106 protein-coding genes (1 of these 106 only partly in view) are annotated in these 112855 nt (G+C 65.8%); 61 read left to right on the forward strand and 45 right to left on the reverse strand.

The genetic code is table 11. The annotated features are described in order from the left end of the window. Positions 1 to 226 precede the first annotated feature (226 nt). The 4 genes from KTR40_RS00550 (at position 227) to KTR40_RS18985 (ending at position 3077) form a co-directional block, all read left to right on the forward strand. Positions 227 to 1273 (forward strand): LacI family DNA-binding transcriptional regulator, encoded by a 1047-nt coding sequence (locus KTR40_RS00550; RefSeq protein ID WP_228404930.1) that lies wholly within the window; start codon positions 227 to 229, stop codon positions 1271 to 1273. Between the two features lie 21 nt (positions 1274 to 1294). Then, positions 1295 to 2482: a mandelate racemase/muconate lactonizing enzyme family protein gene (locus KTR40_RS00555; RefSeq protein WP_228404932.1), complete on the forward strand. Its 1188-nt coding sequence runs from the start codon at positions 1295 to 1297 to the stop codon at positions 2480 to 2482. Positions 2483 to 2592: 110 nt separating this feature from the next. Further along, positions 2593 to 2895: a polysaccharide deacetylase family protein gene (locus tag KTR40_RS00560; protein ID WP_228404933.1), complete on the forward strand. Its 303-nt coding sequence runs from the start codon at positions 2593 to 2595 to the stop codon at positions 2893 to 2895. A 59-nt stretch (positions 2896 to 2954) separates the two neighbouring features. Further along, on the forward strand, positions 2955 to 3077 hold the full coding sequence (locus KTR40_RS18985; protein WP_255708379.1) for a hypothetical protein: 123 nt from the start codon (positions 2955 to 2957) through the stop codon (positions 3075 to 3077). Positions 3078 to 3103: 26 nt separating this feature from the next. On the opposite strand, the gene KTR40_RS00565 is transcribed toward KTR40_RS18985, so the two are convergent. The 3 genes from KTR40_RS00565 to KTR40_RS00575 all read right to left on the reverse strand — a co-directional run bounded on the left by KTR40_RS00565 (position 3104) and on the right by KTR40_RS00575 (position 5169). Beyond that, positions 3104 to 3349, reverse strand: coding sequence for a hypothetical protein (locus KTR40_RS00565; RefSeq protein ID WP_228404934.1), 246 nt, complete (start codon positions 3347 to 3349; stop codon positions 3104 to 3106). Positions 3350 to 3627: 278 nt separating this feature from the next. Further along, complete coding sequence (locus KTR40_RS00570) at positions 3628 to 4734, reverse strand: GTP pyrophosphokinase family protein (RefSeq protein WP_228404936.1); 1107 nt, start codon at positions 4732 to 4734, stop codon at positions 3628 to 3630. A gap of 108 nt (positions 4735 to 4842) precedes the next feature. Beyond that, complete coding sequence (locus tag KTR40_RS00575; RefSeq protein ID WP_139027351.1) at positions 4843 to 5169, reverse strand: GYD domain-containing protein; 327 nt, start codon at positions 5167 to 5169, stop codon at positions 4843 to 4845. A gap of 105 nt (positions 5170 to 5274) precedes the next feature. On the opposite strand from KTR40_RS00575, the gene KTR40_RS00580 reads away from it, so the two are divergent. Both KTR40_RS00580 and KTR40_RS00585 read left to right on the forward strand, forming a co-directional pair. Continuing rightward, positions 5275 to 6075 carry a S9 family peptidase gene (locus tag KTR40_RS00580; protein ID WP_228404938.1) on the forward strand — a complete coding sequence of 267 codons (801 nt, stop codon included), beginning with the start codon at positions 5275 to 5277 and terminating at the stop codon, positions 6073 to 6075. 80 nt (positions 6076 to 6155) lie between these two features. Next, positions 6156 to 7097, forward strand: coding sequence for a carbohydrate kinase (locus KTR40_RS00585; RefSeq protein WP_139027352.1), 942 nt, complete (start codon positions 6156 to 6158; stop codon positions 7095 to 7097). A gap of 17 nt (positions 7098 to 7114) precedes the next feature. Here KTR40_RS00585 and KTR40_RS00590 read toward each other — a convergent pair whose 3' ends face one another. After that, the gene (locus KTR40_RS00590; protein WP_228404940.1) at positions 7115 to 7984 is read right to left on the reverse strand and encodes a ThuA domain-containing protein; all 870 of its coding nucleotides are present in this window, start codon (positions 7982 to 7984) and stop codon (positions 7115 to 7117) included. 117 nt (positions 7985 to 8101) lie between these two features. Between KTR40_RS00590 and KTR40_RS00595 the strand changes: the two genes are divergently transcribed. Continuing rightward, positions 8102 to 9394 (forward strand): DUF6379 domain-containing protein, encoded by a 1293-nt coding sequence (locus KTR40_RS00595; protein WP_228404942.1) that lies wholly within the window; start codon positions 8102 to 8104, stop codon positions 9392 to 9394. A 32-nt stretch (positions 9395 to 9426) separates the two neighbouring features. Beyond that, positions 9427 to 10905, forward strand: a complete 1479-nt coding sequence (locus KTR40_RS00600; RefSeq protein WP_228404943.1) for a sugar phosphate isomerase/epimerase — start codon at positions 9427 to 9429, stop codon at positions 10903 to 10905. A gap of 62 nt (positions 10906 to 10967) precedes the next feature. Here the strand turns inward: KTR40_RS00600 and KTR40_RS00605 are convergent, their stop codons facing one another. Then, positions 10968 to 11912, reverse strand: coding sequence for a LysR family transcriptional regulator (locus KTR40_RS00605; RefSeq protein WP_139027356.1), 945 nt, complete (start codon positions 11910 to 11912; stop codon positions 10968 to 10970). 231 nt (positions 11913 to 12143) lie between these two features. Between KTR40_RS00605 and KTR40_RS00610 the strand changes: the two genes are divergently transcribed. From KTR40_RS00610 to KTR40_RS00665, 12 genes are all read left to right on the forward strand, one after another. Then, a complete protein-coding gene (locus KTR40_RS00610; protein ID WP_228404945.1) occupies positions 12144 to 13430 on the forward strand; it encodes an ABC transporter substrate-binding protein in 1287 nt (428 codons plus the stop codon). 56 nt (positions 13431 to 13486) lie between these two features. Continuing rightward, on the forward strand, positions 13487 to 14446 hold the full coding sequence (locus KTR40_RS00615; RefSeq protein ID WP_139027358.1) for a carbohydrate ABC transporter permease: 960 nt from the start codon (positions 13487 to 13489) through the stop codon (positions 14444 to 14446). A gap of 2 nt (positions 14447 to 14448) precedes the next feature. Continuing rightward, on the forward strand, positions 14449 to 15285 hold the full coding sequence (locus KTR40_RS00620) for a carbohydrate ABC transporter permease (RefSeq protein WP_139027359.1): 837 nt from the start codon (positions 14449 to 14451) through the stop codon (positions 15283 to 15285). A 143-nt stretch (positions 15286 to 15428) separates the two neighbouring features. After that, positions 15429 to 16205 carry a TIM barrel protein gene (locus tag KTR40_RS00625; protein WP_228404946.1) on the forward strand — a complete coding sequence of 259 codons (777 nt, stop codon included), beginning with the start codon at positions 15429 to 15431 and terminating at the stop codon, positions 16203 to 16205. Beyond that, positions 16202 to 17761 (forward strand): GMC oxidoreductase, encoded by a 1560-nt coding sequence (locus tag KTR40_RS00630; protein ID WP_228404948.1) that lies wholly within the window; start codon positions 16202 to 16204, stop codon positions 17759 to 17761. Before KTR40_RS00625 ends, KTR40_RS00630 begins: the two co-directional genes overlap by 4 nt. A 40-nt stretch (positions 17762 to 17801) precedes the next feature. Next, positions 17802 to 18197, forward strand: a complete 396-nt coding sequence (locus tag KTR40_RS00635) for a DUF6379 domain-containing protein (protein WP_139027362.1) — start codon at positions 17802 to 17804, stop codon at positions 18195 to 18197. Next, positions 18194 to 19297, forward strand: a complete 1104-nt coding sequence (locus KTR40_RS00640; RefSeq protein ID WP_139027363.1) for a sugar phosphate isomerase/epimerase — start codon at positions 18194 to 18196, stop codon at positions 19295 to 19297. The genes KTR40_RS00635 and KTR40_RS00640 overlap by 4 nt, the downstream gene beginning before the upstream one ends. A gap of 16 nt (positions 19298 to 19313) precedes the next feature. Then, positions 19314 to 20339, forward strand: a complete 1026-nt coding sequence (locus KTR40_RS00645; RefSeq protein WP_139027364.1) for a sugar phosphate isomerase/epimerase — start codon at positions 19314 to 19316, stop codon at positions 20337 to 20339. 9 nt (positions 20340 to 20348) lie between these two features. After that, positions 20349 to 21119 (forward strand): nuclear transport factor 2 family protein, encoded by a 771-nt coding sequence (locus KTR40_RS00650; RefSeq protein ID WP_228404949.1) that lies wholly within the window; start codon positions 20349 to 20351, stop codon positions 21117 to 21119. Between the two features lie 9 nt (positions 21120 to 21128). After that, positions 21129 to 21527 carry a DUF6379 domain-containing protein gene (locus KTR40_RS00655; RefSeq protein ID WP_120692592.1) on the forward strand — a complete coding sequence of 133 codons (399 nt, stop codon included), beginning with the start codon at positions 21129 to 21131 and terminating at the stop codon, positions 21525 to 21527. Further along, the gene (locus KTR40_RS00660; RefSeq protein WP_228404951.1) at positions 21524 to 22711 is read left to right on the forward strand and encodes a Gfo/Idh/MocA family protein; all 1188 of its coding nucleotides are present in this window, start codon (positions 21524 to 21526) and stop codon (positions 22709 to 22711) included. Before KTR40_RS00655 ends, KTR40_RS00660 begins: the two co-directional genes overlap by 4 nt. 13 nt (positions 22712 to 22724) lie before the next feature. Further along, positions 22725 to 23729 (forward strand): sugar phosphate isomerase/epimerase, encoded by a 1005-nt coding sequence (locus KTR40_RS00665; RefSeq protein WP_228404953.1) that lies wholly within the window; start codon positions 22725 to 22727, stop codon positions 23727 to 23729. Between the two features lie 207 nt (positions 23730 to 23936). Here KTR40_RS00665 and KTR40_RS00670 read toward each other — a convergent pair whose 3' ends face one another. After that, the gene (locus KTR40_RS00670; protein WP_228404954.1) at positions 23937 to 24515 is read right to left on the reverse strand and encodes a recombinase family protein; all 579 of its coding nucleotides are present in this window, start codon (positions 24513 to 24515) and stop codon (positions 23937 to 23939) included. A 338-nt stretch (positions 24516 to 24853) separates the two neighbouring features. Between KTR40_RS00670 and KTR40_RS00675 the strand changes: the two genes are divergently transcribed. Both KTR40_RS00675 and KTR40_RS00680 read left to right on the forward strand, forming a co-directional pair. Further along, positions 24854 to 25291, forward strand: coding sequence for a hypothetical protein (locus tag KTR40_RS00675; RefSeq protein ID WP_139027369.1), 438 nt, complete (start codon positions 24854 to 24856; stop codon positions 25289 to 25291). Further along, positions 25278 to 25940 carry a hypothetical protein gene (locus KTR40_RS00680; protein WP_228404955.1) on the forward strand — a complete coding sequence of 221 codons (663 nt, stop codon included), beginning with the start codon at positions 25278 to 25280 and terminating at the stop codon, positions 25938 to 25940. The genes KTR40_RS00675 and KTR40_RS00680 overlap by 14 nt, the downstream gene beginning before the upstream one ends. Positions 25941 to 25978: 38 nt before the next feature. On the opposite strand, the gene KTR40_RS00685 is transcribed toward KTR40_RS00680, so the two are convergent. From KTR40_RS00685 to KTR40_RS00700, 4 genes are all read right to left on the reverse strand, one after another. Continuing rightward, entirely contained in the window at positions 25979 to 26542 is a 564-nt protein-coding gene (locus tag KTR40_RS00685; RefSeq protein WP_228404956.1) for a hypothetical protein, read from the reverse strand. 365 nt (positions 26543 to 26907) lie between these two features. Beyond that, entirely contained in the window at positions 26908 to 27588 is a 681-nt protein-coding gene (locus KTR40_RS00690) for a response regulator transcription factor (RefSeq protein ID WP_139027372.1), read from the reverse strand. Beyond that, a complete protein-coding gene (locus KTR40_RS00695) occupies positions 27581 to 28933 on the reverse strand; it encodes a sensor histidine kinase (RefSeq protein WP_228404957.1) in 1353 nt (450 codons plus the stop codon). The genes KTR40_RS00690 and KTR40_RS00695 overlap by 8 nt, the downstream gene beginning before the upstream one ends. 151 nt (positions 28934 to 29084) lie before the next feature. Next, positions 29085 to 30101, reverse strand: coding sequence for a restriction endonuclease subunit R (locus tag KTR40_RS00700; protein ID WP_139027374.1), 1017 nt, complete (start codon positions 30099 to 30101; stop codon positions 29085 to 29087). Positions 30102 to 30169: 68 nt separating this feature from the next. Here KTR40_RS00700 and KTR40_RS00705 point away from each other — a divergent pair, with 68 nt between their 5' ends. Next, the gene (locus tag KTR40_RS00705; protein ID WP_228404958.1) at positions 30170 to 30586 is read left to right on the forward strand and encodes a DUF6379 domain-containing protein; all 417 of its coding nucleotides are present in this window, start codon (positions 30170 to 30172) and stop codon (positions 30584 to 30586) included. A 24-nt stretch (positions 30587 to 30610) separates the two neighbouring features. Here the strand turns inward: KTR40_RS00705 and KTR40_RS00710 are convergent, their stop codons facing one another. Beyond that, entirely contained in the window at positions 30611 to 31873 is a 1263-nt protein-coding gene (locus KTR40_RS00710; RefSeq protein WP_228404959.1) for an ROK family protein, read from the reverse strand. A gap of 106 nt (positions 31874 to 31979) precedes the next feature. On the opposite strand from KTR40_RS00710, the gene KTR40_RS00715 reads away from it, so the two are divergent. From KTR40_RS00715 to KTR40_RS00740, 6 genes are all read left to right on the forward strand, one after another. Continuing rightward, positions 31980 to 33020: a Gfo/Idh/MocA family protein gene (locus KTR40_RS00715; protein ID WP_228404960.1), complete on the forward strand. Its 1041-nt coding sequence runs from the start codon at positions 31980 to 31982 to the stop codon at positions 33018 to 33020. A gap of 134 nt (positions 33021 to 33154) precedes the next feature. Next, on the forward strand, positions 33155 to 33811 hold the full coding sequence (locus tag KTR40_RS00720) for a hypothetical protein (RefSeq protein WP_228404961.1): 657 nt from the start codon (positions 33155 to 33157) through the stop codon (positions 33809 to 33811). A gap of 172 nt (positions 33812 to 33983) precedes the next feature. Beyond that, on the forward strand, positions 33984 to 35480 hold the full coding sequence (locus KTR40_RS00725) for an MFS transporter (protein WP_228404962.1): 1497 nt from the start codon (positions 33984 to 33986) through the stop codon (positions 35478 to 35480). Positions 35481 to 35496: 16 nt separating this feature from the next. Beyond that, positions 35497 to 37074 carry a GMC oxidoreductase gene (locus KTR40_RS00730; protein WP_228404963.1) on the forward strand — a complete coding sequence of 526 codons (1578 nt, stop codon included), beginning with the start codon at positions 35497 to 35499 and terminating at the stop codon, positions 37072 to 37074. Positions 37075 to 37128: 54 nt separating this feature from the next. Continuing rightward, positions 37129 to 38079, forward strand: coding sequence for a LysR family transcriptional regulator (locus KTR40_RS00735; protein WP_139027381.1), 951 nt, complete (start codon positions 37129 to 37131; stop codon positions 38077 to 38079). 98 nt (positions 38080 to 38177) lie between these two features. After that, complete coding sequence (locus KTR40_RS00740; RefSeq protein WP_228404964.1) at positions 38178 to 38960, forward strand: SDR family NAD(P)-dependent oxidoreductase; 783 nt, start codon at positions 38178 to 38180, stop codon at positions 38958 to 38960. 91 nt (positions 38961 to 39051) lie between these two features. Here KTR40_RS00740 and KTR40_RS00745 read toward each other — a convergent pair whose 3' ends face one another. From KTR40_RS00745 to KTR40_RS00780, 8 genes are all read right to left on the reverse strand, one after another. Next, positions 39052 to 39828 (reverse strand): SDR family NAD(P)-dependent oxidoreductase, encoded by a 777-nt coding sequence (locus KTR40_RS00745; protein WP_228404965.1) that lies wholly within the window; start codon positions 39826 to 39828, stop codon positions 39052 to 39054. A 1-nt stretch (position 39829) separates the two neighbouring features. Next, positions 39830 to 40828, reverse strand: coding sequence for a fumarylacetoacetate hydrolase family protein (locus KTR40_RS00750; RefSeq protein WP_228404966.1), 999 nt, complete (start codon positions 40826 to 40828; stop codon positions 39830 to 39832). Positions 40829 to 40838: 10 nt separating this feature from the next. Further along, a complete protein-coding gene (locus KTR40_RS00755) occupies positions 40839 to 41912 on the reverse strand; it encodes an amidohydrolase family protein (protein ID WP_228404967.1) in 1074 nt (357 codons plus the stop codon). Continuing rightward, positions 41909 to 43033, reverse strand: a complete 1125-nt coding sequence (locus KTR40_RS00760; protein ID WP_228404968.1) for an FAD-dependent oxidoreductase — start codon at positions 43031 to 43033, stop codon at positions 41909 to 41911. Before KTR40_RS00760 ends, KTR40_RS00755 begins: the two co-directional genes overlap by 4 nt. A 67-nt stretch (positions 43034 to 43100) precedes the next feature. Then, positions 43101 to 44141: a cyclase family protein gene (locus KTR40_RS00765; RefSeq protein WP_228404969.1), complete on the reverse strand. Its 1041-nt coding sequence runs from the start codon at positions 44139 to 44141 to the stop codon at positions 43101 to 43103. Next, positions 44138 to 45100 (reverse strand): fumarylacetoacetate hydrolase family protein, encoded by a 963-nt coding sequence (locus KTR40_RS00770; RefSeq protein WP_228404970.1) that lies wholly within the window; start codon positions 45098 to 45100, stop codon positions 44138 to 44140. Before KTR40_RS00770 ends, KTR40_RS00765 begins: the two co-directional genes overlap by 4 nt. Before the next feature lie 6 nt (positions 45101 to 45106). Next, complete coding sequence (locus KTR40_RS00775; RefSeq protein WP_228404971.1) at positions 45107 to 46126, reverse strand: VOC family protein; 1020 nt, start codon at positions 46124 to 46126, stop codon at positions 45107 to 45109. Between the two features lie 248 nt (positions 46127 to 46374). Continuing rightward, on the reverse strand, positions 46375 to 47553 hold the full coding sequence (locus KTR40_RS00780; RefSeq protein WP_139027390.1) for an ABC transporter substrate-binding protein: 1179 nt from the start codon (positions 47551 to 47553) through the stop codon (positions 46375 to 46377). 428 nt (positions 47554 to 47981) lie between these two features. Between KTR40_RS00780 and KTR40_RS00785 the strand changes: the two genes are divergently transcribed. Beyond that, a complete protein-coding gene (locus tag KTR40_RS00785; RefSeq protein WP_228404972.1) occupies positions 47982 to 48692 on the forward strand; it encodes a PKD domain-containing protein in 711 nt (236 codons plus the stop codon). Between the two features lie 78 nt (positions 48693 to 48770). Here KTR40_RS00785 and KTR40_RS00790 read toward each other — a convergent pair whose 3' ends face one another. Next, a complete protein-coding gene (locus KTR40_RS00790; RefSeq protein WP_139027392.1) occupies positions 48771 to 48965 on the reverse strand; it encodes a three-helix bundle dimerization domain-containing protein in 195 nt (64 codons plus the stop codon). A 244-nt stretch (positions 48966 to 49209) separates the two neighbouring features. Between KTR40_RS00790 and KTR40_RS00795 the strand changes: the two genes are divergently transcribed. Next, complete coding sequence (locus tag KTR40_RS00795; protein WP_228404973.1) at positions 49210 to 49392, forward strand: PhoX family protein; 183 nt, start codon at positions 49210 to 49212, stop codon at positions 49390 to 49392. 163 nt (positions 49393 to 49555) lie between these two features. Here KTR40_RS00795 and KTR40_RS00800 read toward each other — a convergent pair whose 3' ends face one another. Together KTR40_RS00800 and KTR40_RS00805 are read right to left on the reverse strand one after the other, a co-directional pair. Further along, positions 49556 to 50509 (reverse strand): polysaccharide deacetylase, encoded by a 954-nt coding sequence (locus KTR40_RS00800; protein WP_228404974.1) that lies wholly within the window; start codon positions 50507 to 50509, stop codon positions 49556 to 49558. Positions 50510 to 50527: 18 nt separating this feature from the next. After that, complete coding sequence (locus KTR40_RS00805) at positions 50528 to 52060, reverse strand: cytosine permease (RefSeq protein WP_228404975.1); 1533 nt, start codon at positions 52058 to 52060, stop codon at positions 50528 to 50530. Positions 52061 to 52168: 108 nt separating this feature from the next. On the opposite strand from KTR40_RS00805, the gene KTR40_RS00810 reads away from it, so the two are divergent. Together KTR40_RS00810 and KTR40_RS00815 are read left to right on the forward strand one after the other, a co-directional pair. Continuing rightward, entirely contained in the window at positions 52169 to 53719 is a 1551-nt protein-coding gene (locus KTR40_RS00810; RefSeq protein WP_228404976.1) for a PucR family transcriptional regulator, read from the forward strand. Positions 53720 to 53867: 148 nt separating this feature from the next. Beyond that, positions 53868 to 54824 carry a DUF559 domain-containing protein gene (locus KTR40_RS00815; RefSeq protein ID WP_228404977.1) on the forward strand — a complete coding sequence of 319 codons (957 nt, stop codon included), beginning with the start codon at positions 53868 to 53870 and terminating at the stop codon, positions 54822 to 54824. Positions 54825 to 54866: 42 nt separating this feature from the next. On the opposite strand, the gene KTR40_RS00820 is transcribed toward KTR40_RS00815, so the two are convergent. The 8 genes from KTR40_RS00820 to glyA form a co-directional block, all read right to left on the reverse strand. Further along, on the reverse strand, positions 54867 to 55907 hold the full coding sequence (locus tag KTR40_RS00820; protein WP_228406205.1) for an AAA family ATPase: 1041 nt from the start codon (positions 55905 to 55907) through the stop codon (positions 54867 to 54869). A 183-nt stretch (positions 55908 to 56090) separates the two neighbouring features. After that, a complete protein-coding gene (purU, locus tag KTR40_RS00825) occupies positions 56091 to 56987 on the reverse strand; it encodes a formyltetrahydrofolate deformylase (protein ID WP_139027397.1) in 897 nt (298 codons plus the stop codon). Between the two features lie 3 nt (positions 56988 to 56990). Then, on the reverse strand, positions 56991 to 58364 hold the full coding sequence (locus KTR40_RS00830) for an L-serine ammonia-lyase (RefSeq protein ID WP_228404978.1): 1374 nt from the start codon (positions 58362 to 58364) through the stop codon (positions 56991 to 56993). A 1-nt stretch (position 58365) separates the two neighbouring features. Next, positions 58366 to 59004, reverse strand: coding sequence for a sarcosine oxidase subunit gamma (locus KTR40_RS00835; protein ID WP_228404979.1), 639 nt, complete (start codon positions 59002 to 59004; stop codon positions 58366 to 58368). Then, positions 58997 to 61957, reverse strand: a complete 2961-nt coding sequence (locus tag KTR40_RS00840) for a sarcosine oxidase subunit alpha family protein (protein WP_228404980.1) — start codon at positions 61955 to 61957, stop codon at positions 58997 to 58999. Before KTR40_RS00840 ends, KTR40_RS00835 begins: the two co-directional genes overlap by 8 nt. Next, positions 61954 to 62358, reverse strand: a complete 405-nt coding sequence (locus tag KTR40_RS00845) for a sarcosine oxidase subunit delta (RefSeq protein ID WP_228404981.1) — start codon at positions 62356 to 62358, stop codon at positions 61954 to 61956. Before KTR40_RS00845 ends, KTR40_RS00840 begins: the two co-directional genes overlap by 4 nt. 31 nt (positions 62359 to 62389) lie before the next feature. Then, positions 62390 to 63610, reverse strand: coding sequence for a sarcosine oxidase subunit beta family protein (locus KTR40_RS00850; RefSeq protein ID WP_139027402.1), 1221 nt, complete (start codon positions 63608 to 63610; stop codon positions 62390 to 62392). Then, complete coding sequence (gene glyA / locus KTR40_RS00855) at positions 63607 to 64962, reverse strand: serine hydroxymethyltransferase (protein WP_139027403.1); 1356 nt, start codon at positions 64960 to 64962, stop codon at positions 63607 to 63609. The genes KTR40_RS00850 and glyA overlap by 4 nt, the downstream gene beginning before the upstream one ends. A gap of 154 nt (positions 64963 to 65116) precedes the next feature. On the opposite strand from glyA, the gene KTR40_RS00860 reads away from it, so the two are divergent. Further along, on the forward strand, positions 65117 to 65794 hold the full coding sequence (locus KTR40_RS00860) for a GntR family transcriptional regulator (RefSeq protein WP_228404982.1): 678 nt from the start codon (positions 65117 to 65119) through the stop codon (positions 65792 to 65794). A 109-nt stretch (positions 65795 to 65903) separates the two neighbouring features. After that, entirely contained in the window at positions 65904 to 67109 is a 1206-nt protein-coding gene (locus tag KTR40_RS00865) for an MFS transporter (RefSeq protein ID WP_228404983.1), read from the forward strand. 27 nt (positions 67110 to 67136) lie between these two features. Here KTR40_RS00865 and KTR40_RS00870 read toward each other — a convergent pair whose 3' ends face one another. The 5 genes from KTR40_RS00870 to KTR40_RS00890 all read right to left on the reverse strand — a co-directional run bounded on the left by KTR40_RS00870 (position 67137) and on the right by KTR40_RS00890 (position 72947). Next, positions 67137 to 68216 carry a LacI family DNA-binding transcriptional regulator gene (locus tag KTR40_RS00870; RefSeq protein WP_228404984.1) on the reverse strand — a complete coding sequence of 360 codons (1080 nt, stop codon included), beginning with the start codon at positions 68214 to 68216 and terminating at the stop codon, positions 67137 to 67139. 47 nt (positions 68217 to 68263) lie between these two features. Beyond that, a complete protein-coding gene (locus tag KTR40_RS00875) occupies positions 68264 to 69169 on the reverse strand; it encodes a carbohydrate ABC transporter permease (protein WP_228404985.1) in 906 nt (301 codons plus the stop codon). After that, on the reverse strand, positions 69166 to 70047 hold the full coding sequence (locus tag KTR40_RS00880; RefSeq protein ID WP_228406207.1) for a carbohydrate ABC transporter permease: 882 nt from the start codon (positions 70045 to 70047) through the stop codon (positions 69166 to 69168). The genes KTR40_RS00875 and KTR40_RS00880 overlap by 4 nt, the downstream gene beginning before the upstream one ends. Positions 70048 to 70128: 81 nt before the next feature. After that, positions 70129 to 71463, reverse strand: a complete 1335-nt coding sequence (locus KTR40_RS00885) for an ABC transporter substrate-binding protein (protein ID WP_228404986.1) — start codon at positions 71461 to 71463, stop codon at positions 70129 to 70131. Between the two features lie 47 nt (positions 71464 to 71510). Continuing rightward, positions 71511 to 72947: a GH32 C-terminal domain-containing protein gene (locus KTR40_RS00890; RefSeq protein ID WP_228404987.1), complete on the reverse strand. Its 1437-nt coding sequence runs from the start codon at positions 72945 to 72947 to the stop codon at positions 71511 to 71513. 255 nt (positions 72948 to 73202) lie between these two features. Here KTR40_RS00890 and KTR40_RS00895 point away from each other — a divergent pair, with 255 nt between their 5' ends. Both KTR40_RS00895 and KTR40_RS00900 read left to right on the forward strand, forming a co-directional pair. Next, a complete protein-coding gene (locus KTR40_RS00895; protein WP_228404988.1) occupies positions 73203 to 74753 on the forward strand; it encodes a glycoside hydrolase family 32 protein in 1551 nt (516 codons plus the stop codon). A gap of 225 nt (positions 74754 to 74978) precedes the next feature. Beyond that, positions 74979 to 75668 carry a hypothetical protein gene (locus KTR40_RS00900; RefSeq protein ID WP_228404989.1) on the forward strand — a complete coding sequence of 230 codons (690 nt, stop codon included), beginning with the start codon at positions 74979 to 74981 and terminating at the stop codon, positions 75666 to 75668. A gap of 16 nt (positions 75669 to 75684) precedes the next feature. Here KTR40_RS00900 and hxlA read toward each other — a convergent pair whose 3' ends face one another. Continuing rightward, positions 75685 to 76308: a 3-hexulose-6-phosphate synthase gene (hxlA, locus tag KTR40_RS00905; protein ID WP_228404990.1), complete on the reverse strand. Its 624-nt coding sequence runs from the start codon at positions 76306 to 76308 to the stop codon at positions 75685 to 75687. Positions 76309 to 76354: 46 nt separating this feature from the next. After that, entirely contained in the window at positions 76355 to 76972 is a 618-nt protein-coding gene (hxlB, locus tag KTR40_RS00910) for a 6-phospho-3-hexuloisomerase (RefSeq protein ID WP_228404991.1), read from the reverse strand. A 191-nt stretch (positions 76973 to 77163) separates the two neighbouring features. On the opposite strand from hxlB, the gene KTR40_RS00915 reads away from it, so the two are divergent. Both KTR40_RS00915 and KTR40_RS00920 read left to right on the forward strand, forming a co-directional pair. After that, the gene (locus KTR40_RS00915; protein WP_228406209.1) at positions 77164 to 78396 is read left to right on the forward strand and encodes a response regulator transcription factor family protein; all 1233 of its coding nucleotides are present in this window, start codon (positions 77164 to 77166) and stop codon (positions 78394 to 78396) included. A gap of 36 nt (positions 78397 to 78432) precedes the next feature. Beyond that, complete coding sequence (locus KTR40_RS00920) at positions 78433 to 79245, forward strand: IclR family transcriptional regulator (RefSeq protein WP_228404992.1); 813 nt, start codon at positions 78433 to 78435, stop codon at positions 79243 to 79245. 25 nt (positions 79246 to 79270) lie between these two features. Here KTR40_RS00920 and KTR40_RS00925 read toward each other — a convergent pair whose 3' ends face one another. Then, positions 79271 to 79957, reverse strand: coding sequence for a GntR family transcriptional regulator (locus KTR40_RS00925; protein ID WP_228404993.1), 687 nt, complete (start codon positions 79955 to 79957; stop codon positions 79271 to 79273). A 107-nt stretch (positions 79958 to 80064) separates the two neighbouring features. Between KTR40_RS00925 and KTR40_RS00930 the strand changes: the two genes are divergently transcribed. The 10 genes from KTR40_RS00930 (at position 80065) to KTR40_RS00975 (ending at position 93859) form a co-directional block, all read left to right on the forward strand. Next, entirely contained in the window at positions 80065 to 80823 is a 759-nt protein-coding gene (locus tag KTR40_RS00930; RefSeq protein ID WP_228404994.1) for a LamB/YcsF family protein, read from the forward strand. Between the two features lie 58 nt (positions 80824 to 80881). Then, positions 80882 to 82234, forward strand: a complete 1353-nt coding sequence (locus KTR40_RS00935; RefSeq protein ID WP_139027416.1) for an MFS transporter — start codon at positions 80882 to 80884, stop codon at positions 82232 to 82234. A 15-nt stretch (positions 82235 to 82249) separates the two neighbouring features. Beyond that, on the forward strand, positions 82250 to 83965 hold the full coding sequence (locus tag KTR40_RS00940; RefSeq protein WP_228404995.1) for a 5-oxoprolinase/urea amidolyase family protein: 1716 nt from the start codon (positions 82250 to 82252) through the stop codon (positions 83963 to 83965). Positions 83966 to 83972: 7 nt separating this feature from the next. Further along, entirely contained in the window at positions 83973 to 85751 is a 1779-nt protein-coding gene (locus tag KTR40_RS00945; protein ID WP_228404996.1) for a biotin carboxylase N-terminal domain-containing protein, read from the forward strand. A gap of 393 nt (positions 85752 to 86144) precedes the next feature. Next, positions 86145 to 86312, forward strand: coding sequence for a hypothetical protein (locus tag KTR40_RS00950; RefSeq protein WP_171058874.1), 168 nt, complete (start codon positions 86145 to 86147; stop codon positions 86310 to 86312). Positions 86313 to 86323: 11 nt separating this feature from the next. Further along, the gene (locus KTR40_RS00955) at positions 86324 to 88249 is read left to right on the forward strand and encodes a BCCT family transporter (RefSeq protein WP_228404997.1); all 1926 of its coding nucleotides are present in this window, start codon (positions 86324 to 86326) and stop codon (positions 88247 to 88249) included. Between the two features lie 37 nt (positions 88250 to 88286). Next, a complete protein-coding gene (purU, locus tag KTR40_RS00960) occupies positions 88287 to 89243 on the forward strand; it encodes a formyltetrahydrofolate deformylase (RefSeq protein ID WP_139027420.1) in 957 nt (318 codons plus the stop codon). Between the two features lie 39 nt (positions 89244 to 89282). Continuing rightward, a complete protein-coding gene (locus KTR40_RS00965; protein ID WP_228404998.1) occupies positions 89283 to 91790 on the forward strand; it encodes an FAD-dependent oxidoreductase in 2508 nt (835 codons plus the stop codon). A gap of 120 nt (positions 91791 to 91910) precedes the next feature. After that, complete coding sequence (locus tag KTR40_RS00970) at positions 91911 to 93482, forward strand: HNH endonuclease signature motif containing protein (RefSeq protein WP_228404999.1); 1572 nt, start codon at positions 91911 to 91913, stop codon at positions 93480 to 93482. A gap of 143 nt (positions 93483 to 93625) precedes the next feature. Next, the gene (locus KTR40_RS00975; RefSeq protein WP_228405000.1) at positions 93626 to 93859 is read left to right on the forward strand and encodes a hypothetical protein; all 234 of its coding nucleotides are present in this window, start codon (positions 93626 to 93628) and stop codon (positions 93857 to 93859) included. A 101-nt stretch (positions 93860 to 93960) separates the two neighbouring features. On the opposite strand, the gene KTR40_RS00980 is transcribed toward KTR40_RS00975, so the two are convergent. From KTR40_RS00980 to KTR40_RS00990, 3 genes are all read right to left on the reverse strand, one after another. Then, positions 93961 to 96315, reverse strand: a complete 2355-nt coding sequence (locus KTR40_RS00980) for an FdhF/YdeP family oxidoreductase (RefSeq protein WP_228405001.1) — start codon at positions 96313 to 96315, stop codon at positions 93961 to 93963. Positions 96316 to 96460: 145 nt separating this feature from the next. Then, the gene (locus KTR40_RS00985) at positions 96461 to 97081 is read right to left on the reverse strand and encodes an MBL fold metallo-hydrolase (protein ID WP_139027425.1); all 621 of its coding nucleotides are present in this window, start codon (positions 97079 to 97081) and stop codon (positions 96461 to 96463) included. Continuing rightward, the gene (locus KTR40_RS00990) at positions 97081 to 98181 is read right to left on the reverse strand and encodes an S-(hydroxymethyl)mycothiol dehydrogenase (protein ID WP_139027426.1); all 1101 of its coding nucleotides are present in this window, start codon (positions 98179 to 98181) and stop codon (positions 97081 to 97083) included. Before KTR40_RS00990 ends, KTR40_RS00985 begins: the two co-directional genes overlap by 1 nt. A 450-nt stretch (positions 98182 to 98631) precedes the next feature. Between KTR40_RS00990 and KTR40_RS00995 the strand changes: the two genes are divergently transcribed. The 7 genes from KTR40_RS00995 to KTR40_RS01025 all read left to right on the forward strand — a co-directional run bounded on the left by KTR40_RS00995 (position 98632) and on the right by KTR40_RS01025 (position 104884). Then, positions 98632 to 99885: an aminopeptidase P family protein gene (locus KTR40_RS00995; protein ID WP_228405002.1), complete on the forward strand. Its 1254-nt coding sequence runs from the start codon at positions 98632 to 98634 to the stop codon at positions 99883 to 99885. Positions 99886 to 99968: 83 nt separating this feature from the next. Then, entirely contained in the window at positions 99969 to 100814 is an 846-nt protein-coding gene (locus KTR40_RS01000; RefSeq protein ID WP_228405003.1) for an IclR family transcriptional regulator, read from the forward strand. 59 nt (positions 100815 to 100873) lie between these two features. Further along, entirely contained in the window at positions 100874 to 101545 is a 672-nt protein-coding gene (ribA, locus tag KTR40_RS01005) for a GTP cyclohydrolase II (protein WP_228405004.1), read from the forward strand. 16 nt (positions 101546 to 101561) lie between these two features. After that, positions 101562 to 102803 (forward strand): acyl-CoA dehydrogenase family protein, encoded by a 1242-nt coding sequence (locus KTR40_RS01010; RefSeq protein WP_228405005.1) that lies wholly within the window; start codon positions 101562 to 101564, stop codon positions 102801 to 102803. Positions 102804 to 102854: 51 nt separating this feature from the next. After that, positions 102855 to 103673, forward strand: a complete 819-nt coding sequence (locus tag KTR40_RS01015; protein ID WP_228405006.1) for an HAD family hydrolase — start codon at positions 102855 to 102857, stop codon at positions 103671 to 103673. Positions 103674 to 103797: 124 nt separating this feature from the next. Further along, entirely contained in the window at positions 103798 to 104046 is a 249-nt protein-coding gene (locus KTR40_RS01020; RefSeq protein ID WP_228405007.1) for a hypothetical protein, read from the forward strand. 34 nt (positions 104047 to 104080) lie between these two features. Continuing rightward, positions 104081 to 104884, forward strand: coding sequence for a glycerophosphodiester phosphodiesterase (locus KTR40_RS01025; protein WP_228405008.1), 804 nt, complete (start codon positions 104081 to 104083; stop codon positions 104882 to 104884). 6 nt (positions 104885 to 104890) lie between these two features. Here the strand turns inward: KTR40_RS01025 and KTR40_RS01030 are convergent, their stop codons facing one another. Next, the gene (locus tag KTR40_RS01030; RefSeq protein ID WP_228405009.1) at positions 104891 to 105358 is read right to left on the reverse strand and encodes a hypothetical protein; all 468 of its coding nucleotides are present in this window, start codon (positions 105356 to 105358) and stop codon (positions 104891 to 104893) included. A gap of 140 nt (positions 105359 to 105498) precedes the next feature. Between KTR40_RS01030 and KTR40_RS01035 the strand changes: the two genes are divergently transcribed. After that, on the forward strand, positions 105499 to 105732 hold the full coding sequence (locus KTR40_RS01035) for a DUF6480 family protein (protein ID WP_228405010.1): 234 nt from the start codon (positions 105499 to 105501) through the stop codon (positions 105730 to 105732). Between the two features lie 68 nt (positions 105733 to 105800). Here the strand turns inward: KTR40_RS01035 and KTR40_RS01040 are convergent, their stop codons facing one another. The 3 genes from KTR40_RS01040 to KTR40_RS01050 form a co-directional block, all read right to left on the reverse strand. Continuing rightward, entirely contained in the window at positions 105801 to 106862 is a 1062-nt protein-coding gene (locus KTR40_RS01040) for an EAL domain-containing protein (protein WP_228405011.1), read from the reverse strand. A 166-nt stretch (positions 106863 to 107028) separates the two neighbouring features. Continuing rightward, positions 107029 to 108570: a bifunctional diguanylate cyclase/phosphodiesterase gene (locus tag KTR40_RS01045; RefSeq protein WP_139027436.1), complete on the reverse strand. Its 1542-nt coding sequence runs from the start codon at positions 108568 to 108570 to the stop codon at positions 107029 to 107031. Positions 108571 to 108588: 18 nt separating this feature from the next. Then, the gene (locus KTR40_RS01050) at positions 108589 to 110232 is read right to left on the reverse strand and encodes an ATP-binding protein (RefSeq protein WP_228405012.1); all 1644 of its coding nucleotides are present in this window, start codon (positions 110230 to 110232) and stop codon (positions 108589 to 108591) included. A 246-nt stretch (positions 110233 to 110478) separates the two neighbouring features. On the opposite strand from KTR40_RS01050, the gene KTR40_RS01055 reads away from it, so the two are divergent. The 4 genes from KTR40_RS01055 to KTR40_RS01070 form a co-directional block, all read left to right on the forward strand. Continuing rightward, entirely contained in the window at positions 110479 to 111249 is a 771-nt protein-coding gene (locus tag KTR40_RS01055; RefSeq protein WP_228406210.1) for a class I SAM-dependent methyltransferase, read from the forward strand. A 162-nt stretch (positions 111250 to 111411) separates the two neighbouring features. Continuing rightward, complete coding sequence (locus KTR40_RS01060) at positions 111412 to 111861, forward strand: hypothetical protein (RefSeq protein ID WP_205677026.1); 450 nt, start codon at positions 111412 to 111414, stop codon at positions 111859 to 111861. 90 nt (positions 111862 to 111951) lie between these two features. Then, entirely contained in the window at positions 111952 to 112371 is a 420-nt protein-coding gene (locus KTR40_RS01065) for a hypothetical protein (protein WP_139027438.1), read from the forward strand. 20 nt (positions 112372 to 112391) lie between these two features. Continuing rightward, positions 112392 to 112855: the 5' portion of an SDR family oxidoreductase gene (locus tag KTR40_RS01070; protein ID WP_139027439.1), read on the forward strand. It continues 346 nt past the right edge of the window; only the first 464 of its 810 coding nucleotides appear in the window; the start codon lies at positions 112392 to 112394; its stop codon lies off the right edge, out of view.

Below are 112855 nucleotides of genomic sequence, written 5' to 3' on the forward strand. Positions count from 1 at the left end.
TTGCTTCTTTGCAAGTATTGGAGCTTCGGCTCCAAGGCCACTTTTCGAAATATTTCGAAGCTGTGGTTTAGGTCACTCTCTAAACTAAAGCCGCTACCTCCGCTTTGGTCAAGAGGAAGTTCGCATAATTTTCGGCCGATCCTACGTTCACCCAGACCCCTCTTGACTCCTATCGCGTCCGCCGAAAGAATTGGATTTCCGAAACATTCGAAAGATTGCGATCGCCATGACAACGAAAACGCCGCCGCGGACGAAGCCGACGCTGGCCTCTGTGGCGCGGCAGGCCGGCGTCTCGGCGCCCACAGTGTCCAAAGTGGTGAACGGCCGGGAAGACGTTGCTCCGGAAACGCGCGCCCGTATCCTGGCAGCGCTGGAGCAGTCCGGCTACCAGTCGCCCCAGCTGCGACGGGCCACGGCGGACTCCGCGACTGTCGTCGAGGTGGTCATCGACGTGCTGGACTCGGCCTACATGATCGAGGTCCTCAACGGGATTCTGCAGTTCGCAGCAAGTGCCGACGTGGAGATCCTGGTCAGTGTCACGGGCCGTGGAAACTCCAGCCTGCCAAGCCCTGAGCGGCGCGCCCAGCGCATGCTGGACGAGGGAAGGGCAGGGATGATTGTGGTGACCTCAGCCTTCAGCGAGGCACAGCTGCAGGCGTTCCGGCGCCGTAAAATTCCCGTCGTCGTCATCGATCCGCTCAATCCGCCGTCGGCTGATGTGGTCAGCGTGGGCGCCACGAACTGGGCCGGCGGCAAGGCCGCCACAGAACACCTCCTCGATCTGGGGCACCGCCGCATCGCCTACATCGGCGGGATCGAAAACGCGGAGTGCAACCAGGCGCGGCTGCACGGCTACATGGCGGCCCTGATGGCCCGCGGCATCGCGGTGGATTCCCAGTACGTCGTTTCGGGCGGCAAATTCCGGCGGGAAGGCGGTGTTGAGGGGTTCCAGAAGCTGCTCAAACTCGACCAGCTCCCCACAGCGATCTTTGCGGGCAGCGACACCATCGCCCTGGGTGTCCTCAGCGAAGCAGGACGAAATGGTATCCGGATCCCCGAAGACATGAGCCTCATCGGTTTCGACGGAACCAAGCAGGGAGCCGAATCCGTCCCCTCTCTCAGTTCCGTAGCCCAGCCGCTGGAAGAGATGGGCCGCGCAGCGCTGCGATCAGTGCTGCGGCAGGCCCACGGCGAATTCCCCGACTCGCACCGCGTGGAACTTGCCACCCACCTGATCGTCCGCGATTCCACAGTTCCTCCTGCAGTCGCGTAAAAGGAACAGGGGACTGCACCCATGAAAATCACCGACCTCGACACAGTTGTTGTCGACTTCTACCGGACAAACCTCATCTTCGTCCGCCTGCACACGGATCCCGGCCTCACCGGCATCGCCGAAGCAACGCTTGAAGGCCAGGAGCATGCGGTGCGAGGCGCCGTCGCGGTCCTCGCCGACGCTGTCCGCGGCAAGGACCCCACACGGATCGCCCAGAACATCTACGAACTCAACCGCGACGCCTACTGGCGCGGGGGACCTGTGACCATGACCGCTCTCAGCGCCCTCGAAATGGCCATGTGGGACGTTTCGGCACGCGCGCTGGGTGTGCCTGTCCACCGCATGCTGGGGGGCCAGGTCCGCGACAGGGTCCGCGCCTACGCCAATGGCTGGTTCTCCGGAGCCAGATCACCAGAGGATTTCGCAGACGCCGCCGTCCAGACAGTTGCCCAGGGCTTCCGCGGACTCAAGTGGGATCCCTTCGAAGCCGCTGACCTCACCCTCGAGCCGCGGGACCTTCGACGCATGCTCGAGCCCGTCGCCGCCGTCCGGGAGGCCGTAGGCGACGACATCGAGCTGTTCATTGAAGGACACGGCCGTTTCGATGTCCCCACCGCAATCCGGGTTGCCCGTGAAATAGAGCAGTTCCAGCCGGTGTTCTTCGAAGAACCATGTCCGCCGGACGGGATCGATTCCCTCGTGGAGATCCGCTCCAAGTCACCAGTGCCAATCGCCGCCGGTGAGCGCTGGTTCGGGCGCAACACTTTCGTCCCCGCCCTGGCACGGCATGCCGTGGACTACGTACAGCCGGACGTTACACATGCAGGGGGCCTGCTGGAGCTGTCCTTCATCTCTACGCTGGCCGCAGCCCATTACATCCCGTTTGCACCCCACAACCCGAGCGGACCACTCAGCACCGCAGCCACCTTGCAGCTCGGGGCAATGCTGCCCAACTTCCGATACCTCGAAATCATGGCCTCCGACGTGCCGTGGCGGAGCGAGATCTCCAATGAGCGCCTCCGGTTGACAGCGGAGGGTGACATCCTTATCCCCGAGGGGGTGGGGCTGGGAATAGAACTCGACTTCGAGGCGATTGCCGAGCACCCCTACACGCCCCATCCCATGCGCATCTTCAATGACGCAGTGGCAGACATCAGGCCACCGGACGCCCGGTCCTACTTCAACCTCGACGGCGTGCCGGTTATCTGAGCCAGGGGCCTGTGCCATCGGCCCCCTGATCAGGATCTCCCACGGCGGCTTCACCCTGGCATCCTTGCGGAGGCACGACAAAGAGCAGGAAAGACGGCGTCCCGGAACTTTTGGGATTCCGGGACGCTTCAACAGGATATGCTGCCGGCGGTGCTGCCTCTCGCTGCGAGGGTAAGTACCTCAGCCTGACTTTCGACGACGGGCTCCACCCCATCAACACGCCAAAGTTGCTGGCGGTGCTGGAGAAGCACCACTTCAAAGCCACCTTCTGCCTCTGGGGAGACCATGTGAAGCAGTACCCGGAGATTGTCCACAATATCGCCGGCGCAGGCCACTTACTGTGCAACCACACCATGCACCACGACAACATGGCCGCACGGAGTCCAGAAGCGATCAGGGCCGATCTCGAGTAGACCAGCGCCGTTATCCGCGAGGCCGTTCCTGACGCGAAAATCGTTTACTTCCGGGCGCCATGCGGAAGCTGGGGGCAGACGCCGGCGGAGACCGGAGCCAGACTGTCGAAGCCGTCGATCAGGTCATTCCTGAAGTGAAGTCCGAGGGGTGGCGCTTCGACAGGCCTGCCCGCCGCGGCTGACATAACCCGGCGGGCAGTCCGGTTGGCTAGCCGCGGCGGGTGTAGCTGACTTCCGTCTCGCCTAAGTGTGCCGAGTGCAGTGTCACGTAGCTACCCTGGGCCCTGTTCCCGCTACGGGTACCGCTCCCGGGCAGCGAGACGTAGCCGGCCTCGGTGCGGTGTGGGTTGGCCAAGTGGCCGGGCAGGGTCACGTAGCTGCCTCCGCGGGGTGTCCTGGCGGTGGCGGACGGGGTTGTTTCGAGGGTTACGGGGCGTTCGAGTATCTGAGTCATGCTGTTCTCCTGGTGCGTGAGGTTTGGGTGGCTGCCATGCCTGGCCCCTGCCGTTCCCAATTGCTGCTGTCCTGCGGGTGGCCACAGGGGCAATGGGGGTGGGGTTTCGATGCAGCGCGGGGAGCCGGCGCGTTGGCGCTCGGGGTCTGTTCACCCGCATCCAGCCCTGACAGGGCTTCAGTGGCCTACCTCAACGTTACGGCTTATTTTGAGTGAATCAAAATAAGGTGGCGGAACTCACGGGGGTCATAGCGCGGCGCCCACCGCCGCGCTGTGCCCTACTTCTTTGTCAGCCTGTAGCGCTCGATCTGCCTCAGCCGCCGCAGGAGGCTGTCCCGCCGGGGGTGCGGGACGGCGTCGGCCGCTTCTGCGGTGAGGTCAATGTGCCTGGTGCCGTACTGCCACAGCAACAGGTCGTCCAGCAGGCGGTCGGGCCCGGGGGAGTAGCGGTGGTCCAGGGCCCTGCGGACCTCGGTGATGCGGTTGGCACTGAGCAGCCCGGCCAGCTGCATGGTCTGGTTCAGGCCGTGGGCTGCGAGGAGTTCGGCCGCCCAGCCCCAGTCATCGTCCACCTTGCGGTCAACGTGGGGGAGCAGCGTGCGCCAGACGTCGCGGATCCGGTTCGGCGTCAGCGGGGCAGCCCCTTCGCCGTCGGCGTCCCAGAAACTCCGGACTTCCTCGTAGCGCTCGTGCAGGTCCGCGAACGCGGTCTCCACAGTTTCCAGCATGGCCGCGGTGGCGGTGAACTGCCGGTCGAAGTGGGGTGTCCAGGCCCGCGGGTCCTCGGCCTTGAACCGGATGTCATGCTCGATCTCGCTCCACGCGTGGGCAAAAATGGTGCGGATCTGGCATTCGAAGAAGTAGCTGCCGTTGGGCACGGCATCAGGATTGAAGACCGACTGGTATTCCTTGACGGCCTCGTTCTGGATGGTGCGCAGGATCAGGTGCCGGCTCGAGTAGCCGTAGGTACCCGACTCGATGGAGCCAATGTCCTTTTCCCGGTCCCCGCGGCAGTCGAAGAGCTGCCGCTGGTGTTTGATGATGTTGGCCACCAGGGCGTTCTCCGCGGGCAGCTTGGTGATAACGCGGATTCCCACCATGTCATTGAGGGTCCGGAAAGGGTCCGGGAACTTCAGGACCGGGGGTCCGCCCGGCTCCAGGGGTTCCTCGATCCGGGAAATCTTCTCCTTGAACGATTCCACGGTCTTGGTGCGGCCCGTGACGAACAGCGGCGTCACCTCGGAGTCCTTCAGCATGTCCCGAAGGGTCAGCAGGACGTCCCGCGTGACCAGCTTCAGGGCAGGGCGGACACGCTCATAGATCTCCACGTTCTGCTCCACGGATTCGCGGAGGCTCGCGTCCAGGCTGTCCCAATGACTCGGCATGGTTCCAGCTTAGGCGGAGCTCCGGCTGTGGGCCGCCCACCGCCGCCGCGCCTTCACCGCGTTGCCGGGTGCCGGCTTTCTGATTGGGGAGCATGCCGGGTGAGGCGCTCAGGCACCCGGAGGCTGGTATTTGATCTCGGCCGCCTTCTGCAGGGCTTCCATCGTTTCTTCAACGCTCATCAGGACGGTTGTCTCAAACGAACTCAAGGCGCCGCCGCCGCTGATGGCCAGCGCAACGGCAGCCATGGAAACGTTGTCCGGGGCTTCCCAGAGGTTGTAGCCGTCGTGGCTGCCGAAGGCGTACCAGAACCCGTGGAGTTTTCCGCCGACGGATTCAATATAGGCCTGCGCGGCTTTTCGCCGGTCTTCGGGATTGTTGATCAGCCGCCCCCAGGTCTCTGGCGTGTAGCTGAACCGTGACAGGTAGAGAGGCATTTTCCTGTCCTTTCGTCTCCTGCGGGGATGTGGATGGACCCAGAATGGCAGTGTGCCGCCCGGAGGGCAACGGCTTTGTGCGTCATTGCCCGGTACGCTCGGCACATGGTGCAGCGGCATAGGTACAACTACGGCGACGACCCCAGCCAGTGGGGCGAGCTGTTCCTCCCCGGACTGCCCAGCGGTGCGGCGCACCGCGGCGTGGTGGTGGTGGTCCACGGCGGCTACTGGCGGTCGAAGTACGGCGCGGAGCTGGGCGAGCCGCTGGCCGCGGACCTTGCCGCGCACGGGTTCGCCGCCTGGAACCTCGAGTACCGGCGGGTGGGGAACGGCGGCGGCTGGCCCTTTACCTTCCAGGACATCCTTGCGGGCATCGACAAACTGCAGGAGCTCGCCGGGCATCACGCGTTGGAGCTGGCCAAAGTGGTGGCGCTGGGCCACTCCGCCGGCGGGCACCTGGCAGTATGGGCGGCCGGCTTGGACCGGCTGGGGCAGCCGGGGTTGGCAGCGGAGCACCGCGCCGTCGGCGCCAACCCCGACGGCGTACGCCTCACCGGCGTGGTCAGCCAGTCCGGCCTGCTCAACCTCGGTGACGCGGAGGAACTGAACCTCAGCGATGGTGCCGTGGCCAACCTGCTGGGCGGGCCGTCGTCGGACTTTCCCGGCCGGTACAGGTACGCGGACCCAATGGCTGCGTTGCCCCTTAGCGTGCCCGTCTTCGCTGTCCATGCAACGGACGACGCCGACGTGCCGCTGGGCATGTCAGTCTCCTATGTGGAGGCGGCCAGGTCCGGGCCGGTTCCCGCGCAGCTGGTCATGGTGCCCGGCGACCACTTCGCGCTGATCGATCCTGCCGCGGAGGCGTACGTGAAGTGCCGGGAGCTGGTGGCGGAGCTGCTGGCCTAAGCCGCGTCGGAGCTGGCGGTCATCGGCGTCATGGTGCTTAGCAACGTGCTGGTCAGCCGGTCCTCTGGCAGAGTATGAGCATGCTCACAGTTATAGGCGAAGGCCTCGTCGATGTTGTCCAGCGCGCCTCCGGGATCGAAGCCCACGTGGGCGGCAGCCCTCTGAACGTCGCCGTGGGCCTGGCCCGCCTCGACCACCCGGTCCAGTTCATCGGCCGCTACGGCCGGGACGCCTACGGCGATTCCGTGGCGGCGCACCTGCGCGCGAGTTCGGTGATGCTTCCCATGGGGCCGGATGATCTGCCGACCAGTGTTGCCACCGCGCTGATTGACGACGACGGCGCCGCCACCTATACGTTCGACCTCACCTGGCAGCTCCCCGGCATCGCCGACCGGCTGGCATTCATGCTGCAGGGAACCACCCTGCTGCACACCGGATCGATCGCCACGATGCTGGCGCCCGGCGCCACGGAGGTGCTCGCCGCCGTCGAATTCGCCCACCCGCACGCTACCATCAGCTTCGACCCCAACTGCCGGCCCAGCATCATCACCGATGTTGCTTACGCGCGCCGCCACGCGGAGAAGTTCGTGACCCTTTCGGACGTGGTGAAGGCCTCCGACGAAGACCTTGCCTGGCTCTACCCGGACCTGGACGTGCTGGACGCCGCCCGGCGCTGGCTGTCGCTGGGCGGGACGGAAGGTCCGGCGATGGTGGTGGTCACGCGCGGGGCGGACGGGCCGTGGGGAGTGTGTCGGGCGGGCGAAGCGCAGGTGGAGGCGCCGAAGGTTGAGGTGGCTGACACCGTGGGCGCTGGGGATTCCTTCATGGCGGCGCTGCTGTCCGGTCTGGTGGACCGCGGCCTGGACGGCGCCCAGAACCGCAAGGACCTGCGCGAACTTCCGGCAGAGGGGCTGGAGGAGCTGCTGGCCCACGCGGCGAAGGCTGCCGCCGTCACGGTGTCCCGGCCGGGCGCCAACCCGCCGACGCGCGCTGAACTGAATGGTGTGCCTGTGGAGGATTAGGCGGTATTCCCCTTCGCTTACCCCTCGTGGTTGTAGTAGGGCCACGGCAGGAAACGTCGCTCGCCGCGCCGGTCGGGTCCTTCGAGGGTGACCTTGCCCTGCGCAGCCCACTCCACGCCGCGGGGGAACATCCGAAGGAATTCGATCCGCCGGAAGGTGTCTATGTCGTGGCCGATCGTGATCGTGAAGCTGCGTCCCTCGCCGTAGTTGTTGATCCATGCGAGGGGCTGGAGCGTGTTGATGCCGGGCAGGCCCTCAACGCCCTCCGCCGGAATGGCCACCGGATAGTGGGACATGGGCCACATCGGTGCGTTCCGGTACGACTCCACGTCGTCAAATACTGAGAGGAGCACCTCCGCACCTTCATACAGCTGCACGCCGGTCAGGATGTCGTCCCCCGTCACGGTCCAGGTGCCGCTGATGCCTTCCGTGATGGGGTGGAGCGGCTCGGCGGTCTGCAGCAGGGCCTCACCCCAGGGCCGCGGGCGCAGCCCGGTGGGAACGCTGAGCTTCGCGCCCCGCATGACGTTGTACTCCTCGGGATAGCCCCAGTCGTCCTCCTGGACAGCAGAGCCGTGGAACCAGACGATGCCTTTCCCGTCGTCGTGGACAAACTTCAGCAGGGCCGCGTCGGTTTCAGCGCCGAAACCCACGGCTTTTTCGTGGTACCCGTCGCGGCCCTCGAACACGATGATGACGACGTCGTATTTGTCGATTACGTCCGCCCCCAGGCCCCGCGGGTCCTCCACGACGCGGACACGGAACTGGCCCGTGTCCTCCAGCACGCTGGTGAGCCACTGGTTGTGGGCCCGGAAGCTGCGGAACTCGTTGTCGTGCTCGCGGGTCATATGCCCGGAGAGGATGAGTGCGTTCAGTACTTCAGCCATGGCATCAATGCCTCTTTCTGTCGCCATCGGAGAGTTAGGGGGAAAGTCTACATACTTTAGTCTAAAACAGACATAATGATGTTACGATCGGTGTGCACCTAGAGAGAGTGAGCAACGATGCTTCTCGAAAGAGACCTCATCCAGTCCGTCGGCTTCCGCAACGTCACCGAAGGCGGACGCACAACCGGCTTCCAGTTCAGGGTCCGAATGCCGTCCTACCGTGGCATGGCGGCCTCCCTCATCGACGGCATCGCCGTCCGGGTAGGCAACCTCGTGGACGTCGCCCCTGACATTCCGCTCTGGACCTTCGGCGGGCGGACCTTCACGCTGCAGCAGCTTTGGGAAAGCGACGGCGTCCGCTGGCCCCTCGAGGAGGCCGCGGTGGTCACGGTTCCGTACGACGGCGGCCTTCCGCAGGGAGTCCATGAGCTCACCATCGAGTTGCGGCTGCGCATGTCCTACATCCCCGTGGAGCACCAGCCCACCACCCACCGCGTCAGCAGGTCAGTGACCCTGGCTCCGGAGGGCGGGGAGGGCGCGTTCCGCTATGGGGTCTCCCTCTACAGCTACATGGGCGACTACGGCACGGTGATGGACCTGGAAACTGCATTGGCGTCCGTCGCCGATACAGGTGCCACCGGCGTCGAAATCCTTGGCGAGGGTCACATCCCCGGCTATCCGGAACCATCGGCCGCGTGGACCGACACCTGGTTCGGCCTGCTCGAGAAGTACTCCCTGGAGCCCACCAACTACGGCTCCTGGATCGATACCCGCCTACACCCGGGACGGAGCATGACCGTTGCCGAGGGCGCCGCGGCCCTCCAGCGGGACCTCCGGCTTGCCCACCGGCTTGGCTTCGGCTTCGTCCGGCCAAAGATCGGCGTGGTGTCCAGCGACCTGGTTCCGGACCCGATCTGGACCGAATCCGTGGAGCGCTCCCTGGATCTTGCCCACGAGCTCGGGATCATCATCTGCCCCGAGATCCACTCGCCCACGCCCATCAAACACCCTGTGGTTGACGACTACATCAGCCTGATTGAACGGACCGGAACCAAGAACTTCGGCCTGCTCATCGATACCGGCATCTTCCAGGACCGGCCCATCCCGCTGCGGGAAGGCGAGAGCCGCGAAACGCGGCCGGCCTTCCTGGACGGGATCGGCGTCAATCCCGCAGACTTCGCGGACATCGCCCAGTACGTGGTGTTCATCCAGGCAAAGTTCCACGACATCAATGACCAGCTGGAGGACCAGCAGATCCCGTGGCGCCCCATACTCAAGGCGCTCAAGGACTCCGGCTACACCGGCTACCTTTCCAGCGAATACGAAGGCGAGCGGACGCCCTGGCGGGCCATCGAGCAGGTGCGTCGCCAGCACGCCCTGATCCGCCGCATTGCTTCCGAACTCCCCTGACCATTTCCTTCTGCCAGCAAAGAGATACAGCCATGCCAAACGGACTTCTTGACGAATCGAGCCTCCGCACCCACCCCGAGGGCCTCGCGCTGGCCCTCACGCTTCCCTGGTACCGGAGCCTGTGGCTCTCCTCTGTTTCCAGCCTCCGGCTTTTTGTGGACGGCGTCGAGGTACCCGCGGAGGACCTGTCGCTGGAACTGGGCGGCGTCCGCTATGCGGTTCCGGACCTCCCGGCCCAAAGCGAAACTCTCTGGTACCTCCAGGAGCACCCCCTGCTCATCACCAGGAGGGACACCCCGGTGTCCCTTGGAGGGCAGCACACGGTCCAGCTCATCGGAGAACTGCGCCTGCCCTACATGCAGATCGCCCCGGGCCGGGACGGCGGCCCTGGAATGTATGTCCCCAACTTCGTCAACCAGACGCTGGAGCTGATAGTCACCGACAAACCGGCACCGGCCCCTGCACGGACGACGGCGGTCACTCCGCCTCCGCCTAAGGCCGACGACGATCCGTTCTCGCTCGGGCTCACGCTGTACTCCGCCAGCGCCGAATTCCGGGCCGGCTGGTACGACTTTGACGGCCTGCTCAACCGTGTGGCGGAACTCGGCATTGGTCCGGGTATTGAGATCGTTGCCTCCCAGGTCCTTCCCACATACCCAAACGTGACGGATGACTTTGCCCGGTCCTGGCACCAGGCCTTTGACAAACACGGCTTCACCGCCAGCTCGTTTGGTGCCAACCTGGACATGGGCCGGCGCCGTGACCGGGACATGACACCGGACGAGGAGTACGAGTTCACTGAAAGGCTCTTCCACGGCGCCAGGAAACTCGGCTTCCCGCTGGTCCGCATCCAGAGCGCCAAACCCGAACTGCTCCGCCGGCTTTTGCCGTTGGCCGAGGACCTGGAGCTCAAGCTGGCCTACGAGATCCATGCACCCCTCGGACCCAACTCGCCGGAAATCATGAAGGTGCGCGACGTCTACGCGGACCTTGACTCGCCGCTGCTGGGCTTTGTGGCCGACTTCTCCTCCACCATGCACAGCATGTCTCCGACGCTCCTGCGGGCTGTCCGCCGAGCCGGGCTCGATGACGAGGCCGTCCACACACTGCAGTCCATTTGGGCTACTGACGCCCCAATGCGGGCAAGGCAGGAGGAGTTCATCGGCTACCTGCGGGGCCGGGACTTTGACCCGGCGCGCCTTGGTTCGTTCGCGCATTTGGCCTTCAACATGCATGGGCATGTCAGCCCCAAGGATTGGGCGGACATCATGCCGCAGATCATGCACGTCCACGCAAAGTTCTACGACGTCGACGAGCAGGGCAACGAGCCGGCCATCGACTATCCGGAACTCGTCCGGGTGTTCGTCGAGGGCGGCTACCGCGGCTACTGGTCGAGTGAGTGGGAGGGCCACGCCTTCGCCGAGCTCGGCGAGGTGGATCCGCTGCTCCTGGTCCGCAAGCAGCACGACCTCATCCGCAAGAGCATGCGGTCGGCGTTGGCATCCGCCTGACTGCTGCCCTCGAACCAAACGCCTCGGTGCCCGTCCGTTCAGCCGGCCGGGCACCGAGGCGTTTAAGGGGTTTCCTGTGCCGCCGCGGCGGCAACGATGTCCCCAGCCTCCTTGAACAGGGCCCGCATCCACTCGTGTTCGGAATCGCGGTTGTGCACCGGGTGCCACCACAGTGCGTTGACCAGCGGCGTGGCATCGAAGGGCAGCGGCAGGATCCGCACCCCGCCGATCCGAAGCGCGAACGGCACCAGTGCCGCCTGGATAAGGGCGATCCGGTTGGTGCCCACCACAAAGTGGGGCAAGGACTGGAAGCTCTCCACCACCACGTCCACGCGGGGCTCAACACCGAGCTGCATGATCTGGCGTTCGGCAGAGGTTGACGCCGACCTGGTCTGGTAGGTCATCACCCAGGGCAGCTCTGCGATGTTCTCCATGGTGATTTTCTCACCGACCGCCTCGTTGGAGGAGGAGACGACGGCGACCCAGCCGTCGCGCCACAGGTCCAGGTAGGGGAGTCCGGACAGGAAGCCATGGGGGATCAGGATGCCGTCGACGGAGCGCAGGCGGTTGGCCGCGTCCTCGACAACCATCGGATTGTGGAGCATAAAGCGGAAGCGGACTCCGGGTGCCCGCTCGGCCGCGAGCTCGGAAGCCACCCGGCCGATGGTGGTGAAGCCGTAGTCGGAGCCGTAAATGGAAAATTCGCGCTCGGACTCGGTGGGTTCCCACGTTGCCTGGCTCTCGAAGACCCGCCGTGCGGCCTCAAGTGCCGTCGTGGTGTGCTCGGCAAGGCGCAGGGCGAACGGCGTGAGCTCATAGGCATTGCCGCGCCGGGCCAGGATGGGATCGCCGAAGTGGGACCGGAGCCGCGCGAGGGACGCGCTCAGCGCGGGCTGGCTGAGGTGGAGCCGCTCGGCTGCCCTCGTGACGCTCCGCTCGGTGATAAGGGCATCCAACGAAATGAGCAGGTTGAGGTCGAGCCGGGAGAGCAGGGCATGGTTTGTCACGGCGCACGGTCTTTCAGCGGTGAAACTTCGTCCCGGTATTCTATCAGCGCCATCAATACTTTTGGCTCGCTGCATCACAGCTCTTGATGCAATCCTTCCGCAAACCTCGGTGAAACTTATGTCTGTCATCGGCAAGACTTATGTGCTTTTTCTGCACATCTCCTTCATACTGATGAGTGACCGGGGTCACGGCTCCGGATATTTTCGACAACGAAGTCAGAAAGGCTGGACATGACACAGCACCGCCGCTATTCGGGCCTCAAGGCCGGCGCCCTCGCAGTCCCCACAATCGCCGCCCTCGTCCTCACGGGCTGCTCGGCCCCCGCCACCAGCAGTTCCTCCACGGGGGGCTCACAGGAATTCTCCCTGTCCTTCGCCACATCGAACACCATTGAGAGCCCCTTCCAGGTACTCGGTGAGAAGTACATGGAGGCGAACCCCAACGTCAAGATCACGTTCAACCCCCAGCCCAACGACTCCTACGACCAGACCCTGCGGACCCAGCTCCAGGCCGGAAACGCCTCCGACGTCGTCGTCACCTCGCCGGGCTCCGGCCAGGGACGCAGCATTCTTCCGCTGGCGGCGGCAGGTTTCCTCGAGCCCCTGGATGATTCTGCCAAGGCGCTCCTGCCTGAAGGAAGCGACAGCACCTTCGGCACGGACGGCAAGGTTTTCGGCCAGGCAACGGCCATGACGGTGTCTGCCCTGGTCACTAACGAGGCTGCTGTGAAGGCGACCGGCGAGTTCCCCGCGGACTTCACGGCTCTGGAGGAGCAGTGCAAGACCCTCGTATCCTCCGGGAAATCCCTCTTCGCCCTCGCAGGTGCGGCGCCTCCCAACACAGGCCTCACGGCGATGTCCCTGGCAGCCTCCCGTGTTTACGCGGAAGACCCCGAGTGGAACGAAAAGCGTGCAGCCAAGGAAGTCACCTTCGCAGGCTCGGACGGCTGGAAGTCGGCACTCGAAGCAGTCAACACGCTGAAGGACGCGGGCTGCTTCCAGAAGGGCGCCGCCGGTGCAGGTTTTGACGCCATTACCAAGGGCCTTGCCAGCGGTACGTCACTGGCAGGATTCATTCCGGCCACGAGCTGGAAGCAGCTGCAGTCCGCCGCTGCCGGTTCCGAATTTGCCGTGCGCGCACTGCCGGCTGAAAAGGGCTCGGGTAACGAATACGTCTACGCCAGCGCCAACTACTCCTTCTCCATCAACGCTGCCTCCAAGAACAAGGACGCCGCCAAGGCGTTCCTCGCCTGGGCTGCCGAACCAGAGCAGACCAAGGCGTTTGCAGAAATCGACGGCGCACTGCCGGTCAGTGGACTGGACAACTACGACTTCGACGGCGGAGCGTACAAGAACGTCGGCGACCTGATCAAGGATGGAAAATACGGGCCGCTTCCGAACATCCAGTGGCCGAACTCCGCCGTCTACGACGCCCTCGCAACAGGGGTCCAGGGCATCATCACCGGCCAGAAGACTCCGGACCAGGTCCTCCAGGCGATGGATGCAGCCTGGGGATAGGCAACCCCGATCCATCGACCGTTTTTACCGGCCCAAAGGGACAAGCAAGGAATATCATGACTGCCACGATGCAACCGAAAACGGAAGCAGCCAAAGCACCCCGACGGGGCCGGCGTGCTCCGGGGGCGGGTAAAACCACCCGCCCCCGGGGCCAGGGCCTGCAGTTCGGGCATTGGTGGTGGGCACTGCCCGGGATCGTCCTCGTCCTTGCCATCCACTACGTGGCTACGGGCATCGGCGGTTACTTCGCCTTCACCAACTGGACGGGCATCGGCTCGTTCAAGGTTGTGGGCTGGCAGAACTTCGAAGCAATCTTCAAAGACCCCGCCAAGCTCGGGGCCCTGTCCAACACCCTCTTTCTTGCCTTCGGCTCGGTCTTCCTCGGCAACGTGGCAGGCCTTGTCATCGCCCTCGGCCTGAACCGGGTCCTGAAGACGCGCTACATCCTCCGGACCCTCTTCTTCATGCCCGTGGTGCTCAGCCCCCTGGCCACGGCCTACATCTGGAAATACATCTTCGACTTTGACGGGCCCATCAACGTCTTCCTGACATCGATCGGCGCCGGCGACCTCGCCAAGCCGTGGCTCGCGGACCCGCAATGGGCCATCTGGACAGTCCTCGTGGTCCTGGTCTGGGGCTCCACCGGCTTTGCCATGGTCATCTTCATGGCCGGACTTGCCGGTGTTCCCGTCGAGGTGGAAGAAGCAGCAGCCATTGACGGTGCCAACCTGTGGCAGCGTTTCCGGAACGTCACGCTGCCAGCCATCCGCCCCGCCGTCGCCATCGCCACCACCCTGGGAATCGTGCAGGGCCTGCGCGTCTTCGACCCCATCATGGCCCTCACGGGCGGTGGACCTGCCGGAGCAACCGAAACACTGGCCACCCAGGTCTACAAGCAGGCGTTTGCGCTCGGCAACTTCGGCGGCGGCGCTGCCCTTGCCTTGGTGCTCGCCGTCATCATCCTGTTCTTCGCCGTAATCCAGCAGCGGCTGACGCGATCGAACCCCGAGGACTAGACATGTTCCGCTACACCAAATTCACCCTGCTCCGCGAAGTTGGCCTCTGGGCCCTTGCCCTGCTCTTCCTCGCCCCGTTCTACTTCCTGGTGACCACCGCACTGAAGCCGGACAGCGAGATGTACACCACCTCGCCGCTGGCGCTGCCAAAGAGTCCGGACTTCAGCAACTTCATCGACGTCCTCACCGCCACAGGCAACTCCAACGTCGTGATGGGGCTTGTGAACAGCACCATCATCACTGCAGGCAGCATCGTGGGACTCATCGCGCTCGGCTCGATCACCGGCTACGTCATCTCCCGCAGCACCGCACGCTGGAGCAAAGGCACGTACTACCTGTTCCTGATCGCGATCATCCTCCCCGGCCAGCTTGGCGCCGTACCCCTTTACATGGGGGCCCGGGCCCTGGGCCTGACGGGATCCGCCTGGGGCATGATCATCCTCTACACCGGCATGCTCCTGCCGCTTTCGATCTTCCTGTATTCCAACTTCTTCCGCGGGCTCGGAACCGACTATGAGGAAGCCGCCACCATCGACGGTGCCAGCAAGACCCAGATCTTCTCCAAAGTGGTGCTGCCCATGATGGCGCCGGCCACGGGAACTGTGACCATCTTCGCCGGGCTCATCGTCTGGAACGACTTCTTCACCTCCCTGATCTTCCTGGGCGGTTCCGCCAACCAGACCCTGCCGGTTGCCATGTACTACTACATCGGCTCACTGGTGTCCGAATGGAACTCGATCTTCGCCATCGTGATCGTGTCCATGGTCCCCATCCTTGCCCTGTTCCTGTTCGCGCAGAAGCGCTTCATCCAGGGCTTCTCCGGCGGCCTGAAGGGCTGAACCCCGCCGTCCTCCGCACACCGTGGAGGGCACCCAACCGCACCATCGACCGGCCGCGATAGCTTGCGCCCAAAACCCGTTTGCGCTGCGCGCCGCCGTCGCACATTTCTTACCTAAAATTCCCAACCACCCAGGAGACCCGCATGTACCAGCTTGCGCCCAATATCGACCTTTTGTTCTCGGAAGCAGGGGCCAGCGCCGCTGACCGCGTCCGCGCAGCAGCCGACGCCGGCTTCGACGCCGTTGAAATGTGGGGGCCCACCGGCAAGGACATTCCCGCCCTCAAGGACGCCCTCGAGGAAACCGGCGTCCAGCTCACTGCGCAGCTGGCCGAGCCCCGGATGCAGTTCATGATCCCGCCGAAGAACCACGAGCCGTTCTACGCCGGCCTTGATGCAGGCGTAGCCGTGGCACAGCAGCTCGGCTGCCCCCGGATCGTGGTGGGCAGCGGCACAGGGTTCGGCGGCCGGAAGCGCCAGGACCAGCTGGACGAACTGATCGAAATCTTCACCAAAGGCACGGCGCACATTGAAGGCTCGGGCATTACCCTGGTCCTCGAACCGGTGAACATCCGCGTGGACCACCCCGGGGCGCTCCTGGACCGGACCTCGGAGGCCGTCTACGTCGCCAAGGGCGTCAACTCGCCCAACTTCGGCGTGCTCTACGACCTCTACCACTCCACTGTGGAGGGCGAGGACGTGGCTGCCGAGCTCGCCAATGCCGGGGACCTGGTCAAGTACGTCCAGATCGCCGACGCTCCCGGCCGCGGTGAACCGGGTTCCGGCTCCATCGACTGGCACGCACGGCTCGCCGACCTGCAGAACAGCGGCTACACCGGCCCAATCGGGCTCGAGTACTACCCAACGATCGAGTCGGCAAAGTCGGTGCGCCGCATCCAGGAACTGGTGGCCGGACGGTGAGCGGCCACCGGTACCCCGCCGCCGTCGACGTCGCCATCGTCGGCAGTGGTCCCACGGCATCGGCCTATGCCCGGATCCTGAGCGAGGAAGCCCCCGGTGCCACCATCGCCATGTTCGAGGTAGGCCCCACCGTGAGCAACCCGCCCGGGGCGCACGTCAAGAACATCGAGGATCCTGAGCGCCGCAGCAGTGCGCAGCGGGCCTCGGAGGGACCCGGAGCAGGTGCCGAAACTGTCAGCTCTCCAGGTGCTGTCAAGAGTGGAGAACGCCGTGCCAGGCCCGGAACCTACCTCCTGCAGGACGGCTATGCCTTCCCCGGCGAGGATGGCATGCCTGTGGCGGCCATGTCCAGCAACGTGGGCGGCATGGCTGCCCACTGGACGGCTGCCTGCCCCCGGCCGGGAGGCAAGGAGCGGATCCCGTTCCTCCCTGACCTGGAGGACCTCCTGGACGACGCCGACCGCCTGCTCGGCGTCACCACCCACGCTTTCGACGGCGCTCCCTTCTCGGACCTGGTCCGCGAACGCCTCGCGGCAGTGGTGGACAACGGCAGGGGACCGGCCTTCCGGGTACAGCCCATGCCGCTTGCCGTACACCGGCGGGAGGACGGCGGCCTCGTCTGGTCAGGCTCCGACGTGGTGATGGGGGACGTGACCCGGGAAAACCCGCAGTTCCACCTCTTTGATGAGTCCCTGGTGACGCGGGTGCTGGTGGAGGACGGGGTGGCTGCCGGCGTTGAAGTCCAGGACCGCCGCACCGGCGGGACACACCAGGTGTCCGCCCGGTACGTGGTGGTGGGTGCGGATGCCCTCCGCACCCCGCAGCTGCTGTGGGCTTCAGGAATCCGGCCGGATGCCCTGGGCCGCTACCTCAACGACCAGGCGCAGGTGGTGTTCGCCAGCAGGCTGCGCGGCGTCACGGCCCCGCAAGGACCCGCGGCTGCGGACGGTGCGCTCAGTGAACAGAGCGGCGTAGCCTGGGTTCCCTACACGGATGAAGCTCCCTTCCACGGCCAGATCATGCAGCTGGATGCGTCCCCCGTCCCGCTGGCGGAGGACGACCCGGTTGTTCCGGGATCGATCGTGGGGCTTGGCCTGTTCTGTGCCAAGGACCTGCAGCGCGAGGACAGGGTGGCGTTCGACGACGGCGCCCGCGACTCGTACGGGATGCCCGCGATGCGGATCCACTACCGCCTCACCGAGCGCGACCACGAGGTGCTGGAGCGGGCCAGGCAGGAGATCGTCCGCCTGGGCAAGGCTGTGGGCGAGCCGCTCGACGAGCGGCCTTTCGCCCTCCCTCCCGGCGCGTCCCTGCACTACCAGGGCACCACGCGCATGGGGCGGACGGACGACGGCGAAAGCGTCTGTTCGCCCGACAGTGAGGTATGGCAGGTCCCAGGCCTCTTCGTGGCCGGCAATGGCGTCATCCCCACAGCGACGGCGTGCAACCCCACGCTGACGGCGGTCGCGCTCGCCGTGCGTGGAGCACGAAAAGTTGCAGAAAAGCTCAACAGCTCTTTACTTATGTCCAATTCAGACAATAGAATGAGTAAATAATGAAGAAGTGGCAGGGCATGCCGCAGACAAGGAGGTCTCGATGATTGCCGACCGCATAATCGAGCAAGGAACACTCACAACCCGCGACGGCCGGGCCGCCGTCGAAGTCCGCATCCCGTGGTACCGCGCGCTCCCCGGCTCCTGCATCGCCGGGGCGGCGCTGACGGTTGACGGCGTGGCCGCACCGGAAGACTCGCTGCGCTGGACCATGAACAACCGCACGTTCAGCTTCGAGGAACTCGTTGACGAGACCGGCGAATGGTGGTTCCCGCTGGATTCTGCCGTCCTGTCCGGCGACCTTCCCGTGCGCGACGACCAGACGGAGCACGAGGTCCGGGTGGACCTGAAGCTCTACATCCCCTACATCATCACCGACCACGGCGTGCTGCACATCGAAGAGCACGACACCAAGACCATGAAGGCGGCACAGCGATGACAAGCCTTGGCACGCCGATCCAGGGCGTCACCCTCTACAGCTTCACCCGGGCCTTCCACGGCCGGCAGTACGACCTCGCAGGCCTCATCCGCAAGGTGGCGGCCGAAGGCTTCGGCCCGGGGCTGGAAGTCATTGGCTTCTCCAGCCTCCGCGGCTTCCCGGACCACATCGACGACAACTTCGTGGGGCAGTTCCGCGACCTGGTGGCAGAAGTGGACCTCATCCCCACATCGCTGGCCGTCAACGTGGACACCGGCATCCGCCGGGACCGGCTTATGAACCACGACGAGCTGGTCGAGTACATGCGCAAGCAGATCGAGGTGGCCGCCCGGCTCGGCTTCCCGATCGCCCGCGTGCAGATCTCGCTGACGCCCGACGCCATGGAAAGCCTGCTGCCCGTGGCCGAGAAGTACGGCGTCACCCTTGCCCTGGAAGTCCATGCGGACCAGCACGGCGCGCACGAGCGGGTCCTCGCACTGCGTGACCGCTACGAAAAGCTTGACTCCCCGCTGCTCGGCTTCACCGCGGACTGGGGTGCCACCGTCACCGGCTTTGCCCCCTCCCTCCTGGAGGCCTACCGCCGTCGCGGCGCCTCAGAGGACCTGCTCCGGCAGGTGGTTGAGCTGTGGAACGGCTTCTATGCAGAAGGACCTCCCAACACCCAGAAGGTCCACGGAGAGCGTTTCGGTGCCTTCATCGGCCTGGCTGCCCGGAACGGCAGGCCGGACCTCGGCATCGATTTCGGCATCAACGGAACGGGCCTTTTCGGTCCTGCGCCGCTGGACACCTGGCTGGAGATCATGCCGTGGGTGCGCCACGTGCACGGCAAGTTCTTCGGGATCGACGAGAACGGCGAAGAGCCCTCCGTGCCGGTGCGTGGCCTGGTCCGGCAGCTCGTGGAGAACGGGTACTCCGGTGCCATCTCCAGCGAATACGAGGGCTGGCACTGGAACAACTGGCAGGACCCGTTCGAGATCATCCGCAGCGAACAGGCCATCCAGCGCTCGGCAGCAGCCGACGCCGGTTCCGCCATGATCACCGATGCCGCCGAAGCCCGCCGCATCCTCAGCAGCCACCTCGCCCAGCCCGTCCGCGGCTGAAACAAAGGAATACGACATGTCAGAAGGCATCGCAGGCTCGGGCATCGAGCTTGGCATCACCCTCTATTCACTCACCTCCGAATTCGCCGCCGGGCTCTACACGCCCGAGACGCTGATACAAGCGGTCGCCGACGAAGGCCTCGGCCCCGGCGTCGAATTCAACATCGCGCAGATGCTGCGCACCTACCCCGACGTCGACAACGACTTCGCGAAACTATGGCGCGACAGCATGGACCGCTACGGCCTGACCCCCAGTGCCGTGGGCACCAACCTGGACATGGGGCGGCGCAAGGACCGGGACATGACGCCGGATGAGGAGTACGACTTCTTTGCACGGCAGCTGAAGACGGCGAACACCCTCGGCTTCCACAAGATCGTGATCCGCTCCGCCGGCAAGGAGTTGCTCCGCCGGCTGCTGCCCTTGGCCGAAAAGTACGACCAGAAGCTCGGCTACGAAATCCACGCCCCGCAGGGCCCGAACGATCCCAAAATCCTCCAGATCCGCGAAATGTACGAGGAACTGGGAAGCGACCGGCTGGGCTTCACGGCCGACTTCAGCTCCACCATGCACAGCCTCTCGCCCACGCTGTTCCGCACCCTGACGCAGATGGGCCTGCCGGAGGAGCACTTCGCGGTGATGCAGGAGATCTGGCGCAAACCCCTGCCCATGCAGGAGCGCAACCAGGAGTTCGAGGACTACCTGAGGGAGAACAACTTCGATCCCGCCCGGCTGGGCCCGTTCACCCGGCTCGCCTTCAACATGCACGGGCTGGTCCCGCCGGAGGAGTGGCTGGACATCATGCCCCAGATGTTCCACGTGCACGCCAAGTTCTACGACATCGACGAGAACGGCAACGAGCCCGCCATGGACATCCCGCGCATTGTGCGCCAGTTCGTCAAGGGCGGCTACCAGGGCTTCCTGTCCAGCGAGTGGGAGGGACATGCCTTCGCCGATCTGGGCGAATCAGACCCCATCGACCTGGTCAAGAAGCAGCATGCCCTGATGCGCCGCGCCATCGAAGACTCAGTCGTTCCCGCCTAAGGAGGCCCAATGTCTGCCATCGATACCGATCTTGTGGCCGAGGTGGAACGCCTCCGGGGCGAGCTCGCCGAAGCCCTGAAACTGGCCCGCCGGGCCAATGACCGCGGTGACATCGAGAACCTGTTCAACCGCTACATGTACCTGCACAACGCCTTCGAGGATGAACAGATCATCCCGCTGTGGGTGAAACCTGGGACCCCAGGAATCCGGGCCAGGTACACCAACGCCGGCCAGTACACGGAGTACGACAGCGTCATCCGCTACCACCAGGGCCGCCCCCGGCCCGAGGGAAAGCTGATTCTGCACTACACCACCACCCCGGTCATCGAAGTGGCTGCCGACGGCGAAACCGCCAAGGGTGTCTGGATCATGACCGGCAACGAGTCCGGCCTGACTGACCCTGAGGTGGCCAAGGACAGCCCGGACTACATGTATTCGCCGGGCGAGGTCCAGGGCAAGAAGGTCTGGGCCCACTGGGTGTGGTGCAAGTACGCCGTGGACTTCCTGCGCCAGGACGGCGAATGGAAGATCTGGAAGTTCCGCTGCTACGAGCTGCTGCGGGCCCCGTTCGAGGAGAACTGGATCAGCTTCGCCGAGAAGAACCAGCACGCCTTCGCACTGGACCTGATGTACTTCGGCGACGACGGCAAGCCGGTGTTCATGCCACCCGCCGATGAACCTGTGCCCCAGGAATACCACCCGTACAGCCCAACCGCGCGGCAGAGGCTGGATCCACTGCCCCCGGTACCCCACGACACCTTCGTCGATACGTTCAAGTAAGGAAAGCCCATGGCAACTCACAACTCCCTGTTCCAGGACGCCGATGTCCGCAGGCACCCCGAGGGCATTTCGGTCTCTGTGCAACTGCCCTGGTACCGCAGCCTCTGGCTCTCCGCGGTTGACGACGTCGCGGCAACAGTCAACGGGGTGGAGATCCCCAAGGAGTCCCTCCGCTTCGAACTCCAGGGCAAGTCCTACAGCATCGCGGAACTCCCCGAGCAGTGGGAAACCCTGTGGTTCGTGGCCGACAAACCGGACATCATCATCCCGCTGGACCGAGTCCCCGACGCCGGCGAGGAGATCGACGTCGAGGTCATTCTCACCCTCCGCCTGCTCTACATGCAGATAGCACCCATGCGCTACGTCGGAAACCGGGTGGCGGTCGAGCGCAAGGTGGTGCTGGCATGACCACCCTCCGTGTGGCCATGATCGGTTACGGCTTCATGGGCGCCGCCCACTCACAGGGCTGGCGCACCGCACCGCGGGTGTTCGACCTCCCGGCCGAGCCGGACATGGCGGTGATTGTGGGCCGGAACGCTGAAGCGGTGGCTGCTGCCGCACACAAGTGGGGCTGGGCTGAGGCGGCCACAGACTGGCGTGAGGTCATCACGCGGGACGATATCGACGTCGTCGACATCGTCACCCCCGGCGACTCCCATGCGGAGATAGCCATCGCGGCACTTGAGGCCGGAAAGCACGTCCTGTGCGAGAAGCCGCTGGCAAATACGGTGGCCGAGGCGGAGGCCATGGCGGAGGCGGCTGAACGGGCTGCTGCCCGCGGTGTCCGTGCGATGGTGGGTTTCACCTACCGCCGCGTTCCCGCCGTCACGTTCCTGCGGGACCTTATCGCCGAGGGTGCCGTGGGGACCATCAACCAGGTGCGTGCCTCGTACCGGCAGGACTGGCTGGTGGACCCGGAAATGCCGCTGGCCTGGCGCCTGCAGAAGGAACACGCCGGATCCGGGGCGCTGGGCGACATCGGCGCCCACGCCATCGACCTGGCCCAGTTCGTCACCGGGCTGAACCTGGAGAAGGTGTCCGGAACCATCGACACCATCGTCAAGGAGCGGCCGTTGCTGGACTCAGGCTCCGGCCTGTCCGGCAGGGCCGGTTCCGGCTACGGCCAGGTGACGGTGGACGATATCGCTATCTTCACCGGCCGCTTCGAATCAGGGGCGCTGGCCTCCTTCGAGGCCTCCCGCTTTGCCACCGGCCGGAAGAACGCGCTGCAGATCGAGGTCTCGGGGGACAAGGGCGCGTTGGCCTTCGACCTCGAGGACCTCAACAGTGTCCAGTTCTACGATCGCACGGTGCCCGGGGATCGCCAGGGTTTCCGGAAGATCCTGGTCACTGAAGCGGTGCATCCCTACGTTTCGGCGTGGTGGCCTGCCGGCCACATGCTCGGCTACGAGCACGGGTTCTCGCACCAGGTCAAGGACCTCGTGGAGGGCATCGTGGGCGCCACCGACCCGCATCCCACGTTCGCTGACGGGCTGAAGGTGCAGCGCGTGCTCGAGGCCGTCGAGCGCAGTTCCGAAAATGATTCCGCCTGGACGCGCGTTGCAGCCGACGTCCCGGCGCAGGTTTCGTAGGAGGGGAAAACAGATGGCACGACCAATCACCTTGTTCACCGGCCAGTGGGCCGACCTGCCGTTCGAGGAGGTGGCCCGGCTCGCCGGCGAGTGGGGCTACGACGGGCTGGAAATTGCCTGCTGGGGCGACCACCTGGACCCGTGGCGCTGGGACGACGACGCGTACGTGCAAGGAAAACTCGACATCCTGGAACGCCATGGCCTCAAGGTGTGGACCATCTCCAACCACCTCAAGGGCCAGGCCGTGTGCGATGACCCCATCGACGAACGGCACCGCGGCATCCTGCCGGATGTGGTGTGGGGCGACGGCGATCCTGAAGGAGTGCGCCGCCGCGCCGCCGAGGAGATTAAAAATACTGCCCGGCTCGCCGCCAGGCTCGGGGTGAAGACGGTGACAGGCTTCACGGGCTCGTCCATCTGGAAGTACGTGACCATGTTCCCGCCCGCCTCCGAAAAGATGGTCGACGCCGGCTACCAGGACTTCGCCGACCGTTGGAACCCCATCCTCGACGTGTTCGACGAGGTGGGGGTCCGGTTCGCCCACGAGGTGCATCCGTCCGAGATCGCGTACGACTACTGGACCACCCAGCGTGCCCTCGAGGCGATCGGGCACCGGGAGGCTTTCGGGCTGAACTGGGACCCGAGCCACATGGTGTGGCAGGACATCGATCCGGTGGGCTTCCTGTGGGACTTCAAGGACCGCATCTACCACGTGCACTGTAAGGACACGAAGAAGCGGCTCAGCAACGGGCGCAACGGCCGGTTGTCATCCCACCTGGCGTGGGCTGATCCGCGCCGCGGCTGGGATTTCATCTCCACCGGCCACGGCGACGTTCCGTGGGAGGATGCGTTCCGGATGCTTAACTCCATCGGCTACCGCGGCCCCCTGTCTGTGGAGTGGGAGGACGCCGGAATGGACCGGCTGGACGGTGCGCCCGAGGCGCTCGCGTTCGTGCGCCGGCTCTCCAGCTACGAGCCCTCCGCCGCGGCCTTCGACGCCGCCTTCAGCACCAAGTAGCAGCCCGCCACGAATGAGTTGACGGCAGAAACGGCCGGTCCCGGAAACCCCGGGGCCGGCCGTTTCTGCCGTTTGCCCGTTCTTGCCAACCCTCTCTCACTTTCTGCAAGAAATCAGGGATCGCTCTCTCAGCTGATGCGGCATTTTGGCGAACCCTCTACCTGTGACTTTCGGTGATAGATGGCGGTCTTTTTGCGGCGCTATTTGTCACCTGGGCGGCGCTGGTGTTGCTCGCTGGATGGCGCGGTAGACCGTGGAGCGAGCGATGCCGAATAGCTCGGCAATCTCCGTGGTGGTGTGCACCCCGCCTTGATGGAGGCTAACGAGGTGCGCCTCTTGGGCTTTCGAGAGCTTTGGTTGTTTCCCTCGCAGCCGGCCCTTGGCTTTTGCCACTGCCATTCCTTCCCTTGTCCTGGCGCGGATGAGGTCGGCTTCAAACTCGGCAACCATGCCTAAGACGTTGAATAGCAGCTTCCCTCCTGGATCGTGCGGGTCGTAGACGCTGCCGCCTAGGTTGAGGGCGACCCCTTTGCGGGTGAGCTCGTCCGCGACGTCCCTGGCGTCGGGTAGCGACCCGGCGAGGCGATCAAGCTTGGTCACCACAAGGGTGTCACCGCTGCGGCATGCGGCCAAGGCCTTGCCAAGGCCGGGCCGTTCGCGTTGGCTGCCGGTGAATCCGTGATCGACGTAGATAGCGTCGGGATCCACGCCGGCGGCCGCAAGAGCGTCGCGCTGGGCGGTCAGATCTTGAGTGTTGGTGGAGACGCGGGCGTAGCCGATAAACACGGCGCCGAGTGTGGCGTTTAGGGCCCCATGATCGGGCAGTTTTGCGGGCGGGTCTTACGGGAATCTGGTAACCGCGGAACGCCGGGAATCTTGACGCAGGCTAATGGGACGCAACGGCGGCCGGTGGAGGACCGGCTAGCGGGCGCCTGCGGTCGAACGGTATTCGAGACGGTATGGATTACTAGTGGAACTTCACCTCCAGGCTCTGTTGTGGGCCGCAACCTGAATCCAGGAACGCTGCCCGGAAGTAAGCTGTGCCAGATAGCAGCGAAGCTGAGGACTACCCCTGTAAACAGCCCGCGTGCAATCGGGGCGACCCTTACAGACAAGGAACGAGTATGTTCGACATCTATAAGCGCGAGTACAAAGATCCACTCTTGGGGCTCAAGTACGTTGCTGACCCAGATCGTCTGGTTACGTTGCAAAGGGTAGCCGGGTTGGCACATCGCCCCGGAGCCGCCTTCAAAATGACTGTCGGGGAGGCAGTTATTCCCTTTGAAGTTACCGGCGACATGTTGACTGATCCTGAAACTGGGCAAGAGTTCATTCTCCGACGGTTTCAGTCTTTCGGGGCCAGTCCTACCGCAAAACTCCTGGGACAGATTGAGCCCTACGAGTTCACTAATGAGGAGACAAGAGCAAGATTCCTCTTGCTTGCGGCAGAGGCGCTGATTGTCTTTGGTTGGAGCTACGACGGCTTCTCTCAAGATGAGGGATTTATCCGCGTAGATGTAGGCGGACGAACACTGACTCTCCGGGACATTGCCCATCCCTGAAGCGCCTACAGTTCGAGTTGAAGTGCCCTCGGCTCAGGGGATTGGTATTGATGCGATCAAAGGTTGGATGATGGGGAACGAAGACGGACGCTCGGATCACGACAACCACCCAGAGGATGCCAGTGAATCTGACTCAGTTGCTCAAATAAGGGTTGGCGCGGGCTGGCATGCTCGCCGCCATTTATACCGCGGATGGACTCGGGAACAAGCCATCGAACGAATGCAATCAGTCGCACCAGGGTTCCCACTCGAAGCTTATGAACGGGAACTCAGCCGGGCGATGGAAATGGCAGAGAAAAGCAGGCAAGACGATCTCCGGCGCCGGCAACTGGAAATTGAGGAAGCCAAGAAACTAGATGTGCTGAACGCAGTATTCGTCCTATACCTCCTTAATACGAGATACGGCAGCCACTACGTCGAGGATGGCTTGGGCTATATCGACATACAGCATGAACTGGGCAGCACTTTCTCATCACAGGAGATCGAAACGGCCAAGCACAAAACGCAGGATGTCATCGAATACGCCTCGAACCTAGTGTGGCGCTCCTGGGATGGCCCCCACTTGGAAGATCTGCGGGCCAAGTTTCCCGAGTGCAACGACAACAACCTTTCAGCAACTATCGGGCACGCGTACTGGCTCAACCGATAGCCAGTCCCATAAAGAATCACTGCTGAATCGCGTGCAGCTTATCGGTGTTCCCAGAGCAATCTGCTGATGATCAGATTAAGTTCGGCACGATCGACTTCTGGATGGGTGTCTGCCCAGGCCTTCAGCGCGTCATAGTATTCGCCGAGGAGAGGTCCGCCCGGGTCGGGCACGCTTTGCGCTTCTTTGTTGAGGGCGCCGCTGGCTGCTATGAATTTCTGGCCTCGCTCTGTGCCGAATTCCTCCAGGAATCGCTCATCCCCGGTTGGCACCTGTTCCCCGGCTTTGGGCGCCGGGTCCTCTCTGTACTGACGCCATGCTTCACGGTGGGCTTTCAGTGCTGCACTAAGTTCTTTGTCGACGCCCCCTCGCAGTCGTTCTACTCGGTGCTCGGGGGTCTCTTCCTTGTAAGGGTCCATGTTGGGCAAGGGGTCGCTGTTCAGTGCGTGTTCACCGACGTTGTGTCGATTTCGGCGGCCGATCAAGTGACCGATCCCGTTGCCGAAAACTACTCCGACTGCGATCCAGGGCAGCTGCCGCATCAGCAAGGTGAGTAACGAGCCGACCAGCAGGCCGAGAACCATGCCCTGATCAACTGGATCCAAGGAGCGCCAGGCGCCTTCCTTGAACACCCGTCGTCGACGAACCACCGGATCAGCCGCTTTCGCGGGCGCGGTCAGTTAGCACGTAGATATCCTCCCGCTGAGCAAATGACGGACCGGGCTTTCGAGATCGTCGATAACAGTATGCCCGGTATCTCTCACTTCCTAGGATTGCGCGTTGAGGGATCCTTCACCGTGCTACACGAAGGATCTAACTAGCCGGTCCAAAGCGATAAAAGCTAAGCGGCCGACGCCTACAAGCACCAGGGCGCTTGCGACCAAAATCAGGTGACAGCAAAAGAGTGCAAAGCCTATTCCGAGGGTGGTGAGAAACACCAGGTTCATGGCAACTGTCGTGGTGATGTCCATCAGCTGCCTAGGAGCCGGCGCTCGTGGGCGAAGGCGACCAATTGCAGGCGGGTGCGTAACGTCAGCTTGTCCAGTACGCTGCGCAAGTGGCTCTTAATAGTGGCCTCGGAAACAAAGAGAGCTTCGGCCATCACCGCGTTACTGAGCCCTTTGGCGGCGAGCAGGAAAACGTCTCGTTCTCGCGGTGAGAGGACGCTGAGGACTGACAGGTCCGGGTCGGCAGGTTGGCTTTGGCCGGCGTGCGCGAACAGGGAATGCACAGAGCCGGGCGCTATCACTGAATAGCCTGAGTGGACGGTCCTTATAGCTGCTAGCAAGAACTCGGGTTCGGCGCTTTTGAGCAGATACCCGCTGGCACCTGCCTGAACGGCGTCTACGACGGACTTATCCCTGTTGAAGGTAGTAAGGGCGATGATCCTTGGCCGGTCGGTGTTGTTCGCGTCCGCCCACTCAATGATGTGCCGGATGGCGGTAACACCGTCCATGACAGGCATGCGCAGGTCCATCAGCATCACGTCCGGGCGCCTCTCGGTAGCCAGTGCGACAGCTTCCTTGCCATCGCTGGCTTCCCCGCAGAACTCCATGTCGCTCTGGCTTTCGATCAACATCTGGATCCCGGCCCTGAACAGCGGCTGGTCATCGACCAGTGAAACTTTGATGCCGGCTGCCGCGTCAGACACGATCCTTATCTCCTACCGCTGCAGGATGATCCTTGCCACTGAGTATTGATTCACCGGTGCTGGTGCCTTCGCCGGCAGGCCGCTCATCACCGGTCCGGTAGGGAATGAACACCGCTACCCGGAATTCCTCCCCGTCTTGCCCTGCTGACAGCCAGCCCCCTGCCAAGTGGGCGCGTTCCCTCATCCCAGGGAGACCCCTTCCCAACCGTTCCGATTCCAAGGAGCCTTGATCTCCCTGCAGAGTGCTTTTCGTCCCTGATGCCACATGCAGTGTCAGGCCCGGTCCGCTCCAGTCGAAATGCGCTCTTACCGCGGTCCCCTGCCCTCCGTGCTTAAGGGCATTAGTCAGGCACTCCTGAACAATCCGGAAGACAGCAACCTGCTGCCCGTCCGACAGGGCCGCCGGGCTCGCAGCTTCGGTGACGGTGATCTTCAGGCTGTCCTGCATCCCCTCAATCAGGGGCTTGATGTCACTGAGTCGCGGCTGCGGAGTCGCCTGGCCGTCCTCCCGGACTCCCTCGATGACGCGCTGGGCGTCGATGAGAGCGGTACGGGCAGATCCGGCGATATTCTCCAATGCATTGAGCACGGGCTTTGGCTGGTCAGCGCTCAAATATCGCGTTCCGTCGGCCTGAGCCGCGATAACCGCCAGAGAATGAGCGAGAACATCATGAAGGTCCCTGGCTATCCGGGTCCTCTCCTGTTCAACGATCAGGTCCACCTCAGTTTCCTTAAGAATGTTCTGGGCCAGCTCTCTGGAGCGGAACAGATGGCCGCGTTCCTGGTAAAGGGCAAGAACGAGACCAATGACGTAAAAGGCTGCAGCAACCAAAGCAAGCACCGAGAAGACCTGCCACCCGTACCTGCGCAGAAGGAAGCTGTCCCCGCCCTCCATGGGGTAGAGCCAGCCAACACCCCCGCCGTACCTCCACGAAATCAGCAGGAACGTCATAACCCCGGCGAACACCAAATTTCCCAGTCCTGCGATGATGCGCATTCGGCGACCTGCGGTCCAGACGATAAACCCCAGCGCAATGAAGGATCCGAAGTAGATGGGCCAGTGATTCGCGTACATCGCCGGGATATCATGTGTCAGCTGCCCTGCGAGAAGCGCCGCCACCAGCGCTAGAGAGACCAAAGGCTGCCACACGGCCACACCAATGGCCAGGGTAGTCAGCACAAGCGGCCAAGTCCCGGACCAGGTGAACAAGCCGGCGTTGCCCACTGCTCCGTTCGGTCCAACGCCACTCATACGGCCGGCTTCAGCAACACACCACAAGGAGAAGAACACGACAGCCGCCACAGGAGCGCCCCAACGCCGTCCAAAGTTCAAAACTGGTTCCATGCCTGTCACACTATCCACCGCAACGAACCCGCCCTGTCGGGACCTCGAAATATCCACCTAGAAGCCAACAACATTCATCCCCAGGGCTAACCATGCGATGCTCGGACCCGTCGAAGGCCACGTGTTGCGACGTCCGTGATAGAGCGTTGCCTTAGCCACCGAGAGTCTGGGCCGCCGGCACTGCGTCCGCGAGTGCTGCCCCTGCCAGTGCGAGGTGGCTGCGCGTCATCTCCGTGGGGTCATCCTGCAGCCACTCGTGGCCTCCCCACTCACTGGTGAGCGTGCCGCTGAAGCCGTTCCGGCACAGGAGGCCGCCCAGGTCCCGCAGCGGCCGTGAAACCCGCCCGCCGTCGTCGTCCAGGTCCCAGAACTTGAGGTGGAAGGCGCCCACCAGGGGCAGGATGTCCTGCAGCTCCGAGGCATCGCTGCGGCCAAAGCGGATGAGCAGGTTCATGTAGAGGGTGTGGATCCGCGGTGGCACGTTGCCTGAACGGAGCAGGGCTGTGACGGCTTCATGAGTGGCGGGATCGAGCCACTCATTCTCAAGGCGGGCCATGAGTTCCGTGGCTATGCCGCCCTGCCACAGTTCTTCGAGGTAGGTGACCGGAAGTGCAGGCATCAGCATGCTGATATCCACGAGGACCCGTACACGGTCATCTGCAAGCCCGGCAATGACTTCCAGGGCAGGTTCGACGGCGGGACTTCCGGGAGCCTGCTGCCCCTGGATTTCCTCGTACAGCACCAGGTCCAGTTCGTGCAGCAGCGGCCGCACCCGCGCGAGGAGGTCCACGCCCGCCTGCCCGATCGGCAGCCTGACACCGCTCGCGCCAACCCGATGGGCGGCCCGCAGCTGCGGGACCAGGAAGTCCAGGCGCTCCTGCAGGGACCGGGGACGGGCTGGTGGGGTGAAGTCGTCCAGGCTGGCGCCAACAATGCTGATGCGGCCGCCTTTGGCCGCCAGGGACTCCCGCAGGCCGTCTACTTCACCGCCTTCCGGTGAGGGAAATGACCGCCACACCAGGCCGGGTTCCAGCTCAACTGTCTTCGCAGCGGTGTCGGCAATGTCCGCAACTATGTCCTGGGCTGTCCTGCGGGCAGCAATGATTTCCGGAGCCCAGTTGAAGGTGCTGGCGCAAAAGGTCCAGCTGCCGGGAAGTTCAGAAGCCATAGGGCGTCTTCCCCTTTATGCTAGTTAGCGACAAACTTATGTCTGTTTCAGAATAAAGGATGGAAGCCATGTTGGAAACCGCCTTGCGCGAAGATGCGCTGACCGCTGTTCCGGGGGGATTTGAGCTGCGGCTCGGCCTGCCATGGATCCGCTCCATGCCCCTGTCCAGCATTGCCGGGCTGTCCGTGGCGGTGGACGGCGTCGGTGTCGAGCCGGGGGAGTTGTCGGTGATGTTGGGGCCGCGGCGCGTCCATCCCGCGGCCCTGCAGGCGGAGCCCGGCTGGTGGTTCGTGCAGGACAGGCTCGTCCTGGAGGGCCAGCGCAAACTCTCGAGGGGGCCGCATGACGTCGCCGTCGACCTCCTGCTGATGGTGCCGTACCTGCAGGCCCACCCCGGCTCTCCACTGGTCCTGCCGTTCCATTTGGAGGCCCGGCTTGGGCTTGACCGGGTACCGGTTCCAAGCGTGTCGCGCGATGTCGCCTGAAATTACCGCTGCGTAGCTGCGGACCTAGGCGGGGACGGACATGCGTTCCGGCGATGGCCGTCCGTCGGCGAACCAGCGCGGGAAGGTGACATCAAACAGCTGCTCGCGGGCCAGTTCGGCTCCGCCGCGCAGCGGCTCCCGCTCATCATTCACCGAGAGGGTGATGGTGAGGTCCCGCGTGGCAAGGGGCAGCGACAGTTCGTAGACGCGCTGCCGCACTTCGGCGAGGAAAACTTCACCGGCCGAGCCCATGGCCCCGCCGATGACAATCACGCTGGGGTTGAACATGTTCACCAGCGCAGATATCGTCTCGCCGGCTACCCGGGCCGATTTCTGGACGAGGGAGATCGCCAGTGCGTCCCCGGCCTGGGCTGCGAGGGTGATCTCCTCCAGTGACAGCCCGCCCTTCCTGGCCGCCGCAGCAAGTGTGGTGTTGGCGCCGTCCTTGATGGCCTCTTCTGCGTCCCGCACCAGGGCCCAGCCGCCGGCCACCGCCTCCAGGCAGCCGATCTTGCCGCAGCGGCATTGGGCATCCGAATCCGAAACCCGGACATGGCCGATATCACCTGCCGCGCCATTGGCGCCACGATGGATCCTGCCCTTCGACAGCAGGCCGGCTCCGATGCCCGAGCCGATTTTGCAGTAGATGAGGTCCACCAGGGAGTCGCGCCGGCGGGCGCGTTCGCCAAGGGCCAGCAGGTTGGAATCGTTGTCCACCCACACGGGGGCATTAAAGCGCTCCTCAAACGGAGTCCGGACATCGAAACCGTTCCAGCCGGGCATGATCGGCGGTGCCACCGGGTGGCCTGTGGCGAAGTCGACCGGGCCGGGCAGTCCCACCACCACGCTCCAGACGGGCACGTCGGGATGCTTCTTGAGCACCTCGTCGACGAGGGCCATCACGGCGTCGATGGTCTTCTCAGGTCCCTGGGCAATGTCCCAGTGACGGTGCACGTGGTCCACGACGTCGCCATCAAGCGCCGCTATACCCACCCGGATATGGGCCGCCCCAAGCGCGCAGATGATGATCCGCCCCTGCTCGGCCCGGAAGCGCAGCGTGCGCGGTGCGCGGCCACCGGATGAGGCGCCGAATTCACCCTCGCCGAGGAAGCCGATCGAAATGGCCTGGTCAACGCGCTGACTCACAACGCCCCTGCCCAGGCCGGTGACCTTTCCGATTTCGGGGCGGGTGGTGGCTTCACCCGTCCGCACCAGGTTGACGATTCGAAGCAGGCTGGTCACTTCGTCCGTCTGTGCCCCAAAGCGGAGGGTGGAGTCTGTCGTCATGGCAACAATTCTCACACATTGCGGCGCACTAAGGTGCAGGTTTGCCAGGACTATCGCTAAAACCTTCCCGACTTATGAATAATAAAGACATAAGAAAGGGGTGACCATGCCTTGGAACGTTGGGATTCTTGGGGCAGGGCCGGGTGTCGCCGCCCTTCACCTGCCGGTGTTGGGGCGGCTTGCAGGCGTGTTCAGCGTGGTGCACATTGCGGATGCCGGCAGCGGCAGGGCCCGGGGGCTGGCCGAACGGGTCGGCGCCCGCTGGTCAGAAGGAGAAGCGGAGGTGCTGGCGGATCGCAGTGTGGATGCGGTGCTGATCTGCAGCCCGCAAGCTGACCACGCACGCCAGATCCTTGCCGCGCTGGCAGCGGGTAAGCGCGCCATTTTCTGTGAAAAGCCGCTGGCCACCAGCCGAGTGGAAGCGGAGGACGTCATCCTGGCCTGCCGGACTGCCGGTGCTGTCCTCCTGGTAGGAACGAACCACCTGTTTGATGCCGCGTGGGGGCGGGCGAAGCACCACCTTGTGGCCCTGGAGGGCAGGGTGCAGGCCATCTCCGTGACTCTGGCGCTTCCGCCGAACGACAGATACCACCGGCTGGTCGCCGAAGGCGGTCCCTTCCAGGCGGGCAGGCGGGGGCGACCCGACCTTGGTGACCCTGCCGTGGCGGCCGGGGTCCTGAGGCAGTTGTTGACTGGTCTTGCGGTCCATGATCTTCCGGCGGTGCGGGACATCGCGCCGGGCATTGACGAAGTGGTCTATGCGAGGCTGGCTCCGCCCATCGGCTACCTCGTGGGGTATCGGGCCGGCGGCGTCCTGGTCCAGTTGGCGCTCACCATGCTTCCGGCGGGTCCCGATGCCCTGTGGAGGATGAGCATCTGCACGTCCCACGACCGGCTCGAGGTGAATTTCCCACCTGCCTTTGTCCATGCCGGAAGCGCCGCCATCCGGGTGCGAAGCGTGGATGGGCAATGGACGGAGTACCGGCGCGATGAGGAAGACGGCTATGTGACCGAATGGCGCCTGTTTGCCTCGCTCCTTGAAGGGGATGCCCCGGTGGAGTACGACGAACTGCTGGCTGACGCGCACTATGCGATCGACCTTGCCGACGCTGCAGCCGCCAAAATGCTTGAAGGAGTGCGGCAGTGAACCGGGCCCGCGTCTTCACGAAGCTGCCTGAATATGCCGCTGCAGCGGCGGAACTTCCCGTCAGTGCCGCACTTGCCGGTGACGGGAGGGGCGCCGTGGTTGTTGTCCCGGGATCGGGAGATTGGTGGAACGCCATGCTTGCTGCCGCGGCCGGGGGAGCTGCGGCTGTGGTGGTTGCCCAACCTGCGGTGCTTCGGCAGGGGGATGTTGGGGCTTTCCCCTGGCCCGGCGATATTCCGGTGGCTGTGGAGCGTCCCCGCCTGCGTCCCGATGTTGTTGCTGATGCCCTCCGGGCGCGTCGTGGCACCCCGCCCGGCCTGGTAACTGTCGACTGTGCGGCCCCCTCCGCGGCCCTGGACAGCGTCATCCTCGATGGCCTCGGCTGGGCACGGTTCCTTGCTGGAGGATCCTTGACCTTCCGGGCCGGTCTTGCCGCGGCCCAGGGCAGGATGGCGCTCCTGGATTCGGTGGAACCAGCCGGCTCCGGCGGCGGATCGGTTCCCGCCACGCTGGCAGCCACACCCATTGGCGGGCGCCATTCGGGAGGCCTGCTCCAGGTGTTGGCCCTCGGCGAGGTGCGGTCCGAAATTACGGTGGACCAGCCCGCGGGGCTGACCCGGGTAGAGACCTGCACTGAGGAAGGCGCGCTGAGGGCTCCCGAACGGTACGAATCGTCAGCCCGGCTGGCTCTCCGCCGGGCCATCGAGGCCTGCTGGTCGGGTGCGCCGGTGCCGGACCTGGATGAGCTGGCCGAAGACCAGGCCCTTGCCCGGACGCTGCTTGAGGCGTAGCCGATGGGCCTCGACCGAACGTCCATTCCTGACATGCTTATGTTGTTTTCTGACTAAAGTGGGCTATGATGGTAGCGGCGCCGGGGTTCCCCGCGGACCCGTTCTCCGTCGTGATGGTGCGCCGGAGGCACACCACGTCGCGTCGACGGCCCGATCGTTCGGGCAGATCACTATGCCACTTTCGCCTGTAAGACTCCGCCTCCTCGTTGCCTCCCTGTTGACTGTCTCCTTCCTGGGGGCGCTGGACCATACAGTGGTGTCCACGTCCCTGGCCACCATCGCCGGTGAGCTCGGCGCCCTCAAACTCATGAGCTGGGTTGTGGTGGGCTACACGCTGGCCAGCACCGTACTGCTGCCCGTGCTGGGGAAACTCGGAGACGTCCTGGGCGCCCGCCGGATCTTCCTCGCATCGCTGGTGATGTTCCTGGCGTCTTCCCTGGCCTGCGGCTTTGCCACCGATATGGCCTGGCTCATCGCCGCCCGCATCCTGCAGGGCATGAGCTCCGCCGGCCTGCAGCTGATGTCCCAAACCATCATTGCCCGCGTGACCACCCAACGTGAACGGCCGCGCTACATGGCGATCATCGGCGCAGCGTTTCCCATCGCCATCCTGGTTGGCCCCGTCCTGGGTGGTGCCATCACCGATTACTGGGGCTGGCAGTGGGTCTTCTGGATTAATATCCCCGTAGGGGCCGCAGCCCTGGCGCTCGCGCTGTTTGCCGTTCCGCACCTGGAGCCGGGACCCGCGCCCCGCCGCTTCGATGTTGCCGGGTCGGTTGTTTTCACCGCAGCCCTGGTGGCCCTGGTACTGGCCGCCACGTGGGCGGCCGAACGAAGCTCCGGGCCGGCCACCGCCGTGGCGCTGGCAGCCAGCATCCTTGGCTTCATCGCGTTCTTCCTGATCGAGCGCGGAGCTGCCGAGCCCATCGTGCCGCTGCATTTCTTCGCCAACCGGACGATAGCTGCCGGCACGGCGCTCTCGGCGATCATCGGCGTCGGGCTCTTCTCCATCACTGCCTACCTTCCCACGTACTTCCAGATGGCGTACCAGACCACCGCCACCGTGTCAGGCCTCGTGCCCATCGCCACGGTCTTCGGCATGCTGATCAGCAACCTGCTCACCGGCTGGTTGGCCAGCCGCACGGGACGGTACCGCATCTTTCCGATCCTGGGGACCATGCTGGGAGCCGCTGGGTTGTTTGTGATGGCGGGGCTGCCCGCGGGCCTTCCGCTGTGGGCTCCCATGATTGTCATGGGCGTTGTTGGCATGGGCACGGGCGCGTTCATGAGCCTGATCGTTGCCGTGGTCCAGGGCGCTGCCCCGGCACACCAGACCGGCACCATCACCGCCACCATCAACCTCGTGCGGCAAGTGGGGTCAACGGTGGCGACGGCGGTCATCGGCGGGGTAATCGGCTCCGGGGTGGCGGCACTCCTGCCAGCCGGGCTGGACGCCTCCACGCTGACCCCGCAGCTGGTCCATGCTGCGGCACCGGATGTGCAGGCCAGCGTTGCCCAGATCTACGGAACCGTCTTTACCCCTATCTTCATTGCCCTGGCGGCCGCTTATGCCCTGGGAATCGTTGCGGCGGTCCTGCTTCCCCACGGCCGTCTTTCCGACGAGCCAATTCCCGTTTCCCCTACCCCTTCCGAAAAACTCTCGGCCTGATTTCAAAGGAGACATCATGTCCAATCCCACTATCGCCATTGTTGGCAGCGGACCGATCGGTTCCACCTATGCCCGCGTGCTCCTGGAACAGGTCCCCAGCGCACGGGTGGTCATGTTCGAGGCCGGACCGCAGCTGACGGACGTTCCCGGCGAGAGCGTGCGCAACATCGCCGATCCCGCCGCGAAAGCACGTGCCAGGGAAATGTCACAGGGGCCGCAGGCGGGGGAGTTCCGGGAATCCCTCGGCATTCCTGCTGCCACAGTCACCGAGGGCATGTTCACGGCACGGCAGGGCACCCACCTGCTGGATTTCGGCGGAACGGGCTCCGCCCACGCTTCCTCCTTCCCGGCAGCGGCTGCGGCCACCAACGTGGGGGGCCAGGGTGCGCACTGGACCTGCGCGACGCCGTCGCCCGCCTTCAGCGAGAAGATCCCCTTCATCGCGGATGACGAATGGGACGGACTGATTGAGGAGGCCAAGCAGCTCCTGCACGTCCACAGCGCCGCGTTCGCCGACTCGAAAGTCGGCGAGGCCATCCGGTCCCTCCTGGACGAGGAATTCGGTGCGGAACTGCCGGCAGGCTACGGCGTGGGCACCCTTCCGGTGGCCGGGGACCCGCAGCCTGACGGGTCCGTGCGCTGGGCGGGGGCCGACGTCGTCCTCGGCCCGCTGATCGACAAGGACAGCCCGTTGGCCAAGCGGTTCGAACTCCGCGACCTGACTCTGGTCCGCCGCGTGGAACTGGACGGAAAGCGGGTGACCGGCGTGACGGTCCAGGACCTCCGGACGGGGGAGCAGTCCTTCGTGGCAGCAGACCTCGTGGTGGTGGCCGCGGATGCCTTCCGTTCGCCGCAGCTGCTGTGGGCCTCCGGGGTCCGGCCGGCGGCGCTTGGCCACTACCTGACCGAACACCCTGTGGTGATCTCCACGGTGGCGCTCGACGCCGAAAAGATGCAGCGCTACGCCACGGAGGAGGACCTGAAAGCCGAACTGGCCCGGCGGGCGCAGAATCCCGCAGACCCGGTAGCGGCTGTGAACCGCATCCCGTTCTCGGAGCCTGAGCACCCGTTCTCGGTGCAGGTGATGTACACCGAGAACACGCCGTTCCCCATGGAACCGGGTACGCCGTACTCGGAGAACCGCTGGGGCTACGTGAACATGGGCTACGGCATGCGCAAGCACCCCCGCTTCGAGGACGCCGTCACATTCGATGACACCGAGTCCGACTACCGCGGCTTCCCGAACATGACCATCGACTACGCGCTCACCGAACGCGAAGAAGCCGAGATCGCCGAGGCCACCGAGAGGCTGCGGCGTGCTGGCAAGGCGCTGGGCGTTTTTGTTGCCGAACCAAGGCTGATGCCCAACGGCTCGAGCCTGCACTACCAGGGCACCATGCGCATGGGGGAGACCGACGACGGTACCTCCGTGGCCGATCCGTGGTCCCAGGTGTGGGGCTACGAGAACCTGGTGGTGGGCGGCAACGCGCTCATCCCGACAGCAACGGCCATGAACCCGACGCTGATGAGTGTGGCCATCGCTGTCCGCGGTGCCCGGAAGGTTGCCGGGGAGCTGGGTCCAAGGAGCGAATAAGGCTACCTTTTGCGGGCGGGGCGCGGCGGGACGGGGCATGGATAACCTGTGGGTATGAAGAACCTGGACCTGAACCTGCTGCCCCACCTGCAGGTCATCCTGGAGTTGCGGAACATCACCAGGGCGGCGGAGCGCCTCCAACTGAGCCAGCCGGCCACCAGCGCGGCGATGTCCAGGCTCCGGCGCCATTTCGACGACGAACTCCTGGTCCGCAACGGCCGCATCTATGAGCTCACGCCCTTTGCGCAGTCGCTGGTCCCGCTGGTTGATGAAGCGATGCTCCACATCCAGCGGGCCACGCGCGTCAGGTCAGGGTTTGATCCCGCAACCAGTGAGCGGGAGTTCGTCATCGCGGCGTCGGACTATGCGGCTGCGCTGATCGTGGGGCCGCTGCGCGGGATCCTCCGGGAAGAGGCCCCGGGGGTGTCGGTGGATTTCGTCCCCACCGCAAAGACCGGGATCCAGGGCCAGATGGCCGATTACTCCAAGATCGACCTGCTGGTGGGGCCCACCGGCTACCAGATGCAGGGAGCCAGCAAACAAGTGTTCCGCGATAGCTTCGTTGCCATCGCCGATGCCGGGAACCCCCTGCTGCAGCAGCCCCGCCTGACCCTGGCGGACCTGACAGCCGTGCCCCACGCCGTCGGCTACTTCGGCGAGGGCATCAGCACCCCGGCGGACAAGCTGTTTGAGTCCAGGGGCTTCCAGCGCCGCGTGGCTGCGGTGGTGGCCGGGTTCCTGTCGCTGCCGCTCCTGGTCGAAGGGACGGACCTGGTGGCGCTCGTCCCGCGGATGTTGGCGGCCCGGGCCCAGCGAGGCGCGGACATCGTTGTGCTGGAGTTCTCCGAAGGCGCGGAAGCGTCCCTGGTGGAGGCGATGTACTGGCACCCGTCCCAAGCGGAGGATCCGGCCAGCGTCTGGCTCCGGTCCGTGGTCCAGCGGTCCTGCGCCCGGCTGCATGAACTCTTCCCCGCCGCCGCCCACGGGGTGACTATCCAGCCCTGATTATCCGGACGGCGAATACCACGTAGAGCCAAGACGCCGTTCCCCTTCCTGCCCATCCCTGCGAAAGTCGAGGAAACCCGCTTTCGAAAGGATGTCCCATGCCCGCTTCCAGCCAGCGCCTGGCCGGCAAGACCGCCGTCATCACCGGAACGGCCAGCGGCCAGGGCAGGGCAGCGGCGCTCGCCTTCGCGGCGGCAGGGGCTTTTGTGGTGGGCTGCGACATGGACGACGACGGCGCCGCGGCCACCGTCGCGGCAGTCACCGAAGCCGGTGGCCGGATGAGCAGCAGCCGGGTGGATCTCACGGACGAGGCAGCCGTGGCGGCCTGGGCCGCGGACGTCGTCGCAACGCAGGGCCAGGTCCACATCCTCTACGCCAACGCGGCAGTCACCCGCTTCGCCCCGGTGGAGCAGCTCACCTTCTCCGACTGGAAGTGGAACGTTGAACACGAAATGGACGTTGTGTTCCTGCCGGTCAAGTATTTCTGGCCCCAGCTGATCCAGGCCCGGAATGCCGCCATAGTGCTGGTGGGCTCCACTGCAGGAGTCACCGGGTCAATGACCAACGGCCGGCTGGCGCACACCGCCACGAAGGGTGCCGTGGTGGCGATGACAAAGCAGCTTGCGGCCGAGGGAGCGCCTCACGGTTTGCGGGTTAACGCGGTCAGCCCTGGCATGATCCGCACCGCGGCCACGGAAGGAAACCTGCTCGCTCCCGACCACCCGATGCGGAGCATCGCCGGGAGCATTCCCCTGGGCCGGATAGGCTCGCCGGAAGAAGTCGCCCAATGCGTGCTGTTCCTGGCCTCCGACGAAGCCTCGTACGTCACCGGCGCCAACCTGATGGTCGACGGCGGCTGGTCGGCGGTGCTGCCGGGCTGACCTTCGCCGTCCTCCCCCAACTAGGTAGCGCTAAGTGTCGTTTTGAGGGTTCAAAACGACACTTAGTGCTACTCAGTTGGGGTGGAGGGGGTCAGCGGAGGGCGTCGGCGATGGACTTGGCGCCGCCGTGGGAGGACTGGCCGCCGTCCACCGGGATCTCCGCGCCCGTCACGAAGGAGGACAGCGCGCTGAGCAGGAAGAGCACGACGCCGGCCACCTCCTCCACGTTTCCGGTGCGTCCCAGCGGGGTCTCGGCGAGGGTGGCGTGGCGGAACTCAGGTTTGGCGCTCGCGGTCATGGGTGTCTCGATGAAACCCGGGTGGACCGTGTTCACCCTAATCCCGCGAGGCCCGAGCTCCATGGCCGCCACCTGGGAGAGCCCGCGCAGCGCCCACTTGCTGGCCGTGTAGGCCACTGGATAGTGGGCGGTCAGGCCTGCGACGGAACCGACATTCACGATCGAAGCCCCGCCGGGCATCAGCGGCGCCAACGCCTGGATCCCCAGCAGGCTGCCGGCCACGTTCACTTCGTAAACCTCCTGCAGATCAGCCACGGAGGCGTCCAGGAGACGGCTGCGCTGCGTGATTCCGGCATTGTTGACCAGCCCGTCCACCTGCCGGCCCTCGGACCGGATCCATGAAGTCAATCGAGCCCAAGCGGCCGCATCGCTCACGTCCAGCTGCCGGTACAACAAGGATCCTCCGGGACTTGTGGACACATCTGCCAGCCCGGCAGGCATGTTCGCCGCAAGGTCTGTGGCGATGACCCGCGCCCCGGCCTCCGCCAGGAGCCGTGCTTCCGCGGCACCCTGGCCTCCGCCGGCGCCGGTAACCACCACGGTCCTGCCCTCAAGCTGAAGGGAAACCACGCTAAGTTCCGGCGTCAACCGCGGCGGCCACCCGGTTCCGTAGACGCGGCCGGGCAGGAACCCGGGTGATGGCTTCGCGCCGGGAACCGACGGTGTTCTCGATGGTACCGATGCCTTCCACGGTCATGCGGACAACGTCGCCGGTCTTCAGCGGCGGGGGAGTCTGGGAGCCGTTCCGTCCCCAGAGCTCGGCCAGGCAGCCGCTGCCGCAGGTGCCGGAGCCCAGCACATCGCCGGGCAGCACCACGGAATCCTGCGAGGCGTAGGCCACCAGTTCGGCGAAAGGCCACCCCATGTTGGAGAGCAGGTCTTGGCCAATAGTCTCGCCGTTGACTTCCACGGCCATGGAAATGGGCAGGAACCCTCCGCCGTCGTGCCGGTCCTCGAACTCGTCCGCGGTGACAATCCAGGGCCCCAAGGTGTTGGAGAAGTCCTTGCCCTTGCATGGCCCCAGGCTGACCTTCATCTCCCGCCGCTGCAGGTCCCGGGCGGACCAGTCGTTGAGGATGGTGTAGCCGAAGATGTGCCGGTGCGCCTGTTCGGCGGTGAGGTTCCGGCCGTCACTGCCGGGGAAGCGGCCGACGACGGCGGCCACCTCGGTCTCGAAGTCCAGGTCCGTGCAGCCCGCCGGAATACCAATCACCTCGCCAGTGCCCGTCACTGTATGCGGGTTGGTGAAGTAGAACGTCGGGGCCTCGTACCATTCAGGCACCACGCCGGCCACGCCGTCGATGCTCTTGCGCACGCCCTCGACGTGTTCCTCGAATGCCACGAAGTCCCGGATGGTGGCCGGGACAAGCGGGGCCAGCAGTTGCACCTCCGCCAGCGGAACGGGCACGGCGGAATCGATCGTCGCCCGGGCAACATCAAGCGTCTCCGCAAGTCCGGCGTCGAGCAGCGTCTGGACGGACTGGCCTGCGGGCAGGGCGTGGCAGGCGCCGTCATCAACAAAGCCGGACTGGGTCCGGCCGTCGTGATTCCAACGGGCAATCTTGACCATAAAAGCCTCCTTAGGCGGTGTGGCGGGCGGCGAAGGCGGATGCGGGCGTGATGCCTAAGGCGGCGGCGTTGCCGCCGAGTACTGCCGCCTCATCCGTTGCCGGCAGCTGGGCGTCGATGACTTCCGTGACGGGACTGTCCGAGCCCATGTCGAACGGATAGTCGGACCCGAGCAGTACCCGCTCCGGCCCCGCCGCCGCCACGAGCGCCCGCAACTCAGCGGGGCTGTGGACCAGCGAGTCGAAGTACAGCTTCTGCAGGTAGGACGACGGCGGTTCTGCGCACCCGTGTGCCTCCGGCCGTACCCGCCAGGCGTGGTCCGACCGGCCCAGGGTGGTGGGCAGGTAGCCGCCGCCGTGCGCCGCCAGGACTTTGAGGCCAGGGTGGCGGTCCAGGACGCCGGAGAAAATCAGGTGCGACAGTGCCACCGCGTTTTCCGCGGGCTGGGAGACGGTGTTGGCGAGGTAGAAACGGTCCAGCCGCTCATCCAGCGAGCAGCCGAACGGGTGCAGGAACACCAGGGCGCCCAGTTCTTCGGCGCGGCTCCAGAACGGTTCGAGCCTGGGGTCGGAGAGTTCCACGGTGCTGCGCTCCGGACGGTCCGGGGTGGCAGCGAACGATCCGATCTCGACGCCGAGCAGCCCGCAATCCAGCACCGCGTGTTCCAGGGCTTCCACCATCAGGGCGGGGTGCTGGAGCGGGACCAGGCCCAGGCCGTTGAGCCGCTCCGGTGCACGGTCCACGAACTCCCGCACCGCCTGGTTGGCCGCCTTCGCCACCTGCAGCGCAAGTTCCTCGCCGGCAAAGTAGTAAAAGTGCGACGGCGACGGCGAGACCAGCTGCACGTCCACGCCCTGGGCGTCCATGTCAGCGAGCCGGCGGTCCAGATCAGTCAGCTGCGGCCAACGCTCCTTGATCATTTTGCCCGAAACAGCCATGGACTCGGGTCCGTTGCGCCGCACCTCCAGGGCCTGCTGGCCGGCGAAGCCCGTCGGATCGGCCTCAGCGACGAGCTGCTGCAGTGCCGGGAGCAGGACGTGGGCGTGGACGTCGACTGTGGGGCTTTCACCAGGGCGGGTACTCATGCAGGTTCCTTCAGCAAGGTGGAGAGGGAGTGCATCAGGCCCGGGACATCGGCGTCGCGGACGCCGTCGAGCATCCACTGGCCCAGCTGGACTGACGCGTTAACCACGGTCCTGGCCCGGTCCAGGCGGCGGTCAGTGAATTCCTTCCAGAGCGTTTCGGTGACATCGTCGGCCTGGATCAGCAACTCGGCCAGCACGGCGGCGTCCTCCAGGGCCATCGCGGCACCCTGCGCCACCGTGGGCGGGCAGCTGTGGGCGGCGTCGCCGATGATCACGGTGCGGCCGCGGTTCCACGGGCCGTCCACCAGGTGGGTGGTGAACCACGTGTAGTTAATGCGGGCGCTGTGGTCCAGGTTGGCCCGGATTTCGTTCCACGGGCCGCCGTAGGCCGCCGCGAGTTCGGTCATGATGCGGGGGCCGTCCTCGTGCTTGCGCTCCTGGGCATTCTCCACGAGGTAGGCGTAGATGGTGTCCGGGCCGGTGGGGCAGTAGCCAGCGATGAAGCAGGGGCCGCCGTAGGTCAGGTCCGTGCGGACCACTTCCTCGGGCCGTTCCACGAAAGCGCGCCAAATGCCCATGCCGGTGGGCTGGGGCTCCACATCGATGCCGATCGCTTTGCGGACGGCGGAGTGCAGACCATCGGCACCGATCACGAGGTCATAGGTGGCCCTGCCGCCGTCGGCGGTGCTGACGGTGACGGAACCGCCGTCGTCTGTAATGTCGGTGACCGTCTTGCCGTAGCTGATCCGCGCGCCTGACTGCTCCGCACGTTCGCGGAGGATGGCAGTGAGGTCGGGGCGGTACATGCCCATGGTGGCAGGCAGGTCGTCGCCGCCGGTGCGGATGTCCTCCAGGACGGCGATGACGGTGCCCTCCGGGTTGGGAGCTCGCAGGCCCAAGGTGCTGAAACCATAGCCCTTTGCCTCCACCTTGTCCCAGACGCCCAGCTGGCGGAGCACCCGCAGGGCGTTTCCCTGCAGGGTGATCCCGGACCCGAGGGTCTGCGGGGCGTCGGCCTTCTCCAGGATTTCAACCTGGACTCCGGCGTCGGCCAGGAGGATGGCTGCGGCAAGCCCGGCGGCTCCCGCCCCAACGATTCCGACGTTCTGTACTGCTGCCATCGCTGACTCCTTTGTATTGACGGCGTTACTGCTGGTGGTTGTTGTACTGCAAGTTACCGGACTGTCTTTATCGAACGGCGATCGGGTTCACGGGAGATCCGACGGCTCCGGTAATGGGGAGCGGGGCTGCGGTAAGCAGGAAGTCGTACCTGCCGTCGGCCTCGCATGCCTCTGCCAGTCCGTCCGGATCCCACATCTCGCCCAGGAACAGGCCGAGGTTGGGGATGGCGATCTGGTGGAGGGGCTGGAACGCGCCATCGAATTCGTTGGGGCGGACCTCGAAGCCCCAGGTGTCAGTGGCGATTCCGGCGATCTCGCTGCGGTGCAGCCAGGGAGCGGTGCTGAAAGACAATCCCGGGGCTGAGCCTCCGGCGTAGTCACCCCAGCCGTCGCGCCGCACCCGGGTGTACTGGCCGGTGCGGATGACCACGATGTCGCCGCGCCGGACCTCGGAGCTGGAACCCTGCAGGTCGATGGTCCGCTGCAGGTGTTCGGGGGTGATCGCGAATCCGTCCGGCAGTTCGCCGCCGTTCCTTCCCAGTTCCGGGCCGAGGGCGCGGCCGACGTCGAGCAGGACGCCGCGGGTGACGATCTTGGCGGCGGCGGTCTCGATGCCGGTCACCAAGTCACCTTCGGAGGTGACCACGTCCCCGGCGGCGCGGCCGTTCCAGGCCTTGCCCTGGTCGAAGATGTGGCCCAGGCCGTCCCACTGCGTGGAGCACTGCAGCGGCATGGCGATCACATCGTCCGCGCCGCCGAAGCCGTGCGGGAAGCCCTGGTTGCCGCGTTCGGCGTCCACACCGGTGTCCGTCATGGTGTGCACGGGGTTGGTGCGGCGGCGCCAGCCCTTCTGTGGGCCGTTGGTGTCGAACGGCTGGGAGAGCGAGAACGCCTCACCGGTCTTCACGAGGGCGGCGGCCTCGACGCGCTTGCCGGCGTCGATAAAGTTCAGCGTCCCCAGGACGTCGTCCTGGCCCCAGCGGCCCCAGTTGTTGTGGGCCTGGGCCATGGCGCGGATGCTGCCAAGGGGATCGTCACGCCGGATAACCGGGGAATCAGTGGTTGATTCCCCGGTTCCGGTGGTAGGTGCTGTGTCCTGGGTGGTCACGGCTTGCTGCTTTCGGTGGTGGTTTCGTCTTTGCAGTGGATGAGCTGGGTGCCCAGCCCGGTGATGGTGCCTTCCATGACGTCCCCGTCCTGCAGGAGCCGGCCCCAGTGCTGGCCGTTTCCGGCAGGGCTGCCGGTGAGCACCAGATCGCCCGGGCGCAGCGGCATGATCTGCGAGGCTTCGCTGACGAGCTTGGCGACGCCGAAGATCATGTCGGACGTGGATTCGTCCTGCATGGCCTTGCCGTTGAGCTTGAGGGTGACCTGGACATTCTGCGGGTCGCCGAAGAACTTGGCCGGCACCAGCAGCGGCCCGGTGGGCAGGAAGCCCGGCGCGTTCTTTGCCCGGTACCAGTCCGAGCCAATGGCTGGCATGTCCTTGCGGAAGACGTACTCACGGGTGGTGATGTCGTTGACAATGGTGTAGCCGAACACGTGGTCCAGGGCTTCCTCGGGGGTGACCCGGAACGCTGTCTTCCCGATCACTGCCGCCAGTTCGAGCTCCCAGTCGTGGGACTTGGAGTAGGCAGGCAGGGTGAGGTCGTCCGTGGCGGACGCGATCGCCGTCGGAAGCCCGATGAAGAAGTACGGCGTGCCCTGGCCCGCGCGCTTGTCCATCATGACGGCTGTCCTGGCGCGCACTTCCTCTGCGTCCTCGCCAGGCTCGCGGTGCGCGACGGCAAGGTCTATTACATGCTTGCGGTAGTTCGCGCCCGTCTGCAGGATCTGGACCGGCTCCACCGGGGCGAGGATTTCGACGTCGGCCAGCGCCAGGCCGGCTTCCTTGCCCGCGGAGGCGGCCAGTGAGTCCAGCTGGCTTTCCGTGGTGTCCCAGTGCTCGATCAGGGAGTTGATGTCCCCGTCCAGCGGGAGGACGCGGTCTTCAACAACCAGTCCCACGCGTGCCTTGCCGTCACCGGACTCCTGGTAGCGGATGAGTGCATACTGTGCTTCGGCCATGATGCCTTAGCCCCGGCCGTGCTTGGCGTACGGGTTCAGCAGGGCTTCCTTCATTTCGGGCGAGGCGCCTTCCTCCGTGGCGGTGAAGCCCTCGGCAGGCGGGAAGGATTCGGTCATCGAGTGCGGCATGGCGCCGTTCTTGTAGAAGTTGTTCGAACCCAGGGACGGCTTCCAGGTGTTGGCTTCCCAGTCGGGGACGTAGTTGCGGTAGCCGCCGGAGTTCAGTTCCACGCGCAGGCCGGACGGCTCGCGGAAGTAGAGGAAGTTCTGCTCGCCCACGCCGTGGATGGAGGGGCCGTATTCCATGGGGGTGCCGTTTTCCATCATAACGTCGGCGGTGCGGAGCAGGTCCTCGGTTGCGTCCACCCAGAAGGCGATGTGGTTGACGCGGCCGGGACGGCTGGACGTGTCCAGGACAACGCCGAGGTCGTGTGACTTTTCGTTCGTGGTCAGGACGGAGAAGACGGTGATGGGTGCTTCGTCCAGGTCAACGAAGGCCATCACGCGGAAGCTCAAAGCCTCGTTGTACCACTTGGCGAAGCCGCGGACGTCGGAGGTGGCCACCGTGACGTGGTCCAGGAAACGGGGCGCTGCGGCGTGGCTGCTGCGGCGTTCCGGGCGGTCCGGGTAGGTGGACTCGAAGCCGGGCTCGGCCACGAACTTCTCCACGTCATAAAAGAGGCGCATGTGGTGGCCGTAGGGCCCGGTGAATTCGTAGGCCTTGCCGTAGCCGTGGCCGCCGGCGGTCCAGGCGCCCTGCACGCCGGTGGCTTCGATGCGCTGGGCCGCGGCTTCCAGGGCTGCCTGGGAATTGGTGCGCCAGGCCATCCGGCCCAGGGACGCTTCCGGGCCTTCGGTGACCACCAGGCTGTAGCGGTAGTAGTCGCCCCAGCAGCGCAGGTAGACGTTGCCGTCCACGCGGTCGATGATGCGCATGCCGAACTTTTCCTCATAGAAGCGTGCCGAGGCTTCGACGTCCGGGCTGGTGATTTCGAGGTGTGCAAGATGGGAGAGGGGAGTTTCCACGTTGAAGTCCTTCTGGTTACTGGCTGCGGTTTCTTGGTGCAGGTCCTGTAACTACTGTGAGGCACTTCATATATTCGGGGAAGGCGGTGTTTTTGATATCAAGTATCCGTCTCGCTGATACCCCCCTCGAAGGGGACGCTCTCTCACTTAATGCGTCTAAACCGCGAACGCTCGTGCACTTTCCCATGGAAGGTGCGGGAGCGTTGGCCAGGATGACGCATTAAGTGAGAGAGCGTGCCGGCTGGGGACTACTCCTGGCCCAGCCCCGCGGCCGAGGTCTTCTCCCCGGAGACGCTGTTGAGCGCCCGCAGGTCGAAGATCCCGTTGATGTCCGCCTGCTTGGTGGTGCCGGCGGTTACGCCGTCGGCCAGGAGCTTCTGGTAGGTCCCGGCCAGCGGGTCCACGGTAAACACGATGTTCTTCAGGGACCGGTCGATCACGTCGGCCTTCAGTTCGGCTCCGGCGGCTTCCTTGAGCGCGGCGTTGATGACGCTGGCCTTCTCGCCGCTGGCTGCCCCGTTCAGCCACTCGACGGATTTCACGTGGCCCTTCAGGAGTGCCTTGACGGTGTCCGGGTGGTCTGCGGCGAACTTCTGGTTCACGATCAGGATGGTGGTGGGGAACTCGCCCGGCTTGCCGGAAAGCGAGCCGTCCCAGAGGTCCTTCTCGTCCACCAGCACCTTGGCGCCGGCGGTCAGCACCAGGCGGGAGGCCCAGGGCTCAGGCAGCCACGCGCCGTCGAGCTTTCCGTCCTGGAACAGTTTCAGGGTCTGGGCGTTCTCGGTGGGGTTGATGGCGACGTCGCCGCTGCCGTCAACGTTGGTCTTGTAACCCTGCGCGGCAAGCCAGGCGCGGAGGGCGACGTCCTGGGTCCCGCCAAGCTGCGGGGAGGCGAGGATCTTGCCTTCGAGGTCTGCCGCAGAGTTGATCTCCGGCTTGACCACCAGTTGGGCACCGCCTGCCGCGGCGCCGGCGATGATGTTGATCGACTCGCCGCCGCTCTTGACGAACGAGTTGATGGCGGGGTTCGGGCCGATGTAGGTGGCGTCGATGGCGCCGGCATTGAGCGCCTCGATGGCTGCTGGCCCGGCGTTGAACACCTGGGTGCTGAGCTTGGTGCCGCCCAGTTCGCCGGCGATGTAGCCCTGGCTGACGCCGACGAGGGCGGGGGCGTGGGTGACGTTGCCGAAGTAGCCAAGCTTCAATTCGGCGGCGGGGTTGCCGGCGGGGACGGTTTCCTCGGCGGTGGCGGTAGCGGGAGCGGCGCCGCCATTCGCGGTGGCAGCGATGGCTGCGCCGCCTCCCACCAGGGCAAGGAGGACGGCGGCAATGCCAATCTTCTGGCCCAGCGGACGCCTGGGTGTGTTGGACTGCCCCGCAACGATGCGGGTGGAGTCTTGGGGGTTCCTGTTCGAGGGGTCTGACATGGGATTTTCCTTTGCTGGGGCGGATGCTGAGACGAGATTACGGAGCGCCCGGCAGCCCCACAATCATTCCCGTAGCGGGCGTTCACGGAAGGTCTCGAGCGCTCAACAGGGCGTAGCGCGGCGTCAAGAAACGTCGCGGGACGTCTTCTGGGGCGGCGCCGCTGCCGCTGCACCCGATGTGGCGCGGGCACCCACCGTCATCCTCAGCGTTGACCTGGACCACAAACGCGAACGCCTCGTGCAGGCAGAAATCCGTTATGCATTGGGCACATAGACAGGCCGTTAAATTCCTGCGGAAATCTTGTGGGAGTCCCTGTATCGGTAGCGGTGCAGTTCTGCGCATGCTTGTTAGGGCAGCCGAGATCAATGGGGAGATCATGACACCAAGCCATGCAGCTTTACTGGCAACAGCAGGAATGTCGTTAGCCTTGACCACAGGCTGCGCCCAGGGGCCGGGTGTCCTGTCCGGCACCATAACAACCGAGGCCCTCTCCCCGCCTGCCACCTCCACTCAGCCCGGTCCGGCACCGTCCGCCCAGGCCAGTGACTCTCCGCTGCAGGTCATTACCATCCCTTTGGGTAAGAACAGCGGGGTTGAAGCCAGGTTCCCCATTAACGGCTACTTCGCAGCGCCGGGCATGGAGATCACCTTCAATGCCTCTAAGTCCGTCGGCGCAATCAGTACCTATGAGTGGGACTTCGATGGGGACGGCACCTACGATGCGAGCACCACAGTGCCCGTCTACAAGCACACTTATTGGGACGAGTTCGAAGGAGAGTTGGCGCTGCGGGTCTCGAACCCCATCGGAAGCACGCACGTCCTGAGGATCCCGGTTCACGTCAGCACGAAGCCATTTCATCAGCAGTTGGCCCCGCCGAAAAACGTCCGGGCAGAGACGCTCTCCACCGTCAACGGGATCAGCGAAATCAAGGTGTCCTGGGAGTCCGACGATCTGGCTGCTGACTCCTGGGCTATCGCCATCAACGGCATGCCGGTCGGCCGCATCGAAAAGGCAGCACGCTCCACTACGGTCACCGACATCCAGCGGAAAGAAGACGTGCTGGTAGAAGTTTTTGGGGTAACCGCGGACATGGAAGTTGGACTCCGTGCGGGGACGACGCTGCCTGCAGCCAAGTAGGGGCCTCTTTTGCCGCACGGCGTACGGCTCGAACCATCATTCCGACGGCTGGAGCGCGGAAGGAGGGAAGGGCATGCGCTAGTGCTGGGTCAGGCGCATCCTTGCGGCCCGTTCCACAAGGACCGGCACATAATCCCGAATGGGACCGTCGTCGAGGAAGCGGTGTTCTTCAGCGACCACGTCCTCGATGACGGAGCGCTGTTCCTCGGGGAAGCGCTCCGCCAGCCGGTCGACAACAGCCATGAGGGCCCGCACTTCGGGTTCTTTTGTCATTCCCAAAGCTTCGGCCTGGCGACGAGGAGAGTCAACCATCACTTTGTCGTCCCACGTCAGGGCTGCAAGCCTGCACGTGGCGGCCTAGGACGCGGTTGCCTCGGCGTTGGATGGGCGGTCCAGGGCCCTGTGATGGCAAGGGTGAAGCCGGGGGACTGGATGTTGGCGAACAGCCACTTGCGTCCTTGCTGTCAACCAGGATCCTGACCAGGAGGGCGCCTTCGACGGCCCCGACAACATCACGGTGGCACCCCAGGGCGGGCTGATCCTGGCAGAAGACGGCGACGGCGTCTCGCACCTCGTGGGCGTCACAGACCAGGGCATGTCCTACCCGCTGGCCCGGAACGAATTCAACGACTCGGAGTTCTGCGGCCCGGCTTCACGGATGGCCGGAAGGCCATCCGGCCAGGAGGAGGTGCGCGTGTAGCGTGCGCCTGGACGAGAGGAACGTACGACGACGGCCTCGCCGCCTTTCACAGCTGCTGGAGGTTCCAGAATGCTCAAAACAGGAGGAGTGGCCGCTGCCTTTGGCGGGCAGCAGCCACTCCTCCTTGCGGTCTGGTTCCTTGCGGGTTAGCTCCTGGCCGCTCTTAGCCTGCGGCGGCGGGCCGCGACTCCCGGACGGCTGACGGGGTGAACCTCGCCCCGGTGTCGGGGAAGCCCGGCACCTCGATCCGTGCGTGGGTGTGGACCTCCTGGACTGTCCGCCGGGTGTGCTCAGCGATCTCCTCCATGGTTGCCACCCACATGCCGTCCATGCCCTTGACCCGCTCAATAAGCCGTTCCAAGGCAACGGCTTTGGAGGGCCGGCCGGAGATGAAGGGGTGGTTGGTGAGGACAAAGCAGCTGCCCTGGGCATGGTGGGCCTCTGCCTCGAGCGTCCACATTTCCAGGACCTTGGCTGGGCTCTCGATGACGCCGCTGCCTGTCACGCCCGGGTAGAAGGCATACTGCTCCCAGTCGTCCAGGGCCCAGTCCACGGGGATCTCCACAATGTCCCGGGAGTCGCCAGGGGCGACGCTGAAGCGGTAGGGGGCATCGCCGTCGAGCAGGCTTGAATCATAGAGGAACCCGCGGTCCGCCAGGAGCCCGGCGGAGTGCCAGTTCAGTTCCCACCACGGCGCCCGGTAGCCCACCGGCTCCACCCCGGCGGCCTTGGCCAGCGCCTCGAGTCCGCGGTCGATGTACCGCGCCTCTGTCTCCGCGCTGATCCCCTGCATGGGCTCGTGCAGGTAGCCGTGGTGGGCCACCTCGTGCCCCGCGTCCACGATCCGCCGGACGGTGTCCGGGTAGCACTCGGCCGTGAAGCCGGGGACGAAGAACGTGGTGCGGATGTCCTGCCGCTGGAGGATCTGCAGCAGCCGCGGGACCGCAACCTTGGGCCCGTAGGACTGGTGGGTCATCAGGGACATGCGGCTTGTGCTCTTGGGATCGTGGGCGATGGTGCAGGACTCAGCGTCGACGTCGAACGTGAAGGATGCTGCGGCACGCTTGCCCTCGGGCCAGGTGATCGGGTGGGCGGAGTCGGGGAAAGCTTCAGTCATGGTGGTGGTCCTGGCGTCTCAGAGGGCTGCAGGCGTGCCGGGCTGGGCCGCGGCGCCTGTCAGTTCGGTGGGCAGCTGGAGGGTTGCAGCGTGTGATGGGGCCTGTTCAATGAACCTGCGGTGCACCTTGGGGCCCAGGATGGCGTAGCTGGTGGCGCTCGCAAGACCGCCGGCGAGCCATGACAGGTCCCAGCCGCCCAGGGCGACGGCCATGGGGCCCTGCATCGCCGGAACGAGTCCGTACATAAACAGCCACGTGGCGAAGATGCCCACCAGGAGGGAGGTGACGCCCGCCCAGTTGACGCCGGGGAGCCGCCTGGTGCCGACGCCGTCGAACAGCCTTTCAGGGTTGCCGGGCCAGCGCTTGTCGATCCAGAAGTAGTGCACCAGCATTACGCCGCCCCAGGCGGCCACCCAGGCCACCAGGCCGATGAGCCAGGCGTCGAGGACTGCGGCGAAGTCCTCCTGGAAGATGAAGAAGACGACGGCGGCGAGGGAGAAGACGCCGACGAACAGGTTGAGCTTGCGGCGGCTGATGGTGATGTCCAGCGCCTGCGTGGCCACCGAGAAGGTGTAGATGTTGAGGATGTTGGTGGCGATGGGGCCGTGCAGCACCATCAGGAGCACCGGCAGGGCGAGGACCCCGAAGTTCTGGACAATCAGCTTTCCGGGATCGATTTCGCCGCTGTTGGTGGCCAGGCTTGCACCCAGGACGCCCAGCCAGACGACCGGGATGAACTGGCCCAGGACCGATGCGAGGTAGACCTTCTTCTTGGGCACTTCGGTGCTCACGAACCGGGAGTAGTCCGCGGCGTAGGTGAACCAGGTGATGCCCCAGCCGATGCCGATGGCAGTCATGACGGCACTCATGGCGGCGATGCGCTCGGAGCCTTCCAGGATGTCGCCGGCCGGGCCGGCGTAGCCCCAGTCGATCTTCATGCCGAACCAGGCCACTGCGGACATTACTGCCAGGATGATGATGGTGGGCGGGACGGTCCACTTTTCGAAGGCGGCGATTGCCTTGTAGCCGAACCATGCAATGGCTACCTGGGCGGCCATGATGGCGGTGGCGACGCCGATCTTCCAGGCGTAGTTGTGGGTGGTGGGGTCAACCCAGCCGAGCGTTCCGAAGAGCGCCATGACCAGGTCCAGAATGATCCAGGTGTTCACCGCGCACCAGCCGATGACCAGGAGCGCCTGGATGGCGGCGGGGAGGTAGTTGCCGCGCCGGCCGAATGCGGCACGGGCCAGGACCATGCCGGTGGCGCCGGTCTTTTGGCCCAGCAGGACGAAGCAGCCGAAGAGCAGCATGCCGATCAGGTTGCCCAGCACCAGGACTGTCACGGTGTCCGCGAAACCCAACCCCAGGTGGATTCCGAGGGCACCCAGTACCCAGTTGATCGGTGCCAGGTTGGCGCCGGCCCAGATCCAGAACTGGCCGGAAACTTTGTGCGTGCGCTGGGACTCGGGAATGGGCTGGAGCCAGGCTTCGCAGTCTTCGGCCGGCGCCATTGCCGGCCCGGACTGCTTCGTGGAGAGGTTGTCTTGCATGGGGGAGCCTCCATAAGTGAAAGGGATAGATTCAGGTTATGTGGCTCAGGCCACAATTCACCACATACAATGTGTCGTGAACATTTGTATTTCACGCGACGGAGTGTCATGCCCATAAGCCTGCAGGATGTTTTGAAACACCCCACCCTCACCCCTGCGGACCCCGTCATCCGCGCAGCGGCGGGCGTGGCAGTCCAAACCCAGCTGCGCTGGATCCACTCCAGTGAAGTGTTGGACATCGCCCCGTTACTTGGCGGTGGTGAACTCCTGCTCACCGGCGGCCAGGCGCTGGCCGCGGCGACGGACAAGCGGCGTATCGGCTACATCTGGGAGCTGGCGGAACGGGGAGTGGCTGCACTGGCCATTGAGACGGGCCCAGCCCTGCCGTCCATTCCGTCCTCCATGGTGGGTGCAGCTGAGGCCGCGGGAATTCCCTTGATAGAGCTGCGCAAAGTGGTGCCCTTCGTGGGCGTCATGGAGGCCATCAATTCGCTGCTGGTGAGCGTGTCGGCTGCGCACCTTCAGCAGGCTGACCGGGCAAGCCACGCCATGGCGGTGGAGCTGGCCCACGGCGGCAGCCTCGACCGGATCCTGGCCGTCCTGGCCGACGCTACGGGCGCGGAAGTTGTCCTGACGTCCAACGCGGGGGCTCCGCTGGCAAGCGCACTGCCTGCTGACTTTGTTGGGAATGCCGGGCTGACGCCCGCGGCGGACGCCGACCAGGACCGTGCGCGCACCACCCATATCGATGTGTCCGTGCGGGGTATCCCTTCAGCGCGCCTGAGCCTCCACACCTTGCCGGGCGGGGATGTAAGCCTGGCAAGGATTGCCGGGACACGCGCAGTGGATATTCTGGCACTGGCCCTGCTGCAGCGCATGCCGCCTGGCCTGAAGGAGATGGCAGGAGCCGCCCTGATCCGCGCCGTTGATTCCGGCACCCAAAACTGGCGGCTCCAGCAACTGGCGCCGGCTGCAGGCATCCCCCCGGCTGCGCAGCTGGTGGCAGTTGTGATCCGGTCGCCCGGTTCCCGGCAGCTGCGCACCACCGTGGAGCAGCTGCTGGACCGGGTGGGCCGGCACAGTGCCAGCTACGCGGACAACGAGGAGCTGTTGGCGCTCGCAGTGTTGCGGACCGGCAAAGCGCATGAGGACCGGAGCGGGATCCTGGCCGGACTCCGGACGCTCGACTTGCCGGAGGGCAGCATCAGCTCGGTGGGTCCCGTGGCCTCCGGAATCTCGGCGGCACCGTGGTCGCTTGCGGAGGCGCGGCTGACGCTGGATGTGGGGGGCGGCGGTGAGCCGCGCCCGCCCGGGTCGCGAATGGCCAGCGAGGTGCTCGACGCCGAGGCCTTCGGAGTGGAACGCCTTGCGTTCCATTCCCTGGACGAGGTGCAGCGGACCGATTTTGTCCGGCAGCAGCTCGGTGCCCTTCTTGAGCACGATGAGCAGCGGCATTCGGCGTTGGTGGAAACCTTGAGGGTCTGGCTGGACTCCGGATGCAATACGGCGCAGGCCGCGCGGGAGCTGCACCTGGAACGCCAGTCGATGCACCAGCGGCTGACGCGGATTTTCTCCCTCTGCGGCGGCGATCCCCGCGGCACCGGCCGCCTCGCTGCCCTGCACCTGGCGGCCCGCCTCGCCACCCCGCAGCCCACCTAGCACGCTCTCTCACTTAACGCGGGTTTTGAGCCGACGCTCTCTCACTTAACGTCGGTTTTTGGGCCACCCTCTCTCACCCGTCCGCCAGCTCAACGGGGCCTGTGGATAACTTCTGCAGCCTCCTGCCGTCTCGGGGCACAATGCCAGCATGCGAAAGCAAGTTCTTCCCCTTCCGTTGGCAACAGCTCCCTTCACCTTCGCGTCGGCCAGGGCTTCCGGCGTCACGTTGGACCGGCTCCGGCGCAACGATGTAGTCAACGTGGGCCGCGGCCTCTACCGTCCCGCAGACTGGGACTTCGACCTGGAAGACGCCGCCAGAGTGTTGTCCGCCGCGTCGCCGGGAGCTTGGATCTCGCACGTGACAGCGGCGCGGCTCCGGTGCCAACTGCTGCCACCGTGGCTGGCGGACTCCACAGAATTGCACCTCAGCAAGCCTCGTGCGCTGCCGTCGGTCCGCCGCAAGGGCATCTTCGGCCATACCGTCCTTGCCCTTGAAAATGAGGTTGAGGTGGTCGATGGCATCCGGCTGAGCACCCGGTCCCGCACCTGGCTCGACCTGGCAAAGGTTCTGCCGCTCCACGACCTGGTGAGCATGGGTGATGAACTCATCCGCATCCCGCGGGTGGATTTCGAGGGAAGGACGCAGCCCTACGACACCCCGGCGGGGTTGCGCATCCTGGTCGGCCGCCACCCGAATCTCCAGGGCATCGTCAAGGCGCGTGAAGCATTGGACCTGATGCGCGTGGGCGCGGACTCGGCGCCCGAATCGCTGCTGCGCCTGGCCATCGTCAGTGCAGACCTGCCCGAGCCCGAACTCCAGGTGCTGTTGCGCGCCGGAGACGCACGGTCGCCGTCGGCCGACCTCGCCTATCGTCACCGCCGCCTTGCCATCCAGTACGACGGCGGACATCACCTTGGTGACGCACAGATCCTCAGCGACAGGAGACGGGACAAGGCCTTCGAATCAGCAGGCTGGACGGTCCTTGTCTTCGACAAGGACGACCTCGCTGACGATTTTCAGCGCGCAGTACAGCGGATAAAACGGGCGCTCCGAAACGGTCCGCTTGACCACCCCCAAGCGTCCGGGTTTGCCAGCGGCGAGTGAACGGCGTCGGTGCTGCAGCCATGACAGCTGCCGCGGATCCGGTCAGACCAGCCAGCGCCACCAGCGGGGCTGCTCAGGTTCCGGTTCTGGCGTCGGTTCCGGCTCCGGCTGCTCGCCCAAGGCCAGCGCGGCCTCCACGATGTCGTCCGCCGTGAGCGTCATGACGGCCTCACGATCGAGCGCGTCGAGGCTTTGTTCTTCGTCGAGCGACAGCCGCAGCGCCTGGCGGTTGATCGCCTGCTCGAACAGCGTACGGGCGAACCGTGCGTTGCCGGAGTCCTCGCCTGCGTGCAGCCCGGTGAGGATGCGGCGCAGTGTCTGGTCCGCACCAGGCTCCAGCCTGTACTCGTGCTGGGCCAGCATCTGGTGGAAGATCGTCTGGAGTGCGTCCACGGAGTAGTCGGGGAAAGTGATCTCGCGGGCGAACCGGGAGCGCAATCCGGGGTTCGAGAGCAGGAAGGACTCCATCAGCCGCGGGTACCCGGCCACGATCACCACCAAGCGGTGCCGGTGGTCCTCCATCCGCTTGAGCAGGACCTCGATCGCCTCGGGGCCGAAGTCCGTCCGGCCGTCTTCCGGGGCCAGCGCGTAGGCTTCGTCGATGAACAGGACGCCGTCCAGCGCACGCCGGATTACCCGGTCCGTCTTGATGGCGGTCGCGCCGACGTACTGCCCCACCAGGCCCGAACGGTCGACTTCGACCAGGTGGCCTTTCTGCAGCAGACCCACCGCGCGGTACATCTCGGCCAGGAGCCGCGCCACGGTGGTCTTGCCCGTGCCCGGGTTTCCGAGGAACACCAGATGCTGTGATGTCGCCACTTCCGGCAAGCTATGCGTCTTACGGCGGGCCTGGACCTGGAGCAGGGCGACGAGGGCCCGCACCTGTTCCTTTACGGTCTCCAGTCCGACCAGTGCGTCGAGCTCGGCCTGCACTTCGGACAGCGGGCGGGCCGGCCCGGGCCTCGCACCGATGAGATCGCCCACCAGGTCGTCAACGCGCTCGGAACCGTGCAGCCTGAGCTGATCGGTCAGGTGGCCGATGGTTTCGCGCAGGTCGTCGAGCGGATTGCGGCTGGCAGCCATGCATCCACTGTAGTACTCGATTCCCAACCGGGATGGGGCTGGCCTCACTGGGTGAGAGAGGGTCCGGCCAAACCCGCGTTAAGTGAGAGAGGGTCCGGCCAGAACCCGCATCGAGTGAGAGAGGGTCCGGCCAAAACCGACATCGAGTGAGAGAGCGTCTGGTGGGGAGGGGCAGGGATGGGGCTACCGGAGGACCACCGTGCGGTTGCCCTGCAGGATCACCCGGCCTTCGCAGTGCCAGCGGACCGCGTTGGACAGGGCCTTGCACTCGGTGTCGCGGCCGGCGGCCACCAGGTCCTCGGGCCCATAGGTGTGGTTCACCTCCACGGTCTGCTGGGCGATGATCGGTCCCTCGTCCAGTTCGGCGTTGACGTAGTGCGCCGTTGCCCCAACAGTTTTCACACCGCGCGCATACGCCTGGTGGTACGGCTTGGCGCCCTTGAAGCTGGGCAGGAACGAGTGGTGGATGTTGATCGCCTTGCCGTCCAGCTTGCGGGTCAGGTTGTCGCTGAGCACCTGCATGTAGCGGGCCAGCACCACAAGTTCCACGTCGAACTCGTCCACCAGTTCCAGCAGCCGGGCCTCGGCCGCGGGCTTGGTCTCCGGCGTCACCGGCACGTGGAAGAACGGAATGCCGTGCCATTCCACCAGGGCCTGGTGGTCCGTGTGGTTGGACACCACGGCCACCACGTCCACCGGCAGTTCACCGATGCGCGCCCGGAACAGCAGATCGTTCAGGCAGTGCCCGAACTTGGACACCATGATCAGCACTTTCCGCTTGGAACCCTGCCGCTCCAGCCGCCAGCGCATCCCAAAACGCTCCGCAACCGGACCAAAAGCCGCCCGCAGCGTGTCTACGGTGGAGGCATCGCCGTCGGACGCAAAATGCACCCGCATGAAGAAATGCCCTTCGGAACGCTCGCCGAACTGCTGGTTGTCGATGATGTCGCAGCCGTGCTCCAGCAGGAAGCCGGACACGGCGTGGACAATGCCGGGCGATTCGGAACAGTCCAAAGTCAGGACGTGCTCCACAGTGGTCGGGGAAGTGGCAGGGACAGTTTCAGTCTCAATGGCAGTCATGGGTCAGCACTCGATCACATTCACGGCAAGGCCCCCTCGGGACGTTTCCTTGTACTTGGTTTTCATGTCGGCGCCCGTCTCGCGCATCGTCTTGATGGCTTTGTCGAGGGACACCTTGTGGCTGCCGTCGCCGTGCAGGGCAAGGCGGGCGGCGTTGATCGCCTTGACGCTGGCGATCGCGTTGCGCTCGATGCAGGGGATCTGCACCAGCCCGCCCACGGGATCGCACGTCAGGCCCAGGTTGTGTTCAATGCCCACCTCGGCGGCGTTTTCCACCTGGGCGGGCGTCCCGCCCAGCACCTCGCAGAGCCCGGCGGCAGCCATGGAGCAGGCGGACCCCACTTCACCCTGGCAGCCCACCTCGGCGCCGGAGATTGAGGCGTTGATCTTGAACAGGATTCCGACGGCGGCCGCGGCCAGCAGGAAGCGGACCACACCGTCGTCGTCGGCGCCGGGGACGAACTTCACGTAGTAGTGCAGCACCGCCGGGACGATCCCCGCAGCGCCGTTGGTGGGCGCGGTGACAATCCGCCCGCCGGCGGCGTTTTCCTCGTTCACGGCCAGCGCGAACAGGTTCACCCACTCCATGGCCCGCAAGGGGTCGGTGACTCCCGTGTCCGCCGTCAGGGTCTGGAGTAACGACGGCGCGCGGCGGCGCACGTTGAGCCCACCGGGAAGGATTCCTTCCGCGGCGCAGCCGTTGTCAACGCATTCGCGCATCACCGCCCACAGCTTCAGGAGTTCCTCGCGCAGTTCCGCCTCGGACCGCCAGGACAGCTCGTTGGCCAGCATGACGTCCGAGATGGACATGCCCTCGCGGCTGCAGATCTCGAGGAGCTCGTCGGCCGTGTTGAACGGGTGCGGAAGGACAGTGGAGTCAGCCACAACGCGGTCGCCTGCGTCAGCATCGCCGTCAACGACGAAGCCGCCCCCAATCGAATAGAAGCTCCGTTCGCTGAGTACGGCACCAGCGTGGTCCAGCGCCCGGAAAGTCATGCCGTTCGGGTGGGCGGGAAGGGACTTGCGCCGGTGCAGCACCACGTCCTCATCCCAGTTGAAGTCCACCCGGTGGTCGCCGCAGATCCACAGCTCGGCATCCAGCGCGGCCGCGGCCACCTGGTCATCGGCGGTGGTGGTGTCCACCGTTTCGGGGTCCAGGCCCTTGAAGCCCAGGACCACGGCCTTGTCTGAACCGTGGCCCCGCCCGGTGGCACCCAGGGAGCCGAACAGCTCGGCCTGGACCCGGGTGGTGGAGCTCAGGTGTCCGTCGCCCTTGAGCCCGTCAGCGAACAGCTTCGCTGCGCGCATCGGGCCGACCGTGTGTGACGACGACGGCCCGATGCCAACGGAGAACAGGTCCAGGACGCTGAGCGCCATGTCAGGGGACCTCGGGGGAGGCGTACTCCCGCATTGCGTCCAGGAGCCAGCGGCCCAGGAAATCGGCGAACGAGGCGCGGGGGAAGATCCGGAACGACTCGTCGCCCGTCTTCCACAGCACCGCCGGGATGTTGCCGATCTCCGTGGACAGGGCCGTGCCGGCCTGCAGGACACGGGGGTGCAGGTCCAGCGAGCAGCCCTTTTCCAGGACCGCCCTGGCCCGCGGGCCCGTGAGCTCAAACGTGGTGCGGTTGGCGGAAAGATCCACCACCTGCCCTGCGTCGCTGCCCAGTGCCTCGCGCAGTGCCTGGATCAGGTCGCCGCCCAGGGACTCGTGGGCTTCGGTGGGCGCCACCAACAGGAACTCTTCCGGGCCAAGCCACAGTACGGAGGTGTCCCCGGTGCCGCTGACGTTGCCGCAGGTGGCGGGCAGGCCGCCGGTGACGGCGGCGACGCGCTGGCCGGCTTCGCTGTTCCGGTTGACCCGGAGGCCCATCATGGTCAGGAACGGCACTTCACGAAGTTCCACCACGCCCGGGACGGAACCGGTTTCAAACTCTGCCCGGAGCTGGGCCGCGGGGCTGACCCGGAGGGAGAGGTTCTTCTCGTAGGAGGTTGCGGGTGCTGCTGTTTCAGCCATCTTTGCGGGTCCCTTCGGGGTCAAAAAGTACGGTTTCGGCGACGACGACGTCCACCAGCTGGTCGCCGGCGGCTGCAACCAGGGTTTCGCCGATCCGGTTGCGGCCGTTCTTGATCAGTGCCAGGCCGAACGACCGGCCCAGTGCTGCGCTGTGGTAGCTGGAGGTGACGAAGCCTTCCATCGGAACCGGGCCGTAGGCGGGGTTGGTGGAACGGCCCTTCTCAACGAGCTGGCTGCCTTCCGGGAGCCGGAGCGTTCCGTCTACCGGCAGGACGCTCACCAGGTGCTTGCGGTCCTCGCGCTGGGCGTCCGTGCGGGAGTAGGAGCGCTTGCCGATGAAGTCCTTGGCCTTGGAGACAATCCAGTCCATGCCGGCATCCTGCGGGGTGACGGTGCCGTCCGTGTCCTGGCCGACGATCGGGTAGCCCTTTTCGGCGCGGAGTACGTGCATCGTCTCGGTGCCGTAGGGGGTGATGTTGAACTCGGCCCCGGCGGCTGCCACGGCTTCCCACGTGTTCAGTCCGTACCAGGACGGCACGTTGATCTCGTAGGCCAGTTCACCGGAGAAGGAGATCCGGCAGACCCGGGCGCGGACGCCGGAGGCCAGGGTGGTTTCGCGGAAGGTCATGAAGGGGAACGCTTCGGCTTCCAGCCCGCCGTTGGCGGCCAGTTCCGGTGCCACCTTGGCGAGGACCTCGCGGGACTTGGGGCCGACGACGGCAATGGTGCTCCACTGCTCCGTCACGGAGGTGCAGTGCACGTCCAGTTCCGGCCACTCGGTCTGCAGCCATTCCTCCAGCCAGTCCAGCACCTTGGCGGCGCCGCCGGTGGTGGTGGTCATGAAGTAGGTTTCCTCGTCCAGGCGCAGGGTCACGCCGTCGTCGAAGATCATGCCGTCAGGGGTGCACATCACGCCGTAGCGGGCCGAGCCCGGGGCGAGTTTCTTGAACGCGTTGGTGTAGATCCGGTTGAGGAACTCACCGGCATCCTTGCCGCGGATCTCGATCTTGCCCAGGGTGGTGGCGTCCATGAAGCCCACGGAGTCGCGGACGGCGGCGCACTCGCGCAGCACGGCGGTGTCCATGTCCTCCCCGTCCTGCGGGTAGTACCAGGGCCGCTTCCACTGCCCGACGTCCTCGAACAGGGCGCCCTTGGCGACGTGCCACGGGTGGATCGAGGTCTTGCGGGCGGGGTCGAACAGTTCGCCGCGCTGGCGTCCGGCCAGTGCCGCGAAGGCAACCGGGGTGAACGGTGCGCGGTAGGTGGTGGTGCCGATATCGCCGATGCCGCGGGAAGCTTCGCCGGCGGTCCGGAGTGCGGCGGCGATGACGCCGATCGCGTTGACGCCGGAGGTCTTGCCCTGGTCGTTGGCGGTGCTGATGGAGGTGTACCGCTTGATGTGCTCCACTGAGCGCATGCCGGCTCCGGTGGAGCGCAGCACGTCGGCCACGGACTGGTCGCGCTGGAAGTCCACGAAGTGGTGGTGCCAGTCATCCGGGGTGCCCTGCTCGCCCGGAACCAGCCACAGCTGGCGGGTGGGGGCGGCGGCCTTCGGCTCGGAAAGAACAATAGGATCGACGTCAGCGTCAGAATTTTCAGGGCTGAAGCCGGCAGCGCGGGCCGCGGTGAGCCCTGCGGAGACACCCTCGGCGAGGCAGTCGGCCAGGGCGAAGCTGCCCCGGCCCGAGCCGATGGTCTGCTGGTTGGGGACCACGGTGCTGGGCACAAACGCAGCCAGGTCGTCGTCCCAGCGCAGCTTGCCCTGGCGCTGGGAGTGCAGGTGCACCAGCGGGCTCCAGCCACCGGACACGGCCAGCAGGTCGCAGGCGATCTGCTCGATGCCCGAGGTGAGCTCCCCGTCGTCGTTAATGCTGCGGACGGTGACGCCGTCCACGCGGCCGTCTGCACCAGAGGCGGAGGTGTTGGCCACCGCGCTGCCGATCAGCACGCGCGTGCCGGCTTCGACTGCGGCAGCGGCCACGGCGGTGAGCTGCGGACGGGCGTCCACCACGGCAGCGACCTTGACGCCGGCGGCGCGCAGGTCCGCGGCCAGGGCGTAGGCGCTGTCGTTGGTGGTGCTGATGACCACGCGCTGCCCGGCGGCAACTCCGTAGCGGTTCAGGTAGCTGCGGATGGCGGAGGCGAGCATGATGCCCGGGCGGTCGTTGTTCTCGAACACCAGCGGGCGTTCGTGGGCGCCCGGCGCCAGCACCACCTGGTTGGCACGGATGTGCCAAATGCGCTGCCGGGAAACTCCCGGTGCCGCGGGGGAGGACAGGTGGTCCGTGCGGTTCTGGACGGCGATGACGTAGTTGGCGTCGTAGGCGCCGAAGGCGGTGGTGCGGTTCAGGACGGTGGATTCGGCGCCGGAAACCAGTTCGGCTTCAACGTCGGCCACCCATTCCAGGGCCGGCTTGCCTTCGATGGTCTCCGCCAGTTCAGGGGATGTGGACCCTGACAGGAGGGAGCCGCCCAGTTCCGGCTGGTCGTCCAGGAGCATCACGCGGGCACCGCTGCGGACAGCTTCACGCGCTGCGGCGAGGCCGGCGGGGCCGCCGCCGATCACCAGGACGTCGGTGTGGACGTACTTCTTGTCGTATTCGGCCCGGTCCTCCTCCGGGTCCAGCTTGCCCAGTCCGCTGAGCAGCTCAGCCTTGAGGCCGTCCACCAGGGTGACCGTGGTGGCGGGGAGCATGGACTCGGCAACGTCACCCGGGAAGCGCGCGGCGATCTTCACCATGGCGTTGGATTCCTCCACGCCGGCGGACATGATGCCGCGGGGCCGGTCCTCGTAGAGGGAGTTGCCGGCGTTGATGCGGCCATTGGCGATCAGGGCTGAGGCGAGGGTGTCGCCCGGGTGGCCGGTGAACTCTTCGCCGTCCACCGTGAAGCGCCAGGAAATGGTGCGGTCGATGCGTCCGCCGGCGGCGAGGCGGGCGTTCTGGGAAGTCACTTGGTTGCTCCTTCCGGGGCGGTGGTGCTGGAGATGCTGGTGGTGGAGAGGCTGGGGGCCGCGTTTCCCGTGGTGGTGCTGTCAGCGGCGGTGCTGGCAGTGCCGGTGTCGGCGGTGACCTTGCCGGCGGCATCGGGACGGGGTGAACCCATCGGGTAGATCGCCTGGATCTCGTAGGTCACGGTGTCGCGGAGCATGTTGAACCACCGGCGGCAGCCGGTGCTGTGCAGCCAGCGCTCGGCGAACGCGCCCTTGGTGTTGTCGCGGTAGAACAGGTATTCGGCCCATTCGCGGTCGGTCAGTTCGTTAGGGTTTTCCGGGTAGGCCACGTGGGCCTGGCCGCCGTAGTGGAACTCGGTCTCGTCGCGGGAGCCGCAGTTGGGGCAGGAGATGAGCAGCATGTGCGTCTTCTTTCTTAAGTGCGTCTGGCAGCTAGTGGGCGACGGCGGCAGCGCCGTGTTCGTCGATCAGCGCGCCGGTCTCGAAGCGCTCCAGGGCGAACGGCTTGTTCAGCCTGTGGGGTTCACCGGTGGCGATGTTGTGCGCGAACGTCATGCCGGCCGCCGGGGTGGCCTTGAAGCCGCCGGTGCCCCAGCCGCAGTTCACGAACATGTTCTCCACCGGGGTGTTGCCCACGATGGGGGACGCGTCCAGCGTGGTGTCCACGATGCCGCCCCAGGTCCGGAGCACGTGGGCCCGGGCGAAGATGGGGAAGAGTTCGACGGCGGCGGCCATCTGGTGCTCGATCACGTGGAAGGAACCGCGCTGGCCGTAGCCGTTGTAGGAGTCCACGCCGGCGCCCATCACCAGTTCGCCCTTGTGGGCCTGGGAGACGTACACGTGCACGTGGTTGGACATCACCACCGTGGGGTGGACGGGCTCATGAAGTTCGGAAACCAGCGCCTGCAGCGGGTGGGACTGGATGGGGAGCCGGAAGCCTGCCATTTCGGCCAGGACCGAGCTGTGGCCAGCGGCGGCGAGGCCCACCTTTTCGGTGTTGATGGTGCCGCGGTTGGTCTTGACGCCCACCACGCGGTTGCCGTCCTTGACGAAGCCGGTGACTTCGCAGTTCTGGATGATGTCCACGCCCATTTCGTCGCACTTCCGGGCGAAGGCCCAGGCCACGTGGTCGTGCTTGGCGATACCCGCGCGCGGCTGGTAGGTGGCGCCCATGACGGGGTAGCGGATGTTGTCGCTGATGTTCAGGATGGGGCAGAGTTCCTTGACCTGCTTGGGGTCCAGCCACTCGGCGTCAACGCCGTTGAGCTTGTTGGCACCCACGCGCCGCATGCTTTCGCGGACGTCGCCCAGGGTGTGGGCCAGGTTCATGACGCCGCGCTGGCTGAAGAGGAAGTCGTACTCAAGCTCCTCGGGCAGGATTTCCCAGAGCTTGAGGGCGTGCTCGTAGATGGCCGCGCTCTCGTCCCAGAGGTAGTTGGAGCGGATGATGGTGGTGTTCCGGGCCATGTTGCCGCCGGCCAGCCAGCCCTTTTCCAGGACGGCGATGTTGGTCATCCCGTGGTTCTTGGCAAGGAAGTACGCGGTGGCCAAGCCGTGCCCGCCGCCGCCGACGATCACAGCATCGTAGGAGGACTTGGGCTCCGGGTTGCGCCAGAGGAAGTCGGGGTGCTCGGGAAGGAGGTCTGCGCTCACTGGGCTGCTCCAATCAGGTCTGCTTCGAAGGCGGCAACGTCGGTGCCGTCCTTGAGGTGGGGGTACAGGGGGAACTTCTCCGCCAGGGCGGTGACGCGGGCGCGGAGTTCGACGGCGGTGCTGTCGCCCAGGGAAGTGCTCCCGGAGGCGACGCTGCCTGCCGAGGCGATCAGCGCCGTCGCAATGATGTCCGCGACCTCTGCAAATTCCTCCGCGCCAAAGCCGCGGGTGGCCAGGGCCGGGGTGCCGATCCGGAGGCCGGAGGACACCATCGGCGGGCGGGGGTCGAACGGGACAGCGTTGCGGTTCACGGTGATGCCGATCTTGTGCAGGGCGTCTTCGGCCTGCTGGCCGTCCAGTTCGGAGTTGCGCAGGTCCACCAGGACCAGGTGGACGTCGGTGCCGCCGTTGACCACGGAAATTCCTGCTGCAGCGACGTCGTCCTTGAGGAGACGCTCGGCGAGGAGCTTGGATCCCTGCAGGACGCGTTCCTGGCGCTCCTTGAACTCGGGGGAGGCGGCGAGCTTGAAGGCCACGGCCTTGGCGGCGATCACGTGCTCCAGCGGGCCGCCCTGCTGGCCGGGGAACACGGCGCTGTTGATCTTCTTGCCGTACTGCTCCTTGGCGAGGATGACGCCACCGCGGGGGCCGCCCAGGGTCTTGTGCGTGGTGGTGGTGACCACGTCGGCGTAGGGCACCGGGTTCGGGTGCAGGCCGGCTGCAACCAGTCCGGCGAAGTGGGCCATGTCCACCATGAGGTAGGCGCCAACGAGGTCGGCGATGCGGCGGAACTCGGCGAAGTCCAACTGGCGGGAGTAGGCGGACCAGCCGGCAACGATCAGCCTGGGCCGGTGTTCCAAGGCAAGGGCCTCGACTTCGGCCATATCGATACGGAGGTCGGATTCGCTGACGTGGTACGGGACCACGTTGTAGAGCTTGCCGGAGAAGTTGATCTTCATGCCGTGGGTCAGGTGGCCGCCGTGGGCCAGGCTCAGTCCCATGATGGTGTCGCCCGGGTTCAGCAGGGCGAACATGGCGGCGGCGTTGGCCTGGGCGCCGGAGTGCGGCTGGACGTTGGCGAACTCTGCGCCGAAGAGCGCCTTGACCCGGTCGATGGCCAGCTGCTCCACAACATCCACATGCTCGCAGCCGCCGTAGTAGCGCTTGCCCGGGTAGCCCTCGGCGTACTTGTTGGTGAGGACCGAGCCCTGTGCCTCCATGACGGCGGACGGGGCGAAATTCTCGGAGGCGATCATTTCCAGCGTCGACTGCTGGCGGCCCAGCTCACTGGCGATGGCCTGCTGGACCTCAGGATCGACTACGGAAAGTCGCTCGTTCAACTGCTCAACCACGGATGCTCCTTTGAAATACCATTTATTCAATGACTGATATATCAGTGTGAGATCAATGGTATGATTGGGATCACAGCAGAGTCAAGAGCTGGACCGAAAGCGGCTTTTAGCTACCGTTTCGGTGCAGCGGGTTACCAAAGATAGGAGCGGCGCCTTGAATGCACTTCTTGCCCTGACCCCTGCGGAGGAGGAAGCCCCGGCCCCGTCCCAGGCCGAGGCCGCGTACCGGCAGCTGCGGGACAAGCTGATCATGCTGGAGATCCGTCCGGGGGAGCCGATCAACGACGGGCAGCTGGCGGCGGAGTTGGGCTTCAGCCGTACTCCCGTGCGCGAAGCAATCAAGCGGCTTGAGGTGGACCACCTGGTCATTTCCTATCCCCGCCGCGGAACCTTCGCCACCAATGTGGACTTCACCGAGCTGGCCGACGTGTCCGAGGTCCGGGAGCTGCTGGAGCCCCTCGCGGCCCGCCGCGCGGCGGACCGTGCCAGCGAAAGCATGCGGCGGGAACTGCTGCAGGTTGCGGACGCCATCGCAAGCATTGATCCCGGGACGGGGGAGTCACGCGACCTGATGCGCTACGACCTTATGGTGCACCGGCTGATCTACAAGGCGGCCGCCAACCCCCACCTGGAAGACACCCTGATCCGCTACGACAACCTGGCCACCCGCATCTGGTGCGTGGTGCTGGACAAGGTTCCCTCCGTGACCGGCCACATCACCGAACACGTGGACCTGCTTAAAGCGGTGGCAGCCGGCGACGCGGACAAGGCAGGGGAGCTGGCCCTGCACCACGTCACCAGCTTCGAGGAAACCATCCGCAAGATCCTCTAGCCCCCGGGACGCTCTCTCACTTAGTGCCGGTTCTACCCGGACCCTCTCGCACTTACCGTCGCTTCTACCCGGACCCTCTCGCACTTTCTAAAGGATGGAACCCGCAACGATGCCCGCTGCCACCCGGAACGCACAGGACCGTACTGTCAGGTTCGGCTTCGCCTTCATCGGCGCTCTGCTCATTGCAGTCAACCTCCGGGTGTCCTTTGTCAGCGTGGGGCCGGTCCTCGCGAACATCAGCTCCGACCTTGGTTTGTCCAGCGCTGCAGCGGGATTCCTGACCGGCCTTCCGCTCATTGCTTTCGCAGTCTTTTCACCCCTGGCGCCCGGCTTCGCCAGTCGTCTGGGCCTCGACCGTGCGCTGTGGATGTCGTTGCTGTTCCTGGCCTCCGGCATTGCGCTCCGCTCCTTGCCCGTTCCCGGATTCATCTGGTTGGGCACAGCACTGATCGGCCTCGCGATAGCGTTCCTAAATGTCCTGGTCCCGTCGCTGGTGAAGCGGGACTTTCCCACTCGGGTCAGCCAGCTCACCGGCAGCTACACCGCCACCCAGGCCGTCTTCGCCGCTATGGGGGCCGCCGTCGTCGTGCCCGTTGCGCAGACTTCCGCCGCGGGATGGCGGCTGGCCCTCGGCATCTGGGTGGGACTGGCCCTCATCGCCATGGCGGTGCTCCTGCCCTGGCTGCGCCGGCACAGCTCCGGCACCATGAAGGCCCCCACTCCGGAAGTGCCCCACCAATCGCCCTGGACCTCGGCTGTGGGCTGGCAGGTGACCATCTTCATGGGGCTCCAGTCGATCGCCTTCTACGTCCTGATGGCCTGGCTGCCCACAATCGAACAAAGCCGCGGGGTCCCGGCCGCTACCGCCGGCATCCACCTGTCCGTTTTCCTGCTGATTAGCGTCTTCGCAAGCCTTGTAGCAGGGGGCATCCTTCACCGCGGGTCGGACCAGCGGCTCGTCTCCTTCACCAGCGGCGCGGTGATGGTTGTGACGTTCCTGGGCCTGGCGGTCGCACCGGACCTCATCCTGCTGTGGGTCTTCCTGGGGGCGGTCGGGTGCGGAAGCCTCATTGTCATTGCCCTGTCGCTGTTCAGCCTCCGGACCGTGAACTACCCGCAGGCGGCATCCTTATCCGGCATGGCGCAGTCCGTGGGCTACGGCCTGGCTGCCGTGGGGCCGGTGATGTTCGGTGCTCTTCGCGATCTAAGCGGAGACTGGACGCTTCCACTGTTGGTTACAGCGGGCATTATGGCGGTCCTTGCCGTGACGGGTGTGCTCGCGGGGCGAAACCGGGTGATCAGCGCCTCAGCATGACCACCCGCCGTCGTGCCTTTATCCAGGTCAGGTCCGCGCCTGGGCCTTCACCGAGGTCCGTTCCACTGCGGGGCAGTGGATTTTAGCAACCCCGCCCGTGCCGGATGCCGGCGCCCCGTCCAGTTCGAGCAGCATCCGGACACCCGCGGCGCCCAGCTCGTAATGGGGCAGGGACACCGTGGACAGCGGGGGGCGGAGGTGTGCGGCGATGACTTCCTGGTTGTCGAATCCCACGACCGCCATGTCATCGGGGATGGACAGGCCGTGTTCCCGGAGGCCGTCGTAAAGGCCCATGGCCATCCGGTCGTTGTAGCAGTACACCGCCGTGACCCCGAGCTTGAGGAGCGCAGCGGTTGCTCCATAGCCGCCTTCCTGGTCCGGATACGCTTCCAGTACCAGGCCGGGGTGGAACGGAACGCCGGCTTCTTCAAGCGCCTGCCGGTACCCCAGGAGGCGGCCGTCCTTCGCTGGCGCGGGGATGGTGGCATTGATGAACGCGATCCGGCGGTGGCCCTGCCGCAGCAGGATTTCCGTGGCAGAGCGGCCGCCCTGCACCTCGTCCGGAACAACGGCCCGCGTACCCGGCTCGTCTGAAAAGCAGTTCACCAGGACGAAGTCCGCTTCACGCAGCGGCGCAGGGATGTCCGTCTGCCGGTGGAACCAGGTGGAATAGAGGATGCCGCGGACTTTGTACTCGAGCATCATCTGGATGGCGTCCTGCTCGAGTTCGTTGTTGCCCTCGGTGTTGGCGATCAGCAGCGCGTAGCCATGCTTCCACGCCTCGTCCTGGGCGCCATGGATGATCTGGCCCGCGAAGGGCGTGGTGGCAACACCGTCGGCCACCAGCCCGATGAACCGGGAACTTCCGCTGACCAGGGTCTTAGCCATGGCATTGGGGCGGTAGCCCAGGGCACGGATGGCATCGTTGACGCGCTGGCGCGTTTCCTCTGCAATCCGGGCGCTCTTTTTCTTGTTGACCACCAGTGAGACGGTGGCCGTCGAAACCCCGGCTGCTTCTGCGACTTCGCGGAGGGTAACCGGGTGGGCGCGCTCCGGGGTCCGCGGCGAACGGGCCGCCGCTGCCGGCTTCCCTGCACCATTCTCCATTGAACTCACCTGTCCTCCGTCAGGAGTATATCCGCCTGCCGTGGCCGTCATCCCTTGCTCGCCCCGCTCTCCAGCCCCTGGATCATGGCCTTGTTCAGCACCAGGAAAACGAGCAGCAGCGGGGTAATGGTGACGCAGACGGCTGCGAAGGTTGCGGTCCAGTCCACCTTGCCCATGGCGCCGATGTAGTTCTGCAAGCCCAGCGGAATGGTCTTCAGGTCCTCGGACAGGACAAACGTGTTGGCGAAGATGAAGTCGTTCCAGATGAAGATGCTGTTGACCAGGACCACGGTCACCACAGTGTTCAGGGACAACGGCAGCGTGATCAGCCCGAAGATCCTGTAAGGGCCGGCGCCGTCAAGCGAGGCTGCCTCATACGTTTCCTTGGGGATGTACTCGTAGAACGAGCAGAACAGGTACACGGACATGGGCAGGGAGAATCCCGCCAGCGGGATGATCATCGACTGGTAGGTGTCCAGCAGGTTCACGGCCGAGTAGTCGATGAACAGCGGGACCAGGGCGATCTGCACCGGGACGATGATGCCGATCAGGAACAGCCCGCGGACCAGCTTGCTGAGGCGGAATCCGAGGACCTGGATGGCGTAGGCGGCCATCATGCCGAACAGGACGATCAGGATGTTGGCCCCCATGGTCACGATGAAGCTGTTGAGGATGTTCCGGCCCAGATCCCCGGTTTCGAAGGCCCGGGCGTAGTTCTCCCACGTGAGGGAGCTGGGCAGTGCGAATGGATCGCCGGTGGCAAAGTCCTGCTCCGTCCGCAGGCTGGTCAGGAACAGCCACGCGAGCGGGTACACCTGGACGATCACGATGAGCATGATCAGCACGCGTGACAGCGTGCGGAACAGGTCGGGCCTGCGACGGCGGCGCTGCACGGAGTACCGGGGAGGTACGACGGCGGGTGGCTGGGTGGGCGGGGCTGCTTGGGTGATCATGAGTCTGCCTTCCGCTTGAGCAGGAACAGGATGAGGCCGACGGCGATGAGGCACTCGACAACGATGAAGACGGAGATGGTGCTGGCGTAGCCGAAGTCCGTGCTGGTGAAGGCGGTCTTGTACATGTAGGTGGTCAGCAGTTCGGAGGATTGTCCCGGGCCGCCGTTGGTCATCAGGTAGGGGATGTCGAAGCCGCGCAGGCCGTAGGTGGTGGCCATGATGGTGGTGGTGATCCACACCGGCCGGATGTAGGGGAACCGGATCTTGGTGAACAGGGTCCAGCGGGAAGCGCCGTCCAGGACCGCGGCCTCCTCAAGTTCCTTGGGCACGGCGATCAGGGCCGCGTAGATGATGAGCATGTAGAGCCCGGTGAAGCGCCAGCCTTCCGGAGCCGAGACTGCTGTGAGCACCGTGGAGACGTCTGAGAGCCAGGGCCGTTCGAGGCTGCCAAGGCCCACCCAGTGGAACAGCTGGTTGAGCAGGCCCACGGGTTCCAGGGAGTAGATCCGGACGAACAGGAAGGCGATGGCCACGGTGGAGATCACTGCCGGCAGCAGGTAGAGGGTCTTGATGAGTTCCCGTCCCCGGGTCAGGGACGTGAGGAGGCTGGCCACCACCAGGGCACCGCCGAGCTGCAGGACCAGGCAGATGGCCAGGTAGATGAGGGCGTTAAGGAACGCGCGCCAGAAGATGTCGTCAGCAACGAACATCCGGACGTAGTTGTCCAGCCCCACGAACTCCATGTCGCTGATGCCGTTCCACGAGAAGAAGCTCAGGAACAGGGACTGGAGGATCGGAAAGAGCACAGCTGCGCCGTAGAGCAGCAGGGGCGGAAGCAGGAAGACCAGGACCGAGGTCCGTGACCTGTTGGGAAGCATCCTGTTGGGTTGCATGGCGGGGCCTTTCGGGCGGGGGACCGTGACGGTCCCCCGCCGCATGGTTACTGGGAGAAGCAGTGCCTACTTGAAGAACTTGGGGGCGTTCTGCGCGATGGTGTTGTCCATGGTGGCCGTGAACTGTTCGGGCGTGATGTTGCCCTGCACCAGCAGGACGAGCTCCTGCTGCAGCCGGCCGTTAGTGGTGGGGTCGAGCTGGGTATCCCAGGGCATGGCCTGCTTTGAGCCGAGGTCCTTGGCCTGGTCCAGCGCCTTCCGGTACAGCGGCGTGGCATTGGCCGGGATGGTGGTTTCGACGTCGGTGGTGGGGGAGAGCGCGCCCGTGGCCGCGTATTCGGCCGGGTACTTCTGCAGGGCGAACTTCAGGAAGTCGCTGACCAGCGGGTCATAGGTCTTGGAGTTCACCGCCATCCCAATGCCCGACGGCGAGACGAACTCGTTTGCCGCGGTCGCGGATCCAGCCGTGGTGGGCAGCGTGAAGAAGTCGATGCTTTCCCGCACGGAAGGGTCCAGTTTGTCGGTGGCCAGGCTGGGCAGTTCCCAGGTTCCGATGTTGTACATCGCGGCCTGCCCGGACGTGAACTGGTTCTGCGCGTCGGAGTAGCCCTGGGCTGAGAAGCCTTCCTGGAAGCACTTTGCCTTGCCCAGCTCCGCCATCCAGTTCACGGTCTTCTGGCCCGCGGGGTCCGCGAACTTCGCTTCGCCCTTCTTGAGTTTCTGCACGAATTCCGGTCCGGCTTCCCGGAATGGCTGGTACGCGATGTAGCGCTCCAGCGGCCACTGGTCCTGGCCGTCGATGGCTATGGGGGTGATCCCTGCATTGCGGAGGGTGGTGCACATGGCCGGAATGTCATCCAGGGACGTGGGGACAGCAACGCCGGCCTTTTCCAGGAGGGCCTTGTTGTACCAGATGAACTCCAGCTCGAACTGGAACGGAATCATGTACAGGGAGCCGTCATCGAAACGCTGGTAGTCCAGCGCGGCGGGGCGGTAGTCATCGTAGATGTCCAGCGTCTTCAGCAGCTTTTCGGCGTCCACCATCTTGCCCTGTTTGGCCAGCTGCTGGGCGAAGGGTGTGGCGTCGGTATCGAACAGTTCGGGCAGCTTGTTGGCGGCGGCCAGGGTCTCCAGCTTCTGGATGTAGGACGGCCGGTCCGGGGTGGTGATGAGGTTCAGCTCAAAGCCCGGGTGGTCCTTGGCATAGTCGTCGGCGATCTTCTTCATGATGTTGATGACGGCGCCGTCAGCCGGGCGGGAGAGCAGCCACGAGATTTCACGCGGCTTGACCTCACCGGCCGGGCTGACGTTCGAGGGATCGTTGGAACTTCCGCCGCCACAGGCCGTCAGGGCCAGGGCGGCAACAGCTGCGGTTGCGGCAGTGCGGAGCAGGTTTTTCATTGTCGGCAATCTCCCTTGATTGGAACGGGGGTAGGGGGTGGGGGTGTTTAGTTGTTGGTGCGCTTGCGTACTTCGAAACCTGTGACCGTGACTGTGCCTTCGCCGGCGAACACGCCTATCCGCCCGGACGGAAGGTCATAGATCCTGGTGCTGAGGGCCACCTGGCGGTCCACCACGGCGACGCAGAGATCCCCTTCGACGACGACTTCCAGGGTGTGTTTACCGGGGCTGAGGTCGCAGGGGCGTTCGAGTTCAAGCTCGAACGGGACGTCGCCGGAGACGTGCCATTGGGCGTCGCCGCTGACCTTGCGGGGCCACCGGTCAAAGACCAGCCGCCCCCGCTTCGGTTCCAGGCGAAGAATGTAGGAGTGGTCCCCGTCGGGGCTGGACCGCAGCAGCAAGCCGCATTCGGTGGTGCCGGCGTCGATGTCCAGTTCTGCCCTGGCGTAGAACTGGCCGGGCAGGTCCTCGTTGGAGACGGCAGCCGCGTAGCTGTCCGGTGCTTCCAGCCTGGCGGGCAGGGCGGGATCAAACGTCAGCGGGACGTCCTCCCAGAAACTTTCCACCAGTTCGTCGGCGAAGCCGAACGCCAGGGTCCCGTCGGCGTTCTGACGGGCCTCCAGAACCGCCATGGTGCCCGCCCACTGCCAGGCGCCGTCGTCGGAATTTCCTTCCTTGGACGCGATCCAGCCGAAGAAGAAGCGCCGGCCGTCCCGTTCCGCCGTCTTGGCGGCGTAGAAGGCCCGCCCGTCGATGGAGTCCCGGGCCGGCACCGTCCAGGGGCCGTCGGGGCTCTTGGCCATGCGGTAGCGGGTGGTGAAGTTTTCCGAAAACTCGGAGTAGACCATGTACCACAAATCGCCCCAGGAGAACACGTCCGGGCATTCATGGGTGATGTAGCGGCGGGGGTCCCAGAACGGTTCCGCGTTCTCCCAGGCCAGCAGGTCCCTGGAGGTGCACTGGGCGATCACGCCGCGGCGCCGTTCAGGGCCCTCGGAGTGCCGGGCGGCAATGAGCATCCGCCACAGGCCGGCCGCCTCGTCGCGGAAGACGAAGGGATCCCGCCAGTCACCGGACTCGTATCCGGCGGGGGCGCCGAACGTGAGCTCCGGATGCTTCACCCAGGTCAGCATGCCGTCGGTGCTGGTGGCGTGCATGACCAGCTGCAGCGGGAGCCCGTCGGTTCCGAGGTTGTTCGGGTTCTGCCCTGTGTAGAACAGGTGGTGGACGCCGGATTCGTCCGCCACGACGCTGCCGGTGTAGGCGTTGAAGTCGAGGTCGGCATCCGTTCCGTGGGGGAGGGCGACCCCATGGTCCTGGAACTGGATGAGGTCCTTGGTGGTCACCAGGTTCCATGGGGTTCCTGGTTTCGGTTCGGTGCGCACCTCGTGGAGGTAGAAGAGCCAGAACTCCCCGTTGTGCTCGAAAGGGATAAGGTCGCCCACCCATGCATCGGTGGGCTGGAAGAAGACCGGGTGATTCATCGGCGCTGATGTCCATTTCTGCTAAAGCGTTTGATCACCCACAGGCTAACTGTCCCTGGGATGCCTGATCAAGCGTTTTAGCAAAAAATTGTTGGGACACGCTTAAACGCTTGACCACTTCCGCAATCCGGACTAGCTTTTCCTGCTAAAGCGCTTGACCAAAAGGGGGGCTGTGGCGGACCAACGTAGGTTCCAGCAGCAGTGAGCCCCACCGTTGCGCCCGGGCAGAGCCGCCCCCACGAGAGGAAGTCAAAGATGACCCATGCCATTTCCCGCCGCCATGTCCTGCAGGGCACGGGAGCCCTCGCATTGTTCGCAGGCAGCAACCTTGCTGCCGCCCCCGCCCTCGCCCAAGGTTCCCTGCGGGCCGTCTATCACATGACACCCCCGTCGGGTTGGCTCTGCGACCCCCAACGCCCGGTGTACCTGGACGGCGCCTACCACCTCTACTACCTGCACTCCACGCAGAACAACGGCCAGGGCGGTTGGGACCATGCCACCACCACGGACGCCGTATCCTTCGCCCATCACGGCGACGCGCTGCCGCTGCAGCCGGATTTCCCCGTTTGGTCGGGATCTGCGGTGGTGGACACGGCCAACACCGCCGGATTCGGGGCCGGCGCGGTCATCGCGCTGGCAACCCAGCCCACGGGCGGCATCCGAAAATACCAGGAGCAGTACCTGTACTGGTCAACGGACGGCGGCTATTCATTCACGGCGCTTCCGGATCCGGTCATCGTGAACACGGACGGAAGGGCAGCGACAACCCAGGCGGAGATCGACAATGCAGAGTGGTTCCGTGACCCGAAGATCCACTGGGATGCCGACCGGCACGAGTGGGTGTGCGTGATCGGCCGCGCACGGTACGCAGCGTTCTACACTTCACCGAACCTGCGTGACTGGCAGCTGAAGCGTAACTTCGACTTTCCCAACCATGCGCTGGGCGGCATCGAGTGTCCCGACCTCTTCGAGATGACAGCCAATGACGGCACCCGGCATTGGGTGCTGGGTGCCAGCATGGACGCCTACAGCATCGGGCTGCCCATGACCTACGCCTACTGGACAGGACGGTGGGACGGGGAGCAGTTCCTTGCTGACGACGTCAACAGCCCGCAGTGGCTCGACTGGGGATGGGACTGGTACGGCGCTGTCACCTGGCCGGCCATCGAGGCGCCTGAAACGCGGCGGTACGCGATCGGCTGGATGAACAACTGGAAGTACGCCGCCCGGGACGTGCCCACCGATGCCACTGACGGGTACAACGGCCAGAATTCGGTGGTGAGGGAACTGCGCCTGGAGCGCCAGGCAGGCGGCTGGTTTTCGTTGCTGAGCAGCCCGCTGGGCGCACTCACCCGGTACGCCACCTCCACCACCGCATTCCCGGACCGCACGGTCAACGGCAGCGCGGTGTTGCCCTGGTGCGGCCGGGCATACGAGCTTGAACTGGACATCTCCTGGGACGCGGCGGCGAATGTCGGGGTTTCGGTGGGGCGCTCCACGGACGGCGCCAGGCACACAAACATCGGCAAATACGGCAACGAACTCTACGTGGACCGCGCGCCCTCGGACCAGCCGGGCTTCTCCCTGGCGCCCTATACGCGCGCGGCCGCTCCCATTGACTCCGCCGCACGCTCGGTGCATCTGCGGATCTTCGTTGATACGCAGAGCGTGGAGGTGTTCGTGAATGCCGGGCACACCGTGCTCTCCCAGCAGGTGCACTTTGCGAACGGCGACACGGGGATTTCGTTCTATACCGACGGCGGTCCGGCCACCTTCTCCGGCATCACCATCCGGTCCTTCGAATAACCCAAAAGGCCAAGGCCAAACGGCCCTACTACATCCCGCACTGGCCCCCTACGGTGGTTGCTGCGGGCGAAGTGCCGCCCGCTCCAGCCAAAATGTGAAGCAATCGAAAGCCTGGCAATGCGTCCCCTGGCGGGTGACATGCCGAGGGTATGCATCCGGCTTGGAGTGGAGGATGCGATGGAAACTCGTGCGGAGCCAAGTGCACTTTGGGCAAGAATCGGTGCGGTGGCGCTTCCCCTGGGCGTGGTCCTGCTGGTGGCCGCCACGGCGGTCCACCCGTCCCGGGAAGATGTCATGAACCACACGGCGGTATTCAGGGAGTACGCAGAGCGCAGCGACTGGATCGCCATCCACTTCACCCAGTGGGTGGCGGGCCTGGTGTTCTTCGGCGGACTGGTCGCCCTGTACTTTGCCATGCTGGGCAAGGGTGAAGGGCCAAGTCCGCTGGCACGCTTTGGCCTCGCCGCGATGATCCTGACCGCGGCTGCCATTGCCATGCTCCAGGCGGTGGACGGTGTTGCGCTCAAATGGGCAGTGGATGCCTGGGCCAAGGCCCCCGCGGACCAGGAACCTGCCGCCCTTTCGGCCGCCATGGGGTTGAGGTGGACCGAGTACGCGCTGCAAAGCTATTCCAATATCCTGCTTGGGCTCACGCTGGTCTTCTTCGGCCTTGCCCTGGCATTTGGCCACGCCTATGCCCGCTGGCCTGGCTGGCTGGCTGCAGCCTCGGGGGTCGCCTGGGTTGTCCACGGCGTCATGGTTTCCTATGTTGGCCTCTTCGATTCGGCGCCGCGGCTGGTGGCCCTTGTGCTGTTGGCCGCGTGGGCGTTCGTTATGGCCGTTCACATGTGGCCGAGGGGCCACGGCGCAGCCGCCCCCAGGGCTGCTGCGCCGCGGGGCCCTGCCACTGCCTGACCCGACCCGCTGGAAGCTAGATGATCGCTGCCCTCAGTTCCTTGGCGGCGACGGCGGGGTCGTCGGCGCTGTAGATGGAGCCGCCGACGACGGCCACATCGGCGCCTGCGCGCTGCACGGCTTCAATGGTGGACAGGTTCACGCCACCGGCGACGGAGAAAGGCACGCGGGCCTCTTCGCCGGCGTTCAGCAGCACGTCCAGGTTGTAGCCGGGCTTTGCCTGCTCATCCAGGCCGGCGTGGAATTCGATGAACTTGGCACCCAGTGCGCGGGCCTCCTGGGCGCGGCTTACCTTGTCCTGGACGCCGATCAGGTCCACCACAATGCCCTTGTTGTGGGCCTTGGCGGCCTTGACGGCGCCTGCGATGGTGGAGTCGTCGGCGCTGCCCAGCACGGAAACCAGGTCGGCGCCGGCGGCGAACGCGATGTCGGCCTCCAGTTCGCCGGCGTCCATGGTCTTCATGTCCGCGAAGACAATCTTGTCCGGGTGGGCGGTCTTGACGGCGGTGACGGCGGCAAGGCCTGCGTTCTTCACCAGCGGCGTGCCCAGTTCGATGATGTCCACGTACTCGGCGACTTTTCCGGCCAGGTCCAGGGCGGCTTCGACGGTGAGGACGTCCATGGCTACTTGCAGTTTCATTGTTCTTCTCTTTCGGGTTGGAACAGCGGATAGGGGGAGCGGAAACTTATTCGAGGTTTGCGTGGCGCTGCCAGAGATCCTCGGGGGCGGCAGCGTCCTCGTCCCACAGGGATTGGAACACCGCCTCGGTGGTGGCGAACAGCACCTGCTCAAAGAGGCTTCCCGAGTACTGCCGGGTCACCGCCGAACCGTGGTCCGTCTTCTGTGCGGCAGGGATGAGGACGACGGCGGCAGCGGCTGCCGCGAGCGGGGAACCACTGCTGGTGGTGTAGGCGGCCACGCGCGCGCCTTGGGCGGCGGCGGTTTCCGCTGCCTTGACCACACCGGCGGTGGTGCCGGAACCGGAGGCTGCCAGCAGCAGGTCCCCGGCACGGATGGCGGGTGCCGTGGTCTCGCCCACCACGTGGACCGTGAGGCCGAGGTGCATCAGCCGCATCGCCGCCATCTTCAGGACCAGGCCGCTGCGGCCGGCACCGGTGACGAAGACCCTGTCCGCCAGCCGAAGCTCGGTCACCAGGGCTGCGACCTCTGCGGGGTCGACGCGCCGGAAGACGCTGCCCACCTCATCCAGGACCAGGGTGCGGTTGTGGTCAAAGGCCCGGGCGGTGCCGGTCAGGGGTGAACCCGCCACGGTTGCCGGGTCTGTTGCTGCGATGGTGTCCATGCCCGTACCTCCTTGAACGTAGTAGACCTTTCAATGCTCGCCCGTCAGTTGGGTGGGCCCAACGCCATGATGGGACGGTTTTTGCTATCCAAAGGGGTGGGTGTCCTGTGCCCGGCCCGTACACTGGGCGGGTGGAACGCTCCGAAACAGCCCTGCTTGAAGCAGTCGCCGCACTGGCCGCGGCTCCCCTGATGGACATCGCCCACCGGCTGAGGGCCGCCCTCAGCCCGTACTGGGAATCAAGCGCACTGGTGATCTTCACCGAGGACTGCACCGGCCGGCCGCAGAAGAAGGCCGGCGCCGAGGCCATCATCAGCCGCGTGTCCATCGCGGAACTGGACGCCATCCGCACCACGCTCGCCGCTGAAGGGAACAGCGGTGCAGCCCGGAGCGGTGCGGCTTGGAGCGGCGAAGCCGTGTTTGGCGGCGAGAGCCGCCCGCTCCTCGCCGTGTCGTCGCCCAGCAATGCGCTGCTGGTCCTTTCCGATCCGCAGCCCATCCACGCCCCGGTCGCCGGCCCGGACCCGCACTGGATCCTCCATTACCTCTGGACGCTGGCAGCCGAGCGGATCCGCGAAAAGGTGGCCGACGCGCCGCCGTCGTACCTCATCGAGTCCCGCGCGGCCTCGGCCGAACGCCTGCGCGTGACCGCCGAACTGGTGGACCAGCACTCCACCACCCTTGAGACCCTGCTCGCGGCGCTGAGGTCGCCGGCGCTGGCAGACGCCGCTGCCCGGACGGCGGCAACGGACGCCGCGGCGAAGGCCTTGGTGGGACTCCGCACGGTCAGTGACCGCACCACCGACCTGGTGGAGGAGCCCGTTGCGTCCGCGTTCCAGCGCCTCCGCGAGGACCTGCGCCCGCTGATGAGCTTCAGCGGCATCGATGTCCAGTTCATCGAGCCGCCGGTCAACGGCCGGGCGCTGCCGGGCGAAGTGGCGCACGCCGCCAGGGCGATCGTCCGCGGCCTGGTGCTGGCCATGGTGGACCAGCAGGGAGTGCGCCGGATCCGGACACAGTGGGACTGCGACGGCGCGAACCTGCTGGTCAACGTGCGCGACGACGGTCCCGGCGAGCTTTCCGCGGCGTCACCTGCCGTGGCACGCCTGGTCCAGCGGGTTGAGGCGCTCAACGGCAGCATGGGTGTGGATGTGATGCCGGGCTGGGGCGCCGACGTCGCCGTCACGCTCCCGCTCGACCCACCTGCCCGCCCGGCGGCCGACGTCGCGGGCTGGAACCTGGGGGAGCGTGAACTGGAGGTCCTCCAGCTCCTGGCTGCGGGCCAGCGGAACCGGGGCATCGCTGCGAAGCTCCACATCAGCGAGAACACGGTGAAATTCCATCTCCGCAACCTCTACCGGAAGCTCGGCGCCTCCTCCCGTACCGAAGCAATGGCGCTCGCGCACAGCAACGGCCTCCGTTAATTTCTCCTTGGCGCAGGCTACTTGAGAGTATTAGTCATGGCTGCGAAGAATGAACGCGAACCCGATGTCGACGCTGAAGCGGGCCAGCACGGCGGTGTCCAGTCCGTTGACCGGGCCCTCGCGGTCCTGGAGATCCTGGCGCGGGACGGCCATGCCGGCGTGAGCGACATTGCCGAGGAGATGGGCATCCACAAGTCCACCGTCTCCCGGCTCCTCGGTTCGCTGGTGAGCCGGGAAATGGTCCACCAGAACAGCGACCGCGGAAAGTACCAGCTGGGCTTCGGCATCCTGCGGCTGGCCAGCTCTATTCCGGGGCGGCTCAGCCTGGTCCGGGAGGCCCGGCCCGTCCTCGAGGCCCTGGCGGAGGAATTCAAGGAAACGGTGAACCTGGCCGTCCTCCGCTCCAACTACGCCGTCAACGTGGACCAGGCGATGGGCCCGTCAACCCTGGCCACCTATGACTGGGTGGGAAACCTGACGCCGCTGCATGCCACCTCGAGCGGGAAGGTCCTGCTGGCCGGGTTGCCGGCGGAAGACCGGGACCGCATCCTGAAGGAGACGGGACTCAAGGCGCGGACGCCCCGGACCATCACCAACCGGAAGGAACTCGAAACCCAGCTGATCGACGTCGCCCGCGAAGGCTACGGCCTGGTGCGGGAGGAGTTCGAGATCGGGCTGACCGCTGTTGCCGTTCCGGTCTACAACCACCTGGGCGCCGTGATCGGGGCCATCAGCATTTCCGGCCCGGCGTTCCGCTTTGATCCGGAAAAGGCCCCGGGACTCATAGAGGCGCTGAAGCAGGGCGGCCTCCAGGTCAGCGCCAAGATGGGTTACACCGGGCGCCGGTAATTCGTTTCCGCAGCGGGGGCTGAACTTATTCCGGGCTGTCCCCGTGCACGCTGCTGAGGTTGTCCTCGGATCGGTCCAGGTACGCCAGCAGGAGATCCGCGGCGCGGTCCAGCTCGCCGGCTTCCAGTGCCTCGCAGATCGCCTCATTGTCCGGCAGGTATCGCTGGTAGAAGTGTGAGTCCGCGGTGGCTTTGTGGAAGAACAGGCGCATCTCGGCCAGGACCTGGGCCATGATGGTGTTCAGCCGCGGGCTCCGGGCCAAGGCAACAATCGCGCCGTGGAAATGCTGGTTGGCGGTGCCCCCCGCGTCATCGTCACCGGCAGCCGCAGCACGTTTGCCTTCCTCCACGGCGGCCCGGACGGCGGCCACGTCCTCCGGGCGCCCGCCCGCGCGCAGCGCGCTCACCTCGATGGCCCGGCGCACCGTGTAGACGTCATGGATGTCATCCGCCCCGAGGCTGGCGACAAAAACGCCCCGGTTGGGGTGGCGGACCACCAGCCGCTCGCTGGCCAGTTCCGCAAAGGCCTCCCGCACCGTGTTGCGGGAAACCCCCAGGTCCTCGGCGATGGTGGACTCGGTGAGGCGTGTCCCGGGGAGCAGGGCTCCCTCGGCCAGCTGCAGGCGGAGTTCGTCAGCCACCCGTTCCGCCACGGAAGGAACGGCCACCCGGAGGCGGCCTGCGGAACGGAGTGTGGTCTCTTGGGCGGGCATACTTCAGAATTTACACGATCGTCACATCGTCGAATCGAAGGATTGTTGAACAATCCGTAGATTTAGTGCATCCTAGTAAGGACCGCTCAATGAGATGGAGATCACAAGTGGCAAGCATCGACCTAAACAGCGACGTTGGCGAATCGTTCGGACACTGGACGCTCGGTGACGATGCCGCCATGTTCCGTTCCGTCACCAGCGCCAATGTTGCCTGCGGGTTCCACGCCGGCGATCCCAGCGTTATCCGCCGCACCTGCCGCGAAGCGGCTGCCGCAGGCGTTGCCATCGGTGCACATGTCGGCTACCGGGACCTCGCCGGTTTCGGCCGCCGCTTCCTGGACATCCAGCCCACTGAACTGGCTGACGACGTGGTGTACCAGATCGGTGCCCTGCAGGCGCTGGCCGCCGCAGAGGGAGCCCAGGTGCGCTACGTGAAGCCGCACGGCGGCCTCTACAACGCCATCATCCACCACACCGCCCAGGCCCAGGCCGTCGTCGAGGCCGTGAAAGCGGTTGACCCCGGCCTGCCCATCATGGGACTTCCCGGTTCCGAAGTCCTGCGGCTTGCAGGGGAAGCGGGGCTGCGCCCGGTTACCGAAGCGTTCGCGGACCGCGCGTACAACCCGGACGGAACACTCGTTTCCCGGAGCCAGCCAGGTGCGGTCCTTTCCGACCCCGCCGAAGTGGCGGAGCATGTATTACGGATGGCAACCGAGGGGTCCGTCAGGACCATCAACGGTTCCGTCCTGAAGATCCGCGCGGACAGCATCTGCGTGCACGGTGACTCGCCCGGGGCCGTAGCCATGGCCACCGCAGTGAAGTCCGCTCTTGAGGACGCCGGCGTCAGCATCGGCTCGTTCCTCTAAACCCCTTTCCCGGCCGTTCACTGGCCTCCGCACCACCCCTCACCCCCGGAGGAAAAACATGACCAGCACCAACAAGGCAGCAAGGACCGCGGCAAGGAAGCCGCCGGCCGGTGCGCTGAAGGCCTACATCGCCAGCCTCACCGGCACGTCGCTTGAGTACTACGACTTCGCCATCTACTCCGTCGCCTCGGCGCTGGTGTTCCCCAAGATCTTCTTCCCCTCGAATGACGAGTTCGTGGGCCTGCTCCTGTCCTTCTCGGCCTTCGCGGTGGGGTACCTGGCCCGTCCCATCGGCGGCGTGATCTTCGGCCGCCTTGGCGACAAGATCGGCCGCAAGTACGTCCTCGTGTTCACCCTGGTGCTGATCGGCGTCGCCACGGTCCTCATCGGTGCGCTGCCCGACTACTCGGTCATCGGCGTCGCAGCCCCCACCATCCTGGTGCTCCTGCGCCTGGCCCAGGGCATCGGCGTCGGCGGTGAATGGGGCGGTGCGGTGCTGCTGTCCAGCGAATTCGGTGATCCCAACAAGCGCGGCTTCTGGTCCTCCGCTGCACAGATCGGTCCGCCGGCCGGCAACCTGATGGCCAACGGCGCCCTGGCTGTCCTGGCGGCCACGCTCAGCACCGAGGCCTTCCTCTCCTGGGGCTGGCGCGTAGCCTTCCTCGCCTCGGCCATCCTGGTGGTCTTCGGCCTCGTGATCCGCCTCAAGCTGGAGGAAACCCCGGTGTTCAAGGCCATCCAGGCCAAAGGCGACCGTCCCAAGGCACCCATCAAGGAAGTCTTCACCCGCGAGCCCCGGGCCCTGGTTTCCGCAGCCCTCTCGCGCCTCTGCCCGGACGTCCTCTACGCACTGTTCACCGTGTTCGTGGCCGTGTACGCCACCAAGGAACTCGGCATGACCACCGGCAACGTGCTGGCCGCCATCCTCATCGGCTCCGCGTTCCAGCTCTTCCTCATCCCGGCCGCCGGTGCGCTGACGGACCGCTTCAACCGCCGCTGGGTCTACGGCGTGGCCGCCGCGGCCACCGCAGCCTACATTCCGCTGTTCTTCCTGATGATCCAGGGCAAATCCGTGGTGATGCTGACTATCGGCGTGGTGATCGGCCTGGCCCTGCACGCCTTTATGTACGGCCCGCAGGCCGCGTTCATCACCGAGCAGTTTCCGGCCCGCCTGCGCTACGCCGGCAGCTCGCTGGCCTACACCCTGGCCGGTGTGATCGGCGGCGCCGTGGCACCGCTGATCTTCACCGCCCTGTACGGCGCAGCGTCCGGCGGCTGGCACCTGATCGCGGGCTACATCGCCCTCACCGCGGTCATCACCATTGTGGGCATGCGCCTGGGCCGCGACCCTCAGCCGGAAGCGGACCTCCGCCTGCTCCACAACGGCCACGCGCAGGAGAGCCACGCCTGACCGGCGCGGATTGCCATGGAAACAGTCACCAACCCCACCACCGCGTCCCGGGTGCTCGCCCCCCGTGTTTTGGCCGTACGGCCGGTGGGCACGACGGCGGTGCTCGCCGAACTCTCCGGGCTCCAGGACGTGCTGGCGCTGCAGGCCCTCCTGCTGGAGCACCCGCTCCCCGGCCAGGTCGAGGTCCTGGCGGCCGCGGAAACCGTGATGGTCAAGGCGGACTCGCCCCAGGCCGCGCGCCGGCTGGCTGCCCGGCTGCTGGAGCTGGACCTGGCGGTCCACGCGCAGGCGGAAGGCAAGCTGGTGGTCATCGAGGCCGTGTACGACGGCGAGGACCTCGCCGACGTGGGACGGCTCACCGGCCTCGGTGCTGAGGGTGTTGTGGCAGCCCATACGGGGCAGGTCTGGACCGTCGCCTTCGGCGGCTTCGCCCCCGGCTTTGGATACATGGTGGGGGAGAACCAGCTGCTGGAAGTCCCGCGCCGCAGCTCCCCGCGGACCGCGGTTCCCGCCGGATCCGTAGCCCTGGCCGGCACCTATTCCGCCGTCTACCCCCGGCAGTCCCCGGGCGGCTGGCAGCTGATTGGCCGCACCGCCGCACGGATGTGGGACCTCGGCCGGGAGCAGCCTGCACTGGTTGCCCCGGGGGACCGGGTGCAGTTCCGGGCGGTACGCGAGCTCGTGGAGCTTTCCGCCCCGGACGCGGCTACGGTGCAGCCGGAGGCGCCGGAGGAACAGGGGCCCGCCGTCCGTTCCGGGTTGCGGATCCTCTCGCCGGGGCTGCAGAGCCTGGTCCAGGACCTTGGCCGGCCCGGCTACGGCGGCCTCGGCGTCTCTGCTGCCGGGGCCCTGGACCGTTCCTCCCTGCGCCGCGCCAACCGCATCGTGGGCAACGAGCCTTCGGCCGCCGTCGTCGAAACCGTTGCCGGCGGGCTGCGCGTGCAGGCCGTGGGTGACCAGGTGCTTGCAGTGACAGGCGCGCCGGCGGCACTGACTGTTGTGACGCCGGCGGATGTAGGTGCCAAAGCTGAAAGTACAGACGGCGGCGGCCGGCCGGAGCGGGTCCGCGAGGTCCCCATGGCCACGGCGTTTGCCCTGCTGGACGGCGAAATCCTGACCGTGGGAGCGCCCCAACGCGGCTTCCGCTCCTACCTCGCCATCCGCGGCGGCGCCGATGCCGAAGCCGTGCTTGGCAGCCGGTCCACCGACACGATGTCCGGGATCGGGCCCTCGCCGCTGGCCCCGGGGCAGGTGCTGGCCGCCGGAGCGGCCACGTCCTCCAACGTGGTGGGGAATCCCGAGCTGCAGCCGGACTTCCCGGACACCGGAGTGACGGTCCTGGATGTCGTGCCCGGCCCCCGCGATGACTGGTTCGACGCCGCCGCGCTGGAATCGCTCTGCGCCCAGGACTGGACGGTGACGCCGCGCTCCAACCGTGTGGGCATGCGCCTGGACGGTGAACCGCTCAAGCGGAGCCGGGACGGGGAACTGGCCAGCGAGGGGACCGTGGCCGGCGCCATCCAGGTCCCGCCGGAGGGGCAGCCCGTGCTGTTCCTGGCGGACCACCCCATCACCGGAGGCTACCCCGTGGTTGGCGTGGTGGTGGACCACCAACTGGACCTCGCCGCCCAGGTCCCCATCGGCGGCCGCATCAGGTTCCGCTGGGCGCCCGGATACGGCCTGCCCCTTGAACCGTCCAGCACTTCCCCCAACGATTCCCAGAAAAAGTGAGCAGCACATGCGCAAGGTCCTGATTGCCAACCGAGGAGAGATCGCCGTCCGCATCGCCCGTGCCTGCGAGGATGCCGGCCTGGAGTCCGTGGCTGTCTACGCGGATGTGGACGCCGACGCCCTGCACGTGGGCGCGGCCACCGAGGCCTACAGCCTGGGCGGAAACGCGCCGTCGGAAACCTACCTGGATATCCCCAAGCTGCTGCGCGTCGCGGCCGAGTCCGGAGCGGACGCCGTACACCCGGGATACGGGTTCCTGTCCGAGAACGCGGACTTTGCACAGGCCGTCTTGGATGCCGGGTTGACGTGGATCGGGCCCGCGCCGGAGGCCATCCGGCTGCTGGGCAACAAGATCACGGCCCGCGAAATCGCCGTCCGCGCGGGTGCGCCCCTGGTGGCCGGCAGCGACGGACCGGTGTCCTCAGCCGCGGAGGCGAGGGCCTTTGCGGAAGAGCACGGCCTGCCCATCGCCATCAAGGCTGCCTTCGGCGGCGGCGGGCGGGGGCTGAAGGTGGTGCGCAGCATGGACCAAATCGAGGAAGCCTTTGACTCGGCGGTCCGTGAAGCGGTGGTGGCCTTCGGCCGCGGCGAGTGCTTCGTGGAGCGGTACCTGGACCGGCCCCGGCACGTGGAAGCGCAGGTCCTGGCGGACCGGCACGGCAACGTGGTGGTGGTGGGAACGCGGGACTGCTCGCTCCAGCGCCGGCACCAGAAGCTGGTTGAGGAGGCCCCGGCGCCCTTCCTCACAGACCATCAGACCCAGCAGATTTACGACGCCGCCAAGGCGGTCTGCCGCGAAGCCTCATATACGGGGGCCGGGACGGTGGAGTTCCTGGTGGCCGCCGACGGCACCGTGGCGTTCCTTGAGGTGAACACGCGGCTGCAGGTGGAGCACCCCATCACTGAGGAAACCACCGGCGTGGACCTGGTCCAGGAGCAGCTGCGGATCGCTGCCGGTGAGCCCTTGCGCATCGCGGCCGATCCCCAACCCCGCGGGCACTCGTTCGAGTTCCGGCTCAACGCCGAGGACGTGGGGCGGGGGTTCCTGCCCTCCCCCGGAACCATCACCACGTTCAGCGGCCCAACGGGGCCGGGCATCCGGCTGGACTCTGGGGTCCGGGCCGGATCCATTGTTGCGCCGCAGTTCGATTCCCTGCTGGCCAAGCTGATCGTCACCGGAGCAGACCGGCAGCAGGCGCTCCGCCGGGCGCGCCGCGCCCTGGCGGAAATGGACATCGCCGGTGTGCCAACCGTCCTGCCGTTCCACCGTGCCGTGGTTGAGGCGCCGGACTTCACGTCTGAAACCGCTTTGGGGATCCACACGCGCTGGATCGAGACGGACTTCGCGGATTCCATCCCGGCTGATCCCCGGTTCGGCACCTCCGTTCCGGACGGTGCGCGGCGCACCATTACCGTCGACGTCGATGGCCGGCGCCACGCCGTCGGCCTTCCCGCGGCCCTGCTGGATGGCTGGGCACGTTCAGGCGCCGGCGTTCCCACGGGCGTTTCCCTCAACGGGCATTCTTGGAACGGGGAGAACGACGGCGGCCCCGTGGCTACCGTTGCCCACCCCGGTGAGCTGCGCGCGGACATGGCGGGGACTGTGGTGAAGTGGCTCGTCCAGCCGGGCGCCGTAGTGGCGGCGGGGGACCCCGTCGTCGTCCTTGAAGCCATGAAGATGGAAACCCAGGTCGCCGCCCACCGGGGCGGAACCGTCATGGACATCCGGGCGGAAGCCGGCGGCGTGGTGAACGCCGGGGCAGTCCTGGCGACGATCGGGGGTTAGGCGCCGAACAGCCTTATACGCCGAGCAGCGGGGCCAGCCAGCTGCTGTACCTGCGCCTCATAACGGAAAGACCCCGGACGAACGTCCGGGGTCTTTCCGTGCGTGCGTGCGGGCCGGGATCGGGAGGCGGGCCATGCCGGCCTGGCGGCATGCATCCGACATTCTTGTGCAATTGCCCGATTGCTTATTACGCAACGGCATGCGCTATTTGAAACAGGATGATCATTGGCGTGCCCGCTGTCAAGGATTCCCGCAATAAGACGCGGAGGGGGCGCAATAGAAGCAAAAACCCTTGACAAGCCGTGTGAGCTGACGCACTCTGTTGCATATTGCGAGTGCTGTTGTTCATAGCAGAACTCATCGATTGTCCCCGAACAAAGACAAAGGACCACCGTGCACAAGGGGGAAGCGTCGACGCCAGCGGCCGAACTCCCGGTACGCCACCACGAATTACCTGCGATCGATGGCGACATCGTGATCACTGAATCGACGGACGTCCCCAACGTCCCCCACGGCGGATGGACGGCCACGTCCAGGCGCCAGCCCGTGAATCCGAACTAAAGGACCTGCTCATGGCTTTAAACAGTGAAACCCGTCCGGACAACGACGTCTGGCCCGAAGCAGAAGACCTCCCCGCCTCCCACGATCCTGGGTTCGAGGCCGAAGACACCGAACAGATCATGCAGGAACTCCGCCAGACCAAGGCCGAACAGGCCGTGGCTGAGCGCCGGAACCGGAAACTCACCCTGGACAAGGCCACCTTCGGCATCACCGGTGTCCTCGCCCTGGCCTTCGTGGCCTGGGGTTTCCTGGGCCGGGACAGCCTGGCCGCCACCTCAACCCTCGCCCTGGATTGGGTGATGGAATACACCGGCTGGCTCTTTATGGTCCTGGCCTCGCTGTTCGTTGTGTTTGTCCTCTGGCTGGCCCTCGGCAAATGGGGCAACATCCCCTTGGGCAAGGACGGCGAAAAGCCCGAGTTCCGTACAGTCTCCTGGATCGCCATGATGTTTGCGGCCGGCATGGGCATCGGCCTGATGTTCTACGGTGTGGCTGAACCGCTGTACCACTACATCTCCCCGCCGCCGGGAACGGTGGACGGACGCACGCCCGCGGCAATCCAGACCGCCATGGCCACCTCCATCTTCCACTGGACGCTGCACCCCTGGGCCATGTACGCCGTCGTCGGCATCGCTATGGCCTACGGCACCTACCGCCTCGGCCGCCGTCAGCTGATCTCCGCGGCGTTCACCTCGCTGTTCGGCATCAGGACGGTGGAAGGGCCGGTGGGCAAGTTCATCAACATCCTGGCGATCTTCGCCACGCTCTTCGGCACGGCGGCCTCCCTGGGCCTCGGTGCCCTCCAGATCGGCAGCGGCCTGACGTCGAACGGCTGGATCGGCGAGATCGGCACCCCCGTCCTCGTGGCCATCGTCGCCGTCCTGACAGCCTGCTTCGTGGCCTCGGCAGTGTCCGGCATCAGCCGCGGCATCCAGTGGCTGTCCAACATCAACATGGTCCTGGCCGTGCTCCTGGCGCTCATCGTCTTCGTCGCCGGGCCCACCTTGTTCATCCTCAACCTCATCCCCGCTGCAGTGGGCGACTACGCCAGGGACCTGGCGGAAATGTCATCACGCACCGAGGCCGTTGGTGATGAGGCGCTCCGGACCTGGATGTCCGGCTGGACCATCTTCTACTGGGCATGGTGGGTGTCCTGGACGCCCTTCGTGGGCATGTTCATCGCCCGCATCAGCCGCGGCCGCACTATCCGGCAGTTCGTCACCGGCGTCCTGCTGGTGCCCAGCATCGTGAGTGTCATCTGGTTCGGGATCTTTGGCGGCACGGCCTTCAAGGTCCAGGAAGACGCGGACAAGGCGGGCACTCCGGGACTGGTGTCCATGGCCAGCGGCTCCCCGTCCATCGACTTCGACGGAGCCTTGTTCGACCTGGTCCGGAACATGTCCATGCCGGGCTGGCTGACCGCATCCGTCATCGTCCTTGCCATGGTCCTGGTGGCCATCTTCTTCATCACCGGTGCCGACTCGGCGTCGATCATCATGGCGTCACTGAGCTCCAACGGATCCTCCGATCCGAAGCGCGGACTGGTCATCTTCTGGGGCCTCCTCACCGGCGCAGTCGCCGCCGTGATGATGCTTGCCGGCGGTGATGAGCCCTCCGAGGCGCTGTCCGGCCTGCAGCGCATCACCATCGTGGCCGCCCTGCCGTTCGTGCTGGTCATGCTGCTGCTCTGTTTCGCCCTGGTCAAGGACCTGCGGCGGGACCCGCTGTCCCTGCGGCGGCGGCTGGCGGACTCCGTAGTGGAGCGCGCCATCCGAACCGGCGTGGACCAGCATGGCGGCGTCCAGTTCGACCTTGTCACCAAGCATGAATGCGGCGACCGCTGCCCGGACGGCACCTGCCCGGGAGACAGTCCAGGCAGTGATGCAACCAGCAGCGATTCCCCGAAAGCCGGCGCCACCACCGGCGAAACCCGTTGACGCCATCAAACCGGCACCCACACTTTAGGAGCACGCCATGACCATCGTTATCGAGAACATCCCGTCAGGCAGCGCCACTGTCGGCGCCCCTGCCAGCAGCACCGCCGCAGCCGCCGCCGCCACGGCGGGCCCCACCACCCGCCAGGCCCAGTTCGTCCTCAGCCTGTCCTGCCCCGAGCAGCCCGGCATCGTCCGCGCCGTCACGGCCTTCCTGGCGGACCGCGGCTTCGACATCGTGGAGCACCAGCAGTTCGACGACCACGTCAGCGGCAAGCTCTACCTCCGCACGGCCTTCACCGCCGGCGACCTCAACTCGCACGACGTGGACAGCCTCACCGGTGAGTTTTCCCCAATCGCCGGCGAGTTCGGCATGGACTTCACTTTCAACGACGGCAAGCCCCAGCGGCTGCTGATCATGGTCTCGAAGTTCGGCCACTGCCTTAACGACCTTATCTTCCGGTGGCAGGCCGGAAGCCTTGGTGCGGAGATCGCCGTCGTGGTTTCCAACCATGAGGACCTGCGTCCCATGGCGGAGGCCGCGGGCCTGCCCTTCATCCACGTTCCGGTGACTGCAGCAACCAAGCCCGAAGCCGAGGCCCGGCTGCTGGAACTGGTGGCCGAGTACAACGCGGACCTGGTGGTCCTGGCCCGCTACATGCAGGTCCTGTCCAACGACCTGTGCGAAAGCCTCCGCGGCCGCGCCATCAACATCCACCATTCCTTCCTGCCCGGCTTCAAGGGCGCCAAGCCGTACCACCAGGCCTACGACCGCGGCGTGAAGCTCGTCGGGGCCACCGCCCACTACGTGACGGCAGACCTTGATGAGGGACCCATCATTGAGCAGGAGGTGTTCCGGGTGGACCACAGCCTGGACGCGGATGCGCTGGTAACCGTGGGCCGGGACGCCGAAACACAGGCGCTGGCCCGGGCCGTCAAATGGCACTGCCAGCACCGCGTCCTGCTCAATAACACCCGCACCGTCGTCTTCCGCTAACGCCAACGCCCGCAAAGCCAAACAGGAGAAACAAAACCCATGAGCGCATCACCACGCGTTGTCATCATCGGCGCCGGCATTGTCGGAACCAACCTTGCCGACGAACTCACTACCCGGGGCTGGACCAACATCACGGTGGTGGAACAGGGCCCGCTGGAACTTGCCGGCGGCTCCACCTCGCACGCGCCGGGCCTGGTGTTCCAGAACAACCCGTCGCGCACCATGACTGAGTTCGCCACCTACACAGTGAACAAGCTGCTGGCCCTGAGCAAGGACGGCGAGTCCTGCTTCAACCAGGTGGGCGGCCTGGAGCTGGCAACCACCCCCGAGCGCCTCGCCGACCTCAAGCGCAAGATGGGCGTGATGACCTCCTGGGGCGTCGAAAGCCGGATCGTCGACGCCGATGAATGCGAAAAGATCTACCCCCTCCTGAACACCGGCAAGCTGACCGGCGGCCGTGAAGTGCTGGGCGGCCTGCTCATCCCCACCGACGGCGTGGCCCTGGCCGCCCGGGCAGTGCAGCTGCTGATTGAGCGCTCCAGCGGGCGTGGTGTGACCTTCCTCGGCTCCACGACGGTGACAGGCATCGCCCAGGAGGGCGGCAAGGTGACCGGCGTCGAAACCGACAACGGACTGATCCCGGCGGACATCGTGGTGTCCTGTGCAGGTTTCTGGGGCCGTGAACTCGGCAAGATGGTGGGGCTGGAAGTCCCGCTGCTGCCGCTGGCACACCAGTACGCCATCAGCACCCCGCTGCCCGAACTCGAAGGCGTCAACGAGCTCCCCAAGGGCGCCAGCAAGCCCATCCTGCGCTACCAGGACAAGGACCTTTACTACCGCGAATGGGGCGACCGCATCGGCATCGGCAGCTACGCCCACCGCCCCATGCCGGTGGACATGTCCGCCCTGCCGAAGGTCCCCGCAGAGGAAATGTCGGACCACCGCATGCCTTCCCGCCTTGACTTCACCCTGGAAGACTTCCTGCCCGCCTGGGAGGACAGCCAGGACCTGCTGCCGGCACTGCGTGGCGCTGAGATCCAGGACGGCTTCAACGGCATCTTCTCCTTCACCCCCGACGGCGGCCCGCTCATGGGCGAGGCGCCCGACCTCCAGGGCCTGTTCGTAGCCGAAGCCGTCTGGGTCACGCACTCGGCCGGCGTGGCCAAGGCAATGGCGGAGCTGCTGGTGGAAGGGCGGTCCCGCACGGACCTGCACGGCTGTGAGCTCACCCGTTTCGAGAAGGTGCAGACCTCCGACGCCTACGTCAGTGAGACGTCGCAGCAGAACTTCGTGGAGATCTACGACGTGATGCACCCGTTGCAGCCCAGGGAATCCCCGCGGGACCTGCGCGTAAGCCCGTTCAACGTCCGGCAGAAGGAACTGGGGGCGTTCTTCCTGGAGTCCGCCGGCTGGGAGCGGCCGCACTGGTTCGAGGCCAACCGCGGGCTGCTCGAGGAGCTTCCTGCCGAGTGGCAGACGCCGGAGCGGGACTCCTGGTCCGCTATGTTCTCTTCCCCCATCTCCGCAGCGGAGGCGTGGAAGACGCGCACCGCCGTCGGACTTTTCGACATGACGCCGCTGAAGCGGCTGTCCGTGGTGGGTCCGGGCGCGCAGGCGCTGCTGCACCGGCTCAGCACGGGCAACATTGCCAAGAAGCCGGGTGCCGTGACGTACTGCCTGCTGCTGGAGCACGACGGCGGCATCCGCAGTGACGTGACCGTCGCACGGCTGGCGGAGGAAGACTTCCAGCTGGGCGTCAACAGCAACGTGGACTTCGACTACCTCCGGGTGGAGGCCCGGAAGCAGTCCGCTGCCGATCCAAGCCAGTGGGTGCATGTCTCCGACATCACCGGCAGCACCTGCTGCATCGGGCTGTGGGGCCCGCTGGCGCGCGAAGTGATCGGCAAGGTCAGCTCCGACGACCTCACCAACGACGGCCTGAAGTACTTCCGCACCAAGGAAATCTCGGTGGGCGGCATCCCGGTGACGGCCATGCGGCTCTCCTACGTGGGCGAACTCGGCTGGGAGCTCTACACCACCGCCGAGTACGGGCTGAAGCTCTGGGACCTGCTGTTCGAGGCGGGCCGGGAGCACGGCATCATCGCGGCCGGCCGCGGCGCGTTCAACAGCATGCGGCTCGAGAAGGGCTACCGGCTGTGGGGCACGGACATGACGTCCGAGCACCACCCGTACGAGTCCGGCCTGGGCTTCTCGGTGGCCAAGGACAAGACCGGCTTCGTGGGTGCAGAGGCCCTGGCTGAGCGCAAGGAGCAGCCCGCAACGCGCGCGCTGCGCTGCCTGACGGTCGACGACGGCACCTCCATCGTGCTGGGCAAGGAACCGGTGTACGTGGCCGGAGAAGCCGTTGGCTACGTCACCAGCGCGGCCTACGGCTACACCGTCCGCAAGCCGATCGCCTACGCCTGGCTGCCGGCTTCGGTGTCAGAAGGGGACGCGGTGGAGATTGAGTACTTCGGCAAGCGCATCGCCGCTACCGTCACACCTGAGCCGCTCTTTGACCCGGGCATGGAGCGCCTCCGCGGCTAACGCTGGTTGAGCCGGACTAGCCGGGGGTCGCCGAAGAGGCGGCCCCCGGCTTTTCCGTGCCATTCGCGGCGCGGAACGGTCCCGTCCTAAAATGTCAGACCCCCTTGTCATCATGGGTATATGGGGCAGGCAGCGGTGGCGAAGGCATATGCGGACATCAAGGCCGCTCTTGCTGTGCTCAACGCCGAGGTGGATGGGTGCGGTGCGGAGCCCTTTTCGGCTGCTGACCCTTTGGCGGGGCTGGCGGATGGGTGCCTGGACATCCTTGCCGGGGTGCGGGAAGTGGAGGCCGGGTTCGCGGGTTTGAAGGCCCGTGCTGCCGTGACGTATGCGGACACCGCCCACGCTCTCGCCGCTCCCGGTATGCCGGTGCAGGCGCAGGAAATGGCCATTGCCGCGGAAATCGGCGCCCTGCTGGCCCTTGGCCTCCGCGCGGCAGGTGCGTTCATGGCCGCCTCACATTCCCTGGTCAAGGAACTGCCGCTGACATTATCGGCACTGCAGTCCGGCACGATCAGCTGGCAGCACGCCGTGGTCATGGTGGACGAAACGGCCACCCTTGACCGGGCCGGCACGGCGGCACTGGAGGCCCAGTTCCTCGACCCCGCTGTGCCGAGGCCGCCTGCTGCCGCTGTGATCGGGGAGATCCCAGCGTACCGGTTCCGGCACAAAGCCCGCACCTGGCGCGAACGCCACCACGCCGAAAGCATTGAGAAACGCCATACCAAGAGTGTGGCTGACCGGCGGGTCGAGTACCGGCCGGACCAGGACGGGATGGCCTGGCTCTCCGCCTACCTGCCCGCCCACCAGGCCATGGCGATTTGGAACAGGCTCACCGCCACCGTGCGGAAATCACAGGGACCGGAGGAGAACCGGACCCTCACCCAACTGCGGGCGGACCTGTATGCCGGATGGCTCCTCGGCGGCACCAGCAGCCCAGCAGCCACCCTCCCAGGGACCAGTGGGTACACGGGTTTAGGAGCCAATGACGGCAATGCCCCGACAGCCGGTCCCCGAAACGGTGACGCCACGGGTCCAGGAACCGGTGCAGGCAATTCCTCGGGGATCGGGGCGCAGGTCCTGGTCACGGTGCCGGTGTTCTCCCTGATGGGCCTGACTGACGAACCCGCGATGCTGGACGGCTACGGCCCCATCCCGCCGTCCATGGCCCGCCAACTCGTCGAAGGCGGGGCTGCTTCGTTCTACAGGGTGCTGGTGGATCCCCGCGACGGGGCCCCGTTGGAGATCGGCCGGACCAGCTACCGCCTCACCAAAGCCATGAAGAAGACGCTGCAGCTGCGGGACGGCAAATGCACGTTCCCCGGCTGCAACAACCCCTCCCTGGACAATGAGGCAGACCATCTGCAGGCCTGGCAGCACGGCGGCGCAACCGGAATCAGCAATCTTGCCCAGCTTTGCCCAAAGCATCACCGCCTCAAACACGCCACCGGCTGGAAACCCGCCCCGGCCAGTAAAACCGAACCACCGGGCTGGACTTCACCGACCGGACGGCACTACAAAGCCGAACACCACGACTGGGAACCACCACAGTGGCCCCAGCAGTTGGCACCACCTCAGAAAGGCCGCAACCATCCACGACCGTCACCGGGCGACCCTCCTGACTTCATGTATTTCAAGCTCTCGCCCGGAGAAGAAGCACTCGAACGGTTCCTGCACGCGCCACCCGCCTGAACGACACCCTGCAATGTTCATGCCCGGACCAAGACGGCCTCACTCGCGCCGCTGCGCCCCTGTGCCTTGGATGCTTACCTGCCAGCCGTTCCGGTGCCCGACTGCCCCTTGCCCTGGGCCTCGCCCAGTGCTTGGCTGTTGGGATGGCTGATGACCAGGTTTCCAAGAACGTTCCGTCCGATGAGCACCTGCGGCAGGATGTCGCGCCGGAGGCCGGGGGAGAACCCCAGGACGCAGCACCCCAGGGCGCAGCGGACCGCGCTTTTACGCCGGGGCAGACCAACGCCGGCCAACAGGTGGCCGGGCTCGCCTCGGCCAGTGGCTACGGCAAGGACCTGGATCCCGAGGCCGAGCCCGACGGCAACAATCCGGTCTAGGCAACCGGTCAGGGACCAAAACAGCGACGGCGACATCCGGCACGTGCCGGATGTCGCCGTCGTCGTAATGCCTGGCTGGGACCCCCGAGGGGAGTGGAAGACTACACCGCTGCGGCCGGTTCCAGCTCTTCTGAAGAAACCTGCGCGGCCTCTTCAGCAAGGTGCGGGACAAAGCGGACAAACATGGCCTTGAAGCCGGGGGTGTTGGATTCCCGGGCCACGTTTTCCTTGTGGACCAGCGCGTTGGCTTCGGGGAAGTACGCGGCAGCGCAGCCCTTGGCGGTGGGGTAGGCCACCAGGCGGAACTTGTCGGCTTTCCGGTCGTGGCCACGGAAGGTGCTGACCACGTCCACCAGGTCGCGGTCCTTGAAGCCCAGTTCTGCCAGGTCCTCCGGGTGGATCAGGATCACGCGGCGGCCGCCGGAGATGCCGCGGTAGCGGTCGTCCAGGCCGTAGTAGGTGGTGTTGTACTGGTCATGGCTTCGGATGGTCTGCAGGACCAGGTGCCCGTCCGGCGGGGTGAGGTATTCCAGCGGGCTGACCGTGAAGCGCCCGCGGCCGATGTCCGTTTTGAAGGACCGGGTGTCGCGGGGCGGGTTGGGCAGCACGAACCCGTTCTTGGTCCGCACCCGGGTGTTGAAGTCCTCGAAGCCGGGCAGGACACGGGAGATGTGGTCGCGGATCACGTCGTAGTCCTCGGCCATGGCTTTCCAGTCAACGGAATGGCCCGGACCGAACGTGGCCTCGGCCATGCGGGCCACGATCACAGGCTCGGAGAGCAGGTGCTCGGAAACCGGGGCAAGGCGGCCCTGGGTGGAGTGGACCACGGACATGGAGTCTTCCACGGAGAGGAACTGGGCGCCGTTGGGGTGCTTGTCGTCCTTGTCCGTCCGGCCCAGCGTGGGCAGGATCAGCGAGGTGCGGCCGTGGACGATGTGGGAGCGGTTGGGTTTGGTGGAAATGTGCACGGTCAGCCCGATTCGCTGCATCCCGGCTTCCAGGGTCTCGGTGTCGGAGCAGGCCAGGGAGAAGTTGCCGCCCATGGACACAAACACGTCCACCTCGTCGCGTTCGAACGCTTCCATGGCTTCGACGGCGTCGTACCCGTGGTGCCGTGGCGAAGTAATCCCGAACTCGGTGTCCAGCGCTGCGAGGAGCCATTCCTTGGGTTTTTCCCAGATGCCCATGGTCCTGTCGCCCTGGACGTTGGAGTGCCCGCGGACGGGGCAGGCCCCGGCGCCGGGCTTGCCGAAGTTGCCCTGCAGGAGCAGGACGTTGACCATTTCCTTGATGGTGTCCACCGAGTGCGGCTGCTGCGTTACGCCGAGGGCCCAGCAGAAAATGGTGGCCTTGGACTTGATGAGCATCCCGGCCACGGTTTCGATCTGGGCCCGGGTCAGGCCAGTGGCCTTCTCCGTCTCCGCCCAGTCGAGTTCGGCGCGGGCCTGGCGGTAGGCGTCGAACCCGTCCGTCTGCGCGTTGATGAAGGAATGGTCGACGACGGTCCCCGGGTTGCGCTCTTCCTCAGCCAGCAGCAGGTGGCCGAGCGCCTGGAACAGCGCCAGGTCCCCGCCCACCTTGATCTGCAGGTACTCGTCCGCGAGGGGTGTGCCGCCGCCCACCACGCCGGAGACGGTCTGCGGGTCCTTGAAATTGAACAGGCCGGCCTCGGGCAGCGGGTTGACCGCCACCACCTTGCCGCCCTTGTCCTTGCATTCCTTCAGCGCGGAGAGCATGCGCGGGTGGTTGGTGCCGGGGTTCTGCCCCACCACGAAGATCAGCTCGGAGTCGTGGATGTCGTCGAGCGAAACGGTGCCCTTGCCGATGCCGATGGTCGGGTTCAAGGCCGAACCCGAGGACTCGTGGCACATGTTGGAGCAGTCCGGCAGGTTGTTGGTGCCGATGGCCCGGGCGTAGAGCTGGTACATGAACGCGGTCTCGTTCGCGGTCCGCCCGGAGGTGTAGAAGACGCAGCGGTCCGGAGTTGAAGCCCGGACGTGCTCGCCGATCAGCTCGAAAGCATCGGCCCACGAGATCGGTGAGTAGTGGGTCTCGCCGGCCCGGATCACCATCGGTTCACTCAGCCGGCCCTGGTTTCCCAGCCAGTACTCGGTCTTCGTGGCGAGCTCGGCGATGGAGTGCTTGGCCCAGAACTCGGCGCCCACGGTGCGGAGCGTGTTCTCTTCGGCCACGGCCTTGGCCCCGTTCTCGCAGAACTCGGCCGCCTTGCGCTTCCTGTCCGATTCTGGCCAGGCGCAGCCGGGGCAGTCGAATCCGCCCCGCTGATTCAACCGCAGCAATGAATGGGCCGTCCGGGCCACGCCGGCCTGCGCCACCGCGCGCTCCAGCGCCACCATCACGGCCTTGACGCCCGCTGCCTCGGTCTTGGGCTTGTGGACCTCAAGGTTGTCCTCGTTGATGTCCGCGACGGGGGCGGGCTGCTTACCGAACTTCATCGTTCCAACTTCCTAACCGGCATACGTCCTGCTTGTCTTGTTGCCCTGCTCGTTCCTGCTGACTGCTGGCCCTGCTCGTGGCGCCATGAAGGCGCGCCAGGTTTTTCCTGGCGCGCCTTGTTGGCACCTTAGTTGATTTCTGCGGTTACTGCGCCACCTTCGCCAGGGTTTCCTGCTCGGCGGCGATGGTGGTGTTGTCGCCGTGGCCGGTGCGGACCACCGTTTCCGGCGGGAGGGTGAGCAGCCGCTCGCGGATGGAGGCCAGGATGGTGGGGTAGTCGCTGTAGGACCGCCCGGTAGCGCCCGGGCCACCGTTGAAAAGCGTGTCCCCGGTGAAGACCGTTCCTTCGCTCTCCAGGTAGAAGCACGTGGATCCCGGGGAGTGGCCGGGGGTGTGGATGGCCCGCAGGGTTGCCCCCGCCACCTCGAAGAGGTCGCCGTCGTGCAGTTCCCGGTCCGGCCTGGTGTCCGGGTAGACCTGTTCCCAGAGGACCAGGTCTTCGGGGTTGAGGTAGATCGGTGCGCCCACAGCGTCAGCTACCGCGCGCGCGGCGCCAATGTGGTCGTTGTGCGCGTGGGTCTGCAGGATGGCCAGGACCTTCCGGCCCTTCACCTGGCTGATGATCGCGGCGGCGTCGTGCGGGGAATCGATGATGACGCACTCTTCGTCATTGCCCACGATCCAGACGTTGTTGTCCACGTCCCAGGTGCCGCCGTCGAGCGAAAACGTTCCCGAGGTGACCAGGTTTTCGATCCGGACGCCCATCAGGAACCCGCCACCGGCAGTTCGACGACAGAGCGGAGGACTTTGCCCTCGTGCATCCTCTCGAACGCTTCCTCCACCTGGTCGATGGTGATGCGTTCGGAGACGAAGGCGTCCAGGTCCAGGTTGCCCTGCTTGTAGTGGGAGACGAGCATCGGGAAGTCGCGGGAGGGGAGGCAATCCCCGTACCAGGAGGACTTCAGCGATCCGCCGCGGCCGAACACGTCCAGCAGCGGCAGTTCCAGCTTCATGGACGGCGTCGGGACGCCCACCAGGACCACACGGCCGGCGAGGTCGCGGGCGTAGAACGCCTGCTTGTAGGTTTCGGGGCGGCCGACGGCGTCAATCACCACGTCTGCGCCGTGGCCTCCCGTGAGGGCGCGGATGGCCTCAATGGGGTCTTCCTTGCTGGAGTCGATGCCGTGCGTGGCGCCGTGGGACGTTGCCATTTCCACTTTGTTGGCGTCGATGTCCACCGCGATAATCGTGGTGGCCCCGGCAAGCTTGGCGCCGGCGATCGCGGCGATGCCAACACCGCCGCAGCCGATCACTGCCACGGACTCGCCACGTTTGACCTCACCGGTGTTGATGGCGGCACCGATGCCGGCCATGATGCCGCAGCCGAGCAGCCCGACGGCGGCCGCATCGGCTTCGGGGTCCACCTTTGTGCATTGCCCGGCGGCAACCAGCGTCTTTTCCGCGAACGCGCCGATGCCCAGCGCGGGGGAGAGGACCGTACCGTCTTCAAGGGTCATCTTCTGGGTGGCGTTGTGCGTGTTAAAGCAGTACTGCGGCTGGCCCTTGGCACAGGCCCGGCACTCGCCGCACACGGCGCGCCAGTTCAGGATCACCCGGTCGCCGGGAGCGATCGACGTAACACCGTCGCCCACGGCGGACACAACACCTGTTGCTTCATGGCCGAGAAGGAAGGGGAAGTCATCGTTGATGCCGCCCTGCTTGTAGTGAAGGTCCGTGTGGCAGACGCCGCAGGTGAGGATGTCCACCAGCGCCTCGCCCGGGCCCGGATCCGGCACCAGGATGGTCTCCACCGACACCGGGGCGTTCTTTTCCTTGGCAATCACTGCCTTGACTCTATGAACCATGTTTCCTGTGTTCCTTTCCTTGGCCAGACGAAAATCCCCGACGCGACTATCAAGTCTAGGAGCTACGGCTCCTCCGGACGGCTACCCAAAGGGGTGGGTCCCCGCACCAAAGGGACGGTGCGTGGGCCGCATTGAACCCCCTGCCGCATCCGCGTCAATTGCGTAATGCACAACAGGATTCGCATAGCGCTTAGTCGAAATATGCCAGTCGCCGTGGGGCGTGTCAACGGAAACTGCCAGCCGCGGTGCCGGGATTGCTGCCCCTTTCTGAAGATGGAATCTTCGTCCCGTGCAACGCAACTTCTGGGAGCGCAACGGATTACGCCACCAACAGGGCAAGGACCCATTGACTGTGGTGTCGCTCACGCTTACTCTAGTGCAACAGCGTTGCGCCTCACGCAACTCTTTCGATTTCGCTTCGAGAAGCACCACAGAAAGGCATCACCCGCGATGACCATCACAACCGAGAACGCCACCTCCGTCGCCGAACTCGAGCGCACCAAGATCCTCAAGAACGGCGAAAAAGTCAGCCTCACCTTCTCCGATGCCGAGTTCGAGCGCCGGATTGCCGGGCTCCGCCGCATCATGGCGGAGAAGGAACTGGACGCCGTCGTCCTCACGAGCTACCACTCCATCAAGTACTACTCCGACTTCCTGTTCACCACCTTCGGCCGCTCCTACGGCATGGTGGTCACCAAGGATGACACCGTCACCGTCACCGCCAATATCGACGCCGGCATGCCTTGGCGCCGCAGCTACGGCGACAACATCGTCTACACGGACTGGCGCCGGGACAACTACATCTTCGCCATCCAGGAAGTCCTGCGGACCCGCGGCATCAACCCGCGCCGGCTCGGTGTCGAGGACGATTCACTCCCGCTGGACAACCGCAACAAGATCCAGGCAGCCTTCCCGTCCGCAACCCTGGTGGACGTGGCCCAGGCCGCCATGCGCCAGCGCATGATCAAGTCCGCCGAGGAAATCGAGGTCATCAAGCACGGCGCCCGCATCGGAGACCTCGGCGGAGAGGCCATCCGGAACGCCATCACAGCCGGCATCACCGAATACGAGGTGGCGCTGATCGGCACCGAGGCCATGGTCCACGAAATCGCCCGGACCTTCCCCAATTCCGAGATCCGCGACACCTGGGTGTGGTTCCAGTCCGGCATCAACACCGACGGCGCCCACAACTGGGCCACCACCCGCAAGATCCAGGAACACGACATCCTGTCCCTGAACTGCTTCCCCATGACCTCCGGCTACTACACCGCCCTGGAGCGCACCCTGTTCTACGGCGAGCCGGACGCCCGGTCGCTGGAACTGTGGAACATCAACGTCGAGGTCCACAAGCGCGGCCTGGAACTCATCAAGCCCGGCGCCGTCTGCAAGGACATCGTCGCGGAGCTGAACGAGATCTACGTGGGCTACGGCCTGCTGGCCAACCGCACCTTCGGGTACGGCCACTCCTTCGGCGTCCTCAGCCACTACTACGGCCGCGAAGCCGGGCTGGAACTCCGCGAGGACATAGACACGGTCCTGGAGCCGGGCATGGTGGTCTCCATGGAACCCATGATCACGGTCCTCGACGGCCAGCCCGGCGCAGGCGGCTACCGCGAACACGACATCCTGGTGGTGGGCGAGGACGGCGCGGAGAACATCACCAAGTTCCCGTTCGGTCCCGAATACAACATCATCGGAGCCTGATCCCCAGCCTCAGGCACGGGAAGCGGCGCCACCGCACGGTGGCGCCGCTTTTCGGCCTCCATTAGGGAATGATGGGTAGGACCATGAGCGCAACAGAATCCGAGACGCCAGGCAGCGGCGACAGCAAGGGCGCGTCCGTGATCGTGAACGCCGTCGCCGTCCTCCGGACCTTCACGGCGGACGAGCCCCTCCTGGGCGTCACTGAGATTGCCAACCGCGTGGGGCTGCACAAAAGCACCGTCTCCAGGATCCTGGCCACGTTTGAACAGGAGCACCTGGTGGAGCGGGACGCCGAGACGCGGCGCTTCCGGCTGGGACTGGGCCTGATCGCCGTCGCCGGGCCGCTCCTCGCCGAACTTGAGGAGCGCCGCGTGGCCTACCCGGTGCTGCGGGAGCTGTCCGAGCAGACTGGCGAAACCAGCGCACTCATGGTGTGGAGCGGGGATGAATCCATCTGCGTGGAGCAGATCGCCAGCCATCACCAGATCAAGCACACAACTCCACTGGGCGCCCGGTACAACGATGCCCTCAGCGCCTCGGTGCAGGTTTTCCTTGCGCAGCTCCCGGAGGAAAGGGTCCGTTCCCTGCTCAGCAGCGGTGCTGTCACCTACCCGGGCATGGACGCATCCAGCCTGGACGCCTATCTGGTCCGGTTGAAGGATGACCTTCGGCGCGGCTGGGCCGTCAACTACGGGGAAACCTCCATCGATGAGGTGGGACTCGCGGCCCCCGTCTACGACCACCGCGGCGAGGTGGTGGCTGCCGTCCTCATCCCGGCGCCCCGGTTCCGGGTGTCCACGGAGCGGCTGCAGGCGCTGGGGGAGTCATGTGCTGCCGCAGCTGCCAAAGTCACTGCCCGCCTCGGCGGGAGGCCACGCGAAGACAGGGAAACCCCGGGCCAGCGGCAGGGCCGAAACAAAAGCTTGTAGCTTCAAGTAACCTCGGGTATCGTTAGGTTGAAACTTCAACTAACGCCTGAGGACCCGACATGACCGTAACCAGCGAACAGCACGTCAGCCACCGGCTCGGTAATGCCACCGTGCGCAGCCGGGTCAGCGTTCCCCTGCGCTTTCCGGACGGCTACACCGCAACCGCCGACGTTCTCACCTTCCATGGGCTCGCCGACGGCAAGGAGCACCTCCTGCTTGGACTCGGCGGCTGGGAACAGGCCCTGCTCCACCGGGAGTCGGCGCAGTCCGCGCCGATTGTCCGGCTTCACAGCGAATGTCTCACGGGTGATGTGTTCGGCAGCGAGCGTTGCGACTGCGGCCCGCAGCTGCGCGAAGGGGTGGAGGAGATCGCGGCAACCGGCGGGTTCCTGCTGTACCTGCGCCAGGAAGGCAGGGGCATCGGTCTGTACGCAAAGCTCGATGCCTATGCGCTGCAGGACGCAGGCCTGGATACTTACGAAGCAAACGTGGCCCTGGGCCACGGCGAGGACGAACGGGACTACACGGCCGCTGCCCAGATGCTCGCTGCGCTGGGTGCCACGTCAGTCCGCCTCCTCAGCAACAATCCTGACAAAACGGCACAGCTGACGGCCCTGGGCATCGAGGTCACCGAACAGGTTCCCACCGGAGTCCACCTGTCTCCGGCGAACCGTGCCTACCTGGCCGCCAAGCGGGACCACACCGCCCATACCCTGGACTTTGCGGCCTGAGGCGGGCGGGACAGCCATGACAATCCATATCGACGACGTTTACGCCGTGTCCACCCTCCCTCAATCCGCCGCGCCGAAGCCAGCCATGGTCCCCGCGCGGATCCCCACGCATGAGGAACTGCTCGCCAGGGTTGATGTGCTGGTTCCGGGGCTGAGGGAGCGGGCGGAGGAAACCGAGAACCAGCGGCGCCTCCCGGACAATACGCTGCTGGAGCTGCAGGAGGCCGGCGTCTTCAAGATCCTCGCGCCCACCGGCGTCGGCGGTTATGGCATGGGCGTGGAAACCTACGGTGAAGTTTTGCGGCGGCTAGCCCGGGGCTGCCCCTCGACGGCGTGGAACGCCGGGCACCTGGCCGAGCATGTCTGGATGCTCGCGCGCTGGCCGCAAGCGGCACAGGATGAGGTGTTCGCGGACGGCCCGGCGCCCCTGGCCGCCGCCACCGGCGCGCCTGCCGGGCTTGCCGAGGAGGTGCCGGGCGGTTACCTCATCACCGGCCGCTGGAGCTTCGCTTCCGGTGTGCTGCACTCCCAGTGGGCGCTCCTGGCCGTAGAACACAACGGGGTGCGCCTGCAGTGCCTGGTCCCCATCGGTGATGTGGAGGTAGTGGACACCTGGCACACCGCAGGCCTGAGGGGCACCGGAAGCAATGACATCCATGCAGGGCAACTGTTTGTGCCTGCCCACCGGGCGGCGGCCTGGACCCTGCTGACGGGCGAGGACAACCCCGGCAGCCGCATTCATCCTGACCCCATCATCAATACGCCCATGGGCACGCTGCTGAACATCGTTGCGCCCTCGGCCGCCCTGGGAGCCGCAGAACACGCCGTCGAGCTGTTCCGGGAACAGATGCTCCGGCGCAAGGTCAAGAACACCGCGGAGAACCGCCAGGCGGACTCGCCCCTCGCACAGGCGCGCTTTGCCCAGGCCTACGGGCTGGTGGCCACAGCGCGGCTGCACTGGATGGAGGCGCTGCGGCTGGTGGCCGCTTCCCACCGGCGGCAGCCCAGGACCATGACGGAGGACGAAAGGGCGCAGCACCGGCTGTCCTTTGCCCTCAGCGGCCAGGCTGCCGCCCAGGCTGTCAATCTGGCCATGGCCGGCTCCGGCGGGGGCGCCCACCGGCTTTCGCATCCGCTGCAGCGGATCCAGCGCGATGTGGGCGTCCTGCTCAACCATCCGACGCTGGCCACCGATCCCATCCTGGAACAGGCGGGCCGGGGGCTCCTTGGCCTGGGCCTGACCGTCTCCAGTTTCTAGCGGCGCCGGGAGCCACGCCAACCGCACCGGACAGCCACGTAGACTGGCATGATGCGGTTGGTAGCAAGCGACATTGACGGAACGATCCTCGGCCACGACGGAAAAATCAGCGACCGCACCGTCCGCGCCTTCCACGCATGCCGGGAGGCCGGCGTCGAACTCGTTTTTGTCACCGGGCGGCCGCCGCGCTGGCTGCACCCGCTGCAGGACCAGCTTGGCCATACGGGCACCGTGATCTGCTCCAACGGCGCCGTGGTCTGGGACCTTGAGGCGGACCAGCTGGTGTCTGCCCGCACGTTGACCATTGACGCCGTGCTGGAGGTGCGCCGCGTCATCAAGGGGCTGCGGCCCGCCGCCCTGTTCGCCGCCGAAACGCTCACCGGGTTCCACCTGGAGCCCGGCTTCATCGAAAACGGCTCCAGCGAACTCCTCTCCGAATTCACTCCGGCGCCGCTTGCGCGGACGCTGGCGACTGACGATGCCGTGGTGAAGTTCCTGGCCATTGTCCGCGAAGGCACCGCCGACGACTTCCTCGCGGAGGTGGCTCCCGCCGTCGAACACCTCGCATCCGCCACGCACTCATCCCCGGGGGTGTCCATGCTTGAGCTCTCGGTCCCCGGCGTCAACAAGGCCGTCACCCTGGCGGAATATGCGGCCGGCCTGGGAATCGGGGCCGCTGACGTGGTGGCTTTCGGAGACATGCCCAATGACATCGAGATGCTCCGCTGGGCAGGCCACGGCTATGCCATGGCCAGCGGCCACCCGGACGCGATCCGGGCCGCAGGCCGGCAGGCCCCGCGTTTTGACGACGACGGCGTGGCCCAGGTCCTGGAGGCACGTCTGGCCTCGCTGGGCGTCCACCTGTCCTGACCCGGCTGCGGCAATGGCGGCACCTGCGCCGTTTACACAGCTGGCGCTCACCTCGCGTTCACCTTTGCTCCCTAACGTTGGAGGCGGAGAGCCCAACCTCTCCGTTCGTGCACAGGGGGAAGCAATGGGAAGAAAAGCGAAGCATGGAACTGCCGAGGCGCCGCTCCGCGAGGCCGCGCCTGCTCCGCACTGGAAGAAGCTGCGGCAGGGCGACCGGGTCCGCGTCCTCCTGGCTCCGGGTTTCGAGGCCAGCGGCCTGGTGGACGCCGTCACCGCCGACCATTCGGCGGTTTGGATCGATTTCGACGGCGGGCGGGGCCGGACGCTGCTGCACTGCAGCGACGGCGTGGACATAGTCCTCCAGGAGGGCTGATCCCCGCCGGCCCCGGCTGGGGTACGCTCGCATTGTGGCCCTCCCCTTCTTCGAGCATGCTGATGCCGACGGGTCATTACTGCCCATCGCCATGGCTCACCGCGGGTTTTCACGCGAAGGTTTGGAGAACTCGATGGCCGCATTCCGCGCCGCGGTCGAGCTCGGCTACCGGTACCTCGAGACCGATGTCCACACCACTTCCGACGGCGTGGTGTTCCTCTTCCACGATGAGACGCTGGACCGGGTCACCGACGGCAGCGGGAAGGTGTCCGAGCTTCCCGCCCATAGGGTTTCCGAGGTGCGCATCGGCGGGCGCGAGCCCATCCCGCGGTTCGACGAGCTGCTCCTGGAGCTCCCCGACGTCCGGCTGAACGTGGACGTCAAGGACTGGAACTCCGTACGCAGCATCGCCGCCGGCATCGAATACCACCAGGTGCACCACCGGGTGCTGCTGACCAGCTTCTCGGACCGGCGCCGGCGGGCGGTACTGAAGCTGCTGAGCCAGCCGGTGGCTGCGTCCGCCGGTGTGGTTTCGGTTGGCCTGTTCACCGTGCTGGGCCCGCTGCTCCCGGGGCCGGTCTTCAGGTGGGGCATGCGCCTGAACCTGCGCGGGGTCCACGCCCTCCAGGTTCCGGTGCGTTACGGCAGGGTGGAAGTGGTGACGCCCGGGTTTGTCCGCCGCGCCCACGCCCTGGGCCTGGTGGTCCATGTCTGGACCATCAATGATCCGGAGGAGATGCACCGGCTCCTTGACCTGGGCGTGGACGGGCTGGTGACCGACCGCGCGGACCTGCTCCGCGAGGTCCTGCTGGAACGCGGAAAGTGGCCGCGCGGCTGATGTGAGCTACCCGCGGCCTGTGCTGGTTGAGGGGTCCTGGTCCCCTTCGGAAGGGTCTGCCCGCAACTCGTCGGGATTGGACTCCGGCAGGCCGCCCGGCCCGGGAACCCCGCCCGCGCCAACACCCCCACCGCCTTCCGGGGCGGAGGCACTGCCGGCCAGGCCGTCGTCGTCCTGGTCCGCTGTGCCGCTGCCGCCCGTGCCGCTGCCGTCTTCCGGATTGCCGGCCTCCTCGTCACCGCTAAACGGATTCGCCGATACGGGTCCGGGGGCGGCGCCGGTCTTGAGTCCGGGTGCCTTTTCCTTCTCCGCTTCCATCGCGTTGGATCCCTCGCTCAGGGAGGAGTGCACTTCCACGTCATCGTTGGGATCCGTGGGATCAGGAACATGTGTTTTCTCCGTGGGCTTGGATGTCCCCGCCAGATCCTCCATGGCGTTTTCCGCTGCCTTGCCGATGCTGTCGCCGATACCCATGTGACTGCTCCTTCCGACCTCGCGTGCCGGGCATCCCAGCGGATGCCCGGAGCATTACCCTTCCAGAATTATCAGCATGCTTACAATTAGTCCAGAGCCGGGGCAAGGAACCCCGGCCGGGCAGGAAGGACGCATGCACCATGAGCAGCTACCATCCGGAAAACGATCCAGCGAACCCTGACCAGCCGGGCAAGGACCACACGGAGGCGGCCGGAACAGCCGCCGGGCGCGGCAGCGAGGCGTCTGCGGGCTCGCCGAACCCGGACCCTGCGGAAGGCAACGTCACCGGCCTGGAGCCGGGCGGGGGAGTGCCCCCGGGCGAGACGCCGCCGGCTGAGGACCAGATGAGCCGGGACCAGGGCCACAGCGAATAGCGGCACTGGTGAGGCTTGGCAGGCCCGCCGGACTGCATCCGGCGGGCCGGCAGCCAGTGCGGGATGTGTCAGTGCGGTTCGTTTGTGTGCGGCGTGCCGGCCGCCTGCCCGGGTTCCGCCAGGTGGCGGTTGATCCCGTCCAGGTCCAGCCGGGTGTTCCAGCTGGCCCAGTCCTTCGGCCGGACCGAAGGCCTGCCGAGGAGGTAGCCCTGCCCGGCGGTGATTCCCAGTTCGGTGAGGACCTTGAGCTCCCCGACGGTCTCGATGCCCTCAGCCACAAGGGAGGTGCCGATCTGGTCCGCGAAGTCCACCAGGCAGGCTGCCAGGGCGCGCTGGAGGCCGTCTTTGTCAACGTCGCCAATGACGTTCCGGCCCACCTTCAGGAAGTCGGGCCGGAGGTGCACCATCCGGCTCAATGCCCCCGCCCCTGAATGGGTGTCATCCACGGCAATGCGCAGACCCTGGTCGCGCAGCGGATTGATGGCGGCAATGAACTGCGGGTATTCCTCGTCCTTGACGGTTTCGGTCAGTTCGAGCACCACACGGCTGATGGGAAGCTCGATGTGCTCGAACAATTCCGGCAGCCGGGGGTCAAGGCATGAATCGGGCGAGATGTTGAGGGACACAAACAGGTTCTCGGGAAGTGTCTTGGCTGCGGCGGCCGCAGATCCGAGTGCCGAGAATTCCAGGTTTGCTCCCAGCCCCACAGCGGCTGCCTCAGCGAACCACAGTTCAGCGGCGGCACCGTCGTCGCTGACGAACCGGGACAACGCCTCGACTCCAACCACGATTTTTTCTTCCAGGCCATAGATGGGCTGGAAGGCCGTCATCAACATCTGGCTCTCGAGCAGGGCGCTGATGCGGGACATGCTGCGGATCGCGTCGATTTGCTCCGCCACCTTAGGCGGGACGGCCGGGGTGAGGCGCATCTCCCTGGCGGTTTCCAGCGTTTCCACCGTGTTGGCGTCGCTCCGCCGGGTTTCAAGGAGGTATTCGAGCAGGGCCCGTTCGGGCACTCCGGGATTTTCATCCAGCCTGTTGCTCAGGCGCTGCCGGACAGCCGCTCCGGCCGGATCCGTGTCCGCCAGTACAGCGGCGATAATTCCCCATGCCTGTAGTCGAACCGACATTAGCTACGCCCCCAGTTGACGAAGTAATGACCCAGTGGCCCTTTGTTGTTCAATTTGTAAACGCCTTTAAAGTCCGGTGCCCTGTCCAACATTGATTTTCGCGGCGACGAAAACCGCAGACACCGCACCACGATCGTATATCGCAGGGAACAAAAGCGCAGTAGTTTCAGCCTTTCCGCTTCGCGCTTTCCGGCTGCTTCGCCAGCAATTCCGGAATCTGTTCGGGAGGGACCGGCCTGCTGAAGAAATAGCCCTGGGCGCTGAGGCAGCCGAGGCCGCGGAGAAGCTCCGCCTGCTCTGCCGTTTCCACGCCTTCCCACACCGCTTCCAGGCCACAAGCGCGGACGAGTTGCAGGACCGCTGCCACCAGGGCGGGCTGCGTGGGATCGGTTCCCAGCCCGGTGATCAGCGACCGGTCCACCTTGACCCGGTCCACGGGGAGCCGGCGCAGGTAGCTGATGGACGAGTAGCCGGTGCCGAAATCGTCGATCTCGATCCCCACACCCAAGCCCCGCAGCCCGCCCAGCGAGTACCGGTCCAGATCGTTGCCTTTGACGATGGCGACTTCCGTCAGCTCCAGCACCACCTGGTCCGGCTGGACGCCGGTTTCCTTCAGGACGCTCCTGACGTCCTCGATGAACTGCAGGCTCTGCAGGTCCGTGGCGGAAATATTGATCCGGACGGAGAACCGGCTGTCCACCACGGAGGCGTTGACCCATTCGCGGAGCTGGTGCACAGCCGTCCGGAGCACCCACAGCCCGAGCTCGGAGATCAGCCCGGCTTCTTCCGCCAGCGGGATGAATTCGTCGGGCATGATCAAGCCGCGGGTCGGGTGGTTCCAGCGGACCAGGGCCTCCACGCCCTCGATCCGGCCTGTGCCCAGCTCCACCACCGGCTGGTAGTTGAGCGTCAGGCCGTCGCTGCTGATCGCGGCACGCAGATCCTCCACCAGCTGGCTGCGGAGCCTGCGGACCAGCAGGAGCCCCGGCTCGAAGCGGTGCAGCTTGCTCTGGCCTTCGGCCTTGGACGCATACATGGCGACGTCGGCCTCCATCAGCATGTCCTCCGGCGACTTGCCCGGCTCGCCGGCGCTGAGCCCGATGCTGGCACCGCAGCGGAAGCTGCGTTCAGGCAGCTCAATGGGCTGGCCCACGGCGGCCAGGATGCGGTGGCCCACGATGCCGGCCTGGTCAGGGGTGGCCGACGGCAGGACGATGGCGAACTCGTCGCCGCCGAGGCGGGCAACGACGTCGGATTCGCGCACGGCGCTGCGGATTCGCTCCCCCACGGTGATCAGGACGTGGTCCCCGGTGGAATGGCCCAGGCTGTCGTTGATGGATTTGAAGGCGTTCAGGTCCATCATCAGCAGGACCGGGCTTTCGCCTTCTTCGGAGCGGGCCTCGAGGGCGGCCCTCAGCGCGTCGATCAGGGCGGAGCGGTTTGCCAGGCCCGTGAGCGGGTCCTGCATGGCCATCTTCTGCATCTCGAGATGGGCCTCGTGCAGGAGCTGGGTCCGGACCTGCACCCGCTGCTCAAGCTCCTCGTAGATGACCTGCAGGTCCTCTGCCAGCAGGTTGGTGCCCATGATGATGGCATCCAGCTCATCACGCGCCGGCGAAACCTCGATCCGGGAGGTGAGGTCTCCGGACGCCAGCCGCACGATGCCTTCCAGGAGCTGGGAGAGCCGCGGGTCGTTATCCGCAAACATCGGATTCCTGCATTCCGCTCAGTTTTCCCGGCTGCGTTCAGCGTCGAGGGGGAGGCTGACCGTGACCGTGGTCCCTGCGCCCAGGATTGAGGAGACGTCGATCCGGCCGCCGTGGCGGGACACAATGTCCTTGGTGATGGCCAGCCCCAGCCCTGTGCCGGGAATGGCGCCGGACATGGCGTTTGATGCCCGGTAGAACCGCGTGAAGACGTGGTCGATCTCGTCGCTCGAAATGCCGATGCCGGTGTCCGCCACACTGACGGTGGCCCACCGCGTGCCGTCGGCTGCTGCGTGCGACTCGCTCCCCACCTGGATGCGCCCTCCGCTGGGGGTGAACTTGATGGCATTGGAGACCAGGTTGGTAAACACCTGCTGCAGCTGCACCTCGTCGGCAAGGATCTCCGGGTCCTCCGGAACCTGCTCCACGGCGATGGTGACGTTTTGCAGGGTGGCCAGCGGCCGGAGTGCTGCGGCAACCAGGTCCAGGGTCTGTCCCAGCCGCACCGGGGTGAGGTGCATCAGGCTGTCATCAAGTCCGTTGCGTGAGACGCTCAGCATGTCCTCGATCAGGATCCTCAGCCGCTCGGTGTTGCGGACCACGATGTCCAGCATCTGGTGGACCTCGGGCGAAACGGGCTGCTCGGTGCTTTCCTGGATCATGTCCAGGTACGCCATGATGGACGTCAGCGGCGTCCGCAGCTCATGGTTGACGGTGGCCAGGAAATCGGTTTTGGCCTTGTCCAGCTGCTGCAGTTGCTTCACCACCTGCTGCTGGCTGCTGATCAGGTGGCTCTGGATCAGTCCGTGCGCCGCGTTGCCCGCCACGTGTTGGATGAGCCCCAGTTCGGTCCCGGACCAGGTCCGCGGCTGGTCGATCATCGCAATCCAGATTATGCCCAGCGAGGAACTGCCCTCGCCCATGGGTACCGCCAAGGAGGAGACGGCGTCGGCGATGCCCGGCGAAGCGGCCTCACCCGCTGTCAGGTCCTCCGCGCCGGGTGAGGACGAGGTCTCGGTGCCGGCCCACAGCAGGTCCGCTGCGTGGCGGGCATCCTGCTCGTCCGGCAGGGCCTGCTCGCGGAGCGGCTTTAGCCCGGGCCTGCTCCAGGCGGCGTTGATACGGGGAACCCGGCTGTCCTCGAACGTGGTCAGCCAGACGTGGTCGGCCTTGAACGTCCGGCCGAAACCTGCCACCACATGGCGGGCGATCTCTTGGGGGTCGTTCGTGGCCCGAACCGCGGCAGAGACCTGCCGGAGCTGTTCGCGCAGCGCCTCGGTCTCCTGCCGGACGGCGTTCCGCCGGGCCACCGTGTCGATAAGGGCAGTGGCGCGGTAGGCCAGTTCCCGGGGGGCGGGCGGCTTCGCGATGCAGTCGTGGATGCCGGTCGGCTGCATGGCAGCGAGCTCTGCGGGATCGTCAAGGTCCACCACCACAAGGACCGGCGCGTCCGCCTTGACGGCGGACAAAGACGCATCAACCACCACGACGGAAGGACGGCATTTCTCCAGGGAAGCAGCAAGTCCGTCAGCGTCCCGCGCGCACAGGACTGAGTACCCTGCATCCCGCAGCGCCTTGGCGTAGGACGCGAGCCGCGCGTCATCGGGGTCTGCCACGACGGCGGTGCGCGGCGCGCGCAAGTCACTCGGCGTGTCAACCGCCACAGTGTCCCCTTCCCTCCCAGTTGAGTACATTGTATGGTCACGCCGGGCGGGCGGCTCCACGGGAAAGACATGGATTGGTTCCATGGCCCTGACGGGCACGGAAATTGGCTGGCCGGGGGTCATACAGGCCACAATAAGGCGGCAGATCGCGCCGCCGGGTTGACCGGCCCCTATATTTGATCCGTGCCCTCCCCCTCGAAGTCCTTCCCGGCAAAGTCACTGCGGTCCACTGTGCAGAAGTACTTGATGGTCCCGAAGCTCATCCGGCTGTCACGCTCGGCTCCGAAGGACCGGCCGCAGGCATGGGACATGTACTGGGCCGGCATTAGGGGGGCCGGAACTGGGGGCGAAGTTCTCTGGGACTCGGGGACGGACGATGAATTCTACGGCTACAAGGACGTCCTGCTCCGCCACCTTGACCCGGAACTTCCCGTGGTGGACGTGGGCTGCGGCCACGGCAGGTTTACCCGTGCGTTGGCCGGAGTGTTCCCTGAAGTCATCGGCGTGGATGTTTCCGGGCAAGCCATAGCCCACGCCGGCGCCCAGGCAGCCGCGCATGGCAGCGCCGGCACCGTCCGCTATATGGCCCGGGACATGACCGCGCCGGGCGCGGGCAGGGGCCTTGCCGGCGGCATGGACGCAAACGTATTCATCCGGGGAGTGCTCCACGTGCTGGACAGGGCCGACCAGGAGGCGCTGGTGGAAAACCTGCGGCTCATGGCCGGAAGCCGGGGCACCATATTCCTTGCCGAAACGAACTTCCAGGGCAATCCCGTTGAGTACGTTTCCCACCTCGGTGCAACCACGCAGGGCATCCCCGCGCCCCTTGAACGGGCCATCCGCGGGCTGCCGATGCCCGGCCACTTCGGTCCCGAAGAGCGTTCCCGGGCCCTTCCGCCGGAGAAGTGGGAGCTCCTGGAGGACGGGGAAGTGGCCATCGAAACACACCCCATGACGGGCGTAGGCGGGAAGAGCCGGGTCCCGGGGTACTTCGCCGTGCTGCGCCCCAGGGACTAGGCGCGGCTCCGCCCTTCCCGCCCGGAGGGTCGCCCCTTTCTGCACTCACATCCCGTTCCGGCGTTCCATCGGACTGCAGCCGAAACCCTTGACACGCAGTGGATTGGGAGGCTGAATGGTAAGTAAACTTACTACTTAGCTTCAGGGGAAGGGATAGCCATCATGGTGCAGGACAAAGGCAACAACACGCGGGACGCCGGCGCAGGCCGTGACGAAGAAGATCTCGGTGCCGGGCCTGATGACGGCAAGGTCCGGACCGGCCCCGAATCATCCAAATCCCTCAAGTATTCACAGGAGGTCACCTCAACGGAGGACGAACCCGAGCGCGAGGGCCGGAGCCTGGCCACCACGCACCACGAAGTGATCCGGCAGTGGGCCGAAGAGCGCGACGGCGTTCCGGCCACGGTGGAAGGCACCGAACACGGTGACCACCTGGGAGTGCTGCGCATCGACTTCGGTGGTCAAAACGACAAGCTCCGCCACATCAGCTGGGAGGAATGGTTTGAAACCTTCGACTCCCGCGGGCTGAACTTCATCTATCAGGAACAACGCAGCGACGGCCAGCAGTCAAACTTCTTCCGGCTGGAGAATCCCGGCCGCGAAGACGCCTGAGCCGCGTACCGTTCCGCCGCCAGCCCAGCACCGGCCCATGAAGCCGGCGCCGTTTCGCCGACGGCGGGCGCAGAACTTACAGGAACTACCATGCGCGAACTCATTCCCTCCGGTTCCCTCCGCGGGATGTTGCTGCCGCCCACCTACGGACAGCACGTCACCCACTCCACGGAGTTCACCGTCTTGTCCGTCGAGATCTGGTCCGCCGGACTGGTGGTCAATATCCACTTGGCCTCCGACGGCGCTACGGAGCCGCGGATCATCCTCCAGGACCACTTCGGCACGGAGTACTCGTTCCGGGATTCCGCCACCCTGGGGTCGCGGAACCTCCAGGTGTTCACCCCTACGGTGCCCCCCGGAACCAGAAGCCTGACCGTCCGGGCCGCCGACGATCCGGAAGGCCGCCCTGTGGTGACCTTTGCGGTCCCACTGATGGCCGTGCCCGAAGAGCCTGAATCTTCCCAGGACGGCGAATACCCCCCGGCGCCGGAACTGCGCCGCCCGGCTTGACCCAACGAAAGGCTGCCACCATGCAGGACACCGCAGGATTTGCCCCAAGCACCGCCATCGTTACCGGATCAGATTCCGGCATCGGCAAGGCCACCGCCGTCGCGCTTGCAAGGGCTGGCATGGATGTAGGCGTCACCTGGCACTCCGACAAGGACGGGGCCGAAGGCACGGCCGAGGAAATCCGCCAGCTCGGACGCAAGGCGGTGGTGCGCCGGCTGGATACCACAGAGCTTCGCGCCGCCGGAGCCGTCATCGACGAACTCGCGGACGAGCTGGGCGGAGTGGACGTCTTCGTCAACAATGCCGGGACCGGCGACGGTACCAAATTCCTGGACCTGGACGTCGACACCTGGATGCAAACGCTGGACACCAACCTCAACGGGGCCTTCGTATGCCTCCAGGCCGCAGCCCGCCGCATGGTGCAGGCAGGCAAGGGCGGACGCCTGGTTGCCGTCACCAGCGTGCATGAATTCCAGCCGCGGGT

Source organism: Pseudarthrobacter sp. L1SW, assembly GCF_020809045.1.
Classification (GTDB): domain Bacteria; phylum Actinomycetota; class Actinomycetes; order Actinomycetales; family Micrococcaceae; genus Arthrobacter.

What these genes read in the sequence shown, in the direction of transcription:
- KTR40_RS00550 (WP_228404930.1), top strand. Translation starts at nt 227, where the DNA reads ATGACAACGAAAACGCCGCCGCGGACGAAGCCGACGCTGGCCTCTGTG.
- KTR40_RS00555 (WP_228404932.1), top strand. Translation starts at nt 1,295, where the DNA reads ATGAAAATCACCGACCTCGACACAGTTGTTGTCGACTTCTACCGGACA.
- KTR40_RS18985 (WP_255708379.1), top strand. Translation starts at nt 2,955, where the DNA reads ATGCGGAAGCTGGGGGCAGACGCCGGCGGAGACCGGAGCCAGACTGTC.
- KTR40_RS00565 (WP_228404934.1), bottom strand. Translation starts at nt 3,349, where the DNA reads ATGACTCAGATACTCGAACGCCCCGTAACCCTCGAAACAACCCCGTCC.
- KTR40_RS00570 (WP_228404936.1), bottom strand. Translation starts at nt 4,734, where the DNA reads ATGCCGAGTCATTGGGACAGCCTGGACGCGAGCCTCCGCGAATCCGTG.
- KTR40_RS00575 (WP_139027351.1), bottom strand. Translation starts at nt 5,169, where the DNA reads ATGCCTCTCTACCTGTCACGGTTCAGCTACACGCCAGAGACCTGGGGG.
- KTR40_RS00580 (WP_228404938.1), top strand. Translation starts at nt 5,275, where the DNA reads ATGGTGCAGCGGCATAGGTACAACTACGGCGACGACCCCAGCCAGTGG.
- KTR40_RS00585 (WP_139027352.1), top strand. Translation starts at nt 6,156, where the DNA reads ATGCTCACAGTTATAGGCGAAGGCCTCGTCGATGTTGTCCAGCGCGCC.
- KTR40_RS00590 (WP_228404940.1), bottom strand. Translation starts at nt 7,984, where the DNA reads ATGGCTGAAGTACTGAACGCACTCATCCTCTCCGGGCATATGACCCGC.
- KTR40_RS00595 (WP_228404942.1), top strand. Translation starts at nt 8,102, where the DNA reads ATGCTTCTCGAAAGAGACCTCATCCAGTCCGTCGGCTTCCGCAACGTC.
- KTR40_RS00600 (WP_228404943.1), top strand. Translation starts at nt 9,427, where the DNA reads ATGCCAAACGGACTTCTTGACGAATCGAGCCTCCGCACCCACCCCGAG.
- KTR40_RS00610 (WP_228404945.1), top strand. Translation starts at nt 12,144, where the DNA reads ATGACACAGCACCGCCGCTATTCGGGCCTCAAGGCCGGCGCCCTCGCA.
- KTR40_RS00615 (WP_139027358.1), top strand. Translation starts at nt 13,487, where the DNA reads ATGACTGCCACGATGCAACCGAAAACGGAAGCAGCCAAAGCACCCCGA.
- KTR40_RS00620 (WP_139027359.1), top strand. Translation starts at nt 14,449, where the DNA reads ATGTTCCGCTACACCAAATTCACCCTGCTCCGCGAAGTTGGCCTCTGG.
- KTR40_RS00625 (WP_228404946.1), top strand. Translation starts at nt 15,429, where the DNA reads ATGTACCAGCTTGCGCCCAATATCGACCTTTTGTTCTCGGAAGCAGGG.
- KTR40_RS00635 (WP_139027362.1), top strand. Translation starts at nt 17,802, where the DNA reads ATGATTGCCGACCGCATAATCGAGCAAGGAACACTCACAACCCGCGAC.
- KTR40_RS00640 (WP_139027363.1), top strand. Translation starts at nt 18,194, where the DNA reads ATGACAAGCCTTGGCACGCCGATCCAGGGCGTCACCCTCTACAGCTTC.
- KTR40_RS00645 (WP_139027364.1), top strand. Translation starts at nt 19,314, where the DNA reads ATGTCAGAAGGCATCGCAGGCTCGGGCATCGAGCTTGGCATCACCCTC.
- KTR40_RS00650 (WP_228404949.1), top strand. Translation starts at nt 20,349, where the DNA reads ATGTCTGCCATCGATACCGATCTTGTGGCCGAGGTGGAACGCCTCCGG.
- KTR40_RS00655 (WP_120692592.1), top strand. Translation starts at nt 21,129, where the DNA reads ATGGCAACTCACAACTCCCTGTTCCAGGACGCCGATGTCCGCAGGCAC.
- KTR40_RS00660 (WP_228404951.1), top strand. Translation starts at nt 21,524, where the DNA reads ATGACCACCCTCCGTGTGGCCATGATCGGTTACGGCTTCATGGGCGCC.
- KTR40_RS00665 (WP_228404953.1), top strand. Translation starts at nt 22,725, where the DNA reads ATGGCACGACCAATCACCTTGTTCACCGGCCAGTGGGCCGACCTGCCG.
- KTR40_RS00675 (WP_139027369.1), top strand. Translation starts at nt 24,854, where the DNA reads ATGTTCGACATCTATAAGCGCGAGTACAAAGATCCACTCTTGGGGCTC.
- KTR40_RS00695 (WP_228404957.1), bottom strand. Translation starts at nt 28,933, where the DNA reads ATGGAACCAGTTTTGAACTTTGGACGGCGTTGGGGCGCTCCTGTGGCG.
- KTR40_RS00700 (WP_139027374.1), bottom strand. Translation starts at nt 30,101, where the DNA reads ATGGCTTCTGAACTTCCCGGCAGCTGGACCTTTTGCGCCAGCACCTTC.
- KTR40_RS00705 (WP_228404958.1), top strand. Translation starts at nt 30,170, where the DNA reads ATGTTGGAAACCGCCTTGCGCGAAGATGCGCTGACCGCTGTTCCGGGG.
- KTR40_RS00710 (WP_228404959.1), bottom strand. Translation starts at nt 31,873, where the DNA reads ATGACGACAGACTCCACCCTCCGCTTTGGGGCACAGACGGACGAAGTG.
- KTR40_RS00715 (WP_228404960.1), top strand. Translation starts at nt 31,980, where the DNA reads ATGCCTTGGAACGTTGGGATTCTTGGGGCAGGGCCGGGTGTCGCCGCC.
- KTR40_RS00720 (WP_228404961.1), top strand. Translation starts at nt 33,155, where the DNA reads ATGCTTGCTGCCGCGGCCGGGGGAGCTGCGGCTGTGGTGGTTGCCCAA.
- KTR40_RS00725 (WP_228404962.1), top strand. Translation starts at nt 33,984, where the DNA reads ATGCCACTTTCGCCTGTAAGACTCCGCCTCCTCGTTGCCTCCCTGTTG.
- KTR40_RS00730 (WP_228404963.1), top strand. Translation starts at nt 35,497, where the DNA reads ATGTCCAATCCCACTATCGCCATTGTTGGCAGCGGACCGATCGGTTCC.
- KTR40_RS00735 (WP_139027381.1), top strand. Translation starts at nt 37,129, where the DNA reads ATGAAGAACCTGGACCTGAACCTGCTGCCCCACCTGCAGGTCATCCTG.
- KTR40_RS00740 (WP_228404964.1), top strand. Translation starts at nt 38,178, where the DNA reads ATGCCCGCTTCCAGCCAGCGCCTGGCCGGCAAGACCGCCGTCATCACC.
- KTR40_RS00750 (WP_228404966.1), bottom strand. Translation starts at nt 40,828, where the DNA reads ATGGTCAAGATTGCCCGTTGGAATCACGACGGCCGGACCCAGTCCGGC.
- KTR40_RS00755 (WP_228404967.1), bottom strand. Translation starts at nt 41,912, where the DNA reads ATGAGTACCCGCCCTGGTGAAAGCCCCACAGTCGACGTCCACGCCCAC.
- KTR40_RS00760 (WP_228404968.1), bottom strand. Translation starts at nt 43,033, where the DNA reads ATGGCAGCAGTACAGAACGTCGGAATCGTTGGGGCGGGAGCCGCCGGG.
- KTR40_RS00770 (WP_228404970.1), bottom strand. Translation starts at nt 45,100, where the DNA reads ATGGCCGAAGCACAGTATGCACTCATCCGCTACCAGGAGTCCGGTGAC.
- KTR40_RS00780 (WP_139027390.1), bottom strand. Translation starts at nt 47,553, where the DNA reads ATGTCAGACCCCTCGAACAGGAACCCCCAAGACTCCACCCGCATCGTT.
- KTR40_RS00790 (WP_139027392.1), bottom strand. Translation starts at nt 48,965, where the DNA reads ATGACAAAAGAACCCGAAGTGCGGGCCCTCATGGCTGTTGTCGACCGG.
- KTR40_RS00800 (WP_228404974.1), bottom strand. Translation starts at nt 50,509, where the DNA reads ATGACTGAAGCTTTCCCCGACTCCGCCCACCCGATCACCTGGCCCGAG.
- KTR40_RS00805 (WP_228404975.1), bottom strand. Translation starts at nt 52,060, where the DNA reads ATGCAAGACAACCTCTCCACGAAGCAGTCCGGGCCGGCAATGGCGCCG.
- KTR40_RS00810 (WP_228404976.1), top strand. Translation starts at nt 52,169, where the DNA reads ATGCCCATAAGCCTGCAGGATGTTTTGAAACACCCCACCCTCACCCCT.
- KTR40_RS00815 (WP_228404977.1), top strand. Translation starts at nt 53,868, where the DNA reads ATGCGAAAGCAAGTTCTTCCCCTTCCGTTGGCAACAGCTCCCTTCACC.
- KTR40_RS00820 (WP_228406205.1), bottom strand. Translation starts at nt 55,907, where the DNA reads ATGGCTGCCAGCCGCAATCCGCTCGACGACCTGCGCGAAACCATCGGC.
- purU (WP_139027397.1), bottom strand. Translation starts at nt 56,987, where the DNA reads ATGACTGCCATTGAGACTGAAACTGTCCCTGCCACTTCCCCGACCACT.
- KTR40_RS00830 (WP_228404978.1), bottom strand. Translation starts at nt 58,364, where the DNA reads ATGGCGCTCAGCGTCCTGGACCTGTTCTCCGTTGGCATCGGGCCGTCG.
- KTR40_RS00835 (WP_228404979.1), bottom strand. Translation starts at nt 59,004, where the DNA reads ATGGCTGAAACAGCAGCACCCGCAACCTCCTACGAGAAGAACCTCTCC.
- KTR40_RS00845 (WP_228404981.1), bottom strand. Translation starts at nt 62,358, where the DNA reads ATGCTGCTCATCTCCTGCCCCAACTGCGGCTCCCGCGACGAGACCGAG.
- KTR40_RS00865 (WP_228404983.1), top strand. Translation starts at nt 65,904, where the DNA reads ATGCCCGCTGCCACCCGGAACGCACAGGACCGTACTGTCAGGTTCGGC.
- KTR40_RS00870 (WP_228404984.1), bottom strand. Translation starts at nt 68,216, where the DNA reads ATGGAGAATGGTGCAGGGAAGCCGGCAGCGGCGGCCCGTTCGCCGCGG.
- KTR40_RS00875 (WP_228404985.1), bottom strand. Translation starts at nt 69,169, where the DNA reads ATGATCACCCAAGCAGCCCCGCCCACCCAGCCACCCGCCGTCGTACCT.
- KTR40_RS00880 (WP_228406207.1), bottom strand. Translation starts at nt 70,047, where the DNA reads ATGCTTCCCAACAGGTCACGGACCTCGGTCCTGGTCTTCCTGCTTCCG.
- KTR40_RS00885 (WP_228404986.1), bottom strand. Translation starts at nt 71,463, where the DNA reads ATGAAAAACCTGCTCCGCACTGCCGCAACCGCAGCTGTTGCCGCCCTG.
- KTR40_RS00890 (WP_228404987.1), bottom strand. Translation starts at nt 72,947, where the DNA reads ATGAATCACCCGGTCTTCTTCCAGCCCACCGATGCATGGGTGGGCGAC.
- KTR40_RS00895 (WP_228404988.1), top strand. Translation starts at nt 73,203, where the DNA reads ATGACCCATGCCATTTCCCGCCGCCATGTCCTGCAGGGCACGGGAGCC.
- hxlA (WP_228404990.1), bottom strand. Translation starts at nt 76,308, where the DNA reads ATGAAACTGCAAGTAGCCATGGACGTCCTCACCGTCGAAGCCGCCCTG.
- hxlB (WP_228404991.1), bottom strand. Translation starts at nt 76,972, where the DNA reads ATGGACACCATCGCAGCAACAGACCCGGCAACCGTGGCGGGTTCACCC.
- KTR40_RS00915 (WP_228406209.1), top strand. Translation starts at nt 77,164, where the DNA reads ATGGACATCGCCCACCGGCTGAGGGCCGCCCTCAGCCCGTACTGGGAA.
- KTR40_RS00920 (WP_228404992.1), top strand. Translation starts at nt 78,433, where the DNA reads ATGGCTGCGAAGAATGAACGCGAACCCGATGTCGACGCTGAAGCGGGC.
- KTR40_RS00925 (WP_228404993.1), bottom strand. Translation starts at nt 79,957, where the DNA reads ATGCCCGCCCAAGAGACCACACTCCGTTCCGCAGGCCGCCTCCGGGTG.
- KTR40_RS00935 (WP_139027416.1), top strand. Translation starts at nt 80,882, where the DNA reads ATGACCAGCACCAACAAGGCAGCAAGGACCGCGGCAAGGAAGCCGCCG.
- KTR40_RS00940 (WP_228404995.1), top strand. Translation starts at nt 82,250, where the DNA reads ATGGAAACAGTCACCAACCCCACCACCGCGTCCCGGGTGCTCGCCCCC.
- KTR40_RS00945 (WP_228404996.1), top strand. Translation starts at nt 83,973, where the DNA reads ATGCGCAAGGTCCTGATTGCCAACCGAGGAGAGATCGCCGTCCGCATC.
- KTR40_RS00955 (WP_228404997.1), top strand. Translation starts at nt 86,324, where the DNA reads ATGGCTTTAAACAGTGAAACCCGTCCGGACAACGACGTCTGGCCCGAA.
- purU (WP_139027420.1), top strand. Translation starts at nt 88,287, where the DNA reads ATGACCATCGTTATCGAGAACATCCCGTCAGGCAGCGCCACTGTCGGC.
- KTR40_RS00965 (WP_228404998.1), top strand. Translation starts at nt 89,283, where the DNA reads ATGAGCGCATCACCACGCGTTGTCATCATCGGCGCCGGCATTGTCGGA.
- KTR40_RS00970 (WP_228404999.1), top strand. Translation starts at nt 91,911, where the DNA reads ATGGGGCAGGCAGCGGTGGCGAAGGCATATGCGGACATCAAGGCCGCT.
- KTR40_RS00975 (WP_228405000.1), top strand. Translation starts at nt 93,626, where the DNA reads ATGGCTGATGACCAGGTTTCCAAGAACGTTCCGTCCGATGAGCACCTG.
- KTR40_RS00980 (WP_228405001.1), bottom strand. Translation starts at nt 96,315, where the DNA reads ATGAAGTTCGGTAAGCAGCCCGCCCCCGTCGCGGACATCAACGAGGAC.
- KTR40_RS00985 (WP_139027425.1), bottom strand. Translation starts at nt 97,081, where the DNA reads ATGGGCGTCCGGATCGAAAACCTGGTCACCTCGGGAACGTTTTCGCTC.
- KTR40_RS00990 (WP_139027426.1), bottom strand. Translation starts at nt 98,181, where the DNA reads ATGGTTCATAGAGTCAAGGCAGTGATTGCCAAGGAAAAGAACGCCCCG.
- KTR40_RS00995 (WP_228405002.1), top strand. Translation starts at nt 98,632, where the DNA reads ATGACCATCACAACCGAGAACGCCACCTCCGTCGCCGAACTCGAGCGC.
- KTR40_RS01000 (WP_228405003.1), top strand. Translation starts at nt 99,969, where the DNA reads ATGAGCGCAACAGAATCCGAGACGCCAGGCAGCGGCGACAGCAAGGGC.
- ribA (WP_228405004.1), top strand. Translation starts at nt 100,874, where the DNA reads ATGACCGTAACCAGCGAACAGCACGTCAGCCACCGGCTCGGTAATGCC.
- KTR40_RS01010 (WP_228405005.1), top strand. Translation starts at nt 101,562, where the DNA reads ATGACAATCCATATCGACGACGTTTACGCCGTGTCCACCCTCCCTCAA.
- KTR40_RS01015 (WP_228405006.1), top strand. Translation starts at nt 102,855, where the DNA reads ATGCGGTTGGTAGCAAGCGACATTGACGGAACGATCCTCGGCCACGAC.
- KTR40_RS01020 (WP_228405007.1), top strand. Translation starts at nt 103,798, where the DNA reads ATGGGAAGAAAAGCGAAGCATGGAACTGCCGAGGCGCCGCTCCGCGAG.
- KTR40_RS01030 (WP_228405009.1), bottom strand. Translation starts at nt 105,358, where the DNA reads ATGGGTATCGGCGACAGCATCGGCAAGGCAGCGGAAAACGCCATGGAG.
- KTR40_RS01035 (WP_228405010.1), top strand. Translation starts at nt 105,499, where the DNA reads ATGAGCAGCTACCATCCGGAAAACGATCCAGCGAACCCTGACCAGCCG.
- KTR40_RS01040 (WP_228405011.1), bottom strand. Translation starts at nt 106,862, where the DNA reads ATGTCGGTTCGACTACAGGCATGGGGAATTATCGCCGCTGTACTGGCG.
- KTR40_RS01045 (WP_139027436.1), bottom strand. Translation starts at nt 108,570, where the DNA reads ATGTTTGCGGATAACGACCCGCGGCTCTCCCAGCTCCTGGAAGGCATC.
- KTR40_RS01055 (WP_228406210.1), top strand. Translation starts at nt 110,479, where the DNA reads ATGGTCCCGAAGCTCATCCGGCTGTCACGCTCGGCTCCGAAGGACCGG.
- KTR40_RS01060 (WP_205677026.1), top strand. Translation starts at nt 111,412, where the DNA reads ATGGTGCAGGACAAAGGCAACAACACGCGGGACGCCGGCGCAGGCCGT.
- KTR40_RS01065 (WP_139027438.1), top strand. Translation starts at nt 111,952, where the DNA reads ATGCGCGAACTCATTCCCTCCGGTTCCCTCCGCGGGATGTTGCTGCCG.